Source organism: Ralstonia sp. Ralssp135, assembly GCF_047304345.1.
Taxonomy (GTDB): domain Bacteria; phylum Pseudomonadota; class Gammaproteobacteria; order Burkholderiales; family Burkholderiaceae; genus Ralstonia; species Ralstonia chuxiongensis.
The window spans coordinates 57672-164125 of sequence record NZ_JBGLYZ010000007.1 but is presented as its reverse complement, the minus strand read 5'-3'; the positions used below and the strand labels follow the sequence as shown (position 1 = coordinate 164125).

Annotated in this window: 98 protein-coding genes, 1 tRNA gene, 1 other RNA gene, 1 pseudogene and 1 riboswitch (1 of these 102 only partly in view); of the genes and pseudogenes, 62 read left to right on the top strand and 39 right to left on the bottom strand. The window is 64.5% G+C overall.

Annotated elements, in window-relative coordinates; all coding sequences use genetic code 11:
• Positions 1 to 438, top strand: a pseudogene (locus ACCD03_RS08250) (SDR family NAD(P)-dependent oxidoreductase); the annotation flags it as partial.
• A gap of 1 nt (position 439) precedes the next feature.
• Positions 440 to 2107 carry a diguanylate cyclase gene (locus ACCD03_RS08245; RefSeq protein WP_325649571.1) on the top strand — a complete coding sequence of 556 codons (1668 nt, stop codon included), beginning with the start codon at positions 440 to 442 and terminating at the stop codon, positions 2105 to 2107.
• Between the two features lie 9 nt (positions 2108 to 2116).
• Here ACCD03_RS08245 and ACCD03_RS08240 read toward each other — a convergent pair whose 3' ends face one another.
• Together ACCD03_RS08240 and ACCD03_RS08235 are read right to left on the bottom strand one after the other, a co-directional pair.
• A complete protein-coding gene (locus tag ACCD03_RS08240; protein WP_325649569.1) occupies positions 2117 to 3934 on the bottom strand; it encodes a chloride channel protein in 1818 nt (605 codons plus the stop codon).
• Between the two features lie 4 nt (positions 3935 to 3938).
• A complete protein-coding gene (locus ACCD03_RS08235; protein ID WP_045202813.1) occupies positions 3939 to 4376 on the bottom strand; it encodes a MarR family winged helix-turn-helix transcriptional regulator in 438 nt (145 codons plus the stop codon).
• Positions 4377 to 4621: 245 nt separating this feature from the next.
• Here ACCD03_RS08235 and ACCD03_RS08230 point away from each other — a divergent pair, with 245 nt between their 5' ends.
• Genes ACCD03_RS08230 through dkgB form a run of 3 tightly spaced genes read left to right on the top strand, consistent with a single transcriptional unit; the run spans position 4622 to position 7596 of the window.
• Positions 4622 to 5566: a TIGR03571 family LLM class oxidoreductase gene (locus tag ACCD03_RS08230; RefSeq protein ID WP_325649566.1), complete on the top strand. Its 945-nt coding sequence runs from the start codon at positions 4622 to 4624 to the stop codon at positions 5564 to 5566.
• Positions 5563 to 6765: an MFS transporter gene (locus ACCD03_RS08225; RefSeq protein WP_325649564.1), complete on the top strand. Its 1203-nt coding sequence runs from the start codon at positions 5563 to 5565 to the stop codon at positions 6763 to 6765. Before ACCD03_RS08230 ends, ACCD03_RS08225 begins: the two co-directional genes overlap by 4 nt.
• Before the next feature lie 24 nt (positions 6766 to 6789).
• Positions 6790 to 7596 carry a 2,5-didehydrogluconate reductase DkgB gene (gene dkgB / locus ACCD03_RS08220; RefSeq protein WP_325649562.1) on the top strand — a complete coding sequence of 269 codons (807 nt, stop codon included), beginning with the start codon at positions 6790 to 6792 and terminating at the stop codon, positions 7594 to 7596.
• A gap of 84 nt (positions 7597 to 7680) precedes the next feature.
• On the opposite strand, the gene ilvD (ACCD03_RS08215) is transcribed toward dkgB, so the two are convergent.
• The 5 genes from ilvD (ACCD03_RS08215) to ACCD03_RS08195 form a co-directional block, all read right to left on the bottom strand.
• Positions 7681 to 9540 (bottom strand): dihydroxy-acid dehydratase, encoded by a 1860-nt coding sequence (gene ilvD / locus ACCD03_RS08215; RefSeq protein WP_325649560.1) that lies wholly within the window; start codon positions 9538 to 9540, stop codon positions 7681 to 7683.
• A gap of 202 nt (positions 9541 to 9742) precedes the next feature.
• A tRNA-Leu gene (locus ACCD03_RS08210) sits at positions 9743 to 9827 on the bottom strand.
• A 66-nt stretch (positions 9828 to 9893) separates the two neighbouring features.
• Positions 9894 to 10778 (bottom strand): NAD(P)-dependent oxidoreductase, encoded by an 885-nt coding sequence (locus ACCD03_RS08205; protein ID WP_325649558.1) that lies wholly within the window; start codon positions 10776 to 10778, stop codon positions 9894 to 9896.
• 21 nt (positions 10779 to 10799) lie between these two features.
• Complete coding sequence (locus ACCD03_RS08200) at positions 10800 to 11969, bottom strand: ABC transporter substrate-binding protein (RefSeq protein WP_325649556.1); 1170 nt, start codon at positions 11967 to 11969, stop codon at positions 10800 to 10802.
• Positions 11970 to 12009: 40 nt separating this feature from the next.
• A complete protein-coding gene (locus ACCD03_RS08195) occupies positions 12010 to 12951 on the bottom strand; it encodes a CysB family HTH-type transcriptional regulator (protein WP_024975001.1) in 942 nt (313 codons plus the stop codon).
• A 155-nt stretch (positions 12952 to 13106) separates the two neighbouring features.
• Between ACCD03_RS08195 and ACCD03_RS08190 the strand changes: the two genes are divergently transcribed.
• From ACCD03_RS08190 to cobA, 7 genes are all read left to right on the top strand, one after another.
• Positions 13107 to 13880 carry a sulfite exporter TauE/SafE family protein gene (locus ACCD03_RS08190; protein ID WP_413411266.1) on the top strand — a complete coding sequence of 258 codons (774 nt, stop codon included), beginning with the start codon at positions 13107 to 13109 and terminating at the stop codon, positions 13878 to 13880.
• A gap of 125 nt (positions 13881 to 14005) precedes the next feature.
• Entirely contained in the window at positions 14006 to 15667 is a 1662-nt protein-coding gene (locus ACCD03_RS08185) for a nitrite/sulfite reductase (protein WP_413411265.1), read from the top strand.
• 18 nt (positions 15668 to 15685) lie between these two features.
• Positions 15686 to 16234, top strand: a complete 549-nt coding sequence (locus tag ACCD03_RS08180) for a DUF934 domain-containing protein (protein ID WP_045202872.1) — start codon at positions 15686 to 15688, stop codon at positions 16232 to 16234.
• Positions 16231 to 17058 carry a phosphoadenylyl-sulfate reductase gene (locus ACCD03_RS08175; protein ID WP_325649552.1) on the top strand — a complete coding sequence of 276 codons (828 nt, stop codon included), beginning with the start codon at positions 16231 to 16233 and terminating at the stop codon, positions 17056 to 17058. The genes ACCD03_RS08180 and ACCD03_RS08175 overlap by 4 nt, the downstream gene beginning before the upstream one ends.
• A gap of 20 nt (positions 17059 to 17078) precedes the next feature.
• Positions 17079 to 18029, top strand: coding sequence for a sulfate adenylyltransferase subunit CysD (cysD, locus tag ACCD03_RS08170; protein WP_253538369.1), 951 nt, complete (start codon positions 17079 to 17081; stop codon positions 18027 to 18029).
• A gap of 2 nt (positions 18030 to 18031) precedes the next feature.
• Entirely contained in the window at positions 18032 to 19363 is a 1332-nt protein-coding gene (locus ACCD03_RS08165) for a sulfate adenylyltransferase subunit 1 (protein WP_325649548.1), read from the top strand.
• Between the two features lie 56 nt (positions 19364 to 19419).
• Positions 19420 to 20226: a uroporphyrinogen-III C-methyltransferase gene (gene cobA, locus ACCD03_RS08160; protein WP_413411264.1), complete on the top strand. Its 807-nt coding sequence runs from the start codon at positions 19420 to 19422 to the stop codon at positions 20224 to 20226.
• A 30-nt stretch (positions 20227 to 20256) separates the two neighbouring features.
• Here cobA and ACCD03_RS08155 read toward each other — a convergent pair whose 3' ends face one another.
• The gene (locus tag ACCD03_RS08155) at positions 20257 to 21273 is read right to left on the bottom strand and encodes a zinc-dependent alcohol dehydrogenase family protein (RefSeq protein WP_413411263.1); all 1017 of its coding nucleotides are present in this window, start codon (positions 21271 to 21273) and stop codon (positions 20257 to 20259) included.
• Between the two features lie 123 nt (positions 21274 to 21396).
• Between ACCD03_RS08155 and ACCD03_RS08150 the strand changes: the two genes are divergently transcribed.
• From ACCD03_RS08150 to ACCD03_RS08140, 3 genes are all read left to right on the top strand, one after another.
• On the top strand, positions 21397 to 22293 hold the full coding sequence (locus ACCD03_RS08150; protein WP_413411262.1) for a LysR family transcriptional regulator: 897 nt from the start codon (positions 21397 to 21399) through the stop codon (positions 22291 to 22293).
• 96 nt (positions 22294 to 22389) lie between these two features.
• Complete coding sequence (locus ACCD03_RS08145) at positions 22390 to 22794, top strand: 5-carboxymethyl-2-hydroxymuconate Delta-isomerase (RefSeq protein WP_045202828.1); 405 nt, start codon at positions 22390 to 22392, stop codon at positions 22792 to 22794.
• A gap of 291 nt (positions 22795 to 23085) precedes the next feature.
• Entirely contained in the window at positions 23086 to 23865 is a 780-nt protein-coding gene (locus ACCD03_RS08140; protein ID WP_413411261.1) for a hypothetical protein, read from the top strand.
• Positions 23866 to 23914: 49 nt separating this feature from the next.
• On the opposite strand, the gene ACCD03_RS08135 is transcribed toward ACCD03_RS08140, so the two are convergent.
• From ACCD03_RS08135 to lptF, 3 genes are read right to left on the bottom strand one after another with little or no spacing between them, the layout of a single operon-like run.
• Positions 23915 to 24295 carry a sirohydrochlorin chelatase gene (locus ACCD03_RS08135; protein ID WP_413411260.1) on the bottom strand — a complete coding sequence of 127 codons (381 nt, stop codon included), beginning with the start codon at positions 24293 to 24295 and terminating at the stop codon, positions 23915 to 23917.
• On the bottom strand, positions 24295 to 25488 hold the full coding sequence (gene lptG / locus ACCD03_RS08130; protein ID WP_045202831.1) for an LPS export ABC transporter permease LptG: 1194 nt from the start codon (positions 25486 to 25488) through the stop codon (positions 24295 to 24297). The genes ACCD03_RS08135 and lptG overlap by 1 nt, the downstream gene beginning before the upstream one ends.
• Positions 25488 to 26606, bottom strand: a complete 1119-nt coding sequence (gene lptF / locus ACCD03_RS08125) for an LPS export ABC transporter permease LptF (RefSeq protein ID WP_045202832.1) — start codon at positions 26604 to 26606, stop codon at positions 25488 to 25490. Before lptF ends, lptG begins: the two co-directional genes overlap by 1 nt.
• Positions 26607 to 26720: 114 nt before the next feature.
• On the opposite strand from lptF, the gene ACCD03_RS08120 reads away from it, so the two are divergent.
• Genes ACCD03_RS08120 through ACCD03_RS08110 form a run of 3 tightly spaced genes read left to right on the top strand, consistent with a single transcriptional unit; the run spans position 26721 to position 29102 of the window.
• Complete coding sequence (locus ACCD03_RS08120) at positions 26721 to 28229, top strand: leucyl aminopeptidase (protein WP_045202833.1); 1509 nt, start codon at positions 26721 to 26723, stop codon at positions 28227 to 28229.
• Positions 28230 to 28251: 22 nt separating this feature from the next.
• A complete protein-coding gene (locus ACCD03_RS08115) occupies positions 28252 to 28680 on the top strand; it encodes a DNA polymerase III subunit chi (protein WP_413411259.1) in 429 nt (142 codons plus the stop codon).
• Positions 28677 to 29102 (top strand): DUF2486 domain-containing protein, encoded by a 426-nt coding sequence (locus ACCD03_RS08110; RefSeq protein WP_325649533.1) that lies wholly within the window; start codon positions 28677 to 28679, stop codon positions 29100 to 29102. Before ACCD03_RS08115 ends, ACCD03_RS08110 begins: the two co-directional genes overlap by 4 nt.
• A 55-nt stretch (positions 29103 to 29157) precedes the next feature.
• On the opposite strand, the gene ilvD (ACCD03_RS08105) is transcribed toward ACCD03_RS08110, so the two are convergent.
• The gene (gene ilvD / locus ACCD03_RS08105) at positions 29158 to 30831 is read right to left on the bottom strand and encodes a dihydroxy-acid dehydratase (RefSeq protein WP_413411258.1); all 1674 of its coding nucleotides are present in this window, start codon (positions 30829 to 30831) and stop codon (positions 29158 to 29160) included.
• 128 nt (positions 30832 to 30959) lie between these two features.
• Here ilvD (ACCD03_RS08105) and ACCD03_RS08100 point away from each other — a divergent pair, with 128 nt between their 5' ends.
• Positions 30960 to 31904 (top strand): LysR substrate-binding domain-containing protein, encoded by a 945-nt coding sequence (locus ACCD03_RS08100; protein ID WP_253538342.1) that lies wholly within the window; start codon positions 30960 to 30962, stop codon positions 31902 to 31904.
• A gap of 14 nt (positions 31905 to 31918) precedes the next feature.
• Positions 31919 to 32821, top strand: a complete 903-nt coding sequence (lgt, locus tag ACCD03_RS08095) for a prolipoprotein diacylglyceryl transferase (protein WP_413411257.1) — start codon at positions 31919 to 31921, stop codon at positions 32819 to 32821.
• Positions 32822 to 32887: 66 nt separating this feature from the next.
• Here the strand turns inward: lgt and ACCD03_RS08090 are convergent, their stop codons facing one another.
• The 5 genes from ACCD03_RS08090 to ACCD03_RS08070 all read right to left on the bottom strand — a co-directional run bounded on the left by ACCD03_RS08090 (position 32888) and on the right by ACCD03_RS08070 (position 35385).
• Complete coding sequence (locus tag ACCD03_RS08090; RefSeq protein ID WP_045202839.1) at positions 32888 to 33589, bottom strand: SIMPL domain-containing protein; 702 nt, start codon at positions 33587 to 33589, stop codon at positions 32888 to 32890.
• A gap of 94 nt (positions 33590 to 33683) precedes the next feature.
• Complete coding sequence (locus tag ACCD03_RS08085; RefSeq protein ID WP_024975020.1) at positions 33684 to 34154, bottom strand: EVE domain-containing protein; 471 nt, start codon at positions 34152 to 34154, stop codon at positions 33684 to 33686.
• 155 nt (positions 34155 to 34309) lie between these two features.
• A non-coding RNA gene (ssrS, locus tag ACCD03_RS08080) (6S RNA) lies at positions 34310 to 34529 on the bottom strand.
• 215 nt (positions 34530 to 34744) lie between these two features.
• Positions 34745 to 35062, bottom strand: a complete 318-nt coding sequence (locus ACCD03_RS08075; RefSeq protein ID WP_045202841.1) for a cell division protein ZapA — start codon at positions 35060 to 35062, stop codon at positions 34745 to 34747.
• A gap of 2 nt (positions 35063 to 35064) precedes the next feature.
• Complete coding sequence (locus ACCD03_RS08070; protein WP_045202842.1) at positions 35065 to 35385, bottom strand: hypothetical protein; 321 nt, start codon at positions 35383 to 35385, stop codon at positions 35065 to 35067.
• Positions 35386 to 35552: 167 nt separating this feature from the next.
• A riboswitch (cobalamin riboswitch) is annotated at positions 35553 to 35801 on the top strand.
• A 124-nt stretch (positions 35802 to 35925) separates the two neighbouring features.
• Here ACCD03_RS08070 and ACCD03_RS08065 point away from each other — a divergent pair.
• The 7 genes from ACCD03_RS08065 to cobC are packed head-to-tail and all read left to right on the top strand — an operon-like array spanning position 35926 to position 42662.
• Positions 35926 to 37806, top strand: a complete 1881-nt coding sequence (locus ACCD03_RS08065; RefSeq protein ID WP_413411256.1) for a TonB-dependent receptor plug domain-containing protein — start codon at positions 35926 to 35928, stop codon at positions 37804 to 37806.
• Positions 37803 to 38822, top strand: a complete 1020-nt coding sequence (locus ACCD03_RS08060) for a FecCD family ABC transporter permease (protein ID WP_413411255.1) — start codon at positions 37803 to 37805, stop codon at positions 38820 to 38822. Before ACCD03_RS08065 ends, ACCD03_RS08060 begins: the two co-directional genes overlap by 4 nt.
• Positions 38819 to 39658 carry an ABC transporter ATP-binding protein gene (locus ACCD03_RS08055; protein WP_413411254.1) on the top strand — a complete coding sequence of 280 codons (840 nt, stop codon included), beginning with the start codon at positions 38819 to 38821 and terminating at the stop codon, positions 39656 to 39658. The genes ACCD03_RS08060 and ACCD03_RS08055 overlap by 4 nt, the downstream gene beginning before the upstream one ends.
• Positions 39648 to 40268 (top strand): cob(I)yrinic acid a,c-diamide adenosyltransferase, encoded by a 621-nt coding sequence (gene cobO, locus ACCD03_RS08050; protein WP_413411253.1) that lies wholly within the window; start codon positions 39648 to 39650, stop codon positions 40266 to 40268. Before ACCD03_RS08055 ends, cobO begins: the two co-directional genes overlap by 11 nt.
• The gene (gene cobT, locus ACCD03_RS08045) at positions 40268 to 41326 is read left to right on the top strand and encodes a nicotinate-nucleotide--dimethylbenzimidazole phosphoribosyltransferase (protein WP_413411252.1); all 1059 of its coding nucleotides are present in this window, start codon (positions 40268 to 40270) and stop codon (positions 41324 to 41326) included. The genes cobO and cobT overlap by 1 nt, the downstream gene beginning before the upstream one ends.
• A gap of 2 nt (positions 41327 to 41328) precedes the next feature.
• A complete protein-coding gene (locus tag ACCD03_RS08040; protein WP_413411251.1) occupies positions 41329 to 42099 on the top strand; it encodes an adenosylcobinamide-GDP ribazoletransferase in 771 nt (256 codons plus the stop codon).
• On the top strand, positions 42084 to 42662 hold the full coding sequence (cobC, locus tag ACCD03_RS08035) for an alpha-ribazole phosphatase (protein WP_325649509.1): 579 nt from the start codon (positions 42084 to 42086) through the stop codon (positions 42660 to 42662). The genes ACCD03_RS08040 and cobC overlap by 16 nt, the downstream gene beginning before the upstream one ends.
• Positions 42663 to 42675: 13 nt before the next feature.
• Here cobC and ACCD03_RS08030 read toward each other — a convergent pair whose 3' ends face one another.
• The 4 genes from ACCD03_RS08030 to cobU are packed head-to-tail and all read right to left on the bottom strand — an operon-like array spanning position 42676 to position 46201.
• Positions 42676 to 43632 (bottom strand): cobalamin-binding protein, encoded by a 957-nt coding sequence (locus ACCD03_RS08030; protein WP_413411250.1) that lies wholly within the window; start codon positions 43630 to 43632, stop codon positions 42676 to 42678.
• Between the two features lie 12 nt (positions 43633 to 43644).
• Positions 43645 to 44652: a threonine-phosphate decarboxylase CobD gene (gene cobD, locus ACCD03_RS08025; protein WP_413411249.1), complete on the bottom strand. Its 1008-nt coding sequence runs from the start codon at positions 44650 to 44652 to the stop codon at positions 43645 to 43647.
• Entirely contained in the window at positions 44649 to 45629 is a 981-nt protein-coding gene (gene cbiB / locus ACCD03_RS08020; protein WP_325649503.1) for an adenosylcobinamide-phosphate synthase CbiB, read from the bottom strand. Before cbiB ends, cobD begins: the two co-directional genes overlap by 4 nt.
• Positions 45626 to 46201, bottom strand: coding sequence for a bifunctional adenosylcobinamide kinase/adenosylcobinamide-phosphate guanylyltransferase (gene cobU / locus ACCD03_RS08015; RefSeq protein WP_325649501.1), 576 nt, complete (start codon positions 46199 to 46201; stop codon positions 45626 to 45628). Before cobU ends, cbiB begins: the two co-directional genes overlap by 4 nt.
• Positions 46202 to 46262: 61 nt before the next feature.
• Between cobU and ACCD03_RS08010 the strand changes: the two genes are divergently transcribed.
• Together ACCD03_RS08010 and ACCD03_RS08005 are read left to right on the top strand one after the other, a co-directional pair.
• Positions 46263 to 47759, top strand: coding sequence for a cobyric acid synthase (locus ACCD03_RS08010; protein WP_413411248.1), 1497 nt, complete (start codon positions 46263 to 46265; stop codon positions 47757 to 47759).
• A 75-nt stretch (positions 47760 to 47834) separates the two neighbouring features.
• Positions 47835 to 48500 (top strand): ParA family protein, encoded by a 666-nt coding sequence (locus ACCD03_RS08005; RefSeq protein WP_045202853.1) that lies wholly within the window; start codon positions 47835 to 47837, stop codon positions 48498 to 48500.
• A 50-nt stretch (positions 48501 to 48550) separates the two neighbouring features.
• Here the strand turns inward: ACCD03_RS08005 and panC are convergent, their stop codons facing one another.
• Genes panC through ACCD03_RS07990 form a run of 3 tightly spaced genes read right to left on the bottom strand, consistent with a single transcriptional unit; the run spans position 48551 to position 50550 of the window.
• Positions 48551 to 49402, bottom strand: coding sequence for a pantoate--beta-alanine ligase (panC, locus tag ACCD03_RS08000; protein WP_045202854.1), 852 nt, complete (start codon positions 49400 to 49402; stop codon positions 48551 to 48553).
• A gap of 38 nt (positions 49403 to 49440) precedes the next feature.
• Positions 49441 to 50322, bottom strand: a complete 882-nt coding sequence (locus ACCD03_RS07995) for a segregation and condensation protein A (protein WP_045202855.1) — start codon at positions 50320 to 50322, stop codon at positions 49441 to 49443.
• 39 nt (positions 50323 to 50361) lie between these two features.
• On the bottom strand, positions 50362 to 50550 hold the full coding sequence (locus tag ACCD03_RS07990; protein ID WP_325649491.1) for a DUF3460 family protein: 189 nt from the start codon (positions 50548 to 50550) through the stop codon (positions 50362 to 50364).
• A gap of 237 nt (positions 50551 to 50787) precedes the next feature.
• Here ACCD03_RS07990 and ACCD03_RS07985 point away from each other — a divergent pair, with 237 nt between their 5' ends.
• The 3 genes from ACCD03_RS07985 (at position 50788) to ACCD03_RS07975 (ending at position 57130) form a co-directional block, all read left to right on the top strand.
• Positions 50788 to 52575, top strand: a complete 1788-nt coding sequence (locus ACCD03_RS07985) for an autotransporter assembly complex family protein (protein ID WP_325649489.1) — start codon at positions 50788 to 50790, stop codon at positions 52573 to 52575.
• Between the two features lie 2 nt (positions 52576 to 52577).
• Positions 52578 to 56492, top strand: a complete 3915-nt coding sequence (locus tag ACCD03_RS07980) for a translocation/assembly module TamB domain-containing protein (protein WP_413411247.1) — start codon at positions 52578 to 52580, stop codon at positions 56490 to 56492.
• 95 nt (positions 56493 to 56587) lie between these two features.
• The gene (locus ACCD03_RS07975; RefSeq protein WP_045202875.1) at positions 56588 to 57130 is read left to right on the top strand and encodes a lipoprotein; all 543 of its coding nucleotides are present in this window, start codon (positions 56588 to 56590) and stop codon (positions 57128 to 57130) included.
• A gap of 123 nt (positions 57131 to 57253) precedes the next feature.
• Here the strand turns inward: ACCD03_RS07975 and metG are convergent, their stop codons facing one another.
• Positions 57254 to 59323: a methionine--tRNA ligase gene (gene metG / locus ACCD03_RS07970; protein WP_325649485.1), complete on the bottom strand. Its 2070-nt coding sequence runs from the start codon at positions 59321 to 59323 to the stop codon at positions 57254 to 57256.
• A 305-nt stretch (positions 59324 to 59628) separates the two neighbouring features.
• Entirely contained in the window at positions 59629 to 60258 is a 630-nt protein-coding gene (locus ACCD03_RS07965; RefSeq protein ID WP_012762565.1) for an OmpA family protein, read from the bottom strand.
• A gap of 206 nt (positions 60259 to 60464) precedes the next feature.
• On the opposite strand from ACCD03_RS07965, the gene apbC reads away from it, so the two are divergent.
• From apbC to ACCD03_RS07890, 15 genes are all read left to right on the top strand, one after another.
• Positions 60465 to 61553 carry an iron-sulfur cluster carrier protein ApbC gene (gene apbC, locus ACCD03_RS07960; protein ID WP_316671723.1) on the top strand — a complete coding sequence of 363 codons (1089 nt, stop codon included), beginning with the start codon at positions 60465 to 60467 and terminating at the stop codon, positions 61551 to 61553.
• Between the two features lie 10 nt (positions 61554 to 61563).
• Complete coding sequence (locus tag ACCD03_RS07955; protein WP_045205959.1) at positions 61564 to 62103, top strand: DUF3305 domain-containing protein; 540 nt, start codon at positions 61564 to 61566, stop codon at positions 62101 to 62103.
• A gap of 11 nt (positions 62104 to 62114) precedes the next feature.
• Complete coding sequence (locus tag ACCD03_RS07950) at positions 62115 to 62675, top strand: DUF3306 domain-containing protein (protein ID WP_413411246.1); 561 nt, start codon at positions 62115 to 62117, stop codon at positions 62673 to 62675.
• 79 nt (positions 62676 to 62754) lie between these two features.
• Positions 62755 to 64914 carry a 4Fe-4S binding protein gene (locus ACCD03_RS07945; protein ID WP_413411245.1) on the top strand — a complete coding sequence of 720 codons (2160 nt, stop codon included), beginning with the start codon at positions 62755 to 62757 and terminating at the stop codon, positions 64912 to 64914.
• A 31-nt stretch (positions 64915 to 64945) separates the two neighbouring features.
• Complete coding sequence (locus tag ACCD03_RS07940; protein WP_325649478.1) at positions 64946 to 65617, top strand: molecular chaperone; 672 nt, start codon at positions 64946 to 64948, stop codon at positions 65615 to 65617.
• Positions 65618 to 65852: 235 nt separating this feature from the next.
• Positions 65853 to 66104: a ubiquinol-cytochrome c reductase iron-sulfur subunit N-terminal domain-containing protein gene (locus ACCD03_RS07935; RefSeq protein ID WP_413411244.1), complete on the top strand. Its 252-nt coding sequence runs from the start codon at positions 65853 to 65855 to the stop codon at positions 66102 to 66104.
• 67 nt (positions 66105 to 66171) lie between these two features.
• A complete protein-coding gene (locus tag ACCD03_RS07930) occupies positions 66172 to 69177 on the top strand; it encodes a molybdopterin-dependent oxidoreductase (protein ID WP_325653621.1) in 3006 nt (1001 codons plus the stop codon).
• Positions 69178 to 69193: 16 nt separating this feature from the next.
• A complete protein-coding gene (gene fdh3B, locus ACCD03_RS07925; protein ID WP_253538268.1) occupies positions 69194 to 69862 on the top strand; it encodes a formate dehydrogenase FDH3 subunit beta in 669 nt (222 codons plus the stop codon).
• Complete coding sequence (locus ACCD03_RS07920; RefSeq protein ID WP_316671050.1) at positions 69859 to 70104, top strand: hypothetical protein; 246 nt, start codon at positions 69859 to 69861, stop codon at positions 70102 to 70104. Before fdh3B ends, ACCD03_RS07920 begins: the two co-directional genes overlap by 4 nt.
• Positions 70105 to 70127: 23 nt before the next feature.
• A complete protein-coding gene (locus tag ACCD03_RS07915; RefSeq protein ID WP_325653625.1) occupies positions 70128 to 71291 on the top strand; it encodes a formate dehydrogenase subunit gamma in 1164 nt (387 codons plus the stop codon).
• Positions 71292 to 71326: 35 nt separating this feature from the next.
• Entirely contained in the window at positions 71327 to 71644 is a 318-nt protein-coding gene (locus ACCD03_RS07910) for a hypothetical protein (RefSeq protein WP_045205968.1), read from the top strand.
• Positions 71645 to 71726: 82 nt separating this feature from the next.
• Positions 71727 to 72269 carry a superoxide dismutase family protein gene (locus ACCD03_RS07905; protein ID WP_253538260.1) on the top strand — a complete coding sequence of 181 codons (543 nt, stop codon included), beginning with the start codon at positions 71727 to 71729 and terminating at the stop codon, positions 72267 to 72269.
• A gap of 90 nt (positions 72270 to 72359) precedes the next feature.
• Positions 72360 to 73235: a formate dehydrogenase accessory sulfurtransferase FdhD gene (locus tag ACCD03_RS07900; RefSeq protein ID WP_413411243.1), complete on the top strand. Its 876-nt coding sequence runs from the start codon at positions 72360 to 72362 to the stop codon at positions 73233 to 73235.
• 196 nt (positions 73236 to 73431) lie between these two features.
• Entirely contained in the window at positions 73432 to 73998 is a 567-nt protein-coding gene (gene dcd / locus ACCD03_RS07895; RefSeq protein WP_004632155.1) for a dCTP deaminase, read from the top strand.
• Positions 73999 to 74071: 73 nt separating this feature from the next.
• Positions 74072 to 76351, top strand: coding sequence for an arginine/lysine/ornithine decarboxylase (locus ACCD03_RS07890; protein ID WP_325653632.1), 2280 nt, complete (start codon positions 74072 to 74074; stop codon positions 76349 to 76351).
• Positions 76352 to 76576: 225 nt separating this feature from the next.
• Here ACCD03_RS07890 and ACCD03_RS07885 read toward each other — a convergent pair whose 3' ends face one another.
• Complete coding sequence (locus tag ACCD03_RS07885; protein ID WP_325653634.1) at positions 76577 to 77383, bottom strand: toll/interleukin-1 receptor domain-containing protein; 807 nt, start codon at positions 77381 to 77383, stop codon at positions 76577 to 76579.
• A 762-nt stretch (positions 77384 to 78145) separates the two neighbouring features.
• Here ACCD03_RS07885 and ACCD03_RS07880 point away from each other — a divergent pair.
• The 4 genes from ACCD03_RS07880 to ACCD03_RS07865 all read left to right on the top strand — a co-directional run bounded on the left by ACCD03_RS07880 (position 78146) and on the right by ACCD03_RS07865 (position 79829).
• Positions 78146 to 78421 carry a hypothetical protein gene (locus ACCD03_RS07880; protein ID WP_325653636.1) on the top strand — a complete coding sequence of 92 codons (276 nt, stop codon included), beginning with the start codon at positions 78146 to 78148 and terminating at the stop codon, positions 78419 to 78421.
• A 3-nt stretch (positions 78422 to 78424) separates the two neighbouring features.
• Positions 78425 to 78733, top strand: coding sequence for a hypothetical protein (locus ACCD03_RS07875; RefSeq protein WP_325653638.1), 309 nt, complete (start codon positions 78425 to 78427; stop codon positions 78731 to 78733).
• Positions 78734 to 78975: 242 nt separating this feature from the next.
• Complete coding sequence (locus ACCD03_RS07870; protein WP_325653640.1) at positions 78976 to 79341, top strand: tlde1 domain-containing protein; 366 nt, start codon at positions 78976 to 78978, stop codon at positions 79339 to 79341.
• Positions 79338 to 79829 (top strand): hypothetical protein, encoded by a 492-nt coding sequence (locus tag ACCD03_RS07865; protein WP_325653642.1) that lies wholly within the window; start codon positions 79338 to 79340, stop codon positions 79827 to 79829. Before ACCD03_RS07870 ends, ACCD03_RS07865 begins: the two co-directional genes overlap by 4 nt.
• Positions 79830 to 79893: 64 nt before the next feature.
• Here the strand turns inward: ACCD03_RS07865 and argH are convergent, their stop codons facing one another.
• The 3 genes from argH to ACCD03_RS07850 all read right to left on the bottom strand — a co-directional run bounded on the left by argH (position 79894) and on the right by ACCD03_RS07850 (position 82782).
• The gene (gene argH, locus ACCD03_RS07860; RefSeq protein ID WP_413411242.1) at positions 79894 to 81309 is read right to left on the bottom strand and encodes an argininosuccinate lyase; all 1416 of its coding nucleotides are present in this window, start codon (positions 81307 to 81309) and stop codon (positions 79894 to 79896) included.
• Positions 81310 to 81415: 106 nt separating this feature from the next.
• Positions 81416 to 82135 carry an anti-sigma factor domain-containing protein gene (locus ACCD03_RS07855; RefSeq protein ID WP_413411241.1) on the bottom strand — a complete coding sequence of 240 codons (720 nt, stop codon included), beginning with the start codon at positions 82133 to 82135 and terminating at the stop codon, positions 81416 to 81418.
• Positions 82135 to 82782 carry an RNA polymerase sigma factor gene (locus ACCD03_RS07850; protein WP_253538248.1) on the bottom strand — a complete coding sequence of 216 codons (648 nt, stop codon included), beginning with the start codon at positions 82780 to 82782 and terminating at the stop codon, positions 82135 to 82137. The genes ACCD03_RS07855 and ACCD03_RS07850 overlap by 1 nt, the downstream gene beginning before the upstream one ends.
• Positions 82783 to 82987: 205 nt before the next feature.
• Here ACCD03_RS07850 and ACCD03_RS07845 point away from each other — a divergent pair, with 205 nt between their 5' ends.
• Positions 82988 to 83593 carry a ferritin-like domain-containing protein gene (locus tag ACCD03_RS07845; protein WP_413411240.1) on the top strand — a complete coding sequence of 202 codons (606 nt, stop codon included), beginning with the start codon at positions 82988 to 82990 and terminating at the stop codon, positions 83591 to 83593.
• Positions 83594 to 83625: 32 nt separating this feature from the next.
• On the opposite strand, the gene ACCD03_RS07840 is transcribed toward ACCD03_RS07845, so the two are convergent.
• Positions 83626 to 84510 carry a LysR family transcriptional regulator gene (locus ACCD03_RS07840; RefSeq protein WP_325653650.1) on the bottom strand — a complete coding sequence of 295 codons (885 nt, stop codon included), beginning with the start codon at positions 84508 to 84510 and terminating at the stop codon, positions 83626 to 83628.
• 125 nt (positions 84511 to 84635) lie between these two features.
• Between ACCD03_RS07840 and ACCD03_RS07835 the strand changes: the two genes are divergently transcribed.
• Positions 84636 to 86063, top strand: a complete 1428-nt coding sequence (locus ACCD03_RS07835; protein WP_045205976.1) for an MFS transporter — start codon at positions 84636 to 84638, stop codon at positions 86061 to 86063.
• Here ACCD03_RS07835 and ppc read toward each other — a convergent pair whose 3' ends face one another.
• Positions 86064 to 89075, bottom strand: a complete 3012-nt coding sequence (gene ppc, locus ACCD03_RS07830; protein ID WP_413411239.1) for a phosphoenolpyruvate carboxylase — start codon at positions 89073 to 89075, stop codon at positions 86064 to 86066.
• 108 nt (positions 89076 to 89183) lie between these two features.
• On the opposite strand from ppc, the gene hemC reads away from it, so the two are divergent.
• Genes hemC through ACCD03_RS07815 form a run of 3 tightly spaced genes read left to right on the top strand, consistent with a single transcriptional unit; the run spans position 89184 to position 93550 of the window.
• Positions 89184 to 90200: a hydroxymethylbilane synthase gene (gene hemC / locus ACCD03_RS07825; protein WP_413411238.1), complete on the top strand. Its 1017-nt coding sequence runs from the start codon at positions 89184 to 89186 to the stop codon at positions 90198 to 90200.
• Between the two features lie 15 nt (positions 90201 to 90215).
• Positions 90216 to 92354 (top strand): fused uroporphyrinogen-III synthase HemD/membrane protein HemX, encoded by a 2139-nt coding sequence (hemDX, locus tag ACCD03_RS07820; RefSeq protein WP_413411237.1) that lies wholly within the window; start codon positions 90216 to 90218, stop codon positions 92352 to 92354.
• A gap of 2 nt (positions 92355 to 92356) precedes the next feature.
• Entirely contained in the window at positions 92357 to 93550 is a 1194-nt protein-coding gene (locus ACCD03_RS07815) for a heme biosynthesis protein HemY (protein ID WP_413411236.1), read from the top strand.
• Positions 93551 to 93596: 46 nt separating this feature from the next.
• Here ACCD03_RS07815 and ACCD03_RS07810 read toward each other — a convergent pair whose 3' ends face one another.
• The 3 genes from ACCD03_RS07810 to ACCD03_RS07800 form a co-directional block, all read right to left on the bottom strand.
• Positions 93597 to 94931 (bottom strand): MFS transporter, encoded by a 1335-nt coding sequence (locus ACCD03_RS07810; RefSeq protein ID WP_413411235.1) that lies wholly within the window; start codon positions 94929 to 94931, stop codon positions 93597 to 93599.
• A 122-nt stretch (positions 94932 to 95053) separates the two neighbouring features.
• Positions 95054 to 95812 (bottom strand): SDR family oxidoreductase, encoded by a 759-nt coding sequence (locus ACCD03_RS07805; RefSeq protein WP_252690930.1) that lies wholly within the window; start codon positions 95810 to 95812, stop codon positions 95054 to 95056.
• Positions 95813 to 95851: 39 nt separating this feature from the next.
• On the bottom strand, positions 95852 to 97288 hold the full coding sequence (locus ACCD03_RS07800) for an aldehyde dehydrogenase family protein (RefSeq protein ID WP_253538213.1): 1437 nt from the start codon (positions 97286 to 97288) through the stop codon (positions 95852 to 95854).
• A 169-nt stretch (positions 97289 to 97457) separates the two neighbouring features.
• Between ACCD03_RS07800 and ppa the strand changes: the two genes are divergently transcribed.
• Positions 97458 to 97985 carry an inorganic diphosphatase gene (gene ppa / locus ACCD03_RS07795; RefSeq protein WP_024975070.1) on the top strand — a complete coding sequence of 176 codons (528 nt, stop codon included), beginning with the start codon at positions 97458 to 97460 and terminating at the stop codon, positions 97983 to 97985.
• Between the two features lie 347 nt (positions 97986 to 98332).
• Positions 98333 to 98479, top strand: coding sequence for a hypothetical protein (locus tag ACCD03_RS07790; RefSeq protein WP_413411234.1), 147 nt, complete (start codon positions 98333 to 98335; stop codon positions 98477 to 98479).
• A gap of 64 nt (positions 98480 to 98543) precedes the next feature.
• On the opposite strand, the gene ACCD03_RS07785 is transcribed toward ACCD03_RS07790, so the two are convergent.
• The gene (locus ACCD03_RS07785) at positions 98544 to 99776 is read right to left on the bottom strand and encodes a GNAT family N-acetyltransferase (RefSeq protein ID WP_413411233.1); all 1233 of its coding nucleotides are present in this window, start codon (positions 99774 to 99776) and stop codon (positions 98544 to 98546) included.
• Positions 99777 to 99831: 55 nt separating this feature from the next.
• On the opposite strand from ACCD03_RS07785, the gene ACCD03_RS07780 reads away from it, so the two are divergent.
• Genes ACCD03_RS07780 through ACCD03_RS07770 form a run of 3 tightly spaced genes read left to right on the top strand, consistent with a single transcriptional unit; the run spans position 99832 to position 102457 of the window.
• Positions 99832 to 101469, top strand: a complete 1638-nt coding sequence (locus tag ACCD03_RS07780; RefSeq protein WP_413411232.1) for an NAD+ synthase — start codon at positions 99832 to 99834, stop codon at positions 101467 to 101469.
• A 9-nt stretch (positions 101470 to 101478) separates the two neighbouring features.
• A complete protein-coding gene (locus ACCD03_RS07775; protein WP_325653668.1) occupies positions 101479 to 102105 on the top strand; it encodes a class I SAM-dependent methyltransferase in 627 nt (208 codons plus the stop codon).
• Between the two features lie 13 nt (positions 102106 to 102118).
• Positions 102119 to 102457: a P-II family nitrogen regulator gene (locus ACCD03_RS07770; RefSeq protein WP_004631293.1), complete on the top strand. Its 339-nt coding sequence runs from the start codon at positions 102119 to 102121 to the stop codon at positions 102455 to 102457.
• A gap of 43 nt (positions 102458 to 102500) precedes the next feature.
• On the opposite strand, the gene ACCD03_RS07765 is transcribed toward ACCD03_RS07770, so the two are convergent.
• The 3 genes from ACCD03_RS07765 to trxB all read right to left on the bottom strand — a co-directional run bounded on the left by ACCD03_RS07765 (position 102501) and on the right by trxB (position 104923).
• Positions 102501 to 103124, bottom strand: a complete 624-nt coding sequence (locus ACCD03_RS07765) for a trimeric intracellular cation channel family protein (RefSeq protein WP_253538203.1) — start codon at positions 103122 to 103124, stop codon at positions 102501 to 102503.
• Between the two features lie 46 nt (positions 103125 to 103170).
• Positions 103171 to 103836 (bottom strand): Smr/MutS family protein, encoded by a 666-nt coding sequence (locus tag ACCD03_RS07760; protein ID WP_253538201.1) that lies wholly within the window; start codon positions 103834 to 103836, stop codon positions 103171 to 103173.
• Between the two features lie 130 nt (positions 103837 to 103966).
• Positions 103967 to 104923 (bottom strand): thioredoxin-disulfide reductase, encoded by a 957-nt coding sequence (gene trxB / locus ACCD03_RS07755; RefSeq protein WP_413411231.1) that lies wholly within the window; start codon positions 104921 to 104923, stop codon positions 103967 to 103969.
• Between the two features lie 223 nt (positions 104924 to 105146).
• Here trxB and ACCD03_RS07750 point away from each other — a divergent pair, with 223 nt between their 5' ends.
• Positions 105147 to 106454, top strand: partial view of a DNA translocase FtsK gene (locus tag ACCD03_RS07750; protein WP_413411230.1) — the 5' portion only. 1038 nt of this gene lie beyond the right edge of the window; 1308 of the gene's 2346 nt are visible here — the first part of the coding sequence; it begins with the start codon at positions 105147 to 105149; its stop codon lies beyond the right edge, outside the window.

Genomic DNA, 106454 nt, shown 5'->3' with positions numbered 1-106454 from the left:
GGCGCGGGCGGCGGCCGGCGCACGTCGATTTTGCGCATTCCCGGCATCTATGCGGCGGACCGGCTGCCCGTCGCGCGGCTCGAACGCGGCACGCCCGCCTTGCGTGCGGAAGACGATGTCTACACCAACCACATCCACGCCGACGACCTTGCGCGCGCCGTCATTGCCGCGCTGTTCCGGGGGAAGCCGCAGCGCGTTGTTCATGCCAGCGATGCATCGGAGCTGCGCATGGGCGATTACTTTGACGCCGTGGCCGACGCGCGAGGCTTGCAGCGGCCGCCGCGCATTTCGCGGGCCGAGGCCGTCCAGCAGATCGAGCCGGCGCTGCTGTCGTTCATGAGCGAATCGCGCCGGCTGCGCAACACGCGGCTCGCGCGGGAGTTGCGTGTGGCGTTGCGCTACCCGACGGTGGCGGATTTCCTGAGCAGCGAAGCCTGATATGAAGGCGCCCGCGCCCGCATCTGCAACGTCGTCGCACGGCGCCCGGCTGCGCCTTGCGCGGTTGGCGCTTGGGCTGTCGGCGGCGGTGGTGGGCGTAGGCGTCTCCTGGTTTGCCGCCTGCTTCGTGGCGGATTCGATGAGCGCGCGCGACATGCAGCAGATGGTCGATGCGCGGCGCCAGCTGGCTGCGCAGGTGGCGGAGGGCATGTCGAACCAGATCACGGCCGACGTGGCCTTACTGCGCGCGCTGCCGCAGACGCTCGCGCAGATCGATGCCATCCCGCGTGCCGTGGCGCGCGTCGACACCCGGCGCTGGAACCTGATGGATCAGGGCTCGCGTGCCCAAGAGGCGATGTCGCACCCGGAAGTGGCCGACATCGATGCATTCCTGAACACGACCGCCGGCAATCTCGGGCTCGACTACGTCTGGGTCGTCAACCAACACAATTACGTGGTGCTGGCCAATAACGCCGGTCATGCCGATTCGTTCGTTGGCGTGCAGTCGAGCATGCAGCCGTACATGAAGGAGGCGATGCTGGGCGGCTTGGGCGAGCAGTTCACGGTGGGCCGGGTGACGGGCGTGCCGGGCCTGTTCTTCGCTGCGCCGGTGTATGACGCCGGCGGATACCTGGTCGCGGCGATGGGCACCAAGGTGAGCCTCGCGAGGCTGCAGCACTGGGTGTCGCACCCGACATCGTTGGTGACCGATCCAAACGGATTGATCATTCTGTCGACCGACGCGTCGCTGGTGGGCAAGATCCTGCCGGATGCGCGCTTGCAGCGCATGGGGGCCAGCGACCGGTACAACGCCTACCAGCGCGTCGACTTCGAGCCCTGGCCCTATCAGCCCACCGCCAAGGCGCATCACGATGTGCCCGGCTGGGTGCCGGCCGAGGTGCGCGACACGCTGGCTTGGCGCGAGGGCAGTGCGATGCCATCGCTCACCGTGTCGCGCAATGCCAGTGCGGACCTCACCATCGTCGTGGCCGAGCCACTGCCTGCATGGGGCCAGCAGATCGCCAACCATGCGCGCAACCGCGCGATCGGCTTCGTGTTGTTCGTGAGCGTGCTGGTGACGTTTGTGCTGGTGGCGTGGTCTTTGGTGCGCGAGCGGCAGCATCACCGCCTGACGCGCCATCTGAACCAGCGGCTGCAGCGCACCAACAGCGCGCTCGCCAACGAGGCGCATTTCGACCATCTCACGGGTGTGCTGACGCGGCGTCGCTTCCTGGCGCTGTTCGACACGGCGCTCGCGCGAGCCCATAACCGCGCCGAACCGCTCGTGCTTGTGCTGGCCGATCTGGATCACTTCAAGCGCATCAACGACACATGGGGCCACGCTGTGGGCGACATGGCGCTGCAGCGCTTTGCGTCGCTTGCCACGGGCGTACTGCGCAGCAGTGATCTGGTCGGGCGTCTGGGCGGCGAGGAATTCGCCATGGTGATGAGCCGCACCACACTGGAAACGGCCACTGAGGTGGCGGAGCGCCTGCGTACTGCGGTGGCAGAGACGGACGAGAGTTTCCCGACCGGGCTGTCGATGACTGTGAGCATGGGCATGACGGTCTGCCGCCCGGGCGATACAGCGTCGGAGATGCTCAAGCGCGCCGACCTGGCGCTGTATCGCGCTAAGGAAAGCGGGCGCAACCGGCACGTGGCCGGCTGAAACTGGCGACTAGCGCGCGACGCGGCCAGCGCGGCGGCGGCGTAGTTCGAGCTGCGTGCGCGTGCCCGACAGCGGTACACGGCGGAAGCGCTCGCGGCGCTGCTCCTCATCAAAGAACGCAAGCGACGGTTTGACCAGATCGCTGCGCGAAACAATGCCCACCAGCGCGCGCGATTGCGAATCGGCCACCACCGGCAGCCGCTCCAACCCATGCACTGCCAGGCGCGTGGCGACGATGCGGCAGGTCTCGCCGGGCAATGCCATTACGGGAGCATTCGCACCAAACAATTCGGCAACGGTGATGGCGCCGCGCTTCTGGCCTGCCAGCAGCGCATCGCGGTCGAGCATGCCGATCAACGCGCCATTCGGGCCACCTCGCACCACTGGAAACGCGCGGTGTGCCTGCTTGGCCCCAAAGCGGTTGGCGAGTGTATCGGCCAGCGTGGCCTGTGAGTCGATGGTCTGCACCGAACGCGTCATCACCTCATCCACGGCGTGGCGCTCGAGCGGGTCGACGGCGTATTCGCGATAGATGTGGAAGCCGCGGCGTGCGATCTTCTCGGTCATGATCGAACGCGGCATGGTTAACACGACAAAGCCGTAGGACACCGCCACCGCCAGCAGAATCGGCAGCAACGCGTTCACATCGTGGGTAAGCCCGAAGGCGAAGACGATGGCCGTGAGCGGGGCGCCCAGCACACCGGCCAGCATGGCGGCCATGCACACGAGTGGCCACAGACCCGGGTCACCACCCGGCAGCACGGGACCGATCAGCACCCCCAAGCCGGCGCCCATCATCAGCAGCGGAGCGAGCACGCCGCCCGACGTGCCCGAGCCCAGCGCGATCACCCAGATGATGGCCTTGACCACCAGCAGCGCCAGCGCCACCCCGATGGCGAGATGGTTGTGCAGCAAATCGCCGATGACGTCGTAGCCGACACCCAGCGCACGCGGCTCGAAATAGCCGCCGATGCCAACCACCAGGCCACCGATGGCTGGCCACCACATCCAGTGGATCGGCAGGCGGCCGAACAGGTCTTCGGTTTTGTACAGTGCCATCGAGAGCGAGCGTGCCAGCGCGCCGCACAGCAACCCGGCGACCACGCACGAGCCCAGCGCTGGCAGCGTCGCCGGTGCGGTTTCGAGAGGGAAGAGGGGGCCGGGTTCCAGCACCAGCACACGCAGAAAGCCCGCCACCGCGCAGGCCACCGCCACGGGCAGCATGCTGCGCGGGCGCCATTCGAACAGCAGCAGTTCCACCGCCAGCAGCAGCGCTGCCACCGGCGTGCCGAACACAGCCGTCATGCCTGCCGTGGCACCGGCCACCAGCAGCGTCTTGCGCTCGGCGGCCGTCAGCTTGAAGAACTGCGCGAACAGCGAGCCGAGCGCGCCGCCCGTCATGATGATCGGGCCTTCCGCGCCAAACGGGCCGCCGCTGCCGATCACGATGCCTGACGACAGCGGCTTGAGCACCGCCACCTTCGGCGACATCTTGCTCTTGCCGAAGAGGATGGCCTCAATGGCTTCGGGAATGCCGTGGCCGCGGATCTTTTCCGAGCCGAAGCGCGCCATCAGCCCGACAATCAGCCCGCCGATGAGCGGTACCGCAATCACCCAGACGCCCAGCGTGTTGGTGGCCGGCGAGCGATCCGCCAGCGACAGCGTCTGGAAAAAGAACAGGTTGGTGAAGAAGCGGATCAGGTTGAGCAGCACCACGGCGGCCAGCGTGGCAAACGCAGCGATGACGACCGCCAGCGCAGTGGTGCGGAACAGCGTGGTGTCGGCCGCAAAGTCGCGCCGATGCTGGTGGTGTTCAAGGGTTTGCATGACGTTACTGCTCGGCGGAGGGTTCGGCGGGGTGATCGAGGTGGGGGATCTTGAAAGCGCGGCTGAAGGTTGACAGCTCGCTCTGGTGCAGCCCGGCCAGAAGCGCAACGAGTTGGTCACCCTTCTTGGAGAGATGCACTTCCACCTGGCGAGCGTCGGTGTCGCTTTGGCGGCGTTCGACCAGGCCCGCTTCTTCGCAACGCGTGATGAGTGCCGCCGTGCCATGCGGCGCGGCCTGCAGGCGCTCGGCCAGTTCGCCGACGGTGGCCCATTCGCGCCCGGCATAGCCTTTCACGTGCAGCAGCAACTGATACTGCAGCGGCGTGATGCCCTTGGCGTGGATCAGATCTTCAGAGGCGCGCAGGAAGCGGCGCAAGTGGTAGCGGAAATCGGAGAGGCTCTCGAAATCCTGCTTGGACAGAGGTCGGGCAGGGGTGGCCATGGCGGAATCAAAGGGTTCGGGCCGGAATATATCACGACGTGACATATTTTGGAAAGCCTGCCCTGTTGCTGTATTGCCAACCCGGAGTGCGTTCTGAATTGCGTGGATTGTTGATTGCCAATCAAGACTGTTTCGTCGACGGGCGGGTTTTTCTGCAAAGGTGGAGCACGCACACTGCGGTCCATGCCCATTGCGCTGATAGCAAATGCATCGCCTGCAGCGCGCCTTATGACCCGATCACAACCATGCCCCCCGCACTCGACAAACTCACATACGGCGGCTTCAGCATTGGCATTGAACTGCCGCTCGACAACGATTGGTCCCCCGCTGGCGATGCCAAGCGCCTGCGCGATGGGCGCCGCCACGGTGTGCCCGATATCGAACACCACGCAACCCTCGCCAAACTCGCGGACTCGCTCGGCTTTCGCGCGCTATGGGTGCGCGATGTGCCGGTGTACGACCCAGCATTCGGCGATGCTGCACAGGTGTTTGAGGTGTTCTCGTACCTTGGCTACTTGGCCGGCATTACGCGCCACATTCTGCTCGGCACGGCCGCCGTTGTTCTGCCGTTGCGCGAGCCGCTGCTGACGCTCAAATCAGCCGCAAGCATCCAGGAGTTGAGCGGCGGTCGTCTGTTGCTCGGCGTGGCCAGCGGTGACCGGCCCGTCGAATATCCGCTGTTCGGCCGCGACTTCGAATCGCGCGGGGCAAGCTTCCGCGACCAGATCTCGCTATTGCGGGACGGCGCGCGTGGCAGCTTGCCCGCCGGCATAGAGATTCTGCCGGCCATGCGCACGTCGCTTCCGCTGCTGGTGGCCGGCCTCGCGCAACAGACGCCGGCCTGGATCGGCACACACATGGACGGTTGCCTTGCCTATCCGGGCACGCCAGCCGATCACGCGCAACGCGCCGCCGCATGGCGTGCCGTTGCGGGCGACAAGCCCTACGTGAGCTTCATTCACCTCGATCTGGCGGAAGACCCGCACGAGCCGTTGCAACGCCATCGCTTTGGCGCACGCGCCGGGCGCATCGCACTGTCCGAAGAGTTGGCAGCGATGCGCGAGGCGGGCGTGCAGCATATCGGCCTGCATTTCCGCCGGAATCGTCGCCCGCTTGCTGAAACGTTTGCGGAAATCGCGGCAGAGGTTCTGCCGGCTTTCCATTCCTCTGCTTTGGAGTACACCGCATGAACCCCACCCCCACTTCCGCCGAGCCCACACGCAGCAGCGCGACGCTGCCGCTGCTCGCGCTTGCCGCTGGTGCCTTCGGTATTGGCACTACTGAGTTCTCGCCGATGGGCTTGCTGCCCGTGATTGCCGACGGCGTGCATGTATCGATCCCGCAGGCTGGCATGTTGATCAGCGCCTACGCCATCGGCGTGATGGTCGGCGCGCCGATCATGACGCTGCTGCTCGCACGCTGGCCGCGGCGCAAGGCGCTGATCGCGCTGATGAGTATTTTCACCATCGGCAACCTGTTGTCAGCCGTTGCGCCGGATTACACGACGCTGCTGCTCGCGCGGCTCGTCACCAGCCTCAACCATGGCGCGTTTTTCGGGCTGGGTTCGGTGGTTGCCGCCAGCCTTGTGCCGCGCGAGAAGCAGGCCAGCGCCGTGGCCACGATGTTCATGGGATTGACGATCGCCAACGTCGGCGGCGTGCCGGCCGCGACGTGGCTTGGTCAGATGATCGGCTGGCGCATGTCGTTTGCCGCCACGGCAAGCCTGGGCCTGATCGCCATCGCGGGTCTGTTCGCCGCGTTGCCGAAGGGGGATGCCGGCAAGATGCCCAACCTGCGTGCGGAACTGGCCGTGCTGACGCGTCCCGTCGTGCTGGGCGCGCTTGCCACCACGGTGCTCGGTGCGGGCGCGATGTTCACGCTCTACACGTACGTCGCGCCGACGCTCGCCCAACTGACCGGCGCCTCGCCAGCGTTCGTGACGGCGATGCTGGTGCTGATCGGCATCGGTTTTTCGATTGGCAACATCGCCGGCGGCCGCCTGGCCGATCGCTCGCTCGATGGCAGCCTGATCGGCTTTCTGCTGCTGCTGATCGTGACGATGCTCGCCTTCCCCGTGCTCGCCAAGACGCACGCGGGTGCGGCCGCCGCGCTGCTGGTGTGGGGCATTGCCACCTTCGCGGTCGTGCCTCCGCTGCAGATGCGTGTGATGCGGGCCGCGGCTGAGGCGCCGGGGCTCGCATCGTCAATCAACGTGGGCGCTTTTAACCTCGGCAATGCACTGGGCGCGGCAGCGGGCGGTGCGGCCATCTCCGCAGGCCTGGGTTTTGCGGCCGTGCCAATTGTCGGCGCAGTGATTGCGGCGGCAGGTCTCGCGCTGGTGGGTCTACACGTTGTGCAGCGCCGGACGCGTCTGGCCATGAACCCCTGATTCGATTTCCCCTTGGAGCACAAGATGAACAGGATCCCCGCTTTCGGCCTCGGTACGTTTCGCCTGAAGGGCCAGGTTGTCACCGACTCGGTCCGCAATGGCCTCGAACTCGGCTACCGCGCCATCGACACTGCGCAAATCTACGGCAATGAAGCCGAGGTGGGCGAGGCAATCGCCGGTTCTGGCGTGCGCCGCGAAGAGCTGTTTTTGACTACCAAGATCTGGGTCGAAAACTACGCCAAAGGCAAGCTCGCGGCGAGTCTCGAAGACAGCCTCGCCAAGCTGCGCACCGACTACGTCGACCTCACGCTGATCCACTGGCCTGCGCCCAACAACGGCGTGTCGCTCGAGGAATTCATGACCGCGCTGGCCGATGCCAAGGCCCGGGGTTTGACGCGCGAGATCGGCGTCTCGAACTTCAACATCGCCCTGACGCAACAGGCAATTGCGGTGGTTGGCAAAGACGCCATCGCCACCAACCAGATCGAGCTGAGTCCGTATCTGCAGAACCGCAAGCTCGTCGATTTCCTGCAGCGCGAGGGCATTCACGTCACGTCGTACATGACGCTTGCATACGGCAAGGTGCTGGGTGATCCGGTGATTGGTGCGATTGCGCAGCGGCACGAGGCGACGCCGGCGCAGGTCGCGCTGGCCTGGGCGATGCAACTCGGCTACTCGGTCATCCCGTCGTCAACCAAGCGTGAGAATCTTGCGAGCAACCTGCGTGCGCAAACACTGCACCTGACGGCCGACGACATGGCGCAGATTGCCGCGCTCGAGCGCAACGGCCGCGAGGTGTCACCCGACGGGCTTGCGCCTCAGTGGGATTGAACGTCGCGGCATCGGCGCAATAGAAAAAGCCGCTCCGAAGAGCGGCTTTTCTTTGCATCACTCGGGCGCATGGCCCGCGGCGCATCAGTCGTCCAGTTGCGACAGGTCGCGCACCGCGCCCTTGTCTGCCGACATGACCAACTTGGCGTACGCCTTAAGTGCGGCCGACACCTTGCGCGGACGCGGCAGTGCAGGCTTCCAGCCCTTGGCGTTCTGCTCTTCGCGGCGGCGTGCGAGTTCTTCGTCCGACACCAGCACGTTGATCGTGCGGTTGGGGATGTCGATACGGATCTTGTCGCCGTTACGTACCAGGCCAATCGCGCCGCCTGCTGCCGCTTCCGGCGAGCAGTGACCGATCGACAGGCCCGACGTGCCGCCCGAGAAGCGGCCGTCCGTCAGTAGGGCACAGGCTTTGCCCAGGCCTTTGGACTTGATGTAGCTCGTCGGATACAGCATTTCCTGCATGCCGGGGCCGCCCTTCGGGCCCTCGTAGCGCACGACCACCACGTCGCCAGCCTTGACCTTGTCAGCGAGGATGTTCTCGACGGCTTCGTCCTGCGATTCCGTCACGTGTGCCGTGCCTTCGAACACGAGGATGCTGTCGTCCACGCCAGCGGTCTTCACCACGCAGCCGTCCAGCGCGATGTTGCCCCTCAGCACGGCCAGGCCACCTTCCTTCGAGAACGCATGCTCGTTCGAGCGGATGCAGCCCTCGGCGCGATCCAGATCGAGGCTCGGCCAGCGCGTGTTCTGGCTGAACGCGACCTGCGTCGGGATACCAGCCGGGCCGGCACGGTAGAACGTCTGCACGGCATCGTCCGACGTGCGGACGATGTCCCACTGGTCCAGCGCATCCTTCATCGTGGGCGCGTGCACGGTTGGTGTATCGGTGTGCAGCTTGCCGGCACGGTCCAGTTCACCCAGGATGGCCATGATGCCGCCTGCGCGGTGCACGTCTTCGATGTGGTACTTGTTCGTGTTCGGCGCGACCTTGCAGAGCTGCGGCACGACGCGCGAAAGGCGGTCGATATCTGCCATCGTGAAGTCGATTTCGGCTTCCTGTGCGATGGCCAGCAGGTGCAGGATCGTGTTGGTCGAGCCGCCCATCGCGATGTCCAGCGTCATCGCGTTCTCAAATGCCTTGAAGCCGACCGAACGCGGCAGCACGCGCTCGTCTTCCTGTTCGTAGTATTGGCGGGCCAGTTCAACGATGCGGTGGCCGGCGCGCTTGAAGAGCTGTTCGCGGTCGGCGTGTGTGGCGACCACGGTGCCATTGCCCGGCAGCGACAGGCCCAGGGCTTCGGTCAGGCAGTTCATCGAGTTGGCCGTGAACATGCCCGAGCACGAACCGCAGGTCGGGCAAGCCGAGCGTTCGACTTCCGCCACTTCCTCATCGGAATACTTGCTGTCGGCCGCAATCACCATCGCGTCGATCAGGTCGAGCTTCTTGATCTCGATAGCCTTGGTGACGGGGTTGGCCAGGCGCGTCTTGCCCGCTTCCATCGGGCCGCCCGAGACGAAGATCACCGGAATGTTCAGGCGCATGGCGGCCATCAGCATGCCCGGGGTGATCTTGTCGCAGTTCGAGATGCACACCATGGCGTCGGCGCAGTGCGCGTTGACCATGTATTCGACCGAGTCGGCAATGATGTCGCGGCTGGGCAGCGAATACAGCATGCCGTCGTGGCCCATGGCGATGCCGTCATCCACGGCAATCGTGTTGAATTCCTTGGCAACGCCGCCCGCGGCTTCGATCTCGCGCGCGACGAGCTGGCCCAGGTCTTTCAGGTGCACGTGGCCGGGCACGAACTGGGTGAACGAGTTGACCACCGCGATGATCGGCTTCTGGAAGTCTTCATCTTTCATGCCGGTGGCGCGCCAGAGCGAGCGTGCCCCCGCCATGTTGCGGCCGGCGGTGGAGGTTTTGGAACGGTATGCGGGCATTGTGCGTACTGAAGAAGGTTCGAAATGGGGAGCGGGCCACGCGGATACAGGCCCTCATGCCCGTGCGATCAACCTCTTGAGCCGCGCCCGGGGCAAAACCCGCATTATCCCACGCCAGGCGAGGCGTGTTGCCGGCCGTCGTCGGGTTGGCGAGTGCCCAATGAAAAAGCCGCTTCTGCGTGAACAGAAGCGGCTTGAATTCTGGTGCCCGAGGCCGGAATCGAACCGGCACGCCTTGCGGCGGGGGATTTTGAGTCCCCTGCGTCTACCAATTTCACCACTCGGGCAGGTGCTGATGAGCCGGCAATTATGCCAGAAGTCTGGGCATCCGAACAAGGCGTGTGGGGCGATGCTCAATCCGCCTGCTGATTGTTCTGCTGCTCCAGCACGCGCAGCAGCGACGCCGTATCGTCATACCCCCAGCCATTGGCGACCAGCGTATTGAGCTGCGAAGCCACCAGCTCCATCGCCGGCATCTGCAGGCCGAGTTCCTGGGCGATCTCGCGCACGAGGCCGAAATCCTTGTCATGCAGGCGGGCTTCGATGCCGGCGGCAAAGTTACGCTCGGCCATCTTCGGGCCCATCATGTCGAGCATGCGGCTGCCCGCAAAGCCCGGACCGATGGCAGCCAGCACGCGCGACGGGTCGGTGCCCTGGGCACGTGCAAACAGCATGGCTTCGGCAATGCCCTGGATGTTGATGACCTGCACGATCTGGTTGCACGCCTTGGCGACCTGTCCGGCGCCGTGGTCGCCGATATGCGTGATGGTGGTGCCCAGCAGTTGCAGTAGCGGGCGCACACGCTCCAGCACCTCGGCCTTGCCGCCCACCATGATCGACAGCGTGGCCTTTTGCGCGCCCATAGTGCCGCCCGAAACCGGCGCATCCAGGAATTCCAGGCCTGCCGCTTCCAGCTCGGCGGCCATACGGCGCGTGGCTACGGCCGAGATCGTGCTGTGGTCGACGCACACCGCGCCACGCGGTGCGCCATGGACGACGCCGTCCGGCCCCAATAGCACGCCTTCCACATCGGCCGTGGAGGTGACGTTGGTGAAAATGACTTCGGCGTCGCGTGCGGCATCCGCAGGGGTGCTGCAAGGCTCGGCGCCGATGGCGCGCGCGTTGTCGGCGGCCTCCGGACGGCGCACATAGGCGCGCACGGTGTGTCCGGCGGCAATCAGGTGCTGGACCATCGGCGTGCCCATGTTGCCGAGGCCGATGAAGGCGATACGTGTCATGGCAGATTTGTGCGTGTTTGATTAGCGCGGGCCGGCGTAAGCAAAGCGGCCGTTCTTGATGATGCCCATCACACGCGAGCGTTGGTCGAAGCCTTGGTGATCCTGGGCATTCAGATTCAGCACACCGTTGGGCACAGTCAGGTCGCGCGTGGTTTCCAGCGCGTCGCGCAGGGAGGCGCGGAAAGCTGGCGTGCCAGGCTTGGCGCCGGTCTTGAGTGCGCGGGCCGTGGCGTTGTCGAGCAACTGCCACGCGCCCCAGGCGTCGCCCGCAAATTGCGTGACGGTGTTGGGGCCGTACTTGGCTTCATAGCGATCGGCAAATTCCACGGCTACTTTGCGTACCGGATGGCTGGCCGGCAGCTCGCGCGCCACCACCACGGGGCCGGTCGGGAAGAGGGTGCCTTCCACGTCCTTGCCGCCCACCTTCAGGAATTCCGTGCTGGCGATGCCGTGCGTCTGGTAGATGCGGCCCTTGTAGCCGCGCTCGACCAGCGTGCGTTGAGGCAACGCGGCCGGGGTGCCGGCCCCGGCAATCAGGATGGCGTCGGGCTTGGCAGCCATCAACTTGAGAATCTGGCCGGTCACGCTGGTATCTGTGCGCGCAAAGCGCTCGTTGGCCACCACGCGCAGCTTGCGCACCTCGGCCAGCTTCGAGAATTCGCGCCACCAGCTTTCGCCATACGCATCGGTAAAGCCGATAAAGCCGACGGTATGCACACCGCTGTCCGCCATGTGCTGCGTGACGAGCGTGGCCATCTGCGAATCGTTCTGCGGCATCTTGAAGGCCCAGCGGCGCTTTGCGTCCTGCGGCTCGACGATGGAAGCGGAGGCGGCCAGCGTGATCATCGGCGTTTGACCTTCGGCCACCGCATCGAGCGAGGCCAGCGCCGTCGGCACGATCGTCGGACCGACGATGACGTCCACCTTGTCTTCGGCGATCAGCTTGCGCACGTCGCGCACCGCCATCGACGGGTCAGACGCGTCGTCCAGGATGATGACCTGCGCACGCTGGCCGCCGATTGTCGCGGGCCACATCTGCACGGTGTTCTTGCTGGGAATGCCGATGGCCGCTGCGGGGCCGGTGGTGGACAACACCACACCCACGCGGATGTCGGCTTGGGCGGGCAGGGCAATGGCGGCAGCGCTGGCAAGGAGCGCCATGCCGCACAGCAGGCGACGTCGGGTCGTCATGAAATCTCCGGGAAGTTCGGCAATTGCAGTTGCAGGCGAATCAGAGCTCGTATGCTTCGTGATCGCCAGACATGAGTTGCTCGACCAGCTTGCGCGTCAGCGTTGGCGCAAACAGTTCGATGAAGGTGTAGACGAAGCCGCGCAAATACGCGCCTTGTTTGACGCCGAGGTGCGTGACGTTGGTGCCGAACAGGTGTCCGGCCGGAATCGCGCGCAGGTTGCGGTCGCGCTCGGCGTCAAAGGCGACGCCCGCCACGATGCCCACGCCCAGCCCGACTTCTACGTAGGTCTTGATGACGTCTGCGTCGATGGCCTCCAGCACGATATCGGGCTTGATCTGACGCAGCTCGAAGGCGTGGTCGATCTTGGGGCGGCCGGCAAAGTGCTGGTCGTACGTGACGATTGGGTAACCCTTGAGGTCTTCCAGCGTCAGGTGCTGGCGCGACAGAAGCGGGTGATCAGGCGGCGTCACCACCACATGCTGCCACTGGTAGCCCGGGATCGAGATCAGATCCTTCACATGCGACATGCCTTCGGTGGCGATGGCAAGGTCGGCTTGGTCGTGCAGCACCATCTCAGCAATCTGCGCGGGCGTGCCCTGCTGAATGGAGAGGCGCACCTTGGGGTATTTGCGCGTGAACTCGGCAATCGCCTTGGGCAGAGCGTAGCGCGCCTGCGTGTGCGTGGTGGCGATGGTGAAGTTGCCTTGGTCCTGGGCGGCGTAGTCCTTGCCGACGCGCTTGAGGGTTTCGACCTCTTCCAGCACGCGCTCGACCGAGGCCAGGATGCGTCGGCCCGGTTCCGTGAGACCCCGGATGCGCTTGCCGTGCCGGGTGAAGATATCGACGCCCAACTCCTCTTCCAGCTCAATGATGGCTTTGGAGACGCCTGGTTGTGACGTATAGAGCGCTTTCGCGGCCTCTGTCAGGTTGAATTTCTGCCGCACGGCTTCGCGCACGAAGCGAAATTGGTGAAGGTTCATGGCTGCGCGGTCGATAAAGAAGAACGGGTGCGAACTGACCGCTACTTATAACCGACGCCATATAAACAAACAATTTTTTATTGGTTTGGGATATGAGGCCCGTTCATTACGATGCTCGAACTTCGTGATAACACGCCCTCACTGTCCCCCGCGCTATGACGCTCGCCTATACGGTTTCCGGTTTGCTGGTCGGCCTGTTGGTCGGCCTGACGGGCGTTGGCGGTGGCTCGCTGATGACTCCGCTGCTGACGCTGATGTTCGGCTTTTCGCCGGCAACCGCTGTCGGCACGGACTTGGCATTCGCCTCGTTGACCAAGGGCGTCGGCACGATCGCACATCGTAGCCACGGTCATATTCGCTGGGACATCGTCAAGCGCCTCTGCCTGGGCAGTCTGCCCGCAGCGCTGGTGACGGTGATCGTGCTGAAGACCGCCGGCAACCTGGATGCGGAGTGGATGCACGTGATTCGCGTGACGATCGGCGCGTCGGTCATCCTGACGGTGATTTCGCTGCTGTTCCGTCAGCGCGTATTGGGCTGGCTGGCGGCCAACCCGCGTTATCGTCTGCAGGGCACGGCACTGGCCGTGGCCACGGTCATCGTCGGCGTGGTGCTGGGTGTGCTGGTGACGGTGTCGTCCATTGGCGCAGGTGCCGTGGGCGCGACGCTGATCCTGATCCTGTATCCCGAATTGAAGAGCGCCGAAGTGGCTGGCACCGATATCGCCTATGCCGTGCCGCTGACCGCCGTGGCGGGCCTGGGTCACATGTACCTGGGCACGATCGACTGGAACCTGCTGATGTCGCTGCTGGTGGGCTCCATCCCGGGTATCTGGCTGGGCGCGCGCCTGTCCAAGAATCTGCCGGAACGTCTGGTGCGCGGCGCGCTTGCCGCCACGCTGACGATCACGGCCATCAAGCTGGTGTCGTGATGCGTGATCTCATGCCGGCCCCGCTCGATTGCGGCTGCTGTCGCTGAGCTGGCAGCAGCACCATAACGAAACGCTTTCCCCCAATTGAATCGCATGCCGGCCCAGCCGGATTGGACTGAACAGTCATGTACCAATACGACGCTTACGATCACCGCCTCGTCGCCGACCGCGTAGAGCAGTTCCGCGATCAGGTGCGCCGCCGTATCTCGGGCGAACTGACGGAAGAAGAATTCCTGCCGCTGCGCCTGCAGAATGGTCTGTACTACCAGCGCCACGCCTACATGCTGCGCGTGGCGATTCCGTATGGCCATCTGCGCGCCAAGCAACTGCGCATGCTCAGCCACATCGCCGCCGAGCACGATCGCGGCTACGGCCACTTCAGCACGCGCCAGAATATCCAGTACAACTGGATCGAACTGGAGCAGGTGCCTGACATCCTGGCCAAGCTGGCCTCGGTGGAAATGCACGCCATCCAGACCTCGGGCAACTGCATCCGCAACATCACGACCGACCAGTTTGCCGGCGTGGCACCGGACGAAGTGATCGATGCGCGCCCGCTGGCGGAAATCCTGCGCCAATGGTCGACGTTCATCCCTGAATTCGCGTTCCTGCCGCGCAAGTTCAAGATCGCCGTGTCGGCCTCGCGCGAAGACCGCGCCGTGACGCAACTGCACGACATCGGCGTCTACGCCTATGAGAAGGACGGCCAGACGCTGCTGCGCATCCTGGCCGGCGGCGGCATGGGTCGCACCCCGATCCTGGGCGCGATCATCAAGGAAGATCTGCCGTGGCAGCACATGCTGTCGTACATCGAGGCCGCCGTGCGCGTGTACAACCGCTACGGCCGTCGCGACAACAAGTACAAGGCGCGCATCAAGATTCTCGTGAAGGCCATCGGCGCGGAAGAATTCGCCCGCCAGGTGGAAGAAGAGTGGCAGCACATCAAGGACGGTCCGTCGACCATCACGCAGGCCGAATTAGACCGCGTGGCGCAGTTCTTCGCGCCGCCTGCGTATGAAAAGCTGGCCGACACCGATGCCACCTATGAAAAGGCGCTGCTGGAGAACAAGGCGTTCGCCCGCTGGGTGAGCCGCAATGTGCATCCGCACCGCGTGCCGGGCTACGCCGCAGTCACGCTGTCGCTCAAGCCCGGCGCGGCGCTGCCTCCGGGCGACGCGACGGCTGAGCAGATGGCGCTGGTGGCGGATTGGTCCGAGCGCTTTGGCTTTGGCGAGCTGCGTGTCGCGCACGAGCAGAACCTGATCCTGCCGGATGTGAAGAAACACGATCTGTTCGAGCTGTGGCAACTGGCCAAAGAACACGGCATGGCCACCGCCAACATCGGTCTGCTGACCGACATCATTGCGTGCCCGGGCGGCGACTTCTGCTCGCTGGCGAACGCCAAGTCGATCCCCATCGCGCAAGCGATTCAAGCGCGTTTTGACAACCTCGACTACGTGTACGACCTGGGCGAGCTGTCGCTCAACATCTCAGGTTGCATCAACTCGTGCGGGCACCACCACGTCGGCAACATCGGCATCCTGGGTGTCGATAAGCACGAAGAAGAGTGGTACCAAGTGTCGCTGGGCGGCGCGCAGGGCAATGATTCGGCGATCGGCAAGATCATCGGGCCGTCGTTCAAGGCCGAAGAAATGCCCGACGTGATCGAACGCATCATCGACACCTTCGTTGCCAACCGCACGGAAGACGAGCTGTTCATCGACACCTATCACCGTATCGGCATGGCCCCGTTCAAGGAACGTGTCTACGCCCGTGAAGAAGCCTGAACGCCGAGGGAAACGAATATGAGCAAGATCATCAAGCTGCAAAACGGTGCCCCGCAAATCGTGGCTGACGAATGGACCGTGCTGCGCGCGCCGGAAGGCGGCGAACTGACGCAAGCCGATGTGGATGCCGCTGCGCACGCCATCGTGCCGCTGGCCTATTGGCAAGCCAACCGCGACGCGCTGCTCGGCCGCGCCCGCGCTGGCACGCTGGCCGTCTGGCTCGCTCCCGACGACGAGCCGTTTGCACTGGAGGCTGACCTGCCGAACCTGCCGCTGGTGGCCGTGGATTTCCCGGTCTTCCGCGATGGCCGTGGCTACAGCACCGCGTTCCTGCTGCGCCAGCGCCTGGGCTTTACGCGTGAGTTGCGCGCCATTGGCGACGTGCTGCGCGATCAGCTCGACTTCATGCGCCGCTGCGGCTTTGATGCCTACGCCGTGCGTGCAGACAAGAACATCGACGATGCCCTGAACGGCTTTGGCGAGATCAGCGTGCGCTACCAAGGCGCCATCGACGAGCCGCGTCCGCTGTTCCGCCGCGAGCGCGCAACCGAGGCGAATGCAGCATGAGCGACACCCAAGACATCGCCGTGTCCGAAGTGCCGGTGTCCGCAATCGGGCGCCCGGTGCTGTGGACGCGCCCCGTCTACACCGGCACGGCTGAAGCCCTGGCTGCGAAGGAAGCCGCGCTGTTCGAGCGCCTGGTCGAGATTGCCGCCAAGCACGGCGTGGCAAAGTTCGCCACCAGCCTGGCTGCCGAAGACATGGTCGTAACCGACGCGATCCTGCGCAGCCCCGAGGCCGTGCGGGCGCACCTGCCGATCTTCACGCTGCAGACCGGCCGCTTGCACGCCGAAACGCTGGCCATGCTTGATCGCATTCGCGCGCACTACGGTTATGCGATCGAACAGTACGCACCGGACGCCCGCGCAGTGGAAGCCTACGTGCGCGACCACGGCCTCAACGCGTTTTACGACAGCATCGAACTGCGCAAGGCCTGCTGCAACATCCGCAAGGTGGTGCCGCTGAACCGTGCGCTGAGAGACGCCGACGCGTGGCTTACGGGCCAGCGCCGCGAGCAGGCCGTCACCCGAGCCGACCTGCCGTTTGCCGAAGACGACGATGCGCGCGGCATCGCCAAGTACAACCCGCTGTTCGACTGGTCCGAGGCAGAAGTCTGGGCTTACCTCGAACAACACAACGTGCCGACCAACGCGCTGCACGACAAGGGCTATCCCAGCATCGGCTGCGAGCCTTGCACGCGCGCGGTGCGTGCCGGTGAAGACGTACGCGCCGGCCGCTGGTGGTGGGAATCGCGCGACAGCAAGGAATGCGGTCTGCATGCGGCAAATGCGGTGACAAATTCGGCGACGGATCTGTCGCAAAAGAATTGAGCGAGAGCTAAGGAAGAATCATGGGAGTGATGAGCGAGATCCCCGGCACGGCCCTGACGCCTGTGCAGAACGAACACCTCGACTGGCTGGAAGCCGAGTCGATCTACATCATCCGCGAGGTGGTGGCCGAATGCCGCAACCCGGCGCTGCTGTTTTCCGGCGGCAAGGATTCGATCGTCATGCTGCATCTGGCGCTCAAGGCATTCCGCCTGGGCGATCGCAAGATCGATCTGCCGTTCCCGCTGGTGCACATCGACACGGGTCACAACTACCCGGAAGTGATCGCCTTCCGCGACGAGCAGGTTGCCAAGCTGGGCGCGCGTCTGGTGGTCGGGCATGTGGAAGATTCCATCAAGCGCGGCACGGTGCGCCTGCGCAAGGAAACCGACTCGCGCAACGCCGCCCAGGCCGTCACGCTGCTGGAAACGATCGAATCGTACGGCTTCGACGCCCTGATGGGCGGCGCCCGCCGCGATGAAGAGAAGGCCCGCGCGAAGGAACGCATCTTCTCGTTCCGCGACGAGTTCGGCCAGTGGGATCCGAAGGCCCAGCGCCCGGAACTCTGGAGCCTGTACAACGCCCGCATGGCGCGGGGCGAGCAGATGCGCGTGTTCCCGATCTCCAACTGGACGGAACTCGACGTGTGGCAGTACATCGCCCGCGAGAACTTGGCCTTGCCGCCTATCTACTACGCGCATCAACGTGAAGTCGTGCGCAAGAACGGCCTGCTGGTGCCCGTCACGTCGATCACGCCCAAGGCCGACGGCGACGTGAGCGAAGTCCTGTCGGTGCGCTTCCGTACCGTGGGCGACATCAGCTGCACATGCCCGGTGGCGAGCACCGCTGCCACGCCGGCCGAGATCATCGCCGAGACGGCCGTTACCGAAATCACCGAACGCGGCGCCACGCGCATGGACGACCAGACGAGCGAAGCCTCGATGGAAAAGCGCAAGAAGGAAGGGTATTTCTGATCATGACGACGAATTCGACGCACCCAGCGACGCATCCTGCATCGCACCAAGGTCTGCTGCGCTTCATCACCGCCGGTTCCGTTGACGACGGCAAGAGCACGCTGATCGGCCGCTTGCTGTATGACAGCAAGGCCGTGCTGACCGACCAGTTGCAAGCGCTGGCCAACGCCAAGAACAAACGCACTGCCGGCGAACAGATCGACTTCTCGCTGCTGACAGACGGCCTGGAAGCCGAGCGCGAGCAGGGCATCACGATTGACGTGGCGTACCGCTATTTCTCGACCGCGCGCCGCAAGTTCATCATTGCGGATACGCCGGGCCACGAGCAGTACACGCGCAACATGGTGACCGGCGCCTCGACCGCGCACGCCGCCATCATCCTGATCGATGCCACGCGTGTGACGACCGTTGACGGCAAGACGGAGTTGCTGGCTCAGACCAAGCGCCATTCGGCCATCGTGAAGCTGCTGGAACTGCAGCACGTGATCGTGGCCATCAACAAGATGGATCTGGTCGACTACAGCGAAACGCGCTTCAACGAAATTCGTACCGCCTACGATGCACTGGCCGCACAACTCGGCTTGCGCGACGTGCGCTACGTGCCGGTGTCTGCGCTGCGCGGCGACAACATCGTTCACGCGTCCGAAGCCATGCAGTGGTATCAGGGCGAGCCGCTGCTGGCGTTGCTGGAAGATCTGAAGGTGGAAGAGACCGCCCCGGCGGGCGACGACGCGCTGCGCTTCCCGGTGCAGCTGGTGGCGCGCCAGGACGGCTCGCAGGCGGATGATTTCCGCGGCTACATGGGCCGTGTGGAAGCCGGCACCGTGCGCGTTGGCCAAGCCGTGCGCGTGCTGCCTGCCAACCGCGAAACCACGGTGGCCGAAGTGCTCACGCCCAATGGCGCAGCCGATTCTGCCGGCCCCGGCGAGACCATTACCGTGCGCCTGACCGATGACGTGGACATCTCGCGCGGCGACACCATCGTTGCTGCCCCGACCACGGCCGCCAATGCCGCCAAGAAGCTGCATGCCGACCTGTGCTGGTTCGACGAGCATGAGCTGAATCCGGCCCGCAAGTATGTGCTCAAGCACACGACCGCCACCGTGTTCGCACGTGTGTCGGAAGTCGAGCGCGTGCTGGACGTGCACACGCTGTCGCACGAAACCGGCCGCAAGCAGATCGCGCTCAACGATATCGGCACGGTCAATATCAGCCTGCAGAAGGCGATTGTCTGCGATGCGTATGGCGACAACCCGGCCACCGGCGCGTTCATCCTTGTAGACGAAGCCACGCACCATACGGTAGCGGCTGGCATGATCCGTGCGTTTTCCTAACGTGGATGGGGCGCGGTAAGCTGCGCCCCGCAGGAAAAAGCAAAGGAATCCAGGCAATGGAAGCGAAGACCCCCAAAACACTCGGCCGCGTGAGCCTGATTGGTGCCGGTCCCGGCGCGGCGGACCTCATCACGGTGCGCGGTGCACGATTGTTGGGCGAAGCCGAGGTCGTGCTGCATGACGCACTGGTCTCGCCGGAGGTCTTCCAATACTGCCCGCAGGCTGTGCTGATTGCGGTCGGCAAACGCTGCGGCAAGCGTTCGACCGCGCAGCGCTTCATCAATCGCCAACTCGTCGATCTGGCCACCAAGTATCAGCGCGTGGTGCGTCTGAAGGGCGGCGATCCGATGCTGTTCGGCCGTGCTGACGAGGAACTGCAGGCGCTCGAGCAAGCCGGCATCGAATACGAAATCGTTCCGGGCATTACGGCAGCGCTGGCGGCCGCTTCGGCGATCCGCCAGCCACTAACCAAGCGCGGTGTCGCTCGCAGCGTCGCGTTTGTTACGCAAGCCAAGGCCGCCGATCCGGACACGCCGCAACCCGAAGGCGTCGTGCCGGAACCCGTTGCGCAGGCCGATTCGCTCGTCTACTACATGGGCCGCGATCAAGCTGCCTCCATCGCTGCGGACCTGATCGCCCGCGGCCGCGCACCGTCGACGCCTGCTTGGGTGGTCGAGGCTGCCACCACGCCTGAGCAGCGCTCGGCCTGCTTCACCCTGCAGCAGATGGCCGATGGTGCCGCCGCAGCGTGGATCAATCCAGAGCATCCGAGCCTGCTGATGATCGGTGACGCGTTTGCCGCGCGGGCGACGGTGGCCGTGCCGGAAGCCTTCTCCAGCGAGCCCCGCGCGCTGGCTGCCTGAGCCGTACCGCAGAGTACGGTCCAGCACGGTTCAGAACGCCAGCGCCACCTTTCCAAACACCTGTCCGGTCTGCATGGCCCGGAATGCCTCCGGCGCGTCCTGCCACGGCAGCACCTGATCGATGATCGGATGCAGGCCGTGCAGCGTCAGCGCCCGATTCATCGCTTCGAACGACGCACGCGAGCCGACCGAGGCCGGTCGGAGGATCGCCTTGCGCGCGAAGATCTCCAGCGGATTCACGCCGCCATCACGCCCTGCCAGGTAGCCGACAAGGTGAATCTGGCCACCCACACGCAGCGCTTTCAGCGAGCGCTGCAGCGTGCCGCCGCCCCCCACTTCAATGACGTGATCGACGCCGCGACCGTCGGTGCACGCGAGCACCGCCTCGTGCCATTCGGGTCTGGCGCGGTAGTTGATCGTGTCGGACTCGGGCACGCCCAGCGCCTGCACGCGCGCCAGCTTTGTGTCGCTGCTTGACAGCACGATAGGCCGTGCGCCCGCCATCAACGCGAACTGCACCGCAAACATCGACACGCCGCCGGTGCCCTGCACGAGCACCGTCTCTCCGGGCTGCAGGCCGCCAGCCTCGATCAGGCAATGCCATGCGGTGAGGCCAGCGCAGGGCAGGGTGGCCGCCTCGATGGCCGATAGGTGCGGCGGTACGACCACCGCGCCGCCCGCGTCCAAGCGGACGGTGTCGGCCAGCCAGCCGTCGATTGGGCCGCCCAGCATGCGGCGCGTGTCGGCGTTGCGGAAGTCTCCGCCGTCCCAGCGTTGCCAGAAGGTGCCGGCGACACGATCGCCAACGCGCAGGCGCGTCACGTTCTCGCCGGTGGCCACGACTTCGCCCACGCCGTCCGATAGCGGAATCAGCGGAAGTGGAAAGCGCGTGAAGAACGTGCCGGAGACAATTTCCAGATCACGGTAATTGAGCGAAGCAGCGTGCGTGCGCACGATGATTTCGTCGGGGGCGGGCGTGGGCGTGTCGCGCTCGATGGGGCGCAGGGCGTCGATGGCGTAACCGTCGGTCAGTGCCAGGGCTTTCATGGTGTCCGTGTTCTCCGTGGGGATAAGCAACGCAACAGCGCGTCTGGCGATACTGTGGCGCGTCGCCTAAGATGAATCCAATTCAATTTACTCAAACAAAACATAACGATTGGGAATGTCTCCATGCTTGAGGAAATGCGCACCTTCGTGCTGCTGGCGCAGACCGGCTCGATTGCCCGTGTGGCTGAGCGCCTGCCGCTCACGCAGCCGGCCGTCACCAAGCAGATCCAGCGGCTGGAGCGCGCGCTCGACACGGTGCTCTTCGACAGGCGCGTCAAGCCGTTCCGCCTGACAGCCGAAGGCGAAGCAGTGCTGGCACGCTGTCGCGCCATCGTCGGGGAGTTCGAGGCGCTGCGCAGCAGCGTGCGCGCGAGTGGCGAACCGGAAGGCGCGCTGCGCGTGGGCGTGAGCCATGCGGTGGGCGATGCGCGGTTTGCGCGCGTGTTGTCGGGATTGCGGGAGCGCTATCCGGCCGTGTCATTCCGCCTGAGCTGCGAGTGGGGCGGCGTGCTGCGCGAACGCTTGAAACGCGCTGAGTTGGATGCCGCGCTGTGGCTGACGCCTTCCAACGCCCGCGGTAACCATGCCGATGCGGAAATTCGCGTGATCGGCACCGAGCCCGTCAGCCTGATCGCCGCGCCCGCGCGCAAGCTGCCGGCCACGCTGTCGATGGCGCAGGTCACGGAAGAGGCCTGGGTGCTGAACCCCACGGGCTGCGAGATGCGCGCCTGGCTTCTCGGCCGCTTCGAAGCGGATCGCTTGACGCCCAACGTGGCGGCGGAAGTGCAATCCGTGCCGCTGCAGCACGCGCTGGTGGCCGAAGGCTTCGGGCTGGGGTTTGCGCCCGTGCGGCTGATCGGGCAGCAAATCGCTGAGGGTTCGCTGTCGGTGCACAAGCTCACGTCGGCGCCTGCCGAGTGGGACGTCTGCGTGCAGCGCGCACCGTCGCTCGGCCGCTTGGCGCGGGTGGTGGATGCGCTCGAATCGGCGCTGTCCACCGACGCGGCAGTGGCGCGTTAATCACCTCTAGACCGCTTTCTGCGTCGGCGTTGAACCGTCAGAGCCGCTTCGCTTCATTTTGCAACGGCCTCTTAACTCCCTTTCCGGACGCCTGCGATGCCGCACGTCATCATCGAGTACACCGCCAATGTCGAAGCCGATGCGCGCATCCCAGAGTTGATGCGCGTGCTCAATGCCGTGCTGATCGGCCATGCGGATGTCTTTCCCCCCGGCGGTATCCGTACGCGCGCACTGCGCCTTGACCAATACCGCATGGCCGACGGGGCCGAAGACGACGCCTTTATCCACGCGACGTTCCGCATCAGGGCGGGCCGGCCAAATACCGTCACCGGGCCCATCTGCGCGGAGATGTTCACCGCCATGCGCGCGCATCTGGCCGATGTGTTCAAGCGCCGCTACCTCGGCCTGACTTTGGAGTTGGTGGAGTTCAATACGCATGGATTTCACGTTGAGAACAACGTGCACGCGCGCTTTGCGCAGGTGGAAACCGAGGGTGGCTGAGCCGACGTGTGAGACGTCGTGAGCAATCCAGCAAGCCGACAGCATCGGTGCAGTGGATTGGCGCGGCAGCGTGCGCCTGAGTGGCAGGCCGCGCGGTGTCGGTGCAAGAAAAGGCAAAGTGGACGCCGGCATCTGGTTACCGCAGGGCCAGAGGCTCGCTCAGTACGCGCCGAGACGCGGCGAACAGTTCCTGCGACGGCACGACCGATTGCGCGCGCAATCGTCCGGGTTCGTTGAGCTGATATCAGAGGCATGGCAGCATCCGGCGCTTGTTATTTGCAACAAACCGCCATGCAAGACGCAACGAATCTGCGCAATCGAACGGGGCGCACACGGGCCAGCGCAGCGATGAGCGCAATCGCGTTGTACGCACTTGCCGGATGCGGCGGCGGAGACGACGGCAGCACGACCGTCGCGACCCCGGCCACGCTCACGCCGTCGACTTTGACAGGAACGGTCGCCTGGGCCGACGTACTGCCCGGCGCCATCGTTACGGTGACCGATTCAAACGGCCGCACCATCACAACGTCGACCGACGAGAACGGTATCTACCAAGTGCCGGTGGCGGGGCTTTCCCTGCCTTTGCTGATCACGGCAAACGATACGCAGGGTGAGGATCCGACCTTGTATTCGGTGACGGCCGGGGCGCACGAAGGCAGCAGCGCGTCAATGATTGCCAATGTGACGGTCCTCACGACGGCCGTTGCCGCAGAGCTGACGCCCGATGGTGACCCGTCAGAACTCAAGTCGATGCGCGCGCTCAAGAGCGTGACGATCAACCTCGTCAATCGGGCCGAGACGGCGTTGCCGTTCCTTTTCTTTCAAAAGCCGCCTCCTGGCATGAATAACAGCCTTGCGTGGCTGACGCAGCTGCCGAGCCGGCCAATCGACGAGCCAATCACCTGGGATAGCCAGTACTATCTTCAGCCGCTGGTCCAGTCGATTGATTCGTGCAACGGAACCGCCAAGCGGACGGAGTGGGCCTGCCGCACGGGCGCACCAGGATTGCCCGGCAACTTGGTCTTCGGGCCCGGATGGCAGTTGACAACGCCGGCCTCGTCGTCGTCCTGATGCGCGCAACTGAATTCAACTGCGTCAGGCTGCAACGACGGGGCGCAGATCAGCCGCCGATGGCGAGTTGACGTAGGCAATAGCCGGCAATCGCGTCGAGCACGGCGCCGTCTTCGCCAACGGCGTCGGCGCAGCGGATGGAGAGCGTGGGATGGGCCTGCGCGCATTGCGCAACCAGCGCAGGCAGATCGCGCCGCAAGTGGCCGCCCTGGCCAAAGAACACCGGCACGATGGTGACACTCTGCGTGCCGTTTGCGGCCAGGTCAGCGATGGTGCCCGGCAGATCGGGCGTCATCAGTTCGAGAAAGGCGAGGCGCGTGTCAACGTCGGGTTGCTGCGTAGCCAAACGCGCGTGCAGGCGGTCGAACGGTTCACGCCAGCGGGCATCACGTGCGCCGTGTGCAAAGAGGACAAGGGCGCGGTCGGCCATCAGTGGCGCTCCACCCAGCGCAGGCTGACCAGCGCCAGTGCCAGATACAGCGCGCCCGGCACGATGGCCGTGAAGATGGCCGGCCACGTGTTCAGCAGGCCGACGTGCGAGAAGAGGTTGTTCACCAGCTGGAACGACAACCCCAGCATGATGCCGCCGAACACCTTCAGGCCAACCGCCCCCGCCCGTGCGTGCAGATACGCAAAAGGCAACGCCAGCGCCATCATCACCAGCACAGTGAACGGATAGACCACCTTCTTCCACAGCGCGATCTCGTAGCGCTGCGTGTCCTGCTTGTTGTCGCGCAGGTGACGGATGTACTGGAAGAGGTCCAGCGTAGCCATGCGGTCGGGGGTGACCATCAGCACCGACAGAATCTGCGGCGTGAGTTCTGAGCGCATCTCCTGCTGCGGCAGCTTGATCTGTTCGCCGCGGAAGTCAGGCGCCAGCGCATCGGGTGCGCCGGGCACGGCCTGCACGGTGTCCTGTGGGGCCACTGTGCCGGGTTTGCGCGGGAATTCAATGAAACGCGTTTCCGTCACGCCGTTCAGTTGCCAGTTCTGGTGGCCCTGGTAGCGCGCCTGCTCCGCCACGCGGATCGAACTCAGGCGGTAGTCCGAATCGAATTCATAGATGCGCAGGCCCTTGATGGACTGGTCCGGCTGCAGCGCGCCCACGTTGACGAAGCGGGTGACTTCGCCGCCCGTGCCGTCCGGCTTGGCGGGGCCGCGATCCTTGACCCACACGCCGGAGCGGAAGCCGGCCGAGACCGTCGCGCCCAGTGCTTCCAGTCGCACTTTCTGTGCGTACTCTTCCGCCTTTGGCCCGATGAATTCACCGAAGATGTACGTGACCAGCGCCAGCGGCAACGCAATCTTGAACAACGACATCAGCGCACGCCGCGTATCGAGCCCGGCCACGCGAAAGATCGTGAACTCCGACTGGCTCGCCATCTGCGAGAACACGTAGATGGCGCTGATGAGCGCCGCCACCGGAATCACTTCGTACACACGCGTCGGCGCCTGCAGCATCACGTGGAAGAACGCGATAAGCGTGGTGTAGCGTCCGACCACTGAGCCCAGCTCGCCCAGCATGTCGAAGAAGATGAACAGCGCCAGCACCGCAAACAGGATGAAGATGAATACGCCGTAGATCTGACGCGCAAAGTACTTCTCATAGACCGGCATCTTCATCACGCACCCGCCTTCTTGGGTGCGAAGCCGAGCAGGGCGGAAATCCCTTTCAGGCCGGCCGCGCTGTAATGGCGGAAGCGGAACAGCAGCACCGCGCAGATGAAGGCGGCAAGGTGGATCGGCCACCACGCCATGAATACGTTCATCTTGCCCTGCGAGACCCACGCCTGCGACAGGTTCAGCAGGTTCGAATACGTCAGGTAGATCAGCACCGCGAAGATCATCGGTGTGTAGCGGCCCAGGCGCGGGTTGACGTAGGCCAGCGGAATGGCGATCAACACGAAGTTCAGCGCCAGCAGCGGCAGGCCGATTCGCCAGACCAGCTCGCCGAGGTTCTCGGGCGTCGGGTTGGCGAGCAGATCCTTCGTGGAGCGGCTCTTGGTTGGCAGGCTGGCATCTGCCTGCGGCGGCTTGTTGGCGACCTTCACGCCGTATTTGTCGAATTCGACGATGCGGTAGTCGAGCTTGCCGGGCGTGCCCTCATAGCGGCGACCCTTGTCGAGCACGACAAAGCGGTCGCCGTTTGGCATGGTCTTGAATTCGCCGGTCTTGGCCATCGCCACGCCAATCTTGTCCTGTTCGGCATTGGCGACGAACAGGTTCCGGGCGTGCTTCATGCCGTTATCGACGCCCTCGATAAAGAGGACGTAGTTGCCGTGCGCAGGCTCGATGAAGCGGCCGGCAGAGATCATCGACAGCACGTCGCGCTGCTCGAAGCGGTCTCGGAACAGCGCGCTCTGCTGGTTGGCCCACGGCCAGCCGAACAGCGCCAGCAGCGCCACCAGCACGATGAACGGCAGCGAGAAACGCAGCACGGGGCGGATGAAATCCGTCAGGCTGATGCCCGAGGTGAACCACACCACCATCTCGGAATCCTTGTACCAGCGCGTCAGCACCAGCAATACCGAGATGAAGAGCGTGGCGCACAGGAGAATCGCCAGGTAGCCCAGCGTTGCCAGGCCGATGAGGAGCAGGACGTCGTTCGGGTTCGCTTCGCCGTTGGCGGCCATGCCGAGAATGCGGATCACCAGGGTGGTCAGCATGAACGTCAGCAGCACGAGAAAGACGGCGCCGGCGGTGAAGGACAGCTCGCGTCGCAGGGCTTGTTCAAAAATCATGCGGATGCGGGATGGGAGGGCGAGGTCATGGCCGGCGTGCGTTCCACCGGAGCCCCTGCGCAAAATGGCGGATAATGTGGGCTTTCGTTGACTCGCCTCATAGAGAGAAGCGCGATGGAATTTAGCACAAAAGCCCTGGATTGGGCCAAAGCGGGCGCCCTGGCCGCCAAGAGCGATTGCCTCGTGATCGGTCTCTTCGAGTCGCAGACCCTGGCCGGCGCCGCAAAGGCGTTGGACGTGGCCACCAAGGGCCTGGTCGCTCGCCTCGTCAAGCTGGGCGACTTTGAAGGCAAGCGCGGCACGTCGCTGCTGCTGCACGAAGTGGCAGGCGTGGGCGCTGCCCGCGTGCTGCTGGTCGGTCTGGGCAAGGAAGCCGACTTCACCGATCGCGCTTACGCTGAAGCCGTGCGCACCGCACTGCGCGCGCTGGCCAGCACCAAGGCCACCAGCGTGACGTGGACGCTCACCGAGCACGCCGCGCGCGACAAAGATACCGCCTGGGCTGTCCTGACCGCCGTCACGCTCATCCGCGAAGCCAGCTACCGCTTCATCGAGCGTCACCCGGAACTCAAGAGCAAGCGCGACAAAAACGGTACGAGCCTGCGCAAGGTCGTCCTGACCGTGCCGGCAGCCGATGCCAAGGCGGCCGCCGTGGCCGCAGCGCGCGGCACCGCCATCGCCAACGGCATGGACCTCACGCGTGATCTGGGCAACCTGCCGTCCAACATCTGCACGCCGACGTACCTGGCCAACACCGCACGCCAGATCGCCAAGGATTTCAAGCTCAAGGTTGAGGTGCTCGGCCGCAAGCAGATCGAAGCCTTGAAGATGGGCGCCTTCCTGGCCGTGACGAAGGGCAGCGTGGAGCCGCCGGCATTCATCGTGCTGCGCTACGAGGGTGGTCCGGCCAAGCAGGCCCCGGTGGTGCTGGTCGGCAAGGGCATCACGTTTGATACGGGCGGCATCTCGCTCAAGCCGGGTGAGGGCATGGACGAGATGAAGTACGACATGTGCGGCGCTGCTTCGGTGCTGGGCACGCTGCGTGCTGTGGCTGAAATGGGCCTCAAGCAGAACGTCATCGCCGTGGTGCCGACCTGCGAAAACATGCCCAGCGGCGTTGCCACCAAGCCGGGCGACGTTGTGACCAGCATGTCGGGCCAGACCATCGAGATCCTGAATACCGACGCCGAAGGCCGCCTGATCCTGTGCGATGCGCTGACCTATGTGGAGCGCTTCAAGCCGGCGGTGGTGATCGACGTGGCAACGCTCACGGGCGCCTGCATCATCGCGCTTGGTCACATCAACACCGGCATGTACGCCCGCAGCGATGCGCTGGCGGGCGCGCTGGTGGCGGCCGGCAAGCAATCGCTCGATACCGCGTGGCGCATGCCGCTGGATGAGGAATACCAGGAGCAGCTCAAGTCCAACTTTGCCGACATGGGCAACATCGGCGGCCGGCCGGCCGGCAGCGTGACGGCGGCTTGTTTCCTGGCGCGCTTTACCGAAAAGTACGACTGGGCCCACCTGGACATCGCCGGCACCGCCTGGAAGAGCGGCGCGGCCAAGGGCGCCACGGGCCGCCCGGTGCCGCTGCTGACGCGCTTCCTGATGGATCGCGGTTGATCACACAGAGGCAAAGCACCGTATGACCCGCGTCGATTTCCACAGCAACGTGCCCGGCAAGCTGGCCTATGCCTGCCGGCTCGTGCGCAAGGCCTACGGCGCGGGCCAGAAAGTGATCGTGGTCGGAGATCAGGCTGCGCTGGAAGCGTTCGACACGCAGTTGTGGACGTTCAGCAAGTTGGATTTCCTGCCGCATTGCGGCCTGCGGCATCCGCTGGCTGCCCAGACGCCCATCCTGCTGGCCGCTGCATCCGAGCCGCTGGACGACGCGCCGCATCACGACATCCTGGTCAACCTGTCGCCTGAACCGCCGGCGCTGTTCGCGCGCTTTAGCCGGTTGATCGAGATCGTTGGCGATGACGATGCCGATCGCGCAGCAGCGCGCGATCGCTTCCGCTTCTACCGCGATCGCGGCTATCCGATCCAACATCACGACGTGGGGCGCGCATGACCGACGGACGCTATCCCGGGTCCCACGCGGACAACAACATCCCCGTTCTGACGGAGATTGTCGAACTGGAGGATGTGGCGCCTACGGCCGCGCCTGCCACGCCGCCGCACGCCCCAGCTGAAGCCCCCAATGTGGGCGTCCCGCCCGCACTGCGCGAGCAGGGGCTTGCACCCACCTCGGCCATGCCTCCCGCAGGCACCGATGCTGCCCGCGTGATGGGCGACGTGATGTGGCGCTTCCAATCCGAATGGCCGGCGTTGATCGAAGCGCAGTGCCGCGCAGCCATGGAATCGCGCCTCTCGCTGCTAAGCGAACAGCTCGCAGCGGAGCTGACCCGCACGCTCGAGGCCCGCCTGATGGATTGGCTGGGCGCGGCGCTGGACGATGCGCTCGCCGCGCAGCAGAAGCCGCCGCAGCGCTGATCGGACAAAGAAAAACCCGCCGTCTGGCGGGTTTTTTGTTGGTGTCGCCAACCACTCAATCCGTCACAGCGCCCTTGCTGGCCGTTGCTGCCAGTTTCGCAAACTTCGCCAGCACGCCACGCGTATAGCGCGGCGCCGGTTGCTTCCACGCCGCGCGGCGGCGGGCGAGTTCATCATCGGGCACGTTCAACTGCAACAGGCGCTGGTGCGCGTCAATGGTGATTGAATCGCCTTCGTGCACCAAGCCGATCGTGCCACCCACGTATGCTTCCGGCGCGACGTGGCCGACCACCATGCCCCACGTGCCGCCCGAGAAGCGTCCGTCGGTAATAAAGCCGACCGACTCGCCCAGGCCCTTGCCGATGATGGCTGAGGTCGGGGCCAGCATCTCAGGCATGCCGGGACCGCCCTTCGGCCCCAGATAGCGCAGCACGAGGATGTCGCCGGCCTTGATCTGGTCGCTCAGGATCGCGCTCATCGCGCTTTGTTCGTCGTCGAACACGCGCGCCGGGCCTGTGATGACGGGGTTCTTCAGGCCGGTGATCTTCGCCACGGCGCCTTCCTCGGCCAGGTTGCCTTTCAGGATGGCGAGGTGGCCCTCCTTGTAGAGGGCCTTATCGATCGGCAGGATTACGTTCTGACCAGCGCGCGGTTGGTCGGGAACCTGCGCGAGTTCTTCAGCCAGCGTTTTGCCGGTGATGGTGATGCATTCGCCGTGCAGCAGGCCTGCGTTGAGCAGCAGCTTCATCACCTGAGGAATGCCGCCGGCCTTGTGCAGATCGGTGGCCACGTACTGGCCAGAGGGCTTGAGGTTGCAGATGACGGGCACGCGCTGGCGCACCCGCTCGAAGTCGTCGATCGTCCATTCCACTTCCGCCGCGTGGGCGATGGCCAGGTAGTGCAACACGGCGTTGGTGGAGCCGCCGGTGGCCATGATCACGGCTACGGCGTTCTCGATGGATTTGCGCGTGATGATGTCGCGCGGCTTCAGGTCGCGGCGCACGGCTTCTACCAGGACGCGCGCGGATTCGGCTGCGCTGTCGACCTTCTCCTGATCGGGATTGGCCATCGTCGACGAATACAGCAGCGACATGCCCAGCGCTTCAAACGATGAACTCATCGTGTTGGCCGTGTACATGCCGCCGCACGAACCGCTCGACGGGCAGGCGTTTTTCTCGATGCCCTCGAAGTCTTCTTCGCTCATGCGGCCGGCCGTGAATTCGCCCACGGCCTCGAACGACGAGACGATCGTCAAATCCTTGCCCTTCCAGTGGCCCGGCTTGATGGTGCCGCCGTACACATAGATGCCTGGCACATTCGTGCGCGCCAGGGCGATCATGCCGCCCGGCATGTTCTTGTCGCAGCCGCCGATGACGACGACACCATCCATCCATTGGCCGTTGACGCAGGTCTCGATGCAGTCGGCAATCACCTCGCGCGAGATCAGCGAGAACTTCATGCCTTCCGTGCCCATCGACATGCCATCGGAAATGGTGGGCGTGCCGAAAGTCTGCGGATTCGCGCGAGCGTCTTCTATCGCAGCCACGGCGGCATCTGCCAGCTTCTGCAGGCCCGAGTTGCACGGCGTGATGGTCGAATGGCCGTTGGCCACGCCAATCATCGGATTGTTGAAGTCGTCTTTCGTGTAGCCCAGCGCGTAGTACATCGAGCGATTGGGCGAGCGTGCCACACCTTGGATGATGTGCTGCGAACGCTTGTTGTCTGGCATGGGAATCTCCGTGGGGGCGGCACTATCGTTGTAGTCAACAGCTTGGCGCCCAGCATGCACTTGGAGAAATGGCGCGTCAAATATATTATTGATTGACTATTGATTCGAAAAAAATATCAATCGCCGATATGGATCTGCGCCAGCTTCGCTACTTTGTGACCGTTGCCGAGGAATTGCATTTCGGACGCGCCGCCGAGCGTCTTTCGATGACGCAGCCGCCGCTGTCGCAGCAGATTCGCGCGCTGGAAGACGAACTCGGGGTCACGCTGTTCCATCGCACGCAGCGCTCCGTGGCGCTGACGGCCGTCGGTGCGCGCTGGCTGGTCGAGGTGCGGCGTGTGCTTGCCGAGGCGAATGCATTGCCCGGGCTCGCGCAGCGGCTGGCGCGCGGGGAGGTTGGCTCGCTATCGCTGTCCTTCGTCAGCACCGCTGATTACGGCATCCTGCCCGCCTTGCTGCGGCATTTTCGCGACGCGCGGCCCGATGTGCAGCTTCTGCTGCGCGAGGCCACCAGCGATGTGCAGATCGAAGCGCTCCTGGCCGGCGATGTGGACGCGGGTGTCGTGATCGCGCATCACGCGGGCTCGGTGCCCGGCGAGCTGGAATACCGCCCGCTGGTGCGCGAGCGCCTTGTGCTGGCGGTGCCCGCATCGCGCGCGGCGCAATGGGGCGTGGCGCCGGGCCAGCCCATTGCCCTGGCGGATGCGGCGGCCGAATCGCTCATCATTTTTCCGCGCCGGTCCGCGCCTGCGCTGTATGACATCATTACCGGCTATCATGCCGCGCACGGCGGCCGGCCCGGAGAATCTGGGGCCGCTGTGCGCATCGGCCAGGAAGCCATCCAGATGCAGACCATCGTCAGCCTGGTCTCCGCTGAGATGGGGATTGCGCTGGTCCCGGCATCGCTATGCAACCTGCAGCGGACCGGCGTGGTCTATCTCGAACTCGCCGCGCCAAGCCCGTTCATCGAGACCGGGCTGGTGTGGCGGCGAGATGCGGCTTCGCCGGTGCTGCCGTGGTTTGTGGCCAGTGCCGAAGCCGTCGCCAAGCTGCAAGAAGACAACCAAACCTGAAACCCACAGGATTCATGCTCATCCATCCGCAATTCGACCCCGTCGCCCTGCATCTGGGGCCGCTCGCCATCCGCTGGTACGGCCTGATGTATCTGGCGGCGTTCATCATGTTCCTGTGGTTCGGCCGCCTGCGCACGCGCCAGCCGCACATCGCCGCCGAAGGCTGGAGCGGTCGCGACCTTGACGACATGCTCTTCTACGGCGTGCTGGGTGTGATTCTGGGCGGGCGCCTGGGCTACGTGCTGTTCTACAAGCCCGATTGGTATTTCGCCCACCCGCTCGACATCTTCAAGGTCTGGGAAGGCGGCATGGCGTTCCACGGCGGCTTCCTCGGTGTGGTCGTGGCGATGATGGTGTATGCGCGCATGCGCGGCCGCTCGTGGATGCAGGTGACCGATTTCATCGCGCCGATGGTGCCGTGCGGTCTCGCAGCGGGGCGCCTTGGCAATTTCATCAACGGCGAGCTGTGGGGCCGTGTGTCGTCGCCCAATCTGCCTTGGGCGATGATGTTCCCGCAGGCGCAGGGCGAAGATCGGGAGTGGCTGCTCTCGCACGCGCAAGAGGCCGTCACCAGCGGCGTACAGGCTGTGTTCGACCAGTATCACATGCTGCCGCGCCACCCCTCGCAGATCTACCAGTTCCTCGGCGAGGGCGTGTTGTTCTTCATCCTGCTGTGGCTGTACGCGCGCAAGCCGCGACCAATGGGCGCGGTGTCTGGAGCATTCCTGCTCGGCTACGGCGTGTTTCGCTTCACTGCGGAATTTGCCCGCGAGCCGGACAACTTCCTCGGCCTGCTGGCGGCGAACCTGTCGATGGGGCAGTGGCTGTCGCTGCCGATGATCCTGATCGGCATCGCCATGTTGGTCTGGTCCTATCGTCGCGCAGGCAACGGTGCAAAAAACCAGGCGCACGCCTGACGTTGCAACTGCGCAAAGAAAAAGCCACCGAACTTCGGTGGCTTTTTTCATGGAGCGGCTCGCTGCTTATTTCAGCATCTGCACGGCGCCGGAAACGGTCACCGTTACCTGGGCCTTGCCGCCCTCGATGGGCACCGGCGCCGAATCGTACGACGCGGGAGCCGCTGCCATGCGCATCATCGGACGCGGGCCCGGGTTGTTGCTGCCCTCGCTCACATGCACATCGCGAATCGTGTAGCTCGTGTAGCCGAACAGCTTGGTGGTCGTCAGGGCCTTGTCGCGGAACGAACTCACTGCCTGATCGATCAGCTTGGCTTCCGCCGCCGTGCGCGCCTCGCGCGAGAGCGTGAAGTTCACGTTCTGCACCTGCATCTGGTTGGCCAGTTGGCCCGCCAGCTTGGACGCCGCTGCAAAGTCCTTCGATGTGATGCGCACCTCCGCACGGCCGCGCCAGACGCTGATCTTGCCGTTGCGATCGGTGTTCGGATAAATGTTGAAGCCCCCCGTTTCTGCCTGCACGCCGGATGTGCGCTTTGCCTGGTTGATCACCTCATCGGCCTTGCGCGAGAGGGCCGTGGAGATTGCGCCCGGGTCCGCGCCTTCCTGCTCGGCCCCCAGGGTGAGCGTGACGGTGTCGGTCGGCACTTCGGCCACGGCCTGCGCATCCAGCGACAGTACGCCCGAATGATTCGTTTCAGGAGCGGCTTGTGCGAAAGCAGTCGTCATCATTGCAGTCCCCAAAATAGTTGCGGCCAGGACAGATTTCATTGTGTTCTCCCAAAAAAGCAATGTGATGCGTCTGACTGGTCGTTACGCGCATCGTTCATCACGTTTGTAACAATTCCCTGCCGATGCCAACCGTTCACTCAGGATCGCGCATCAATTTGGTGGTGATGTAACGCCATTGCGCGGGCGTGACGGGCGTGATCGAAAGGCGGTTGCCGCGTTGCAGCACCGTCATGTCGGCGAGCTGTTCCTGCGCACGCAACGTCGGCAGATCGATCAGTGCGCATTTGCGCACGAACTTTACGTCGACGAGCATCCAGCGCGGCGCTTCCGGCTTCGATGCGGGGTCGTGGTAATGGCTCTTGGCGTCGAACTGCGTTGGATCGGGATAGCTGGTCGAGCAGACTTCCGCCAGCCCCGCGATGCCGGGCTGCGGACAGGAAGAGTGGTAGAACAGCACGCCGTCGCCGATGCGCATGCGGTCACGCATGAAGTTGCGTGCCTGATAGTTCCTGACGCCGGTCCAAGGCAAGGTGCCTTCGGCGTGCAGCGTGTCGATGCTGGCCTCGTCGGGCTCGGACTTCATCAACCAGTATTGGGTGGCCATCGTGTGGGGTGCGCGGGCGACGTGCAGGGAGGTGACGGTGTGCGCAGCATAGCAACACGGCTGCGGCCTCGCCATTGGCGCTGTGGCAATGGCGGGCGTATCAAGGATAGGCAAAGAAAAAGGCGGTAGCGCACATGTGCACTACCGCCTTTTGTTGGGTCCCCACCTTGGCCGCTAGACCCGCATCCTGAACCCAAGTGAGGTTCAGAGTGGCAGCGGAAGCCGCATTTTGGGTACATCACCGGCGCAGGGAGCCCACGACTTGCGTCGCACGCTATGCACTGGAAGACGCGCTCGCCCACACGGCATATCCCGCACCAAGCAATGCTTATCGGTTCAAGGAATTAATGGCCATGGCGAACCAGGCAGGGAAACTGTCAGACGCATCATCACGCTGTGTTTTGAGCGCATGGCGATGCGTCTGAAAGATTCATCGCAGGCAACCGTTTATCTCTACCCTGTAGCCGCTAAAGCCTTATGCTGCAAGGGTTTGCGGGAGATTCCGGAAGCCATTGGGTCACACTATACACCCGTTCGCATCCGAACCCAAGCCCGGATGCGATCCGGTTACAAACACGTTTTGACCTTCGCTAAATGACTTCGCCGTACTGGCGCAGCGCCTCGTCAGTGCGGGCATTCAGGTCGGCCAGTTTGGCGCGAATCGAGTCGATCGGCAGGGCGGAATCGGACGCGGCCTGGCGTTGCATCGACAGCAAATCCGACGCGATGCTGATGGCGGCCATCACGGCAACGCGCTCGATGCCCTTGGTGTTCGAGCCGTTCTTGATGCGCGTCATCTGGTTGTCGACCATGGCTGCGGCTTCACGCAGCGCGGCTTCGTTATCGACCGAGACGGCAAACTTGTAGGGCTGCCCGGCGATGTTCACTTCAATTTGCTTGCTGCTCATGCTTAGGTCTCCGAATGCGGGGCGGGGGCGGCCGTTGTTTCATCGGCGCCTGCGGCCTGGCCGAGGAGGTCAAGCTGGCGCGCGTCGGTAGCCGTGGGCAGCTTGTCGAGAATCGATTGGATGCGCAGTTGCGCTTCTTCGATCTTGGCATTGAGCACGCTGCGATCGGCGACCATCGCGTCGCGCTCGGTCTTGGAGGCCTCGGCTTCCGCCTGAAGCCGCTCGACTTCGGCGCGCAGGCGCTGGTTCTCGGCGGCTAGCGCATCGGCGTGACGCAGCACGCGCGCGATCTTGCCGGCAAGTTGTTCGAGTTCGTTCAGCATTGGGTGTCAATCAGAATCGAGTGGGGGGATTTTAGCCGATCATGCGCGCCGCGCCTGTCCTCCATACGGATGCGCAATATGCGGCGGCATGAGGCGACGCAGCGGGCACAACGGGCGGAGGGTGTGTTTTTACCGCGACTGGGGCGGGTTTTGCGGGCCTTTTCCGTTAAACTTCGCGGCGTCCTGGTGCCCGCAGCACCATCTGCAGTTAAACGGGAAGCAGGGAGCGCGCGCCCCAAGCGATGCGCCAACCTGCGCTGCCCCCGCAACGGTAAGCGAACGTCGCGTGTGCCTGCCATCTCGCAAAGAAGATGGGTGCCGCGCGGTCTGTCCATATGCCACTGTTCCTTTGGGAATGGGAAGGCGGACAGGCCGCTTCGCCAGCCCGGATACCGGCCAGGACGGTGGATCTCAGAGCCGATGTGAAACCCTGGAGGGAACCGCATCGAGATCCTGCTGCCAGCGACCCGCGGGGGAACGGGTCCGGCTGACGCTTCTTGTCTTTTCAACATGAGCTTGACTACAAAGCGGCCACTCCGGATGCCCCGGACGGCCATGCGCGCGCTTGCCAGCGCACTAACGGGGGTCATGGCAGGTGCAGTTGCGCCAGCCTGGGCACAAAGTAATACACAGGCAGCCAGCACGCCAGTGGGTGAACTGAATCCGACCGTGGTGACGGCCTCGCGCAGCGAGCAGCCCCTGTCGGATGCACTGCCGCACACGACGGTCATCAGCCGCGCCGATATCGAGCGCTCGCAAGCGCCGGATGCGGTGACGCTGCTGCGCCGCGAGGCCGGCATCGAAATCACACAGAACGGTGGCGCCGGCACCAGCGCCAGTCTCTTCATGCGTGGCGCCAGTTCCAGCCAGACGCTGGTTCTGATTGATGGCGTGCGGGTGAGTTCCGCTACGCTGGGCGCCACGCAGATCGATCAACTGATGGCCGACCAGATCGACCATATCGAGGTCGTGCGCGGCAATGTGTCGGCGCTCTACGGTTCCGACGCGATTGGTGGCGTGGTGCAGATATTCACGCGCAGCGGCAAGGAGCATGCCCCGTTGGCCAACGCAGAGATTGAGTACGGCGCACGCAACACCAAGCGCGCGCAGGCGGGTATCAACGGCTCGCTGGGCGAGCGCGGCGATACGTCGTTCGCGGTGTCGGTGTCGGAGTTCAAGACCGACGGATTCTCTGCAATCAATCCGCTGCAGGCCAAGAATGCCAACCCGAACGACAACCCCTACACGAACAAGAGCGTGTCGGCGCAGTTGTCGCATCGCTTTTCCGCGGATTGGCAGGCAGGGCTGACGTACTTCCAGACCTGGGGCGATGTCAGTTACGACAGCGGCTTCGGCAGCCCGACCGACATCAATATCGCGCATAACCAGGTGCGGTCGATGTCGGCGTATGTGGACGGCAAGGTGACGCAGGACTGGAAGACGCGCGTGACGCTCTCGCAAGGTGACGATAAAAACCTGAACTTCCTGAACGGTGCGCAGAACGGTCGTTTCAACACGCGCAACCAGCAGGCGAGCTGGCAGAACGATTGGGTGTTCATGCCTGACCAATTGCTGAAGGTCGGACTGGAACATTCGCAAACCACCATCGACAGTGATGCCTACGACGCGCCCACGCGCAGGGTCGATTCCGGCTACATCGGTTACGAAGGCAAGTTCGGCCCGCATCAGTTGCAGTTGAACGTGCGTCGCGACCGCTACTCGGACTTTGGTGGCGCCAACAGCTATTACGCCGGCTACGGCTTCGCGTTCAACCCGCAATGGAAGGCAGTGGCGAGCGTGAGCAATGCCTTCCGCGCGCCGAGCTTCAACGAGCTTTACTACCCGTTCTTCGGCAGCCCGAACCTGCAGCCCGAGAAGGCGCGCTCGGTGGAAGGCGGCGTGGAATACAGCAGCACGATCGGCCTGGTGCGCGTAACGGCGTTCGAGACGGACTACAGCAACCTGATCACGGCTGTATGCGACGCAGATTTCAATTGCTCCGCAGCCAACGTCAACCGTGCGCGTGTGAACGGGCTCGAGACGTCGTATCGGGGTTCGATCTATGGCGTGGATCTGCGTGCCAGCTTTACCATGCAGAACCCGCAGGACTTGTCGGCCAACCAGTTGCTGTCGCGCCGTGCACGGCACTTCGGTAGCGTCTCGGCGTACAAGACCTTCGGGCCGTTCTCGGCGGGCGTGGAGTGGAATGCGGCGGGAGACCGCCAGGATTCGACCAAGACGCTCGGCGGCTATGGCCTGCTGAACCTGGTCGGCCGCTACCAGATCACGCCTGACTGGGCAGTGTCGGCACGGGTTGAAAACGTGACGAACAAGAACTACCAGTTGGTCTATCCGTACAACACACCTTCGCGTGGAGTGTTCTTCACGCTGTCGTGGCAACAGCACGAACCGAAGCGATGACAACACCTGCACTGCGCGCACGCGGTTTTGCCTGGCGACTGTGGTCGCTGCTGGCGCTCGCGTGCGTGGTGGTGCTGGTGGCGTCATTGATGCTCGGCAGTGTGAAGCTGTCGCCCGCTGAAGTCTGGCGGGCCCTCTTTTTTGGCAATAGCGGTGGCGATGGCCTGGCGGCAGGCATCGTCACCGAATTGCGCCTGCCGCGTGCCGGCGCTGCATTTGCTGCGGGCGGGCTGTTGGCCTTTGCCGGAGCGCTCATGCAGATGCTGCTGCGCAATCCGCTGGCTGATCCGTATGTGTTGGGCGTGTCTGGCGGCGGGGCAGTGGCGGCGCTCACGGCGATGTTGTTCTCGCTGCCGTGGTGGGCGGTGCAGACGAGCGCCGGAGCCGGAGCCTTGCTCTCGATGGCGCTGGTGGCGGCGCTGGCGCGTCAGCACCTGTGGCGCGGCGAGCCCGGCGAGGCCAATGCGCGCTTGTTGCTCGGTGGCGTGGTAATGGCCTCCGGCTGGGTCGGCCTGATCACGCTTATCTTGACCGTCGCGCCCGAGAATAAGCTGCGCGGCATGATTTTCTGGATGGTCGGCGACCTGGGTGGCGCCGATCGTTATGCGGGCGCGTTGACGGCGCTCGTGGTGGCGGTGGCCGTGGTGCTGCCGCACGCGCGCGACCTGAACGTGCTGCTGACCGGTGAAACCCGCGCCCGCGCGCTAGGCGTGCCGGTGGCGCGTGTGCGTGCGTTGATCTACGTGGTGGCATCGCTGTGTACAGCAGTGGCGGTCACGATTGCAGGCTCGGTCGCGTTTGTTGGCCTGCTGGTGCCGCACATGGTGCGCCTGGCGTGGACCCGCGACGTGCGCATCCATTTGCCCGCTACGGCGATGGCCGGCGGGGGCCTGCTGATGCTGGCCGACCTGATCGCCCGAACGCTGATCGCCCCAACGCAGTTGCCCGTGGGCGTGATCACCACCCTGCTCGGGGTGCCGACGTTTCTTTACCTGCTGATGCGGAGCACGCGATGAGCTGGTGGCGCCGCCCAAGTCCAGCACCGGACGCATTTGCCCACTTGGACGCAGCGCCCGAACTCGCGCTGCACGATCTGCGGGTGACCATCGATGGGCGCGTGCTGATCGAGCGGTTGTCGATGACGGCCACCGCGGGTCAACTCTGGTGCGTGGTCGGGCCGAACGGCGCGGGCAAGTCGACATGGCTTGCCGTGCTGGCAGGTTTGCGCTTGCCGGACGGCGGCAGCGTCATGCTCGACGGTTTGCCGCTTGCCGATTGGCCGGCGCTGGCGATGGCACGCCGTCGCGCGTTTCTGCCGCAGACCTTGCATGACACCTTCCCCATCACCGTGTACGACGCCGTGATGACCGGCCGCCACCCGCATCTTGCGCGCTGGGAGTGGGAGGGCGACGCAGATGCCCGCGCCGTCGATGCGGCGGTGTCTGCGCTGCAGTTGCAGCCCCTGGCACAACGCGATGTGCGCACGCTTTCTGGCGGTGAACGTCAGCGCGTGGCGATGGCTGCCGTGGTGGCGCAGGAGGCGCGCGTGCTGCTGCTCGATGAGCCCGTCGCGCACCTGGATTTGCATCAGCAGGTCGCGGTCCTTCGCCTGCTACGCGAAGGCTGCCGCAAACACGGCTGGCTGGTCGTGCTGACCGTGCATGACTTGAACCTTGCACGCCGCTTCGCCACGCACGCGCTGCTGATGGACGGCGCCGGGCACACCACCGCAGGCATCGCGGCCGAGGTGCTCACCCCCGAGCACTGCGCGCGCGTGCTGCGCACGCCTATTGCCGAGGTGGCCGACGGCCGCCTTACGGCCTTGATTCCTGATGATTCCGATGACGACTGAAGACAACAATGACGCGCTGAACGAGCGCCACCGCTCGCGCATGCAGCGCAAGAAGGCCGTGGTGGATGCCAAGATCGCCGCCGCCACCGACGTGCGCGGCGTGCTGCTCGTCAACACCGGTAACGGCAAGGGCAAATCCAGCTCCGGCTTTGGCATGGTGATCCGCGCCATGGGCCACGACATGCAGGTCGGCGTGGTGCAGTTCATCAAGGGCGCGATCCCGACCGGCGAGGAGCGCTTTCTCCGTCGTTTTCCCGAACAATGCAGCTTCCACGTGATGGGCGAGGGCTACACGTGGGAGACGCAGGACCGCACGCGCGACGTTGAAAAGGCGCAAGCCGCATGGACCTGCGCACGCGAGCTGCTGAGCGATCCGACCGTCGGCCTGGTGCTGCTGGATGAATTGAACATTGCGCTCAAGTACAACTACCTTGACGTGCAAACCGTGCTGACCGACTTGCGCGCGCGCCCGCCGGCGCAGCATGTGGTGATTACCGGGCGCGGTGCACCGCCCGAATTGATCGACGCCGCAGATACCGTGACCGACATGACGCTCGTCAAGCATGCATTTTCCCAAGGCATCCAGGCCCAGCCGGGAGTCGAACTGTGATGAACCAAGCCATGCACATTCCACCATTTGATGATGCGCTGCGCGCGCGCCTGCAGGCCGCCGTCGACAGCAAGACCAAGCCGGTCGGCGCACTGGGCCGGCTTGAATCGCTGGCCGTGCAGATCGGCCTGATCCAGAACACCGACACACCGCAGCTGACGCGCCCTGCAATGGTGGTCTTTGCCGCAGACCACGGCATCGCCCACGCTGGCGTGAGCGCGTACCCGCAAGCGGTGACCGCCCAGATGGTGCTCAACTTCATCGCGGGTGGCGCGGCTGTCAATGTGTTCTGCCGCCAGCATGGGTTTGCACTGGAGGTGGTGAACGCCGGTGTTGCCGCACCGTTGTGGACGGCGGATACGCCGGGCCTCGTCGATGCACCTGTCGGCCCCGGCACGCGCAACTTCGCTGACGAGGGTGCTGCGCAAGCCGCCATGACCGCCGACGAGCGTGACCGCGCCATGGCTCTCGGCGCGCAGCGTGTGGCGCACCATGCGGCGCTCGGCACCAACGTAATCGCGCTGGGCGAAATGGGTATCGCCAACACGGCGTCTGCCGCGTGCCTGATGGCGCGGTTGTGCGATCTTCCGGTCGCGCAATGTGTTGGCCGCGGCACGGGGCTTGACGATGACGGCCTCGCCCACAAGCGTGCCGTGCTGGAGGCGGCAATGGTCAAGCATGCTGACATCCGTGAGCCGCTGGACGTGCTTGCGTGCTTCGGCGGCTTCGAGGTCGCGGCGATGGTGGGTGCGGTGCTTGAAGCTGCGCAGCGGCGCATGGTCATCCTCGTCGACGGGTTTATTGCGACGGCCGCCGTGCTGGTGGCGGCGCAGGTAGCACCCGACGTATTGCGCTATTGCGTGTTCGGGCATGTGTCGGACGAGCGCGGGCATCGCGCGCTGCTGGAGGTGCTCGATGCGCGGCCGCTGCTGTCGCTGTCGTTGCGGCTGGGGGAGGGCAGCGGTGCGGTGCTGGCGTATCCGGTGGTCGTGTCAGCGGTGGCGTTCCTGCGCGAGATGGCGACCTTCGCCAGCGCAGGCGTGAGCGAGCGCGCATAGCCATGAACGCCCTGCGTGAACATTGGCAGGCGCTGTGGACAGCGGTCGGGTACTTCACCCGCATCCCTGTGCCGGCGTCGATCGGGTTCTCGCAAGCTGGGTTGAATCGCGCGGCGCGCTACTTTCCGCTGATTGGCTGGTTGGTGGGCGCCGTGGCAGCCGCGGTTTATTGGCTCGTGTCGCGCACGGTGCCCACGCCCGGTGTGGCGGTGGCCGTGTCGATGGTGGCTACGTTGTTGCTGACCGGCGCGTTTCATGAGGACGGCTTGGCCGATTGCGCAGATGGCTTTGGCGGCGGCTACACGGCGGAAGATCGGCTGCGCATCATGCACGATTCGCGCATCGGTGCGTTCGGGGCGATTGCCGTGTGCATGGCGTTGCTGCTGAAGTGGCAATTGCTGAGCGCGATGGCGCCGCATGGCCTCGCCATCCTCGTTGCAATGGTGAGCGCGCATGCCGCAAGCCGTGCGGCGGCCGTCAGCTACCTGCTCACCCACGACTACGTGCGCGCTGAAGGCAAGGCCAAACCGGTTGCGCAACGCATGCGATGGAGCGATGCCTTGTGGTCCTGCATGTTCGGCATCGCGCCTTTACTGTGGTTTGGGCCGATGTGCATGGCGCTCATTGCTGGCGGATTGGTCGTTGCGCGCTGGCTGCTGGGTCGATATTTCGTGCGCCGCATCGGCGGTATCACGGGCGATTGCCTGGGCATGGCGCAGCAGATTTTCGAACTGCTGATTCTGTGGGGGGTGCTGGCATGGATGTCATCCTGATCCGCCACGCGCGGCCCGCCATGACGGCGGGTCTTTGCTATGGCCGCACCGATCTGGAGTTGGCTTCGCCGATGGACCCTGAACCTTCGGCCATCGTCGAGAAACTCAGCGCCCACCCCCCGCATCGTCTGCTGGCGAGTCCATTGCAACGCAGCCGCCTGACTGCCGAAGCCTTAGCGGAAGCGGCGCAACTTTCCACGATCGAAATCGATGCGCAATTGATGGAACTCGATTTTGGCGCCTGGGAAGGCAGCCAGTGGGATGACATCCCGCGCGCGGAAATTGACCAGTGGGCGCGTGATCTTGTGCACGGCAATCCGCATGGCGGGGAGTCGGCGGCGGATTTGCTGGCTCGCATGACGACCTGGGCAGAGGCAACAAGCGCGACGCCGGCGTCTTGCGTGTGGGCGGTGACGCATGCCGGCTGTATGCGTGCACTGGCGTCGCATTGGTTGCAACGGCCGTTGGCCGAGACGCTGCAATGGCCGCTGCAATGGGGGGCGGCCTGCGGCTTTCGCGTGCAGCCCGACGCGTTACCGGTGCTGCTGTTCTGGAGCCGCTGACCAGCGGCGCCGTTCAGCGACTCAACCCGTTGGTGGTTGGTGAACCGAGGCGCCGCATGCGGGCTTGTTCCAAGTCTTCGCACAACAGCGTTGCCGCTTCCACCAGGCGTGGTCCGAACCGGTTGATCAGGTCGCCATTGATGGTGAAGAGGTTGCCGCGCTGCACGGCCAGCAATTGCGGCCAGCGCTTCCACGCGTCGAGCGTATCGATCGGGCGGCTGCCTTGCGTGGCACCCATGCTCGCGGTCAGCAACACTTCAGGGTTTGCTGCGATGACGGCCTCGGGCGAAACGGTCGGCACCAGCAAGGGCTCGCTGGCAAACACATTGCGGCCGCCGCAAAGCGCCAGCATGTCAGAGAAGATGTGCTGGCCGTTGAGCGTCATCAGCGGCTGTTCCCATACCTGGTAGAACACCGAAACCGGCGGCCGGCTCGCGTAGCGCTGGCGCAGTGCATCGGCGCGTTGGCGGAATTGCTGGGCCGCGTCGTGCGCGCTGGCACGAGTGTCGAGCAGCGTACCGAGTGCCTCGATCGAGCGCGGGATATCGCTCATGCGATGCGGCTCGGAGAAGAACAGCGGAATGCCCAGCGCGCGCAGCCGGTCGATCTGTTTCTGCGCGTTGCCGTGGCGCCAGACCACCACCAGATCGGGTTTGAGGGCGGCGATGCGCTCCAGATCGAGCGAGCGGTTATCGCCCACGTGAGGAATGTCGCGCGCGGGAGGCGGGTAGTCGCTGTAAGCCACGGTGCCGACGATGCGTGCACCGCCGCCAGCCGCGAACAGCAGCTCGGTCGCATGCGGGGCGAGGCTGACGATGCGTTGCGCGGGGCGCTGCAGCGTAACGGTGGCGCCGCTATCGTCCGTGACGGAAATGGTGGCAAATGCCGGTGCGGCTGCGATCGTGAGCGCAAGTGCGAAGAGGCTGCGTGCGCACAGGCGACGGGCAAGACAAGAGAGACGAACGGGCATCGGGGGGGCAGGTCAAGCGGAGTGCGACAGCGATGCTAGCGCATCGGCAAGGCGTTGCCATCCGGTTTCATCCGGGGGCAGGCCGAAGCGCAAGCCGCTGATGGGCGCATCGAACAGGCGGGTCCAGATGCCGAGGCGCGCTAGGCCTGCATGCAGCGCCCGCGCATGTGGGGCGTGTGCCCAGGCAAACAGCGGTGTGGCGGCATTCGGCAGGCCGTGGCGATCCAGCAACGCCGAAAGCCGCGCCCCCGCATGCCGCAGTTGGGCGCGCGTTGAAACTTGCCAGGCGGTATCGGCAAGCGCCGCACGCACCACGGCACGGGCCGGGCCGTTGACCGTCCAGTGCCCCAGCGCCTCGCGCAGCGCGGACAGCAGCTCAGGCGCCGCCAGCGCGAAGCCGATGCGGGCGCCCGCCAGCCCGTAGAACTTTCCGATCGAGCGCAGCACGACGAGCCCCGGCACGCCAGCCAGGGGCGCCAATGTGGGGCCATCGTCGAACGCTTCGATGAATGCCTCGTCCACGATCAACGACCCGCCGCGCGCATGCAGGCGCGTGTGCCAATCGCGCAGGGTCTCTGCGGGCAGAACGCGCGCCGTCGGGTTGTTCGGGTTGACGACAACCAAGTGCTGCACGTCGTTTGGCAGGTCGCCGAGGAAGGCGGCTTCAGGTAGCGGCACGACGTCGTGGCCGGCACGCGCAAAGGCGGGCGCGTATTCGCTGTAGCCGATCTGCGCGATGCCGGCACGCCCGCGCGGCAGCAGGGTCGGCAGCGTGCGGATCGCCGCTTGTGAACCAGCAACCGCCAGCACGGCGCTCGCGTCGATCACGCCGTAGTGCGCGGCGGCCTGCGCTTCGAGGCCATCGTCTTCGGGCAGGCGCAGCCACGCATCGGGCGGGATCGGCGGGATGGGGTAGCCGTGCGGGTTGATGCCCGTGGACAGGTCAAGCCAGCCGCCGGCAGGCTCTCCGTACAGCGCGCGTGCGGCCGCGAGATTGCCGCCGTGGACGATGGCGTTCACGCGAGGCCCCACGCCAACGCCGCAATTAAGCCGAGTGCGCTGAGCCACAACCACAACGTGCGCGACACGAGCGTCAATGCCCGCGTGATATCGGCTGCGGCCGCCGTTTCTCCGGTGCCGAGCGAAGGGCGGGCTTCGTCCACGCCTTCGTAGCGTGCTGCTCCGCCGAGCTGAACGCGCAGGCTGCCCGCGCCCGCGGCCATCACCGGACCGGCGTTGGGGCTCGACCATTGCGGGGCTTGCGTGCGCCAGCAGCGCAGCGCATCGGCGGTGTGGCCGAGTAGCGCGTAACTTATTGCCGTGAGTCGCGCGGGAATCCAGTTGGCCACATCGTCGATGCGGGCCGCCGCCCAGCCAAAGCCGGTAAAGCGCGCATTGCGGTAGCCCCACATTGCATCGAGCGTGTTGGCCAACCGATACAGCACGACGCCCGGCGCACCCGCCACCACAAGCCAGAACAGCGGCGCGAAGACGGCATCGCTGCCATTCTCCAACGCAGATTCCACGGCGGCGCGCGCGATGGGCTCATCCGCGGCTTGTGTGAGGTCACGCGAGACGATGCGCGAGGCGAGGGCACGTGCGCGGGGCAGATCCGCATCGCGCAACGCAAGCGCGATCGGCGCGATGTGGTCATGCAGGCTGCGCGCCCCGATGGCGAAATAGAGCGCGATGGCATCAAGCGCTGCCACCAGCCAGGGCGACACATCACGCGTCATGACGGCGAGCCATCCCGCCAGCAGCACAAACGGCAACACTGTGCCCGCCCATGCAAGGAGACCGGCGATGCGCGACCATGCGAACGCAGCCGGTGCGCGGTTCATGCAGCGCTCAATCGCGGTGGCGATGCGTCCGAAGCCGACCAGCGGATGCCAGCGCGGCACCTCGCCGAAGAGCCGGTCGAGTAGCACGCCCGCCAGCGTGGCCAACGTCACGAGGGGCCAGCCAAGATCGAATACGCCGCCAGGAGACACGCTCACGTTGAAGCGCCGAGTGCCGGCCCTTTCACCACCATCGGAATGCCGGCCACCAGCAGATGCACGTTGTCGGCCAGCGTGGCGAGGCGTTGGTTCAGCCGGCCCAGCTCGTCCACGTAGAAACGTGTGACAGCGCCCATCGGCACCACGCCCAAGCCGATCTCGTTGCTCACGAGGATGACCTCGCCGGGCAGCAACGGCAGCGCGGTGAGTAGCGCATCGATCTCGGCTGTCCAGGCTTTGGGTGGCGTGACGAGGCCTGTTTCGGGGTATTCGTGGTGCTCTGAGAAGAGCAGATTGTTGAGCCACAGCGTCAAGCAATCGACCAGCACGCAGCCACCGTGCTGCGCGTGTGTGTAGAGCGCTTCGGCCAAGTGCAACGGTTCTTCGACCAGCGCCCACTCAGCTGGGCGGCGCGCGCGGTGCATGGCCACGCGCAATTGCATTTCTTCATCGCCCTCGCCGGCGGTGGCGACGTACGTGACGGGCCCCGCGCATTGCAGCGCGAGTTGTTCGGCGTGATGGCTTTTGCCCGAACGGGCACCACCGAGGACGAGGGTGAGGCGGCGTGACATTCCAGCATTTTAGCGAGGGCGCGGCGGCAAGGCACAACAAGGTGGGTGCGATAATCCGCGCATGTCGAAAGCTCCATTTCCTGTGCCGCCGGCCTCGCTTCGGGGCACGCTGATGATCCAGGGCACCACGTCCGACGCTGGCAAGAGCACGCTGGTCGCCGGCCTGTGCCGCGTTGCGCATCGCGCCGGTGTGCGCGTGGCGCCCTTCAAGCCGCAGAACATGGCGCTCAATAGCGCTGTCACCGCAGACGGTGGCGAGATCGGCCGCGCCCAGGCGTTGCAGGCGCAGGCGGCGGGCGTCGCACCCACGGTCGACATGAACCCCGTGCTGCTCAAGCCCAACAGCGACACGGGCGCGCAGATCATCATCCACGGCCAGCCGCGCTGTGATCTCGATGCCCGCGCGTATCACGACTACAAGCCCACCGCCATGGCCGCCGTGCTCGAATCGCACACGCGGCTGCGCGCGCAGTACGACCTCGTGCTCGTGGAGGGCGCTGGCAGCCCGGCGGAGGTCAACCTGCGCGACCGCGATATCGCCAACATGGGTTTTGCCGAGGCCGTCGATTGCCCTGTCGTGCTCGTCGCCGACATCGATCGCGGTGGCGTGTTCGCGCACCTTGTTGGCACGCTGGCCTGCTTGTCTGACAGCGAACGTGCGCGCGTGGGCGGGTTCATCATCAACCGGTTTCGCGGCGATATTTCTCTGCTCACGCCCGGGCTCGACTGGCTGGCCGCGCAGACGGGCAAGCCGGTATTGGGTGTGCTGCCGTATCTGCACGGCCTGCACCTCGACGCAGAAGACGCGGTGCAGACCGTGCAGCGCGCAGCCTCAGCCGATGCGCTACGCGTCGTCATTCCGGTGTTGCCGCGTGTGTCCAACCACACCGATTTCGACGCGCTGCGCGCGCACCCGCAAGTGGACGTTCGACTGGTCGGCCCCGGCCAGCCGATTCCGCCCGCCGACCTCATCATCCTGCCCGGCAGCAAGAGCGTGCAGGCCGATCTTGCCTGGTTGCGCGCCAACGGTTGGGAAGCGGCCGTCGCGCGGCATCTGCGCTATGGCGGCAAGCTGATCGGTATCTGCGGCGGCATGCAGATGCTGGGGCGGCGCTTGCATGATCCGCACGGGCTGGAAGGCGCAGCTGGCAGCGTCGAGGGTTTCGGCTATCTCGATTTCGAGACCACGCTGGAGGCCGCCAAGCAGTTGCGTCAGGTGCGCGGCACTCTGGCGGAAAGCGGTGCGGCCATCGCCGGCTACGAAATCCACATGGGCGTGACCGAGGGCGCGGCGCTCGCGTGCCCCGCCGTGCAACTCGACGATGGCCGCGCAGATGGCGCGATCTCCGCCGACGGGCAAATCCTCGCGACTTACCTGCACGGCTTGTTCGACGCGCCCGAGGCGTGCGGAGCGTTGCTTGCCTGGGCCGGCGTGCGCGCTGCGCAGGCGCAGGACTACGCCGCATTGCGTGAGGCATCGCTCGAACGTCTTGCCGACACGTGCGAAGCGCATCTGGACCTCGCTACGCTGTTCCGAACGCTGCCACGTGCAGGCTGAGCCATAATTACCGGATGGATAGATCTGCTGAGTGACTAACTCGGCACATGATTCGACGAGCGCAAGGAGGCAGGCATGCCGGTGGCCGTTGTAGCGAATCCGAAGGGCGGAGTGGGCAAAAGCACGCTGGCCACCAATCTGGCCGGCTACTTTGCGGCGCGGGATCACGCCGTGATGCTGGGCGACACCGATCGCCAGCAGTCCTCACGCGAGTGGCTCGCCTTGCGCCCCGAAACCGCCAAGCCCATCCGCACGTGGGAAATCAACGCAGATCACATCGCCAAGCCGCCCAAGGGTACAACGCACGTGGTGCTCGATACGCCGGCGGGCCTCCATGGCTGGCGGCTGGGGGATCTTGTGAAGATGTCCGGCTACGTGATCGTGCCGCTGCAGCCTTCCATGTTCGACATCCTTGCCACGCAAGCTTTCCTGCGCAAACTGGCCGATGAAAAGCCGGTGCGCCATGGCGAGGTCAAGCTGGGCGTGGTCGGCATGCGTGTGGATATGCGCACACGCGCCGCTGAACAGCTCCAGCGTTTCGTGCAAGGGCTGGAGGTGCCAATCCTCGGCTACCTGCGCGATACCCAGAATTACGTGCAATTGGCCGCGCACGGCCTGACGCTGTGGGACGTGGCGCCCTCGCGCGTGGCCAAGGATGTGGAGCAGTGGAGCGGCATTCTCGATTGGCTGGGTGAATCGCCTCCACAGGCCCACGTGGCCGACTCTTCTGCGGCGGCATGAAAAAAAGCCCGGTAATTGCCGGGCTTTTTTGTGGGGCGAGGCTGCGTCGCTCAGATTTCGAGGTTGTCGATCAGGCGCGTCTTGCCGAGCTTCGCGGCGGTCAGCACGACCAGCGGCTCGCCGGCAGCGATGTTCTCGGGCGTCGGTTTCTGCAGGTCGGAACGGCGGCGCACGGCCACGTAGTCGGGCTGCCAGCCGCGGCCACGCAGATACTCCATCGCCTTGGTGGTCACCTCTTCGTGCGAAGCCTGGCCTTGCAGCACGGTTTCCAGCACGTCCTGACGTACTTGGTGCAGCGTGCGGTACAACTCGGGCGCTTCGGCGCGCTCTTCGTTAGTCAGGTAGACGTTGCGCGACGACAGCGCCAGACCGTCATCTGCGCGCACCGTTTCGGCGGGGATGATGTCCACCGGCAGCGCAAACTGATGTGCCATCCGGCGCACGATCATCAGCTGCTGGTAGTCCTTCTTGCCGAACACGGCCACGCGCGGTTGCACGCAGCAGAACAGTTTCATCACCACCGTGCAGACACCCTTGAAGAAGCCGGGGCGGAATTCGCCCTCGAGCGTGTCGCCCAGGTCGTGTGGTGGGTCGACGCGGTATTCCTGCGGCTCTGGGTACATGTCGCGCTCGGTGGGTGCAAACAGCACGTACACGCCTTCCTTTTGCAGTTTCTCGATGTCGTCCTGCAGCGTGCGCGGGTATTTGTCGAAATCTTCGTTCGGACCGAATTGCAGGCGGTTCACGAAAATGGACGCCACCACCGGGTCGCCGTGCTGGCGCGCCAGTCGCATCAGGCTCAGGTGGCCTTCATGCAGGTTGCCCATGGTCGGCACGAAGGCGACGCGGTTCTGGCCGCGCAACTGGTCGCGCAATTCCTGGATCGACGAGATGACTTTCATAGTTGTTGTGTGATGCGGCCCGGGTCGGGTCGGACGAATTACGTCGGAGAATAGGCGAGGCGCACGTAAATGGGCGCGTACGGTTCGGCCTGCGTGATTTCGAGCAGCGATTCGCGCGAAAGCTCGAGCATGGCGACAAAGTTGACGACCACGACGGGTGCGCCCTTGCCGGACTGGATCGCTTCTTCGAACAGCTCGGTGAACTCCATGAACCGCGCGTGCTGCAGGCGGCGCAGGATCTGGCTCATGTGCTCGCGCACGGACAGCTCTTCGCGCGAGATCTTGTGATGCTGCGTGAGCTTGGCTCGGCGCAGCACATCGGCCCAGGCGACACGCAGGTCGTCGGAATTGACGTCGGGATAGCGCGGCGCGAGGCTTTGCTCGATATAGACCTGCGCGCGCAGGAAATCGCGGCCAAGTTGCGGCACGGTGTCGAGCTTCTGCGCGGCGAGCTTCATTTGCTCGTACTCGAGCAGGCGGCGCACCAGTTCGGCGCGCGGGTCTTCGGGCTCAGCGCCTTCGTCGGTCTTCCTGACCGGCAGCAGCATGCGCGACTTGATCTCGATGAGCATGGCCGCCATCAGCAGGTATTCAGCAGCCAGCTCAAGGTTGGTCGTGCGGATCTGCTCGATGTACGCCAGATATTGCCGCGTGACCTGCGCCAGCGGAATGTCCAGCACATTGAAGTTCTGGCGGCGGATCAGGTACAGCAGCAAGTCCAGCGGTCCTTCAAACGCTTCGAGAAAAACCTCGAGCGCATCGGGCGGGATGTAGAGATCCTGCGGGAGCTTGAACAGCGGCTCGCCGTAGAGCCGCGCAAAGGCGAGGCCGTCGACCTGCGCGGGCGTGGAGTCCTGATCGGGCGCCACGCTGGGCAGCTCGACGGGCAGTGGCAGCTTGTCCTGCGCGGAAGTGGTCATGCGGCGGTGAGCCAGGCGGGCCGAGGGCCGGTCGGCCGATCAGTCCAGCGAGTAGACGTACGGCTTTTGCGGCACGCGGGCGGCTTTGGCACGCGCACGCTCTTCCAGGTCGATCGGGTCCTTATCCCACAGCAGGGACCGGCCTTGGCGCTGCTGCGCTTCCAGGTCGGGCTTCTGGGTCTTGAGTTCTTCCAGGAACTGGGTGATCTCGGACTTGTACAGGGCCATGGCGGTATGTGATGTTGGGTGATCTTGCCCGCACGGAAAGATCCCGGGCGGAAAACCGGCGCATTTTACCGTATTGGCCGTGCTAACGGCCTTGGGCACGGCACGTGCGAAGCCCTTCCGGCCGATCCGGAAGGCCGCATTCGTTGCATTTGCCTGGGCACCCGCCGGGCCCGGTATGGTCAAATACGCCTTTCCTTCGATTCAGCCGGCCCGTGGGGCGGCGCCACGCTTGCCACGATGACCGGCTCCAATCGACCATCGCGACCGTCACGACCACCACGCTTTCGTTTCCTGGGTTTGCCCGCCGCCGCGCTGGCGGCCGGCTTTGTGCTGTCCCTCGCCTGCGCCCCGGCGCACGCTGAATACGACGTCAAGATCGATGCGCCGAAGTCCATTCGCGACTTGCTGGAGCGCCATCTGGACCTGTCGCGCTACAAAGACCGCAAGGACATCACTGACGACCAGCTCCAGTACATGGTCGAGACCATTGGCGACCAGGTCACCAAGCTGACAGCCACCGAGGGCTATTTCGTGCCGAAGGCGACCGCGAAGCTGGACGGCCCGCCGGACCAACGCGTGGTCAACGTGAAGGTCGAGCCCGGCCCGCGTACAACCATCGACACCGTGGCGCTCGACTTTACCGGGGCCATCACGCAAGACGCCAGGCGCATCGACGAATTGAGAAAGTCGTGGAGCCTGCAGCACGGCATGGCCTTCCGCCAGTCGGGCTGGGACAAGGCCAAGGACGACGGTCTGGCCGCGCTGCAGAGCAAACGTTATTACGCGGCCAAGCAGACGTCATCGCAGGCGCGTGTCGATCCGGACGAAAACAAGGCAGACCTGTCGGTGGGCTATGACAGCGGTCCGGCTTACACGTTGGGGCCGCTGGAGGTGCAGGGCTTGTCGCGTTATCCGCTCAGCATCATCAACCACGTCAACTCGCTGCGCGTGGGTGAGGATTACTCTGCTGATCGACTGCAATCGTTGCAGGCCGCCATCCAAGGGCAGCCGTATTTTTCCAATGCCATCGTTGACCTGGGCGATGACCCGAAGAACCCGGTCAACGCGCCGGTGCGTGTGCGCGTGCGGGAGTACCCGCCCAACCGCATCACCAGTGGCGTGGGTTACGGCACGGACACGGGCGCGTCGGTGGAAGGGCGCTATCAATATCTGAACCTGTTCAGCAAGGCATGGGTGCTCGACACGCAAGCCCGCATCGAACAGCGCCGTCAGTACCTGTTTGCCGGCGTGACCGTGCCGCCCGACGACAAGCAATACGTCAATAGCTTCTACACCAGCATGGACCGCACCGATACCTCGGGCACCGACACGCGCAGCTATCGTTCCGGCTTCAAGCAGACGCGTGTGCGCGGCATCTATGAGACGTCGTTCACCGTTGATTTCTACTACGACGACCTGCGGCCCGATGGCGCCGAGCGGCAGTTGAGCAAGGCGCTCGTCCCGGGTTTCGCGTGGACGCGCCGCGACGTGGACGACCCGCTGTTCCCGCGCCGCGGCAACATCATCACCACGCAGATCGGCGCGGCAGTGAAAGGCGTGTTGACGGACCAATCGTTCGTGCGGTCGTACAGCCGCATTCGCCAATTTGTGCCGGTGGGGCAGCGCGATATCTTCGTCGCGCGCGGTGAGTTGGGCGCGGTCATCACCTCCGGTTCCGGCGATGGCGTGCCGGCTACGCTGCGCTTCCGCACGGGCGGCACGCAGTCGGTGCGCGGCTACGACTTCCAGAGCATCGGTAACGACGTCAACGGCAGCACGTTGCCGGCCAAGTTCCTCGTTACCGGCGGGCTGGAGTATCAACGCTGGTTCCTGCCGCAATGGGGCGCCGCCGTGTTCTGGGACACCGGCACGGCCACCGACAACTGGTCGGAGCGTCGCTGGTTCAACGGTGTGGGTGTCGGCGTACGTTGGAAGAGCCCCGTGGGGCCGATCCAGCTCGACATGGCCTACGGCATCCAGCAGAAGCAGTTCCGGCCGAGCGTGTCGCTGGGCATCGCGTTCTGAATATGACGATGACCGATCCGCAAACGCCTGGACCCGAGCAACCCGAAGCACCGCGCCCCGAGCGTCCAAAGCGCGGTTGGGGCCGCCGCATGCTGCGCTGGTTCGGCGTGTTCATCGCCCTTCTGTTAGCGATCGTGCTGGCACTCGCCGGTTGGCTGGTTTGGGCCATCCATTCGCAATCGGGCACGGCACAGTTGTGGTCACTCGCTACGCGCTTTGGCAACGCTTATGTGTCGGGCAAGCTGGAGGGCGGCACGGTGCGCGAGGGCGTGTCGCTGCGCGATCTGCACGTGCGCGCGGGCAGCACGGAAGTGCGCATCGATCATGTGGAAGGCCGCTGGGCCATCACGCGTGGCCCATGGCATGCGCATTTCGCGTACCTCCGTGCCGGCAATGTCGAGGTGATCCTGCACCCGACACCGCCCACACCGCCGAGTGGTCCGCCCAATTCGCTGGTGTTGCCGCTGGCGCTGGATGTGGACCGCCTCGCAGTCGATCGCCTTGCCATCCGGCAGGGCACGTCGACCACCGAACTGAAATCGATTGCCGGCAGCCTGCACACCGACGGGACGCATCACAACGTGCTGCTCGACGGCATGGAAACGTCCGCCGGCAAGCTCGCGGCCACGCTGCGCATGACCGGCACGAGGCCGTATCCGCTCACCGGCGCCGCAACACTTGCGACGCAATTCGAAGTCAACGGGCAGAAACAGGACGCGTCGGTATCGGCACAACTGTCGGGTTCGCTGGAAGCGTTGCATATCGAGGCGACCGGCACCGGCGCCAAGCTGACCGCGCAGGCGCTGATTGACGCCACGCCGTTCGGCGCGTTGCCTCTGTCGCGCGCAGTTGTGTCGGCGGAGCATGTGAACCCGCGTGCGTTTGCGCCGGGCGCCCCAGAAGCATCGTTGTCGATCCACGCCGACCTGCGCCCAGATGAGAAGGCCAAGACGCTGACCGTGGCCGGCCCCATCCAGATTGACAACGCGCAGGCCGGCACGCTCGACAAACAGAAACTGCCGCTGCAATCGCTGCGCGCGCAGGTGCGGCTGAACGAAAACGATCAGCAACTCACCGGACTGGATGTGCGCCTGCTGGGCGGCGCGGTGCTCACGGGTGGCGCCGATGTGCGGAAGGGGCATGGCGCCTTGCGCGTGGATGTGCGCCAGCTCGATCTGCAGGCGCTGCACGCATCGCTGGAGAAGACGAAGCTTGCTGGCCCCATCACCGTGGATTTTGCAGGCGGCACCCAACGTGTGGCGCTTGATCTGGCGGGTGGCGACATGCGCGCGCAAGCGAAAGCCGTGCTCGACGCGGCGCAGGTTGCGGTGGAGAGCGCCCAGGTGTCGCTGGGGCGCTCGCGGCTCACGCTGGCGGGCACGCTCAAGCACGACGATGCGCAGTCTTTTGCCTTCAAGGGCAATCTGGCGGAGTTCGATCCGTCGCGGCTGGCCAAGGTGGCCAAGGGCCGTATCAATGCCGAGTTCGACGCGCGTGGGACGCTCGGTGAGCCAATTGACGCCGCCGTCAAGTTTGCCGTGCGCGATAGCGATTACGCCGGCTTGCCGATGACCGGCGAGGGCAATGTCCACGTGCGCGGCGAACGCCTGCTGCCCAGCGACGCCAAGCTCGACATGGCCGGCAACAAAGCCAGTCTGCGGGGCAGCTTTGGCGGGGCGGGCGACCGCATGCATGTCGAAGTCGATGCGCCGCAGCTCGCACGCCTGCAGCTTGGGGTGAGCGGCGCGCTGACCTTATCCGGCGATGTCTCCGGCACGATCAAGCGCCCGCAGGTGGATGCCACGTTCCGCGCCAATCAGCTTGCCTATCAAGGGAACAAGATCGACACCGCCAACGGCCGTGCGCAGATCCGCGACGGGATCGACGGGCCATTGCTGTTCGAGCTGACCGCGCAGCGCGTGACGGGTCCGAGCCTGTCGTTGCGAGAAGTGCATGCCACGCTGGACGGTACGCGCCGCGCCCACCGCTTCCGCGCTGACGCCGACGGCAACGTACGCAACCAGCCGTTCAAGTTCGCGCTGGCAGGCGCCGGTGCGCTCACCCCCGGCAAGGACGGTGATGGTTGGGACGGCACGATCTCCACGCTGTCGGCACAGGGCGCGCCCAACCTGCAGCTTACGGCTCCTGTGAAGCTATCGGTGGCACCAGGCCGCCTGATGATGGGTCGAGCAGACCTGACACTGGACCAGACGCCCATCCACATCGAGCGAGTCGAATCGACCCAGGGTCACGTGCGCAGCGCCGGCCGCTTCGATGGCTTGCAGATTGCGCAGGTGCTGGAGCTTGTGCGCACCTGGACGGGCCAGGCTCCGCCGGTACGCACGGATCTCGTCGTCGACGGCCAGTGGGATCTGGATCTCGGCAGCACGGCCACCGGCACGGCGCGTATCGCCCGGCGCAGCGGCGATCTGTCGATCAACGCCGGCCGTGGTTTCACGCCGCTGGGCCTGACCGAAGCGACCGTGGAAGCGCGCGGCGAAGGCATGCGCCTCGGGCTGCGCGGGAATGTGCAATCAACGCGCGTCGGCAACCTTTACCTCGATGCGGGTGTCGGGCTTGTGCGTGATCCCGGACTGGGCACCTTGGCGCTCATGGCGCCCTCGTCGCCGCTTTCCGGCGGTTTGACGATCAGCCTGCCGCATCTCAAGAGCATTGGAGATCTGCTTGGGCCCGACGTCGCAACGGACGGGCAGCTTGCAGCCAGCCTGACATTTGCCGGTACGGTGGGTGCGCCCAAGGTGAGCGGCTTCCTGACGGGCCAGGACGTTGACGTGGCGCTGTACGACCAAGGCATCCGCCTGACCAAGGGCGTGGTGCGCGTGGCGCTCGACCAGAACGTGGTCGACCTGCAAGAGGTGGTGTTCCATGGCGGCGACGGCACCGTGCGGGCGCAGGGCCGCGTGCAGCTTGGCGAGGCGAATCCCAACCTGGCAGGCTCCATCGTTGCCGACAAGCTGCAACTCTTTGCCGATCCGGATCGCACGCTGGTGCTGTCGGGCCAGGCGCGTATCGCCAACGACAACGACCGAGTGGCCATCACCGGCAAGTTCAAGGTCGACCGCGGTCTGTTCGATTTGCCAAAGGACGGCGCGCCGTCGCTTGGCGACGACGTGGTCATCGTCCGTCGTGCCGATGCCGCGCGCAACCAGGCCGAACGCGGCGTCAAGCGGGAAGAGAAGCCGGCTGGCCGCTTCAGCCCGGTGGTGGATGTCGATGTCGATTTTGGCGACAACTTCCGCTTCAAGGGTGCGGGTGCAGACCTGTCACTTGGCGGCCAGATGCACGTGCACAGCGAACCGCTTGTGCCCCTGCGCGGCACCGGCACGATCTACGTGCGCGAGGGCAGCACGTACGAAGCGTTCGGCCGCAAGCTGGCCATCGAACAGGGCGTGCTGAACTTCGTGGGGCCGATCAACAACCCGTCGTTCAACATCACCGCAATGCGGCGTAACCAGGAAGTCGAAGCCGGCGTGCAGGTGACCGGCACGGTGCGTCAGCCGCGCGTCAAGCTCGTCTCCGAGCCCAACGTGCCCGATGAAGACAAACTCTCCTGGCTGATGTTCGGCTACAGCGCATCAAACGCTGGCCTGGGCCAGCAGCAGGCGATGTCCGGCGCGGCACTCGGCCTGCTGGGCAACGTGGCCGGCAAGAACGTGGCGCGGCGCTTCGGGCTCGACGAGTTCTCGATCGGGCCGTCCACCGCTGGCTTGACCGATCCGCAGGTGGTGAGCCTGGGCAAGGCAATCTCGGAGCGCATCACGGTTGGCTACGAGCAGAGCCTGTCGACGGCCGATTCCATCGTCAAACTGACGTGGCAGTTTTCGCGGCGGTGGTCGGTGGTGGCACGCGGCGGCACGATCAACGGCGCGTCGGTGCTGTTCAACAAGCGTTGGTAATCGGTTGGCCCCGCTGCCAGAATGGCGGCGGGTACATGTTTCGCACGAGGAGTTCCATGCCGCATCTTCGTCAATTCGCACAAGTGGGAGTCACCATGGGCGTTCTGGCTTCATTGCTGGGGCTGTTCGGCTGTGATCAGCAGAAGGTCGACCAGGCCGTGGATCGCGTGGGCGATGCCGCCAAACGAGCATGGCAATCGGCCAAGCCGGACAACCTGCTGTTCAAGGGCATCGTGGCGGGGCAATCCACCGAAGACGATGTCAGGGCCACCGCCGGCCAGCCCGAGATGATCTGGGAGAACGAAGGCGGCACGCGGCAGCTTGAGTATCCGCGCGGGCCGGAAGGGACTTCAACGTGGATGGTGACGATCGGGCCCGACGGGCACGTGCAGAAGATCGAGCAAGTGTTGACTGCCGAGAATTTTGGGCGCGTGCGGGTGGGGCAGACCAAAGACGACATCCGCCGGATGCTGGGCAAGCCGGGGAAGGTTGAGGTGTTTAAGCTGAAGCAGGAAGAGGTTTGGGGGTATCGGTGGATGGAAAGTGCTACCGAACGGGCGTTCTTTAATGTGCACTTTGGGCCGGATGGGAAGGTGACGACGACTTCGCGGAGTGATGATCGGTTGAATGGGGGCTAGGGGTTTTCGTTGTTTGGGTTTTTGGCTGTGGTCTTTTTTTTGTGGTGCATCCTTTGTTTCATCCCCGGCAGGGAACGAAAGGGGAGTGGACCACCAAGGCCCATCCTCCCCCCTCAAACCAAATCAACGCACCCGCATCCCCGGCACCGCCCCAGAATGCGGCTCAAGAATATAAAGCCCCGGCTGAGCCTTCTCATCAGCCGCCGAAGCCGCCAACACCATCCCTTCCGACATCCCGAACTTCATCTTGCGCGGTGCGAGGTTGGCAACCATCACGGTCAGCTTGCCCACGAGATCTTCCGGGGCATACGCCGACTGGATGCCAGAAAACACATTCCGCGTCTGCCCTTCACCCACATCCAGCGTGAGCTGCAGCAGTTTGTTCGATCCTTCCACGCGCTGGCAGGCGACGATCTTGGCCACACGCAAGTCGATCTTGGCGAAGTCGTCGATGGTGATGGTCTCGGCTATCGGCTCAATGACGGCAGCTCCGTTGGAGGCAGCAGTCGGTGCATCGGCGGTGGCCTGCAGCGACTGACGATTTGCTTCCACCAGCGCGTCCACCTGCTTCTTGTCCACGCGCGTCATCAGATGCGAGTACGGCTGGATCGGCTTGGCCGACGACAGTTGCGAATCGATCGAGCGCCACGTCAGCGGCTCAACGTTGAGGAACGCTTCGATGCGCTCAACCGTGGTCGGCAGAATCGGCTTGAGGTAAACGGCCAGCAGGCGGAACGCTTCCAGCGCGACCGAGCACGCGGCATGCAGCTTTTCGCGGTTGGCTTCGTCCTTGGCGAGGTCCCACGGCTTTTCCGTGTCGACGAACGCATTGACGGCATCGGCCAGCTCCATCACGGCACGCAGTGCCTTGCTGTACTCGCGCTTTTCATACAGATCGGCGATTTGGGGGGCGGCTTCGCGCAGCTGCACCATCAGCGGGTGGCCCAGCGCGGCGTCGCTCACGCGACCTTCGAAGCGCTTGACCAGGAAGCCCGCCGAGCGGCTGGCGATGTTGACGAACTTGCCTACCAGATCGCTGTTCACACGGGCGATGAAATCGTCCAGGTTCAGGTCCAGGTCTTCCATCGTCGCGTTCAGCTTGGCGGCGAAGTAGTAGCGCAGCCATTCCGGATTCAGGCCGGTGTCGATGTAGCTCTGAGCGGTGATGAACGTGCCGCGCGACTTGCTCATCTTGGCGCCGTCCACGGTCAGGAAGCCGTGGGCGAACACGTTGGTCGGCGTGCGGTGGCCCGAGAACTTGAGCATTGCTGGCCAGAACAGCGTGTGGAAATACAGGATGTCCTTGCCGATAAAGTGGTACTGCTCGGTGGTCGAGTGCTCTGCGATCCAGGATTCGAAATCGAGCCCGCGCTTGGCGCACAGGTTCTTGAAGCTGGCGTAGTAGCCGACTGGCGCATCCAGCCACACATAGAAGTACTTGCCCGGCGCGCCCGGAATCTCGAAACCGAAGTACGGCGCATCACGCGAGATGTCCCAGTCCGACAGCTTGGCCTCGCCTTCGTCGCCGAGCCATTCGCGCATCTTGTTGGTCGCTTCGGGCTGGGCCAGGTCGGCCACCCATTCGCGCAGGAAATTCTCGCAGCGCGGGTCGGAGAGCTTGAAGAAATAGTGCTCGGACGACTTGCGCACCGGCGTCGCGCCTGACACCACGGAATACGGATTCTTCAGGTCGGTTGGCTGGTACGTCGCGCCGCAGACTTCGCAGGAGTCGCCGTACTGGTCTTTCGCGCCGCACTTCGGGCATTCGCCCTTGATGAAGCGGTCCGGCAGGAACATCTCCTTGACCGGGTCATAGAACTGCTCGACCTCGCGCACATCGATCAGGCCGGCTTCCTTGAGCTTGAGGTAGACGCTCTGGCACAGCTCCTTGTTTTCGTCGGAGTCGGTGCTGTAGTAGTTGTCGAACGAGACGAGGAAGTTGTCGAAGTCGCGTTTATGTTCCGTCCAGACGCGTTCGATGAGCTGGCGCGGGGTCAGGCCTTCCTTCTCGGCGCGCAGCATGACGGGCGTGCCGTGCGTGTCGTCGGCACCCACGTAGTAGGTCTCATGCCCGCGCATGCGTTGGAAACGCACCCAGATATCGGTCTGGATGTACTCGACCAGGTGGCCGATGTGAATCGGTCCGTTTGCGTAGGGCAGGGCGGAAGTGACGAGGATGCGACGTTCGGACATGAGCGAGCCAGAAAAGTGCGGGCGGGCCGCAAACAGAGCGCGGCGCGCGGAGAAACGCATATTTTAGCGCGCCCGACGGCGGCGAGCCCGTCAGAGAGGAATCTGCGGAATCGCGGGGTGTGATCGCGGGCTTGGCCCATGCGTCACGATGTCGCGCAGGGGGTGACCCAAAAAAAAGCGCCGGTCAGAGCCGGCGCAGCTTTCCACAACGGAAAAGGAGGAGAAATCAGGTACCGCCCGGGAGGTCAGCCACGCATCGCGAGCCAGCAACGTGTGGCAAGCGGCACCTGTTTTCTATGACAGGGTTAGCCCTGAATAGGTTTCAAATAAATTTCGACGCGGCGATTTTGAGCGCGGCCGGCCTCAGTGGCGTTGTCGGCAACGGGCTGGTTCTGGCCGCGGCCTTCAGCCGAGAGTCGGTTGCGGGCCACGCCGCGGTCAGTCAGGTAGCTCGCCACGCTCTGCGCACGCTTTTGCGACAGCGTCATGTTGTAGTTCGGGTTGCCGGTGCTGTCCGTGTGGCCGACCACGTTGGCGGCCAGTTCCGGATGTTGCGTGAGCGTTTGTGCCACGCTATCCAACGGACCGCGGAACGACGGCTTGATCACCGCGCTGTCGGTGTCGAACGAAACCTGACTCGGGATGTTCAACTTGAGCGAGCCGTCGGGCTGCTCCGAAATTTGCGTGCCGGTGCCGGCGGTATCGCCAGCCAGCTTGGACTTGATGGCGCCCCAGTTGTAGCCGACGGCTGCGCCGGTTGCCGCGCCCAGCGCACCGCCAATGGCGGCGCCCTTGCCGTTGCCGACCAGCGCGCCGATGCCAGCGCCCACGGCCGCGCCAACGCCGGTGCCCATGGCGGTCTGGTTCTGCTGTTCGGTCGCGCAGCCGGCGGCCAGCAGGGCGATCAGCGAGACGGAAATAAGCTTGGCTTTCATGGTTTCTCCTACGGGTAACGGGATCGGTTCTTGTGAGTTTGCCGATATCCGGCGCATCAGAGGGATATTGGGGGAGGAATCGGACGAACGACGCGCCGGCAAAATACAATAGCAAAACAGTAGATAGAGTGGCCAGGGCGCCGCAAAGTTCATGCCGCGTCACCGTTGGCCCGTCCCCCATTCGCATTAGATTTGTGGAGCAAATGTTGAGCGTAACCATCGAACAGATCACCGAAGCCCTGCGCGGCGTGGTGGATCCCAATACCGAGCGCGACCTCGTGTCGTCCAAATCGGCGCGCAACATCCGGGTCGATGGCGGCGAGGTGTCGCTCGACGTGGAACTCGGCTACCCCGCCAAAAGCCAGTTCGAGCCGATCCGCAAGCTGGTGATCGGCGCGCTGCGCAAGGTGCAAGGTGTCGAAAATGTGAGCGTGCAGGTGTCGATGAAGATCGTCGCGCACGCGGTGCAACGCGGCGTGCACCTCATGCCGAATGTGAAGAACATCATCGCGGTGGCGTCGGGCAAGGGCGGGGTGGGCAAGTCGACCACCGCCGTGAACCTGGCGCTGGCGCTGTCTGCGGAAGGCGCTAACGTCGGCATTCTCGACGCCGATATCTACGGCCCGAGCCAGCCGATGATGCTGGGCATCCAGGGCCAGCCGGAGTCGGCAGACGGCAAGACGATGGAGCCGATGGAGGGCCACGGCCTGCAGGCCAACTCGATCGGTTTCCTGATCGAGCAGGACAATCCGATGGTCTGGCGCGGCCCGATGGTGACCTCGGCGCTGGAACAACTGCTCAAGCAGACCAACTGGCGCGACCTGGATTACCTCATCGTCGACATGCCGCCGGGCACGGGCGACATCCAGCTCACGCTGTCGCAGAAGGTGCCTGTGACGGGCGCGGTGATCGTCACCACGCCGCAGGACATCGCGCTGCTCGATGCCAAGAAAGGCTTGAAAATGTTCGAGAAGGTGGGGATTCCCATCATCGGCGTGGTCGAGAACATGGCGGTCTACTGCTGCCCGAACTGCGGCCATACCGAGCACATTTTCGGCGCCGGCGGCGGCGAGAAGATGTGCGAACAATACGGCGTGCCCTTCCTCGGAAGCCTGCCGCTGAACCTGTCCATTCGCGAGCAGGCCGATTCGGGCCGTCCGACCGTGGTGGCTGATCCCGACGGCGCAATTGCCGGTGTCTACAAGCAGATCGCGCGCCGCGTCGCGATTGCCGTGGCCGAGAAGGCGAAGGACATGACGAGCAAGTTCCCCTCGATCGTCGTGCAGAACACCTGAGCGAAAAACCATGGATGCCAGCGAGCCGTTGTCCAACGATCGCCAGACGGAGCGCCCGTCTGTACGGGTGGCGGTGGTGCTGTGCCGCCGCCCGACGGCCAACCGCTGGCAGCCGTTCCAGTGGCGGCTGGAGGCCGTCGTGCCCGATCTAGGCGAATACGGCACCGCACCGCGCTGCCTGGATCGTGCCGACGATGAGAAGGGCGACGAGCGCTGGCTTACGCCCGGCTTCTCCGTCACGCTGTTTCGCGATGAGGCCGAAGGCTACTACCTGAACGTGACCTCCGCCGCGCCCTGCTGGTTTGTGCTGTGGCGCCTGGGCGAATCGGGCACGGCTGACGAGGGCCGGGCGATTCCGCATACGGTTTCGCTGAGCTACAACGAGGCTGGGCGCTGGCTCGACGGTGGCGAGACGGTCGAAAACGTGCCGTTGGACGCCGCGGCGCTGCAATGGCTGCAGGCGTACGTGGCCGAAAACTACCGGCCCGAGCCGAAGAAGCGGCGCCGGCCGGAGTCGTTCCTGCCGCCGGAAGACCGCGCAAAGTTCTGAGCGAAGCTGCCGTGAGCAACGAAACTTTCCTCTCGCGCTGGTCACGCCGCAAGGCCGCCGAGCGGCGCGGCGAGCCCGAACCGGAAGTGGCCCCGCCCGCCGAGCCGGAGCCCGTTGTCGTGCCCGAAGTGTCGGCGGCCGAACCCGCGCCCGAGGCACCGCCCCCGCTCACGCTGGAAGACGCCGCCAAGCTGACGCCATCCGATGATTTCGCGCCCTTCGTCGCACACGGGGTGGACGAGGCCGTCAAGCGTGCCGCGCTCAAGAAGCTCTTCGCCGATCCGCACTTCAATGTGATGGACGGGCTCGATACCTACATCGACGATTATTCGCAGCCGGACCCGATCCCGCCTGAGATGTTGCGCGAGCTGCGCCATACGGCGGGATTGCGGTTGTTCGAGCCGCTGGAAGAGGAGGCGGCTGCGCCGACAGGAATCGAACCGGTATCGGACGCTTCGCCCGCTGTGACCGGCGAGACGCCGTGTGAACCTGCCGATGCCGAATCGCCCCTCCCGGACGACCCCGCCCAGGCAACCCCGCATGGCGGCGCTAAGCCGCCGTCCGTAGAATAAAAAAGTACCGCGCGGCAACGACCGTGCGGCCATGTCTCCACAGCCCGCGCCATGCACGTGGGCGCTCACGCACAAATCCATGCCGACGCTGCTTTGCAGTTGCAATCACACCATGCCGATCGATGCCGATGCGGTGGGCGACGCCCTGCGCGGGTCCGACGCCGCCATCGACACGCCAGGCAAGACGCACCACCTGCTGTGCCGCCGTGAGATCGGCGCGTTCACACAGGCGCTGGAGGGCACGGAAGACGTCATCGTCGCCTGCACGCAGGAAAAGGCGCTGTTTGCAGAAGTGGCCGCGCAGCACGAGGGCGTGACGGCGCCAATTCATTTCGTCAACGTGCGCGAAACGGGCGGGTGGTCGGCGGGGGCCAGACGCGATGCGCGTGGTTTCCGTGCCAAGACAGCGGCGCTGCTGGCCGTGGCAGGTTTGCCGGCGCCGGACCCGGTGCCTGTGGTCGACTACCGGTCCGACGGCAACGTGCTGATCGTCGGTCCTGCCGAGCGAGCGATGCCGTGGGCCGAACGCCTGGCCGACCAACTGAGCGTGACGGTGCTCGTCACCGGGCGTGATCGCGCAAGCGGTCCGCTTGTCCCGCCGATGGAGCGCCGCTGGCCCGTCCAGGCAGGCGAACTGCAGGAGGTGAAGGGCTGGCTTGGCACGTTCGAAGTGCAGTGGCGCAACCGCAATCCGATCGACCTGGACCGCTGCACCCGCTGCAACGCCTGCATCGACGTCTGCCCCGAAGGCGCCATCGACGCGCTTTACCAGATCGATCTGGATGCCTGCCGCGACAATCGCGCGTGCGTCAAAGCGTGCGGCGATGCGATGGCCATCGATTTCAGCCGCGTGGAGGCACCGCAGGCGTTATCGGGCCAATTCGACCTGATCTTCGATTTGAACGATGCGCCGGCGTTTGCCCAGCACCAGCCGCCGCAGGGGTACTTCCACGCTGGCGCAGACGCCGGCCGCCAACTGACGGCATCGCTGGCACTGCTGCAAATGGTGGGCGAGTTCGAGAAGCCCAAGTTTTTCCAATACAAGGAATCCATCTGCGCCCACGGACGTAACGGCCAGGTGGGCTGCGACGCTTGCGTGAAGGTGTGTTCAGCGTCGGCCATTGCGCCGCAGTGGAAGGACGGCCGCGGTAGCGTGCACGTCACGCCCAATCTGTGCGTGGGCTGCGGCGCGTGTACGACCGCATGCCCGACCGGCGCCATCACCTACGCCTATCCCAGCGCGCCTTACCAGGGGCGCAAGCTGAAGACGCTGCTGAGCACGTATGCATCGGCGGGTGGGCGTGATGCCGTGGTTCTGCTGCATAACGGTGGGCGCGGCCGCACGCTGATCGAGCAACTTGGCCGGGCCGCGCGTATCGGCAAGGCGCAGGGCGTGCCGGTGAATGTGCTGCCGGTCGAGGTCTTCCATGCGGCATCGACGGGATTGGACCTGTGGCTCGCAGCGTTGGCTTACGGCGCCGCGCGCGTCGCCATCCTGCTGACGGAAGACGACGCACCGCAGTACCGCGCGATGCTCGCCGAGCAGGTTGCCGTGGCGCAGGCCATGCTGCAGGGGCTTGGCGAACCGGCGGATGAGGCGGGCGTGGTGCTGATCGACGTGGCGGATGCAGCGGCGCTCGACGCGCGCCTGAGCAGTGCTGACGTATCGGCCCCGCTGCGCGGTTTCCGCCGTGACATGCCTGCGGCCACCTTTGCAGTGGCCGCTGCAAAGCGCGAGACGCTGGATTTTGCGCTCGACCATCTTGCGCGCCACGCCCAGGCAACCGAGGCCGTTATCCCGCTGCCGGCCGGGGCACCGTTTGGCGCCATCACCGTGAACCGCGAAAGCTGCACGCTGTGCATGGCTTGCGTGGGCGCGTGCCCGTCGCAGGCGCTGCGCGATCAGGCCGAGCGCCCCATGCTGGCCATGATCGAGCGCAACTGCGTCCAATGCGGTCTGTGCGAAACCACGTGCCCTGAAAGCGCCATCGCCCTCGTCCCGCGTCTGAACCTGTCGGCCGAAGCCCGCCAATCGGTCACGCTTAATGAGGCCCAGCCGTTCCACTGCATCCGCTGCAACAAGCCGTTCGGCACCGCGCAGATGGTCACGACGATGCTTGCCAAGCTGGGCGCCCATCCGGCGTTCTCGGGCGCTGCCGCCGAGCGCCTCAAGATGTGCAGCGACTGCCGCGTGATCGACATGATGCAGCACGGCGAACGCCCCGGCGCCCCGCACTGAAAACCGCGCATTCAAGCTGATCTCTGAGCCCATGACCGACGCCCAGCCCCTGCAATTCCAGCCCGCCGCCACGCCTGCCGACAGCGCCGAGGATCTCGCCCGTGCGGACCTGTACGGCCTGCTGGCCACGCTGTTCTTCCACGCGGCAGACGCCGATTTGCTGCAGCGCATTGCTGCCGCGCCGCTGGACCCGGTAGGCGACTACGCTATCGCCCCGGCCGATGCGGAAGCCGCCGCCAGCAGCGCACTTACCCAGGCGTGGCGAAAGCTTGTTGCCCGCGCCGGCAAGACCAGCGCAGGGCAGGCCGACGACGAATACACCGAGCTGTTTATCGGCGTCGGCAAGCCCGAAGTGTTCTTGTACGGCTCGTACTACCAGGCCGGTTTTATGAACGAAAAGCCGCTCGTGGTGTTGCGCGACGACCTGCGCCGCTACGGCCTGGAGCGCGCCGAGGGCGTCACGGAAACCGAAGATCACCTCGCTACGCTGTGCGAGGTCATGCGTTACCTCATCGCGGGGGACGATGTTGCTGTTGCCCGCGTTGAGGAGCAGCGCGCTTTTTTCCAGCGCCATCTGGCCTCGTGGGTCGATACGGCTTGTGATGCTGTACTGCAGCATCCGCGTGCCGCGTTTTATGCCGACGTGGCGGGATTGGCAAAGGCGTTTTTCGACGTCGAGCGGCTCGCGCTGGAATTGGCGTGACGGCAATGAGACCGGCCGCCTAAAAATTGAGCGGCCTGTCAAGAGTCGCGTCCCGTCCGCGTCACGGCGGACCGGTTCAAATCGCACTCATTGAAAAAATTCATCGGTAAATCGTCAGGAAAATCCCTGTGTGAGGGGTTTTAGGCATGGTTTTCCCATGCCGTTACTCCTAAAATGTGTTCAAAAATTCCTATTACATTCGGTCATCGGTTTGAATGAGCCGGGGAGCATCGAAATGCCAGGTCCGAACACCGTCCCACACGCCCGCCCAGAGGCGGATTCCGCTGAATCCGCCCCCACGCGCCGCCGCTTTCTGATGGGCGCCGCCGTGGCCGCTGCCGCCGCAGGCACGGCCGCCACGGCCAGCCATCTGGTGCAAGCGCCCGCCGCCACGGCCTCGCCCGCTGCTGACACCGCGGATGACGGTGCCACCGGCTACCGGCTGAGCGAACACATTCGCAAGTACTACAAGACGACGTGGATCTGACGCGGCCGCATGCGCGCCGCTACTACTCCATCGTCATTGCACGCACCCCACATCCTCAGGTGACCTCATGCTTCTGACCCGCAAACCGGCGGTACAGGACACCAAAGCCGCACCGGCCCGACGTTCAAACGGCCAGGGCGCCGCATCGCTTGCCGGCAGTCTGGCTCGCAGCCTGGCCGGCGCACTGCCGACCATGGACCGCCGCACCTTCCTCAAACGCTCCGGCATCGGCGTTGGCGCAGGGCTGGCCGCGACGCAGCTTTCGCTGGTGAAGAAATCGGTGGTGGGTGAGGCCCACGCCGCCGAAGGCAAGGGCGACATCGTTGTGCGCCGCACGGTGTGCTCGCACTGCTCGGTCGGCTGCTCGGTGGATGCCGTCGTGCAAAACGGCGTGTGGGTGCGCCAGGAACCGGTATTCGACTCGCCGATCAACCTGGGCGCGCACTGCGCCAAAGGCGCCGCTCTGCGCGAGCATGGTCATGGCGAATACCGCCTGAAGACGCCAATGAAGCTCGTGGACGGCCGCTACCAGCGCATCAGCTGGGAGCAGGCGCTCAACGAGATCGTCGCCAAGATGAACACGATCCGCCAGGAAACCGGGCCGGATTCGTTCTTCTTCGTGGGTTCGTCCAAGCACAGCAACGAGCAGTCGTACCTGCTGCGCAAGTGGGTGTCGTTCTTCGGTACCAACAATTGCGACCACCAGGCGCGCATCTGCCATAGCACCACCGTGGCCGGCGTGGCCAACACCTGGGGCTACGGCGCGATGACGAACTCGTACAACGACATGCAGAACGCCAAGTGCGCGTTGTACATCGGCTCGAACGCTGCCGAGGCGCATCCGGTGTCGATGCTGCATTTGCTGCACGCCAAGGAAACAGGCTGCAAGGTCATCGTGGTCGACCCGCGCTACACGCGCACGGCGGCCAAGTCCGATGAATACGTGCGGATTCGTTCGGGCACCGATATCGCCTTCCTGTTTGGCGTGCTGTATCACATCTTCAAGAACGGTTGGGAAGACAAGCAGTACATCCACGACCGCGTCTACGGCATGGACAAGGTGCGCGAAGAAGTGCTCGCCAAGTGGACGCCGGACAAGGTCGAGGAAGTGTGCGGCGTGCCTGAGGCACAGGTGCACAAGGTCGCCGAGATGATGGCGATGAACCGCCCGAGCACGCTGGTGTGGTGCATGGGCCAGACGCAGCACACCATCGGCAATGCGATCGTGCGTGCATCGTGCATCGTGCAACTGGCGCTGGGCAACATCGGCAAGTCGGGCGGCGGCGCAAACATCTTCCGCGGCCACGACAACGTGCAGGGCGCGACCGACGTCGGGCCCAATCCCGATTCTCTGCCGGGCTATTACGGCCTCGCTGCGGGCGCGTGGAAGCATTTCGCCTCCGTGTGGGGGCTCGATTACGACTGGATCAAAGGCCGCTTCGCCTCGCAGGCGATGATGGAAAAATCGGGCACCACGGTTTCGCGGTGGGCCGATGCGGTGCTCGAGAAGAATGACCTGATCGATCAGGACAACAACGTTCGCGCGGTCTTTTACTGGGGCCACGCACCGAACTCGCAAACGCGCGGGATGGACATCAAGCGTGCGCTCGACAAGATCGACCTGCTCGTGGTGATTGACCCATACCCGTCGGCCACGGCGGCCATGGCCAACATGCCCGCCGCCGACGGCACGCCGCCCAATCCGAACCGTGCCGTCTACCTGCTGCCGGCCGCAACACAGTTCGAAACGTCGGGCTCATGCACGGCATCGAACCGCTCGCTGCAGTGGCGCGAGAAGGTGATCGAGCCGCTGTTCGAATCGCAGCCCGACCACGTGATCATGCAGGCGTTTGCTGATCGCCTCGGTTTCGGCAAGGAGCTGTCAAAGAACTACAAGATCACCGAATACAAACGCGCCGGCATGACGTGGCGCGAGCCGGAGATCGAATCGATCCTGCGTGAAATCAATCGCGGCAACTGGACGATCGGCTACACCGGGCAATCGCCGGAACGCCTGAAGGCTCACATGCGCAATATGCATCTGTTTGATGTGCGCACGCTGCGCTGCAAGGGCGGCAAGGACGCCGAAACCGGCTACGACCTGACCGGCGATTACTTCGGCCTGCCTTGGCCATGCTACGGCACGCCGGAACTCAAACACCCCGGCTCGCCCAACCTGTACGACACCAGCAAGCACGTGATGGAGGGCGGCGGTAACTTCCGCGCGAATTTTGGCGTGGAGCGCGACGGCGTCAACCTGCTGGCCGAAGATGGCTCGTTCTCGCTGGGCTCGGAGTTGACGACCGGCTACCCCGAGTTCGATCACGTCTTCCTCAAGAAACTCGGCTGGTGGGACGACCTGACCGACGCCGAGAAGAAAGCCGCTGAAGGCAAGAACTGGAAGACCGATCTGTCCGGCGGCATCCAGCGCGTGACGATGAAGCATGGCTGCCACCCGTTCGGCAACGCCAAGGCCCGCGCGATCGTGTGGAACTTCCCGGACGGCATTCCGCAGCACCGCGAGCCGCTGTATTCGACGCGGCCCGACATGGTCGCCAAGTACCCCACGCACGACGACAAGAAGACCTTCTGGCGCCTGCCCACGCTGTACAAGACGGTGCAGCAACGCAATATCGAGAACAAGGTCTACGAGAAATTCCCGATCATCCTCACCTCCGGCCGCCTGGTGGAGTACGAGGGCGGCGGCGAAGAGACGCGCTCCAACCCGTGGCTTGCCGAGTTGCAGCAGGAGAACTTTGTCGAGATCAACCCGAAGGCCGCAGCCGACCGCGGTATTCGTCACAACGATTTTGTCTGGGTCAAGACGCCGACCGGCGCCCAGATCAAGGTGCGCGCGCTGGTGACGGAGCGCGTGGGCGTCGACCACGCCTTCATCCCGTTCCACTTTTCGGGCTGGTGGCAGGGCAAGGACTTGCTCGATTACTACCCGGAAGGCGCCCACCCGATCGTGCGTGGCGAGGCTGTGAACACGGCCACGACCTACGGCTACGACTCGGTGACGATGATGCAGGAAACGAAAACGACGGTCTGCCAGATCGAGCGGTTCGCATAAGGACGGGGAGATCAACATGGCACGCATGAAATTCATCTGTGACAGCGAGCGCTGCATCGAATGCAACGCCTGCGCCACGGCCTGCAAGAACGAACACGAGGTGCCCTGGGGCGTGAACCGTCGCCGCGTGGTCACGATCAACGACGGCATGGTCGGCGCGGAGAAGTCCATCTCCGTGGCCTGCATGCATTGTTCCGATGCGCCGTGCATGGCGGTCTGCCCGGTCGACTGCTTCTACCGCACCGAAGACGGCGTGGTGTTGCATGACAAGGACGTCTGCATCGGCTGCGGCTACTGCTCGTATGCGTGCCCGTTCGGCGCGCCGCAGTTCCCCAGCCAAGGTACGTTTGGCGTACGCGGCAAGATGGACAAGTGCACGTTCTGCGCGGGCGGCCCCGAGAAGAACGGCAGCGAGGAAGAATTCGAGAAGTACGGCCGCAACCGCCTGGCCGAAGGCAAGCTGCCGCTGTGCGCGGAAATGTGCTCGACGAAGGCGCTGCTGGGCGGCGATGGCGATGTGATTTCCGACATCCTGCGTAACCGGGTCATGAAACGCGGCAAGGGCGCCGAGTTGTTCGGATGGGGCACGGCTTACGGCGGTGGCCACGGCAAAGGCAGCCAGGCAGCGCCGGCTACCCCGGCCGCGCCCGCCACGCCTGCTTCAACGCCGGGAGCGCAATCATGACCCCCCGAGCACGATCGACCAGCCTGCTGATCGCCCTGGGCGCTGCGCTGTTGCTCGGTGCCTGCGGCGAACGCCCGCAAGTCGCCTTTGCCTCGCACCGCAAGGACGACGCGCCAGCCTACAAGGGCGCGGAAGGCGATCCGTTCATGGCCAAGAACTGGACGCCCGGTGACCGCACGAGCTGGGAGAACCAGATCCGCGCGCGCGGCCAATACCAGAACGAGTACAACAAGACGCCATGACGCGCGCAAGCGGAGGTTCGTCCATGGGCACTTCCTGGAAACACCTTGTGATGGCCGTGTTGCTCGGCGCAGCGGCGGCGTTGGCGAGCGCGCAGCAGCCAGCCAGCGCGCCGGCCGCCAACAATGCCCCCGTCAACCCGGCCGTGCAACCGGCGCAACCGTTCTCCAACATCGTCTCGGAGAACGTGTTTGATCTAAAGAAGCGCGATCTCGCCAAAGAGGCAGGAGACCAGGCCGCACGCCGTGTCACGCGGCCCGGCAACAACGCGCCTGTCTGGCGCGAAGTGAACTCCGATCAGGCGCATTACGCCAGCATTCCCGGGCTGGAAGCCGGCGTGCTGATCCAGCGCACGGGGCAGAAATGGCGGCTCTTCCGCAATGGCGTGATCACCGTGTGGGGCGGTTGGCTCGTGGTGCTGGTGCCGTTGCTCATCCTGGGTTTTTTCCTGTGGCGCGGCACGATTCCCCTGAAGGAAGCGCCCACCGGCCGCAAGATCGAGCGCTTCACGCCTACCGAGCGCTATGTGCATTGGACGATGGCCATCTCGTTCGTCACGCTGGGCGTGTCAGGCATCGTCATGCTGTGGGGCAAGCATTTCCTGCTGCCGATCGTCGGCCATCAGTTGTTTGGCTGGCTGACGTACATATTGAAAAATCTCCACAACCTGGTGGGGCCGCTCTTCACGGTCAGCATCATCGTGGCCTTCGTGATGTGGGTGCGGGACAACCTCCCGCGCCGCGGTGATATGAAATGGCTGCTGGCCCTGGGCGGCATGTTTGCCGGAGAGCACGGCGCCGAAGTACCGTCGCACCGCTTCAATGCCGGCGAGAAACTCTGGTTCTGGGGCGGCCTCGTCGTGTTCGGACTGGTCCTGTCGGCCTCGGGCTGGACGCTCGATCGCATCGTCCCCGGCGTGGATTACTACCGCAGCACAATGCAACTGGCCGAGGTCATTCACGCCATTGCGGCGGTGGGCATGATCTGCATGTCGCTGGGCCACATCTACATGGGCACGATCGGCATGGAAGGCGCTTACCGCGCCATGCGTGATGGCTATGTCGACGAGGCCTGGGCGAAGGAGCACCACGAGCTTTGGTACGACGACGTCAAGGCCGGCAAGATTCCCGCGCAGCGGACCCAACCGCCTGCGCCGCCGGCGCCGAGCGAGCAGCCCGCCAAGTCATGACGCCATCGACCGCCACCGATTCAAGGAACCTCACCATGCATGCATCCGCTCTGAGCCGCGCCGCAGGTATGGCACTTGCTGCCGCCATGCTGAGCCTGACAAGCGGACTGGCCGGCGCCAAGCTGCCGGCACCGACGGAAGAACAGAAGGCACAGGCGGACGTGGCGAAAGCCAAGGCAGCCTGGGGCGACAAGGTGGCCGCGTTCCAGACGTGCAAGGCCCAGGACAAGGTAGCGGCGTCCTACCAGGCCGGCGGCAAGGCTGCGCATACGCAACCGGGCGCGCCGTGCGTCGACCCCGGGCCGTTTGTCGCACCCGTGCCTCCAGCATCTGCACCGGCGGCCAAAGGGTGAACCGTTGTTGCCAATGTTGCGTGTTCATCATCCGGCAGTACAATCGTCCGCTCCCCGAGTGAACCCTGACTGGAGGTGACACATGAAGCAACTCGTGATTGCACTCGCCGCGATCGGCCTGATGGCCGGCTGCGCATCGAATACCGCGTCGACGGCCAAGGCGGCCGATTCGGGCATGGCGGCATCGGCCGTGCTGGCACCCAAGAGCGGCAGTACCGTGCAAGGCAGCGTGAAGCTCGCGCAGCAAGGCGACAATCGGGTTGCCATCGCCGTGGATATTTCCGGTTTGCCGGCTAACGGCATGTTTGGCTTCCACGTGCATGAGAAGGGCGATTGCTCGTCGGCGGATGGCAATAGCGCTGGCGGCCACTTCAACCCGACTGGCCAGCAGCACGGTGATCCGCGCCACGGCGCACACCATGCCGGCGACATTCCGATGCTGCAATCCGATGCCAACGGCAAGGCCGTCGGCTCGATCGTTCTTTCCGGTGTGACGCTGTCGCCTGGGCCCACGAGCCTGGTCGGCCATGCGCTGATCGTCCACGCAGGCAAGGACGACTATATGACCCAGCCCACCGGCAATTCCGGCGGGCGCATCGCCTGCGGCGTGATCGTGGCGAACTGATCGCCCGCACGCGGTACCTGCTCCCACGCAGGTACCAGCCGCACCATGCGCACGCTTGCCGTGCGCATTTTTATTTGAACGAAGACATTGATGCCGCTGCGCCCTGAACTGACCAACGCTTCCGTTCCACTGCTTGACGAGGTTGAAGTGCTCGACGAGTTGGGCCGCGCACGCAGTGTCTACATTCCCGGTGAGCGCCCGCTCACCGTCTACCTCGACAAGCGCGAACTGGTCACGCTGATGACGCTGGGCGGCGCGCCCGAAGCGCTCGTACTTGGCTATCTGCGTAACCAGCGCCTGGTCAACGGCATCGACGACATCGCCTCCATCCAGGTCGACTGGGAAACCGAATCCGCTGCCGTCACCACGCGCGGCGGCATCGCAGACCTGGATGAAAAGACCGCCCGCCGCACCGTAACCACTGGCTGCGGGCAGGGCACCGTGTTCGGCTCGCTGATGGACGAGATCGACGCCATCCATCTGCCGCCCGACGCGCGCATGACACAAACCACGCTGTATCGCGTGGTCGACACCATTCGCCTGCAGCAGTCGATCTACAAGCAAGCGGGGTCGGTGCATGGCTGCGCGCTGTTCGATGCGCACGGCGGGCTGCTGCACTTCATCGAAGACGTGGGCCGCCACAATGCCGTGGATGCCATCGCTGGCCTCATGTGGCTTGAGGGCATGGAGGGCGGCGACAAGATCTTCTATACCACCGGCCGCCTGACCTCCGAGATGGTGATCAAGGGCGCGCAGATGGGCATTCCGTTCCTGCTGTCGCGCTCGGGCGTCACGCAGATGGGTCACCAGATGGCGCAGCGGGTCAACCTGACGCTGTTTGCGCGGTGCACTGGGCGGCACTTTCTGCTCTACACGGGGCGCGACCGTTTTGTGGCCGAGCCGGACGTGGCCGGCTCGGTCGGGCCGCGCGGGGAGCTGCCCCAGCCGGCTGAATCCGGCCGCTGATTTGCCAGCGTTTGTTCGGATAAGGCCAGCGCAAGCCATCGGCCGCCACGGGGTTTTCCGTCACAGGTTTGGGAGTACAATCCGCGTTCCAAACCGGCCCCAGCCGCGGGCCGGCCTGCCGGCGTGACCAAATGGGGACAGTTTTCGCACCGCGAAGCCTGCCCCCATTTGTTCATCCAAGGTATCTGGACGCTCCATGAGCATCAAATCCGACAAGTGGATCCGCCGCATGGCCGAGCAGCACGGCATGATCGAGCCGTTTGAGCCCGGTCAAGTGCGCGAATCCGACGGCCGCCGCATCGTTTCCTACGGCACCTCGAGCTACGGCTACGACATCCGCTGCGCCGACGAATTCAAGATCTTCACCAACATCAACAGCACCATCGTCGATCCGAAGAACTTCGACGAGAAGTCGTTTGTCGATTTCAAGGGCGATGTGTGCATCATCCCGCCGAACTCGTTCGCGCTGGCCCGCACGATGGAGTATTTCCGCATCCCGCGCACGGTGCTGACCGTGTGTCTGGGCAAGAGCACGTACGCGCGCTGCGGGATCATCGTGAACGTCACGCCGTTCGAGCCGGAGTGGGAAGGCTACGTGACGCTGGAGTTTTCCAACACGACACCACTGCCCGCCAAGATCTACGCCGGCGAAGGCTGCGCGCAGGTGCTGTTCTTCGAGAGCGACGAGGAATGCGAAACCTCGTACAAGGATCGTGGTGGCAAGTATCAGGGCCAGCACGGTGTGACGCTGCCCAAGACCTAGTTTTTGTAGTCCGTTTCCGCGCGTTCAGGCGTATCCGGAGCGGTGCCTTTAGCTTCATCCATAAGGAACCACGATGAAATTCCGCTTTCCCGTCATCATCATTGACGAGGACTTCCGCTCCGAGAACATCTCCGGGTCGGGCATTCGCGCGCTGGCCCAAGCCATCGAGCAGGAGGGGATGGAGGTGACTGGTCTCACCAGCTATGGTGACCTGACGTCGTTCGCTCAACAGTCGAGCCGCGCGTCCACCTTCATCGTCTCGATCGACGACGATGAATTCATCAACCCGGACAGCGACAAGCCTGAGCCGGAAGCGGTTGAAAATCTGCGCGCCTTCGTGGCCGAAGTGCGTCGCCGCAACGCTGACATTCCGATCTTTCTGTACGGCGAAACGCGCACCTCGCGCCATCTGCCGAACGACGTGCTGCGCGAGTTGCACGGCTTCATTCACATGTTCGAGGACACGCCCGAGTTCGTGGCCCGGCACATTATCCGTGAAGCACGCAACTACCTGGATTCACTGCCGCCGCCGTTCTTCAAGGCGCTGATCGACTACGCGCAGGACAGCTCGTATTCGTGGCATTGCCCGGGGCACTCGGGCGGCGTGGCGTTCCTGAAGAGCCCGGTGGGGCAGGTGTTCCACCAGTTCTTCGGCGAAAACATGCTGCGCGCCGACGTCTGCAACGCTGTGGAAGAGCTCGGCCAACTGCTCGACCACACGGGCCCGGTGGCCGCGTCTGAGCGTAACGCCGCGCGCATCTTCGGCTCCGACCACATGTTCTTCGTGACCAACGGCACGTCGACGTCGAACAAGATGGTGTGGCACGCCAACGTGGCGCCCGGCGACATCGTGGTGGTGGACCGCAATTGCCACAAGTCGATCCTGCACGCGATCATGATGACGGGCGCGATCCCCGTGTTCCTGATGCCGACGCGCAACCATTTCGGCATCATCGGCCCGATCCCGAAGAGCGAGTTCGAGCCCGAAACGATTGCCAAGAAGATCGCTGATCACCCGTTCGCCAGCCAGGCCAAGAACAAGAAGCCGCGCATTCTGACCATCACGCAGGGCACGTACGACGGCGTGCTGTACAACGCCGAGATGATCAAGAACATGCTGTCGACCGAAATCGACACGCTGCACTTTGATGAAGCGTGGCTGCCGCATGCATCGTTCCACCCGTTCTATGAGGACATGCACGCGATTGGTCACAGCCGCCCGCGCAGCAAGGACGCGCTGGTGTTTGCCACGCAGAGTACGCACAAGCTGCTGGCCGGCCTGTCGCAGGCCTCGCAGATCCTCGTGCAGGATTCCGAAACGCGCAGGCTCGATACGTATCGCTTCAATGAGGCGTATCTGATGCACACGTCGACGAGCCCGCAGTACTCGATCATCGCTTCGTGTGACGTGGCCGCGGCGATGATGGAGGCGCCGGGCGGTACTGCGCTGGTGGAGGAAAGCATTGCCGAAGCGCTGGACTTCCGCCGCGCCATGCGCAAGGTGGAACAGGAATACGTCGGTACGAATGGCGGTAGTGGACGTGGCGACGACTGGTGGTTCAAGGTCTGGGGCCCGAACGACCTGTCCGACGAAGGCATCGAAGACCGCGAAGCGTGGATGCTGAAGGCCAACGAGCGCTGGCACGGCTTTGGCAATCTGGCTGAAGACTTCAACCTGCTCGACCCGATCAAGGCCACCATCATCACCCCGGGCCTGGACGTCGACGGCAAGTTCAGCGACTCGGGCATCCCGGCCGCCATCGTTACGCGTTACCTGGCTGAGCACGGCATCATCGTCGAGAAGACGGGTTTGTACTCGTTCTTCATCATGTTCACCATCGGCATCACCAAGGGCCGCTGGAACTCGATGGTGACCGAGCTGCAGCAGTTCAAGGACGATTACGACAACAACCAGCCGCTGTGGCGCGTGTTGCCGGAGTTCGTGCGCCAGTTCCCGCAGTACGAGCGCATCGGACTGCGTGAGCTGTGCGACAGCATCCACAGCGTCTACCAGGCCAACGACGTGGCTCGCGTGACGACGGAGATGTACCTGTCGAACATGGAACCAGCGATGAAGCCGTCGGACGCCTGGGCCAAGATGGCCCACCGTGAAACCGAGCGTGTGGCAATCGACGACCTGGAAGGCCGCATCACCGCCATCCTGCTGACCCCGTATCCCCCGGGCATTCCGCTGCTGATTCCTGGCGAACGCTTCAACAAGACGATCGTGCAGTATCTGCAATTCGCACGCCAGTTCAACAAGCTGTTCCCGGGCTTCGAGACCGACATTCATGGTCTGGTCGAGGAGGAAGTCGACGGCAAGATGGGGTATTTCGTCGACTGCGTGCGCTGAGTTTCAGTCGTACCAAAACAAAACGCCGCGCTGGATCAGTGCGGCGTTTTTGTTTGGGGTTTCCTCGATGGGTGGGGCTGCAAGGGGCTTCTACCGACCCGTAGCGGAAGATGTCAAGCTACCTATAGCAGACGTTCAGGGACGTTTGACTCCAGCGGCGCCTTCGCGCGAAGCGCGGAGGGCACCCAAAGGCGCAGCTCTTGGGCGGTCCGGTTGAGCGTTGTGTTATGCAATCAGCGACTCCTTGAACTGCAAGACCAGCGAAACGGGAATGCCAATTTTCACTTGGGCACCGTTGACAGCGCCAAGGGGGCCGAATGATGTGCCTGGCTTATCGACCGTAACTTGTATGTGGCCGTTCAGTTCGTTGGCTTCAAACGCTTTGATCGTTTGAATGGCGTTGGTATTAACGAAGCCGCAGTCGATAGTTGTTCGGGTACCTGGCGTTTGCTGCTCGCAATGCTGGACAAGCAAATGCTTATCGCCGCCCAGAAGCGACAGCATCTTCGTTAGGTTCGCTCCGAGCGTGTACTGTTGCTCGAACGCGATAATTTGAGTTGCGAGAGAGTCGAAGTCTGTCTTCAACGCTCCTCTTCCGCCCACGGCGGCTTGAAGAGACCGGAAAGCAAACTCTAGTTGAGAGGCTTGGTTAGCAGCTATCCCGTTGAGGTTGTTTAGGGGCGCAGGCAAACCGCCCGGAGTTATGCCGGAGTGGCAAACAGGGAGCGCCGGGATTTCTGATTTGCCGTCGCGAAGGTTCAGGGCGTTGCGAACCCAAACCGCGCCCAATTCAAAACTGATCCAATTTCTCTTCACCGAGGCTGGGCTGATGAGATAAATGGCCCCAATACAACTGATCAAACCATCTTCAATCCTCTTCAGGAAATTCGAGCCAGCCGGGATGCTGGTTCCGTCAGAAGATACGAAGACATCAACAAAGCCGCTGAACTCGTCTTCCAGCGCCTGCTGTACCAAACGCGCAAGCGTGCTTTCCTCGTGAATGTGGGAAAGGAAGATCAGCTTTTCAGCCATCGGTGGCTCCCAATACGTATCTGTTAGTAGACGGACCTGCCGGTCCGTCTACGGTTAATAGTGCTGACGGGCCTGCCGGATCGTAGGTCTATGATTTGGCAAAAGCATACAAGAAACGCGGTCGTCTGCGGATGGTGATAGCACAGACAGTCGGGCTCGGTCGGCGGTGCCCATTGCGTTTGAGTAATCCAACGGCCGCCGGACGCGTGCAGGTGACTGCTTTGGGGCGCTGGATCTATGCGACCGCTTGTGGTCCAACTCGGCCATCCGTTCTTCTCACCCTCAAGCGATCGCACCGAGCGGCAAAAAACACTGGGGACGCTTCGCCGGTCCACCCCATCAGCTCCGCACGCAAACCACAGCCCCGATCCTCACAACGCAACAACGCGTAACTTGCCCCAGGGCATCAGCAAACGTAAACTCGCCGGGCCGCGCAAAAAAAGCGTGGCCGGGCTTGGAAACCCCGTGTTCAGATTCAACCCGTGACGCCGATCAGGCAGTCGCGCGCTGGCGTTCACCCCTACGGGCGGGCTTCGGTGGGTACGGCTTCGGCCGTGCCGGTCTTTGGTTGAATCTTCCGGTGTTTCCAGCCCGTCGTGTGCCCGCCCACCCCTCGCGGTGGGCGGTTCTCCCAAATTCACGACGAGGGGAAGACATGGTTCCACCGGATCAGTCCGTTCTCACCTTCAACGGCCACCGCGCCGTGCACCTCCCGCCATCTTCATGCTGCCCCATTGTTTGCCCCCACAGCGGAGGCACGCAATGATCGAATCCGATAACGATTACCGGAAAGGTGCCAAAGCCGCACGTCGGTTTCTGCTATGCAAGCAACGCGCATTGGAGGCGGGCCGCAAGTTTTGGCCGAAAGTCGTGCGCAAGCAGTTGGAAGCGTCCGTCCAGGCGCAGTCCGACGAATACAAGGCCGGTTTTACCGATGGGCTGGGCGCCTACGTGTTGAGCACGCTCGAAGGCGTGCCGGTCGATCAGGAACTTTGGGACATCCTGTGCGAACTGGCGTTTCCAGACGAGGCGGAGTGAGGCATGGTGCGGAACCCGGAAAGCGGGCCGTTGCCCGCATCTGAATCGTCAGCGGGCAACGAGTACCAGCGCGGCATGCTGGCCGGGCGGGAATTTCTGGTTGCGCTACGCGATAGCACGCTGCGTTACCGGCTGTTCGGGCCATCGGTGCTGCGCGCGGTGCTGGAGATGGACACGGTCGATCAGCCCAGGGGCTATCAAGACGGATTCCTGGATGCCATGGGCGCCTACATTCTGCAAACGCTAGCGGGGCGGGAACTGGATTTGGCGACTTGGAATCCGCGCAGCGTGGGGCGGGTTGGTAAACGGTGAGTTGGGTGGTGAAGGCTGGCCATCGCCCCGAGCGTGCACAGCGGCAGTAGCCACCACAAAACAAAACGCCGCGCAAATCAGCGCGGCGTTCTTGTTTGGAGCGTGCGCCGATTCGCAAAAATATGTACACAACGTCGTGACGCATCGAGAATGTGTTGCTCAATCGCTCGCTCGGATGGCAGGTGAACTAGCTTCGGTGATGTTCATAACACGCGACACCTTTCATACCGAGGAGATCACGCATGACTTGGGAGTACAGCCAGTCAATGGGAACCCTGTACCACAATGGCCACATTGTCGGCCAGGGTTATTCCGGCGCTAGCGAGGGCAAGAACAATCCATCAATGCAGGCCATCCGCATGGTTGGCCCAATTCCTGAAGGCGAATACACGATCGAGTCACCGCGTAATTCGGCACGTGTCGGCCCCTATGCCATGCCGCTGACTCCGCAATATGGAACGAACACATTTGGCCGGGATGCGTTCTATATCCATGGCGACAGTGTAAGCAGCCCAGGCTCGGCTTCCTCAGGATGTGTCATCTTGATCCGTACCGTGCGTGAACAAATCTGGTCGAGTGGCGACCGTACGTTGAGAGTTGTTCGATGAAGAGCAAATTCGCCCGCGGTCTGATTGCGCTGCTGTGCGCACCATTTCTTGCAACTGCCGCGTCGCCGATGACAACGCCGGAAGAGGTGGCGGCCGCTATTGACGCGGAGGGTGCGCAGACGTACCTCGCGTCGCTGGATGAGGCGAGCGCCGAACGCTTGTTCGCCAATATTCAAACCGGGCGGGCGAGCTGGGTTGCTCTAGCGCCCAAACTCGCTGTTGGAGCCGATGCCGCCAATGCTGAGGGATTGGGTATTGCACTGGCCTACGCGCTGCCGAAAAACTCTGCGGCAGTTCTGAACGCAGTTGCGGCTGCTGATGCTGGCACCCCCGCGCTGGCCGTCTCACGTGTTTGCGGCATGCCGTTCATTGAAGGGACGCCCAAGCAGTATCGTCAAAAAGCACTGCGCGCGGTTGCTGCTGCGAGGGGCGTCATGCCAAGCGTCAGGCAGCGATGCCTCCAGGCGTTGCGCACCGCGAAGCAGTAGCCACCACAAAACAAAAACGCCGCGCTGACTCAGCGCGGCGTTTTTGTTTGGAGCGTGCGACCGATTATTCAGCCAGCGCAGCGCGTGCAAACGCGATGGCTTGCTTCACCTGTTCCGGCGCTGTTCCGCCGATGTGGTTGCGCGAGGCGACCGAGCCTTCCAGCGTCAGCACGGCGTGCACATCGTCACTAATGAGGTCGGACTTGTCGCCCAGGCCGCAGATGTCACGCAGTTGTGCTACGGACAGGTCTGCCAGATCACAGCGCAGGTCGTCGCAGGCGCGCACGGCGTGGGCCACGGCTTCGTGTGCATCGCGGAAGGGCAGGCCTCGCTTGACCAGGTAGTCGGCCAGATCCGTGGCGGTGGCGTAGCCTTGCAGCGCAGCTGCACGCATGGCGTCGGCCTTGACGGTGATGCCCGGCACCATGTCGGCAAAGATGCGCAGCGTGTCGACCACGGTATCCACGGTGTCGAACAGCGGTTCCTTGTCTTCCTGGTTGTCCTTGTTGTACGCCAGCGGTTGACCCTTCATCAGCGTGAGCAGGCCGATCAGGTGGCCATTGACGCGGCCGGTTTTGCCGCGCGCCAGTTCGGGCACGTCGGGGTTTTTCTTCTGCGGCATGATCGAGCTGCCGGTGCAGAAGCGGTCCGCAATGTCGATAAAGCCCACACGCGGGCTCATCCACAGCACCAGCTCTTCAGAGAGGCGCGAGACGTGCGTCATGATGAGCGCGGCAGCGGCGCAGAATTCGATGGCGAAGTCGCGGTCGGACACGGCATCCAGCGAGTTGCGGCACACGCCGTCAAAGCCCAGTTGCTGCGCGACGAATTCGCGGTCGATCGGGTAGCTCGTGCCGGCAAGCGCCGCGGCGCCCAGTGGCAGGCGATTGACGCGCTTGCGGGCGTCCAGCATGCGCTCGGTGTCGCGGGTGAACATCTCGACGTAGGCCAGCAGGTGATGGCCGAACACCACCGGTTGCGCGACCTGCAAGTGCGTGAAGCCCGGGACGATGGTGTTGGTGTGCTGCTCGGCCAAGTCCAGCAGCGCGCCGCGCAGGGCCTTGAGCAGACCGACGATGTTGTCGATCTCGCTGCGCAGCCACAGGCGGATGTCGGTGGCGACCTGATCGTTGCGCGAGCGGCCCGTGTGGAGGCGTTTGCCGGCGTCGCCCGCCATGGCGGTCAGGCGCGCTTCGATGTTCAGGTGAACGTCTTCCAGGTCAAGCTTCCACTCGAACGTGCCGGCTTCGATCTCCTGGCGGATCTGCGCCATGCCCTTTTCGATGGCGGCGCGGTCTGCCTCGGCGATGATGCCCTGCTTGGCAAGCATGGCGGCGTGCGCGAGCGAGCCCTGGATATCGAACAGTGCGAGGCGCTTGTCGAAGAACACCGACGCGGTATAGCGCTTGACGAGATCGGACACCGGCTCGTTAAAGCGGGCGGACCACGCTTCGGCCTTCTTGGCGAGTTGGGAGGTCATGGGCGGACAGCTGGAGGAGTGCGGCCGGCGAGAGCGCCAGCCGCAAATTCAGGAAACCGCGATTATATCGCCCGCAGGGCCTTTCAGCCCCCGCGCCAGGGCCTGGCTACAGCGTGTTGTCGATCAGCGCGCCCTTGAAGACGACCGGCCCGGTCGGGCCCTCCGGGTTGGGCGAGCCGCCACGCGGCTCCACGCTGATGGCCAGGGCTGGCACTTGCCGCAACGGCTGCGCTACCGTCAGCCGCACGGCGCGCTGGTGCCCGATCACCCCAAGTGACTGAGGATGCCCGCCGGGCGGCAGCGCCCAGAGCTGCAAAGCCTGTTCAGTGTTGAGCGGCGTTGCATCCAGCCGCTTGAGCGATAGCGTGCCGGTGCGCGCATCCCAGGTGACGAGGACGGCCGCCTGTGCCTTCGCATCCTGCAGCACGGCCACAGCGTTGGCGACAGGCGCCTCGCGCAATTGCTGCGCCAGTCGCAGGTTCAGCCCGATCGCCACCGCCGCGATCACCGCCGCGGCTGCGGTGGCGCCGCGCCAGAAACCCGTGCCTTGCCAGAGCCGTTGCCAGAGGGTTTGCCGCGGCGGCGCCGGCTCGCGCCAGCCGAGTTGCACCTCAACGCGGCAGAGAATTTCCGGCAGCGGCGCCGTGGCCGGCTGGAGCGCCGGCAGGTCGGCCAGGTAGCGTTGCCAGCGTTCGACCGTGGCGCGCACGGCGTCGTCGTGGCGAATGATCTGCTCGAACCGGCGGCGTGCACCGGCGCGCAATGTGCCGACCGCATATTCAGCGGCCAGCTTGTCGACGAGATCGGGGTGGCGGCGCGGGTCCATCAGGGTGCTCCGAGGCATTCGCGCAGGCGGTCCAATCCGCGCCGCATCCAGGATTTGACAGTGCCCAGCGGCAGTGACAACGCTTGCGCCAGCTCGCTGTGCGACAGGTCTCGCAGATAGGCGAGCGATATGACTTCGCGCTGCTTCGGGTCCAGGCGCTTGAGGCATTCGGCCAGCGCGCGGGCTTGCTGGCCGGCCAGCGCGAGGTCGGCGGGGCCAGGGGCGTGGTCGGCCAGGACATCGGCGTAGGTGTCATCCAGCGGCACGGATTCCTGCACACGTTCGGCATGTTGCCGGCGCAGACAATCGAGTGCGCGGTTGCGCACGATGGTGCTCATCCACGTCATGGGGGCGGCCATGTGGGGGCGGTAATCACCGGCATGGCGCCAGATGTTGACGAAACTTTCTTGCAAGACGTCCTCGGCCCAGTCCTTCCTGACCAAGATACGCAGCGCGAGCCCAAACAGTTTCGGTGCGCAGCGCGTATATAGCGTGCGCAGGGCGTCGCGGTCACCCAAGCCGATGCGCTGTAGCAACGCCGCCAGCTCTTCCGCGTCGGCGCTTTGGGGGCGAGCTGCCGCGGCCGCCGTCGGCGGATCGGCGTCTTGCGCGGCGTGGTCGTCGGCGGTGCGCTGGAAGGTGAGCACGTGGGCAGCTTTTTGTGGACGGTTCTGCCCAAAGTGTAGGTAGAAACCGTGGTTGTGGGGGGAATTCACGTGAAAGGTGCTGAGGTATTTGCATCCAATTGGATGCGCCCTTCGTATAAGCGATCAGGCGCTGAACAAACGCCCGCGATTCGCATCACGCACCGCACGGGTCGCACTTTTCCCCACATCTGCAAGGAGACCGACGATGGACACAACTAAAGAGATGGATCAGTTGGAAAGTGACAGCCCGCGCATCGACGCGCGCCGCCGCGTGCTGCTGCGCGCGCCGGGGCTGATGGCGCTGGGCTCGCTGGCGGCGGTGTCGCTGGGGCAGTCGATGCCTGCCTGGGCCCAGTCCCAATCAGGCAGCGTGAAAGACGACGTCAATATTTTGAACGTGGCGCTGGGGCTGGAGTACCAAGCCATCGCCGCATATCAGGTGGGCGCGGAAAGCGGCCTGTTGCAAAAACCCGTGCTGGCGACGGCCGTGAAGTTCCAGGGCCACCACAAGGCACACGCGGCGGTGCTGGCGGGAACGGTGTCCAAGGTGGGTGGTACGCCGGTCATGGAAAAGAAGGTGGCGGAATACAACTTCCCGGTCAGCCAGCTCAAGACGCAGGCCGACGTGCTGCGTTTTGCCGCCGGGCTGGAAAAGGGCGCCACTTCGGCCTACCTGGGCGTGCTGCCGAATTTCTACACGCGCGACCTGACCAAGGCCGCCGCCAGCATCCTGGGCGACGAGGCAATGCATTGGGCGGTGCTGCTCTCGGTGCTGGGTGAAGACCCGGTGCCGGTGGCGTTCATCAGCTAAAAGGTTTGTTGGGCCGCCACACCGGCTGCTCGTTACGGTGTGGCGGTTTTTTTGTGCGCGTCGAATGCTTCGACGATGCAATCGAGCAAGGCCCGCACGCGCGCGGTCTTGTGCAGATCGGCGTGCGTGACGAGCCAGACGTCCTGCATGCTCCGGCGGTTTGGCAGCAAGCGCACCAGTTGCGGATACGCTTGCGCGCGGCGGCACACCAGCTCAGTGATCCCAATGCCTGCGGCCACCGCCTCTAATAGCGCCAGCGCCGAGTTGCTCTGCAAGACGACGCGCCCGCGCGTGATGGGCTCGCCGCAGAGGTCTTCCCACATCCACGGCACTTCATTGCGCGGATAGACCACCAGGTCGTGCCCCGCAAAGGCCGTCCCTTCTTCCGGCTCACCGCGCGCTGCGACGTAGCTCTGGCTCGCATAGATACCGGTTTCCATTTGGCCGATGCGCCGCGCGATGAGGTCTGGTGAATCCGGCCGCACCGTGCGCACGGCCACGTCGGCTTCGCGCTTGGTCAGGTTGGCAATGCTCTTGGACGCCATGCAGACGACGTCGATGCCCGGATGCCGCTGCCGCAGCTGCGCGATGGCCGGCAACACAAAGGTGGCTGCCATCGTGTCGGTCGTGGCCACTCGGATCGTGCCGGCGAGTTGGTCGTCGATGCCGGCCACGCGGCGCTCGATGGTGTGGGCAGCCTGCTCCATTGCTTCGGCCGGCCCGATCAGCGCTTCGCCGGCAGGTGTGAGCACCAGTGCGGCCGACGTTCGCAAGAAGAGCTTGGCCGATAGCTCGTCTTCCAGTGCGGCGATGCGGCGGCCCACCGTGGCCTGATCCACGCCCAGGCGCTGGGCCGCGCCGCGCAGCGTGCAAGTGCGCGCCACGGCCAGGAAGAAGCGTCCGTTGTCCCAGTTCACATCGGGCTCCTAATATTCGTAGATGAGTGATGCAAATTTGCAGCAATGCAATGCAAAAACGCTGCTTTTTTGCATGCGTTCTCCAGCCTACACTGGGCTGCATGAAATTGCCAAACGGTTCTGCCATGTCTTCATGCAACGCCCACACCATTGCTGCCGCTCCCCGGGGTAACTTGCAACCCGATCTCAGCCGATGGCGCCGTAACGCCACGCTGGGCATTCTCACGTCGGGCGTGTTCATGGCGGTGCTCGATACGACCGTGGTCAACGTGGCGCTCATCGCCATGCGCGACAGCCTGCACAGCAGCGTCGCAGAACTTGCCTGGATTGTTGATGCCTACACGCTGGCCTTTGCCGCCTTCATCCTCACAGGCGGTTTGCTGAGCGACCGCATTGGCGCGCGCACCGTGTTCATGGCGGGGATGGCGGTGTTCATCGTGGCCTCGGCCGGCTGTGGGCTGGCGCCTTCAGTGACCACGCTGATTGCCGTGCGCATCCTGCAGGGCGTGGGCGCGGCGATGTTTCTGCCGAGTTCGCTATCGCTCATTCGCAGCACGTTTGAAGACCCGCGCGAGCGCGCCTGGGCCATTGGCCTGTGGGGCGCCATCGTCGCAACTGCCGCGGCCGTGGGCCCGGCGCTGGGTGGCGTGCTGGTCGACACCTATGGCTGGCGCAGTGCCTTCCTGATCAACGTGCCGCTGGGCGTAGTCGGCATGCTGGGCACGTGGGTGATCGTGCGCCACGTGCAGCCTGCACGCGCCAAGCCGTTCGACTGGGCGGGGCAGGTGACGAGCGCCGTGATGCTCGCGGCGCTGTGTTTTGCCGCGATTGAATGGCCGGTGCGCGGCGCGCTATCGCCGTGGGTGTGGGGTACCGCGCTGTTGACGGTGGTGGCCGGGGCGCTGTTCGTCTTGGCCGAACGCCGGGCGCGTGCGCCGCTGGTGCCGCTGGCCTGGCTGGGGCATCGCACGCTGGGCGCGGTCAACGGCGTGGGGTTTCTGCTGAATTTCGGCTATTACGGTGCGTTGTTCGTGCTGAGCCTGCATTTGCAGAATGTCGAACACCTGAGCGCACGCCAGACCGGCCTGGTCATGCTGCCAATGGCGGTGAGCCTGTCGGCGGGCAACATCTTCGCGGGCAAGCTGATGGCGCGTTTTTCTACGCCGACGATGATGCTGAGTGGCCTCGTGATCGGCGCGGCAGGTTTGCTCGCCACGTCGGCTGCGCTGACTGGCCATGTGCACATCTGGGTGGTGAGCGCAACGATGATGGCTTACGGCGGCGGCACCGCGCTGGCGATCGCGCCCATGACGTCGACCATTCTGTCTGCGGCGCCGGGCGAGCTGGCCGGCACGGCGTCGGGCTTGCTCAACGCTGCGCGGCAGACCGGCAGTTTGCTGGGCGTGGCAGCGGCGGGCGCGGTCGTTACGGTGGTGCCTGGTCTGGCGCATGCCTCGCCGCTGGTGTTTGGCCTGATGACACTGTCGTACGCCGGCGCGATGGCGATGGCGTGGATCAGCCGTCGCCCGGCCGCCACCGCGCTGGCTGCCTGATCAGCCGCTATTGCGAAGGCCAGCCGCAATCCCGTTGATCGACAGATGGATGCCGCGCCGCACGCGTGCATCGTCACTGCCGGCCTTGCCTGAGCGGAAGCGCTTGAGCAGCTCGACCTGCAAGTGATTCAGCGGGTCGAGATACGGGAAGCGGTTTTTGATGGAGCGCGCCAGCAGCGGATTGTCGGCAAGGCGTTCCGACCGCCCCGTGATGGCTGCCAGCGTCTGCTCGGTCAACGTGAACTCCGCCGAGATGCGCGAGAACACCGCGTTACGCAGCTTGCGGTCATCGCACAACTGCGCGTAGCGCGACGCCACGTTCAGATCGGCCTTGGACAGCACCATGTCCATGTTCGAGAGCAGGTTCGCAAAGAACGGCCACTGCTTGTGCATACGCTTGAGCGTGGCCAGGCGCGCGGCGCGGGCCTTGGCATTTCCAGCGTCGTCGAGCCAGCGCTGCACCGCGCTGCCAAAGCCGAACCAGCCCGGCAGCAGCAGACGGCATTGGCCCCACGAGAAGCCCCACGGAATCGCACGCAGGTCTTCAATGCGGCGGTGTTTCTTGTCCATCAGCTTGCGCGAGGCCGGGCGTGAACCGAGGTTCAGGTCGGCAATCTCGGTGATCGGCGTGGTGGCGAAGAAGTAATCCTTGAAGCCTGGGGTTTCGTAGACGAGATTGCGGTACGCGGCGAAGGCGTTGTCCGAAAGCGCCTGCATGGCGGCTTCGAAATCTTCCAGGCCCTTCGGACGGTTGCGCGTGGGCAGCAGCGTCGCTTCCAGAGTGGCCGCGACGATGGTTTCCAGGTTGCGCCGGCCGATCTCAGGATTGGCGAACTTGCTCGAGATGATCTCGCCCTGCTCGGTCAGGCGGATCTGCCCGTTCACCGTGCCCGGGGGCTGCGACAGGATGGCCTGGTAGGTCGGGCCACCGCCTCGGCCGACCGTGCCGCCGCGGCCGTGGAACAGGCGCAGGCGCACGCCTTTGCGCTCGAACAGATCCACCAGCGCCAGCTCGGCCTTGTACAGCTCCCAGTTGGAGGTGAGGAAACCGCCGTCCTTGTTGGAATCCGAATAGCCGAGCATCACTTCCTGCTCGTTGCCCTGCGCCGCCAGCACGGCATCGAAGCCGGGCAGGGCAAGCAGGTCGCCCATGATCTCGGGGGCGTTGCGCAAGTCTTCGATGGTTTCGAACAGCGGGATCACCATCACGTCCAGCGCGGCGCCGCCGCCGCTGCCATTGGCGCCCGTGCGGAACATGCCGGCCTCCTTCTGCAGCAGCATCACTTCCAGCAAGTCCGACAGCGTCTCGGTGTGCGAAATGATGTAGTTGCGCACGATGCGATTGCCGTAGCGGGCACGCACTTCGCGGGCGGCGCGGAAGATGTCGATCTCCGACGTGGTCTGCTCGCTGTATGCGTGGAACGGCAGCGTCAGCACGCGCGGCTGTTGCAGCTCGCGCAGCAGCAGCGTGCGTTTGTCGGCCTCGGATAGCGCCGCATAGGCGCCTTCCACACCCGCAACCTTCAGCAACTCGGCGACGGTCGCTTCGTGTACGTCCGATACCTGACGCAGGTCGATCGATGACAGGTGGAAGCCGAACACATCAATCGCGCGCGCCAGCGATGCCAGTCGCGCATCGGCCAGCACTTCGCCGTGGTGCGCCGCCAAGGAGTCGATCACGATCTGGATGTCGGCACGCAGTTCTTCTGCGTTGTTGTAAGCCGGGGCGGGGCCGACGGCGTGGCGGCCTGCGTCTTCGCCGGTCAGCTCATGGCACGTGGCGGCCAGGCGCGCATAGACGCCAATCAGCGCACGGCGGTACGGCTCGTCCACGCGGTGTTCGGAATGGTCGGGCGAGCGCTCGGCCAGCGCTTGCAGCTCTGCGCTCACATCCACCAGCGACGTCGACATCGACAGCTCCGCACCCAGCGCGTGGATCTCTTCCAGGTACCACGCGAGGATCACGCTCGCCTGCTTGCGTGCGGCGTCGCGCAACGTCGTTGCCGTGACGAAGGGGTTACCGTCGCGGTCGCCGCCGATCCACGAGCCCATCTGGAAGAAGGGCGGCAGCGGTGCCGGTTCGCCGCGTGCGCCGCGACGCGGGAACGCGGTCGCGATGTCTTCTTCCAGTTCGCGGTACAGCGCGGGAATTTCGCGCAGGAAGGTGGTTTTGTAATACGACAGCGCGTTCTCGATCTCGTCAGCCACCATCAGACGCGTCGTGCGCAGCATGCGCGTTTGCCACAGCTTGGTGACATGGGCGCGCAGCAGCGCGGTGTTGCGCTCGCGCTCGCGCGTGGTGAGCGGTGCATCGCGTTCAGCCAGCAAGCGGGCGATTTCGCGTTGTGCGTCGAGCGTGCTCTTGCGCTGCACCTCCGTCGGGTGGGCGGTCAGCACCGGCACGATCAGCGCGGTTTCGAAGAATCGGCGCAGCACGTCGCCCGACAGCCCTTCATCCGCGGCCGACAGCAGCGCGCGCATCAGGCTGCCCGGCTGCGGCGGCGATCCGGCCAGCGCATGCACGCGGCGGCGGCGATTGTGGTGCTGGTCTTCAGCGATGTTCGCCAGGTGCGAGAAATAGCTGAAGGCGCGCACCACCGACGTGGTTTGGTCGCGCGAGAGCGTTTTCAGCAGCCGGTCGAGATCCTGCTCGGCTTGACGGTCACCGTCGCGGCGAAAGCGCACGGCAGTCTGCCGGATGGTTTCAACCGTTTCGAAGACGGTGCCGCCTTCCTGGTCACGCAGCACGTCGCCCAGCAGGCGCCCGAGGAAGCGGATGTCTTCCTTCAGCGGCTGATCCTTGGCCGCGGCGCTGCCCGACGAGCGTCGGGAAGTGGGGCCGAGTGATGCGCCGTTGGCTTCGTCCGCGCCATTGGCCTTTGCCACTGGTTTGGCGACGGGTTTGGCAGCCTTGATGGACCTGGGGGTCTTGCTGGTCTTGGCGGGGGCGGCCGAAGCCTTGCGGGCGGTGGTCGCGCGCGAGGAAGCGCGGCGCGCGGCGGGCTGCGTCATGGTGTCTCCTAGGTTGGGTAGGTAAGGTGCCTGAACGGCCCTCTTTTCTGCATCACTTCAACGTGATAGCCGGACTGTCGCGAAAAAGCTGCGTGCTACCATTGCCGCATGTCTTCCAACGTCCACCCGACTTCCCGTCAATCCCAGCTTGTAACGACTCCTGCAGCCCAGGCGCCGACCAAGCTGGTCATTGCCTCGCGCGAAAGCCGGCTTGCCCTCTGGCAAGCCGAACACGTGCGTGCTGCATTGCAAAAATACTATCCCGCGTGCGACGTGTCCATCCTTGGAATGACCACGCGCGGCGACCAGATTCTCGACCGCTCCCTCGCGAAGGTGGGGGGCAAAGGTTTGTTTGTTAAGGAACTGGAAGTCGCCTTGGCCGAGGGGCGTGCCGATCTCGCCGTGCATTCGCTCAAGGATGTGCCGATGGAATTGCCCGAAGGCTTTGCGCTGTCGGCCATCCTTGAACGCGAAGATCCGCGCGATGCCTTTGTTTCCAACGACTACGCCGATCTGGCCTCGCTGCCGGCAGGCGCCGTCGTGGGCACGTCCAGTCTGCGCCGCGAGGCTTCGCTGCGGGCGCGCTTCCCACATCTGGTCATCCAGCCGCTGCGGGGCAACCTCGATACGCGCCTCGGCAAGCTTGATCGTGGCGACTACGCTGCCATCATCCTGGCCGCTGCCGGGCTTAAGCGCCTGGGGCTGGCTGATCGCATCCGCTCGACCATCGCGCCGGAAGAATCGCTGCCAGCAGCAGGGCAGGGCGCGCTCGGCATCGAGATTCGCGCCGATCGCGCAGACGTGCGAGCGTGTCTTGCGCCGCTGCACGATGAGCCCACAGCGCTGGCCGTGACTGCTGAGCGTGCTGTTTCGCGCATTCTCGGCGGTTCCTGCCAAGTGCCGTTGGCCTCGTTTGCGCAGTGGTCGGATGCCGGCGCGCTGCGCCTGCGCGCCTTTGTCGCTTCGCAGGACGGTACCCGCAAACTTGCCGCGGATGGCGAAACCACGCCATCCACGCTGGCTGACGCCGACGCATTGGGCGTGCGCGTCGCCCAGCAAATGCTGGCCGGCGGTGCACGCGACATCCTTGCCATGCTGGGCGCCGACGCCCCTCCCGCTACCTAACTTCCACGGCTCGCCATGGACGACCACTTGCCACTGCGCTTGTCACCATCGTCGCCCGCATCCAGCACGCCGCCTGTTCAACCGGCAACACCGCCCGTGGTGGTGGTCACGCGTCCGCGTGCGCAGGCGCCCATGCTGGTGGCGGCGCTTGAGCGCCACGGCCTGCGTACGCATCAGTTTCCGCTGCTCGACATTGCGCCGACACCCAATCTCGACGACTTGCGTGCCGCGCTGGGCGACCCTTCGCGCTATGCGCTGGTCGTGTTCGTCAGCCCTAACGCCGTGCAGCAGGCATTTGCCGCCATGCCGGAAGGGTTCCGCTGGCCGCAGGAAGTGCCTGTGGCGGTGGTGGGCCCCGCGAGCGCACTGGCGCTTGCCCAGCACGGCGTTGCGCCGCCCGCGCACCGTGTGATCCAGCCTGACACGCATGCCGACGACGCTCGCCAGGATTCCGAAGCGCTGTACGCGCGGCTGGATGTGCCCGCGTTGAGCGGCCGTGAAGTTCTGATCGTGCGCGGCAATGGCGGCCGCGAATGGCTGGCAGATCAACTTCGCGAAGCCGGCGCATCGGTCCGTACGGTGGAAGCCTATCGCCGCAGCGTGCCGGTGCCCGATGCCGCGGCGTGGCTCGCCTTGCGTGCCGTGCTTTCGGCCCGCCACGCCTGGACGCTCACCAGCTCCGAGGCCGTCCGCAATCTCGATGAGCTGGCCCGTGCCAATCTGTTGCCCGCCGATCTGGATACGCTGCACGGCGCGCCATGCTTTGCTTCGCACGCCCGCATCGTCGAACAGGCCAAATCGCTGGGCTTTCGCGACGTGACGCTCACCGGCGCCGGCGACGACCGGCTCCTCGCCAGCGTGCTCGCGTGGGCCGGGCCGGTATCGGCACCCGAGCAAGCCCCGGCAAAGGCGTCAGCTGAATCAAACCCGTCTACTTCTTCTTCCACTGTGACGCAGACTCCCGTTCCCTCGGCGGCTCCCGCTTCTGCCCCTGCTTCGACGCCAGCGCCCGCATCTGCGGAAGCCAAGCCGAGCCCAGTGCCTGCGCCTGCTGCTCCGCCGGCTGCGTTTGCGCCCACCATGACGGTCAACCATGCGCCGCGCCGTGGCGGTTGGCTGATCTGGGTGGCGCTGGTTGCGGTCGTGGCGGCCGTGGCCGCACTGCAGGTGCGCAATGAGCGCCTGGCACGCGAGATCCGTCAGCATGCCCAGACAAACGAAGCGCTGGCGCAGGAGATGCGCGTGCTGTCGCGCGCGGATCAGGATTCGGTTTCCCAGCTGCAACAGAAATTCGGCGCGCTGGATGCCCGCACCGCTGAAACGCGCGATCGCCAAGCCGCGCTGGAGCAGGCCAACCAAGACCTTCTGCGCAACCGCGATGACTGGCAGCGCGCCGAGATCCAGCGTTCGCTGGAGGTCACGGCTGAGCAACTGCAACTGACCGGCAATGTCGCCGGTGCCCTGGCTGCGCTGCAAACGGTCGACGCGCGCCTGGCCACGCTCGACAAACCGCAGTTCAACGCCGTGCGCCGGGCGGTATCGCGCGATATGGCCAAGCTCAAGGCGATGCCGTCGTTCGATCTGGCGGGTGCGGCGCTGCGGTTGGATGACGCCATCAACGCTGTAGACACGCTGCCGCTCATCTCGTCGGCCCAGCCGCTCGAGGCGGAACAGGCTGCGCAGGCGCCGCATGCTGCCGTGAAACCCACGAAGAATGCCAAGGCGCACGCTGCGGCTGCGTCAGCCCCGGTTGCATCGACGCCGCCAAACGCCGGATGGTCGGCGGGCGTGCGCGCCTGGTGGGGCCGCCTGTGGAACGACGTGCGCGGCGAATTGGGCCAAATCGTACAGGTGCGCCGCGTCGATCAGACCGAGGCGCTGCTGCTCTCTTCCGACCAAGCGTGGTTCCTGCGCGAAAACCTCAAGCTGCGCCTGATGAATGCGCGCCTGGCGTTGCTCTCGCGTAATGACGCTGTGTTCCGTGCCGACCTAGGGCGTGCCGATACGCTGCTCGCGCGCTACTTCGATACGCAGTCTTCGCGCGTGACCACGGTGCAGAATCAACTGTCGCAGGTGCGCGCGACGGCCGGCACGCTGCAGGTGCCGACGCTGGCTGACAGCCTTGCCGCCGTGCGCGGTTCGGGCAAGGAGTGAGCATGCGCTGGGTATTCTGGGTCGCGCTCCTGTTTGCCGCCGCCGTTGGGCTGGCGTTGTTCACTGAACTCAACTTGAGCAACGTCGTGCTGTTCTACCCGCCGTACCGGGTCGAGATGTCGCTCAATTTCGTGCTGGCTGCGTTGCTGGCGACGTTCGTGGTGCTGCATCTTGTGATGCGCCTTTTCCACCATGTGGCCGGCATGCCGGCGCGTGCTGCCGCGTATCGCGAGCGCAACCGCATCCTGAAGGCATCGGCCGCGTTGCGCGAAGCAATGGAGAGCTTGTTTGCCGGCCGCTTCGGCCATGCGGAACGCCAGGCACGCGAAGCCCAGGCCTGGGAGCCGCAGCGCGAGACGGCCGCGCTGATCGGCGCCCGTGCCGCACACCGCATGCAGGAGACCGAGCGCCGCGACGCCTGGATGGCCGAAGTGTCGTCGCCCGATCGTGAGCAGGCGAAGCTTGTGTCGATGGCCGAATTGCTGGTCGACGCACGCGATGCGGAAGGTGCGCTGGAGAAGATCGCGCAACTGCAATCGCAGGGCTCGAGGCAGATTCAGGCGCAACGTATTGCCCTGCGTGCGCATCAGCATCTGAAGAATTGGAGCGAGGTGCTGCGCCTCACGCGCGCCCTGGAAAAGCGCAACGCCATCCATTCCGTGCTGGCCGCGCGTCTCAAGCAGATGGCGTGCGAAACGCTGCTGGCCGAGCGCCGCCACGATGCCGATGCGCTGAATAGCTTCTGGCGCGAACTGACCACGGAAGAACGCCGCTCGCCGCGCATTGCCTCACAGGCGGCGCTGTATTTCGCGCAGCTTGGCCGCACCGATGACGCCAAGCGCGTTGTTGAAGATGGCCTGAAGACGCATTGGGATAGCCGCCTGATCCGCCGCTACGCCGATTGCGCAGTGCCGGGCAAGGCCCTGCCGCTGATCCAGCAAGCCGAGAAATGGCTCGCCCAGCATCCGGTGGATGCCGACCTGTTCTACACGCTCGGCATGCTGTGCTTCAAGGAGCAGCTCTGGGGCAAGGCGCAGTCGAACCTGGAGTCGGCATTGAAGTATGCCGATGCGGATCACTCTGGCAACCTGCGCGCCCATGCGCATCTGGCGCTTGCACAGATGTTCGAGCAGACCGAGCGCATGGAAGACGCGCAACGCCACTACCGGCAAAGCGCATTGCTTGCCGTGAAATGAAAAAGGCCGGGGTGACCCCGGCCTTTTTTCTTGGCGGTGACAGCGCCTATTTGTTCACCATCCGTGCTGGTACGGAAAGCGTTAGGATCGCGCCCAGCACCATCGACGCGGCCAGCATGTACATGCCCGAATCGGTGCTCTGCGTGGCGTCTTTCAGCCAGCCGACGGCGTAGGGGCTCAGGAAGCCCGCAAGGTTGCCCAGCGAATTGATGAGCGCAATGCCAGCGGCGGCGCCCGTGCCGGCCAGGAACGCAGTCGGCAGGCTCCAGAACAGTGGCAACGTGGTCAGGATGCCCATGGTGCCGAGTGTGAGGGCGGCCATGGCCAGCGTGGTGTCGGTGTGCCACACGGCCGACAGCACGAGCCCGATTGCCCCCACCACCGCGGGAATCGCGATGTGCCAGCGGCGCTCACGCAGGCGGTCGGCGCTGCGGGCTACCAAGACCATGGCGACGACCGCCGCGCCGTACGGAATCGCCGTCAGCAAGCCCACCGAGAACGGATCGGCCACACCGGTCTGTTTGATCAGTGTCGGCAGCCAGAAGCTGACGCCATACAGGCCCATCACGAAGGTGAAGTAGATCAGGCTCATCAGCCACACGCGCGGGCTGGCCATGACGGTGCGGATGGGCGGGTCTTCCTTCTCGGCGTCTTCGGCGGCGATGTTGCGGGCGAGCAGCGCTTTCTCTTCGTCCGTCAGCCACTTCGCGTGGCTGATGCGGTCGTCCAGATAGGCCAGCACAAAGATACCGACGATGATCGAGGGGATGCCTTCGATCAGGAACATCCACTGCCAGCCGGCCAGGCCGTAGACGCCGCTAAACGCCTTCATCGCCCAACCCGAGATGGGGCCCCCGATCACGCCCGACAGCGCAATCGCCGTCATGAAGAAGGTGGTGGTGCGCCCGCGCCGCTGCGCCGGATACCAGTACGTGAGGTACAGGATGATGCCCGGGAAGAAGCCGGCCTCTGCCAGGCCCAGCAGAAAGCGCATCACGTAGAACATGGCCGGCGTGGTCACGAACATCATGGCCGCCGAGATGATGCCCCACGAGATCATGATCCGCGCGATCCAGATGCGCGCGCCCACGCGGTGCAGGATCACATTGCTCGGCACTTCAAAAAGGAAGTAGCCGATGAAGAAGATGCCCGCGCCCAGACCGTAGATGGTCTCGCTGAACTTGAGATCGTTGAGCATCTGCAGCTTGGCAAAGCCCACGTTGACGCGATCGAGATACGCGACCACGTAACACAGCAGCAGGAACGGAACGAGACGCCACGTCACCTTGCGGTAAGTAGCTTCTTCAAATGCGCTTGTGGACTGTGGCGGCAGCGTGCCTGCGCCGCCAACCGGTGAGGTGGGAGGGGTGGTGATGGCCATCGGGTCTCCAGAGTTATTGTGAGTTCAGGCCGAGTGCTCCTCGTTACCTACCTCGGCCTGGAAAACCGCCACAGCATTCTGCGCTTCTCAGGCGGGCGCGCCAAGACGCCCGCCGGCAGGGTTTATACGCAGCGCCCGCCGTCCACTTCCAAACACGTGCCGGTAATGAACTCCGCTTCGTCCGACGCCAGATACAGGCATGCGTTAGCCACATCCTGCGGCGTGGAAAGCCGCCCCATCGGGATCGTCGCCAGGAAGCGCGCGCGGTTCTCGGGGGTATCGGGTACGCCCATGAACTGCTCGATGAGGCCCGTGGCGCCCATCACCGGGTTCACGCAGTTCACGCGGATCTTGTCGGGGCCAAGCTCCGCCGCCATCGCCTTGCTGGCCGTGATGACGGCGCCCTTGCTGGCGTTGTACCAGACGAGCCCCGGCCGCGGCCGGATGCCCGCGGTGGACGCCACGTTGACGAACACGCCGCCGCCGCGCTCACGGAAGTGCGGGACGATGTGATGCGCGGTCCAGTAAATGCTCTTCACGTTGACGGCCATCACGCGGTCGAACTCATCTTCGGTGATCTGCAACAGCGGCTTGTTCTTGTGCGTGGTGCCGGCATTGTTCACTACGATGTGCAGATCGCCATAGCGCGCCAGCGTGGCGCCCAGCAGCTTGGCGACGGAGTCACCATTCGACACGTCGGCGTGCACGAAATGCGCATCGCCGCCGGCCACGCGAATGGCGCTGGCCACGCGTTCGCCGGCCTCCGCATTCAAGTCATTGACGACGACGCGCGCACCTTCGCGGGCAAAGGTGTTGGCGATGCCCTCTCCAAAACCCGAACCTGCGCCTGTGACGATGGCGATTTTGCCGGCAAGCCGCATGGTGTCTCCTCGTGTTGTGGGTGGATGTTGCGTTGCGCCTTAACCGTGACGGATGGCGATGGTCTTGAGCGTGGTGAAACCGTAGAGCGCTTCAAAGCCCTTTTCGCGCCCGTGGCCCGATTGGCCCGTTCCGCCGAAGGGCAGTTCAACGCCGCCGCCTGCGCCGTAATTGTTGATGAAGACCTGGCCGGCTCTGAGTTTGCGTGCGAGGCGCATCTGGCGGCCACCGTCGTTCGTCCACACGCCAGCTACCAGGCCGTACGGTGTGCCGTTGGCCAGGGCCAGCGCTTCAGCTTCGGTATCGAATGGCATGGCGGCCAGCAGCGGGCCGAACACTTCCTGCTGTGCGAGGCGGTGCGTGTGCGGTACATCACGCAGCAGCATCGGTGCCTGGTAGTAGCCGGTCTCGGGTGCCTCGGGCACCACCTGGCCCTGCGCCATCACCGGAATGTTGGCGTGCTGCGCATCCGAGACGAAATCCCATACGCGTTGCTGCTGCTTGGGGTTGATGAGCGGGCCGCAATCCAGATCCAGCGACGAGGGGCCGACCCGGATGGATTCAAACACCATGGCCAACCGGTCCAGCATCGCCTCGTAAACGCTGCGCTCGATCAGTACACGGCTGCCGGCAGAGCACGTCTGCCCGGCGTTCTGGATGATGCCGTTCACCACGGCCGGAATGGCGGCTTCCAGATCGGCGTCGGCAAACACGATCTGCGGAGATTTGCCGCCAAGTTCCAGCGTCACGGGCACGTGGTTTTCCGCGGCCGCTCGCACAACGGCTTTGCCCGTTTCCGGTGACCCTGTGAACGACACATGATTGATCCCGGGATGCGCCGCTAGTGCCGCACCTGCTTCGTGGCCATAGCCGGTCACGATATTGAGTGCGCCATCGGGCAAGCCTGCCTCGGCGGCCAGCTCGGCCACGCGCAGGATCGACAGGCACGCGTCTTCCGCCGGCTTGACCACGCACGCGTTGCCTGCCGCCAATGCAGCGCCCACGCTGCGCCCGAAGATCTGCATCGGGTAGTTCCACGGGATGATGTGCGCCGTTACGCCATGGGGCTCGCGCACGGTCAGCACGGTGGTATCGGCCGGGTAGGGGATGGTTTGCCCGTGCAGCTTGTCGGCCGCACCGGCGTAGAACTCGAAGTAGCGGGCCACGGCGCGGGCGTCGGCGCGCGCCTGGCGCATGGGCTTGCCGGTGTCGCGGGCTTCCAGGCGGGCCAGCTCTTCTTCGTGATCGGCCAGGCGCAGGGCCACGCGCATGAGCAAGCGGCCGCGCTCGGCGGGTGCCAACTGGCCCCAGACGCCCTCGAACGCACGCCGCGCCGCATGCACAGCCACGCTGATGTCGGTGGCGTTGCCGCGCGCAATCTCGGCAAAGGATTGGCCGTCGGACGGATCGAACACCTTGATGCGCATCCCCGAGTCGGGCGACATCAGACGGTTGGCGATGAAGTGCTGGGCATGCATGGGGGGTTCCTGCAAAAGATCGGCAACGCACGATTTTCGCACGGGCGCGGCGTTGTCAGGGGAAGCGGCCGGGTGTCAGGAGCTATAATGCCCGCCGACAGTTTTTCACGCTTCTTTCTAACCATTTGCGTCGCGTTTTTACGCACTTCGCGCATTCCGGAGCATTTCCATGAGCTTCAACAACGTCTCGCCGGGCAAGGACATCCCCAACGACTTCAACGTCATCATCGAGATCCCGGCGCAAAGCGACCCGGTCAAGTACGAAGCCGACAAGGAAACCGGTCTGCTGTTCGTGGACCGCTTCGTTGGTACCGGCATGCGCTACCCGGCTAACTACGGCTTCATCCCGCAGACGCTTTCGGGCGACGGTGACCCGGTCGACGTTCTGGTCGTCACGCCGTTCCCGCTCATCCACGGTTGCGTGGTGCGCTGCCGTGCCCTGGGCATGCTCAAGATGACGGACGAGTCCGGCGTGGATGCCAAGCTGGTTGCCGTGCCTGTCAACAAGCTGAGCCCAGCCACGGCCCACATGACCGACCTGTCGGACATCGGCCAAAACCTGCTGGACCAGATCAAGCACTTCTTTGAGCACTACAAGGCGCTGGAAGCCGGCAAGTGGGTCAAGGTCGAAGGCTGGGGCGGCATTGAAGAAGCCCACAAGGAAATCGCCGACGGCGTTGCCAACTATAAGAAGTAAGCGATTTCAGGATTTTGCCGTACGGCATGTCTGACAAATCCCGGCCTCTGGATGGAGCGCCGGGATTTTTTCTTTGCGAAGCGGTCATCAGCGCAGCACGCGGAGATTTGTCGACTCGCGTCCGGTCGCCATTTGCGCCCGGGACAGGGCTGCAGTATGCATTCTGTGATATTTTTCACGAATTTCGCATACTTACCGCCCGGTAGTTCTGCTACACAGAGATTTAAGAAACGCTCATTTGCCCACCGGAAACGGCCCCTCTAGACTCCCCGTCAAGTTTGACTCCAACCCTTGGTACTGCGATGTTGAACAAGACTGTTGTCGTTCCCGTGCTTTCCGCTGTGGCCATGGCCGCATTCACTGTGTGGGCGCTGCTGGTTGGGCCGCCGGACGCTGCCCACGCTGGCGAGCGTGCCGTCGCATCGGCTCCTGTGGCGGTGGATTCAAGCACTGCACACTGCGTGATCGCTCACCAGAAGCCTGCCGCGCCCTAAGTTTCACCTCCGCGTCCGCCATTCGTGCGGACGCTGTCTTTCCCGCCTCCGCTGTTTTCTCCTGTTAATCCGATTCTGGTCGCTGCCTGAAGGGCGAGCGGCCTGTCAGTTCGTCGAGATACGCTTCCATACCGGCCGTTTCGCGGTCGAGGAACCTGCTCACTGCATCGGCAAATGCCGGGTGTGCGAGCCAGTGTGCCGACAGCGTCGCAACGGGCTCGAAGCCGCGCGCCATCTTGTGCTCGCCTTGCGCGCCACCTTCGAACGTGCGGATGCCGTGCGTGATGCAGTACGTCAGCGGCTGGTAATACGCCGTCTCGAAGTGCAGGCAAGGGTGGTGCTCGATCGCGCCCCAGTAGCGGCCGTACATGACCGACGCTTCGGGCCGTGTGTCGACTACCAGCAGCGCGCTGGCGATGTCATTGCCGTTGCGCGAGGCGACCACTAGCAGCAGGTTTTCCGGCATCGTCTGGCCGATCTGGCGGAAGAACTCCAGGTTCAGATACGGCGACGAGTGATGCTCGCGGTAGGTGGTGCGATAGCAGCGGTGGAAGAAGCGCCAGTCAACGTCTGTCGCCGCTGCGCCAGGCACGTGGCGGAACGTAATGCCCGCGTCGTGCACGCGGCGGCGCTCGGCGCGGATATTCTTGCGCTTCTTCTGTTCCAGCGCGGCCAGAAAGTCGTCGAAGCTGGCAAAGCCCGGATTGCACCAGTGGAATTGCACCCCTTGCCGCAGCAGCATGCCTGCCGCACGCATTTGCTCGGCCTCGCTGGCGGTGGGAAAGAGCACATGCAGCGATGACAACTCGCTCTGCCGCGCAACCGCCAGTAACGTGTCGAGCAGCGCCGCGCGCGCAGCCGCATCCCGCGCCAGCAACCGCGCACCCTGTACCGGCGTAAACGGCACGGCCGACAGCCATTTCGGGTAGTACTCCAGCCCATGCTGCGCGTATGCATTGGCCCACGCCCAGTCGAAGACGTACTCGCCATAGGAGTGGCCCTTCACATACAGCGGTACGGCCGCAGCGAGCACTTCGCCATCGGGGCCGTCTTCCCACAGCGTCAGGTATTGCGGCGACCAGCCGGTGTCAGGCGATGCGCTGCCGCTCTCATGCAGGGCGTGCAGGAAATCGAAACGCAGGAAGGGCGTCGCCTCGGGCTGCAGGGCGAGCAGGGCGTCCCACGCCTCGCGGCCGATGTCGCGCAGATCGGTCACAAGTCGCATGCGATAATTGGTCAATTCGTGCCGCGAACCAGCGCGCGCTTGGGGCTCGGGAACAAGGGGGCGAGAGGTCATGCCGCCGATTCTAATTCCAGCTTCGAATGCCGCGCTTGCAATCCACATTGCCCCCATGACCGTCTCTGTCGCTCTCGCCCAGATCAACTGCACCGTCGGCGATTTCGCCGGCAATGCTGCCCGCATCGTCGCCGCCGCGCGCGAAGCGCACCAGGCTGGTGCGCGCATTCTGCTCACGCCGGAACTGTCGCTCACGGGCTATCCGCCCGAAGACCTGCTGCTGCGCCCGGCCTTTATCGATGCCAGCGCGCGCGCTCTCGATGCGCTTATTGCCGAGCTGGCGGTCTTCCCCGGTTTGCACGTGCTGATCGGGCACCCGCAACTCTCGCTGGAAGCCCCGGCGCCCGGCCTGTTGCCCAAGCCCACGAACAGCGCCACAGTGGCCGCGGACGGCCGCGTGGTCGGCCGGTACAACAAGCTGGAACTGCCCAATAACGAGGTTTTTGACGAGAAGCGCTACTTCCAGCCCGGCACCGAGCCCTTTGTGTTCGAAGTGGACGGCACGCGCTTCGGCATCGTCATCTGTGAAGACGCCTGGTATGCCACAGCCACGGCCTATGCCAAGGCTGCCGGTGCGCAGGTGGTGCTGATCCCCAACGCTTCGCCGTATCACCTCGACAAGGAAGACCTGCGCGAGCGGATCATCGGTGACCGCGTGAAGGAATCGGGCTTGCCGCATGTCTATGCGAACCTGGTCGGCGGGCAGGATGAGCTCGTCTTCGATGGCGGCTCGTTCGTGCTCGATGCCGAAGGCAACGTCGTCGTGAGGATGGGGCAGTTTGTGGAGGGCGTCGGCTACGCGCAGTTCGATGGCGGACGCGCGCTGCCGGGCACGATCGTGCCGGAGCCTTCGCTTGAAGCCCAGGTGTACGAGGCGCTCAAGCTGGGCGTGCGCGATTACCTCGGCAAGAACGGCTTCCCGGGCGCGATCATCGGCTTGTCGGGCGGCGTCGATTCGGCGTTGGTGCTGGCGATTGCCGTCGATGCGCTCGGCGCGGATCGCGTGCGCGCGGTGATGATGCCCTCGCGTTACACCGCAGATATCTCGTGGGTCGATGCGCGCGACATGGCGGCCCGCCTGGGCGTGCAGTACGACGAAATCGCCATCAGCCCGATGTTCGATGCATTCAAGGGCGCGTTGGCGGAGGAGTTCCGCGGGCTGCCCGAAGATGCGACGGAAGAAAACATCCAGGCGCGCATTCGCGGCACGCTGCTGATGGCGCTGTCCAACAAGAGCGGCCGCATCGTGCTGACGACCGGCAACAAGAGCGAAATGGCGGTCGGCTACTGCACGTTGTACGGTGACATGGCCGGTGGTTTTGCCGTCATCAAGGACATCTTCAAGACGCTGGTCTACCGGCTGTGCCGCTATCGCAATACGTTGTCGGAAGTGATTCCCGAGCGCATCCTGACTCGTGCGCCGTCGGCCGAGCTGCGCGAGAACCAGACCGATCAGGACAGCCTGCCCGAATACGATGCGCTCGACGCCGTCGTGCAGCGCTACATGGAGCAGAACCAGCCGGTGGCCGACATCATTGCTGCGGGGTTTGCCGAGGCCGACGTGCAGAAGATCGTGCGCCTCATCAAGATCAACGAGTACAAGCGGCGTCAGGCGCCAGTGGGCATTCGCGTGACGCAGCGGGCGTTCGGGCGCGACTGGCGGTATCCGATTACGTCGCGCTTCAAAGAGTAAGCCGCCGTCATGCTCGACTACTACGCCAAGCGCGCCCCCGAATACGAACGCATCTATGCAAAGCCGGAACGGCAGGGCGATCTGGCGTGGTTGAAGGCGCGTGTGCGCGATCTGACGCGCGGTGCGCGGGTACTGGATCTGGCATGCGGCACCGGTTTCTGGACCGAGGCGATGACGGACGCGCGCAGCATCGTCGGCGCGGATTTCAACGACACCGTGCTGCGCATCGCGAGCGGCAAGGGCATCCCCGGAGCGTCGTTTGTGCGCGCCGACAATGACGCGCTACCGTTTGCGCCGGCAACATTTGACGTGATGACGGCAGGTTGCTGGTGGTCGCATGTGCCGCTTCAGGACTTGCGCCAGCACGTCGAAGGGCTGCACCGCGCGCTCGGGCCCGGCGTGCGTGTCCTGTGGTTCGATAACCAGTATGTGTTCGGCTCAAGCACGCCCATCGCCTACAACGACGAACATGGCAACACGTGGCAGCGCCGCCCCCTGCGCGACGGCAGCGAGCACGATGTGCTGAAGAACTTTCCCGACGATCCGACGCTGCTGCAGACCCTGTCCGGCATCGCCCAGGATGTGCGCATTAACCGGCTCCAGTATTATTGGACGCTTGAATACTTCACCAACTAGTGAGCGAGACACCATGAAACAAATCACCGCCATCATCAAGCCCTTCAAACTGGACGAAGTGCGCGAGTCGCTCGCCGACGTGGGGGTGACCGGCCTGACCGTCACCGAGGTCAAGGGCTTTGGCCGCCAGAAGGGCCACACCGAGCTGTATCGCGGTGCGGAATACGTGGTCGACTTCCTGCCGAAGATCAAGATCGAGGTGGTGGTGGCCGAGAGCCAGGTCGAAAACGTGATCGACACCATCGTCAAGGCCGCCAAGACCGGCAAGATCGGCGACGGCAAGATTTTCGTGATGCCGGTGGAGCAGGTGATTCGCATCCGCACTGGCGAGAAGGACGAAGCAGCGGTCTGACGCCGTTGTCTGTGGCCGGCGCGCTCGCGCCGGTCAGCGCTGATCAACGCGGCAGGGTAATGTTCCAGCGCAGCGTCGCCAGCCGCCCGATCACGATCGCCAGCGTGGCGATCACCACGGACACGCTCGGAAGCAAGTCCGTGTGCGTCAGCCCGACGTAAAGGAAGCACCCGACAAACGCGCACGTTGCGTACGGGTGATTGTCCCGCAGCAGCATGGGCACTTCATTGCAGACTACGTCGCGCAGCAAGCCGCCAAAGGCCGCCGTGATTACGCCCATCATCACCGACACGAAGACCGGGACGCCCGCATCGAGCGCCAGTTGCGTGCCCAGCACGCCAAAGAGCCCCATGCCGATGGCGTCGGCCACGATCAGCACGCGATCAGACACCAGTTGGCTGACCAGCCGGATCACCCAGTTGGCGAACAGGCTCATCACGAACAGCGCAAGCAGGTATTGCTCGTGCTCGATCCAGTAGAAGGGCCGTCGATCCAGCAGCAGATCGCGCAGCGTGCCGCCGCCGAACGCGGTCAAGAACGCGACGATGAACGCGCCCACGGCGTCGAGCCGGCGCCGTTTGGCCTCGGCCAGCCCAGAGATGGCAAACGAGAAGACCGCGAGGATCTCCACCCAGTGCATCACCAGCTGCAGGCGGGTCACGTGCATATGCGTGTTGTTCTTGTTGTGAGCCGTTGAATGGGCGGACTGCGCTTCAGGAGCCGTGCGGCTGGCGCAGCAGCACCAGCACCGCGCCAGCGCCCCCGGCCGTGTTGCGCGGCTCGACAAAAGCGATCACTTCTTCCTTCTGCACCAGCCACGAGCGCACCTTGCCCTTGAGCACGGGCGTTTTGTCGGGCGAGCCGAGGCCCTTGCCATGGACCACGCGCACACAGCGGATGCCACGCTGCACAGCCCGGCGCAGGAAGGCTGCCAGCGCCTCCCGGGCTTCTTCGCGGCGCATGCCGTGCAGGTCGATCTGGTCTTGCGTGGCCCACTCGCCGCGGCGCAGTTTCTTGAGCACGTCGTCGCCGATGCCAGGGCGGCGGTAGGAAAGCGTGTCGTCGGTTTCCAGGAGGTTGTCCACGTCGAATTCATCCGACAGCGAATCGCGCAGCACGGTCTGCTCTTCGGCACGCGAATGCACGGGATCGGGCGCGGGCGGATTGCGCGGATGCTCGACGCGCTTGTTCTGGCGCAGCGCGCTCACCTCGCCGATGCTGGCACGGAACACGTTGGCTTCTTCTGCGGCCTTGCGTGCGGCGGCTTCGGCGCGCTGGCGTTCGGCCTCGCGTGCTTCCGTCTCGTGCTTGAGCTGGTCACGCAGGCTGGCCAAGTCGGTCAGGCTGAGCTTGTTGGCGGGGGAGGGGGCGTGTTTCATGGTGAAGGGCAGGCGAGCACATCGGGGTGGAGCGTGTGTCGATTATACGAAGGTGCCGCACATGGCAAAACGGCCGATGGTCACCCATCGGCCGTTTTGTTTGCGCTCGGAAGCCCCGGCGCGATGACGCTTATTCCAGGCTTTCCAGGTAGCGCTGTGCGTCCAGCGCGGCCATGCAGCCCGTCCCGGCGCTGGTGATGGCCTGGCGGTAGATGTGGTCTTGCACGTCGCCCGCGGCGAATACGCCCGGGATGTTGGTGGCGGTGGCCATGCCGTCCAGGCCGCTCTTCGTGCGGATGTAGCCCGTGTCGTTCATGTCGAGCTGGCCGCGGAAGATGTCCGTGTTCGGCTTGTGGCCGATGGCGATAAACACGCCCGCTACCTTGAGCTCTTCGGTCTTGCCTTCGTTCTCGTTCGTGCCTTTCAGGCGAGCGCCCGTCACGCCGGAGTCATCGCCCAGGATTTCGTCGAGCACCATGTTCGTCTTGATCTCGATCTTGCCTTTCTTCTGCTGCTCATGCAGACGGTCGATCAGGATCGGCTCGGCGCGGAACTTGTCGCGGCGGTGGATGAGCGTCACCTTGCTGGCGATGTTGGCCAGGTACAGCGCTTCTTCCACGGCGGTGTTGCCGCCGCCCACCACGGCCACTTCCTGGCCCTTGTAGAAGAAGCCGTCGCACGTGGCGCAGGCAGACACGCCGCGGCCCGCGAAGGCTTCTTCCGACGGCAAGCCCAGGTACTGGGCCGAAGCGCCGGTGGAGACGATCAGCGCGTCGCAAGTGTATTCATCCGAATCGCCCACCAGGCGGATCGGCTTCTCATTCAGATGCGCGGTGTGGATGTGGTCGAACAGCACTTCAGTCTTGAAGCGCTCGGCGTGTTCCAGGAAGCGCTGCATCAACTCGGGGCCTTGCAGGTGCTCCTTGTCAGCCGGCCAGTTTTCCACGTCGGTGGTGGTCATGAGCTGGCCGCCCTGCGCCAGACCGGTGACCAGCACTGGGTTCAGGTTGGCCCGGGCAGCGTAAATCGCGGCCGTGTAGCCGGCGGGGCCGGAGCCAAGGATCAGCACTTTTGCGTGTTTTGCCATGATGCGTTCTGTGTGTGCGCGGCACGAGGGGTGGAGCGCCGCCGTGCAGGCTAGGTGAGGGTGATGGGCGCCATTATAAAGTGGCACCCCCTCGTCCGCCCGGTTGTAAATTCCAATGGCGGTGATAGGGCCGCGTTACAATCCTCGGCATCGCATTTGTGCAGTCCTTTTGTGCTGTCATCAAGCCGCGCGGCTTTGCCGAAGCGGCGCACCCGTCTCCCGCATGGCTCGAGCTTCCACCACTCCGACAACCCGTACCGATCCCGCCGCACTGCCGTCCCGCATTGGCCGGCTGCTGGGGGAGGTCCGCTGGTTCCTGTTGCTGGCGGTGACCATCGCCTTCCTGATCATCCTTCTGTCATACAACCGGGCCGACCCCGGTTTCACCCACGCCAGCCAGGTCGACGAAATCCGCAACCTGGGCGGCCGCGTGGGCGCGTGGCTGGCCGATCTGCTGCTGTTTGTCTTTGGCGCGTCCGCCTACTGGTGGGCGGTGCTGCTGGTGCGCAAGGTCTGGCGCGGCTGGCGCGAGCTGATGTCGGACGAGCGCCTGCCGCGCACCTCCATGCCGCGTGTTGACGCCAGTGTCACGTGGATCGGCTTTGCGCTCATCCTGGCCTCCAGCATGGGTCTGGAAGCCATCCGCATGTATTCGCTACACATGAAGCTGCCGCGTGCGCCTGGCGGCGTGCTGGGCGACGTGATCGGCGGGGCGATGCAGCATTCGCTGGGCTTTACCGGCGGCACGCTGGCGCTGCTGTTCACGTTCCTGGTCGGGCTGTCGCTGTTCTTCCATTTTTCGTGGCTGAACCTGGCCGAGCAGATCGGCGCGGGCGTCGAGATGCTGTTCGTCGGCTTCAAGACGCGCCGCGAGAGCAAGCAGGACCGGGCCATTGGTGAGGCAGCCAAGGTCGAGCGCGAGGAAGTGGTCGAAATCCGCCGTGTGCGTATTGAAGAATCGCCGCCGGTGCAGATCGTGCGCCCGACCGCCGTGGTCAAGAGTGAACGCGTGGAGCGCGAGAAGCAGCAGCCGCTGTTTGTCGACATTCACGATTCCGACCTGCCGCCGCTCGCGCTGCTCGACCCGATCCCGCCGGTTGTGGAAACCGTAAGCGCCGAGACGCTGGAATTCACCTCGCGCCTGATCGAGAAGAAGCTCAAGGATTTCGGCGTGGAAGTGCAGGTGGTGGCGGCCTATCCGGGGCCGGTCATCACGCGCTACGAGATCGAGCCTGCCACGGGCGTGAAGGGCAGCCAGATCGTCAACCTCGCCAAGGATCTGGCGCGTTCGCTGTCGCTGGTGTCCATCCGCGTGGTGGAGACGATTCCGGGCAAGAACTGCATGGGTCTGGAGCTGCCGAATCCGAAGCGTCAGGCGGTGCGCCTGTCGGAGATTCTCGGCTCGCAGGTCTACAACGAGAGCGCATCGCAGCTCACGCTGGCGCTGGGCAAGGACATCGCCGGCAAGCCGGTGGTGGCCGACTTGGCCAAGATGCCGCACTGCATGGTGGCCGGCACCACGGGCTCCGGT

Coding starts and splice junctions, on each gene's coding strand:
- ACCD03_RS08245 (WP_325649571.1), top strand. CDS start 440: ATGAAGGCGCCCGCGCCCGCATCTGCAACGTCGTCGCACGGCGCCCGG.
- ACCD03_RS08240 (WP_325649569.1), bottom strand. CDS start 3,934: ATGCAAACCCTTGAACACCACCAGCATCGGCGCGACTTTGCGGCCGAC.
- ACCD03_RS08235 (WP_045202813.1), bottom strand. CDS start 4,376: ATGGCCACCCCTGCCCGACCTCTGTCCAAGCAGGATTTCGAGAGCCTC.
- ACCD03_RS08230 (WP_325649566.1), top strand. CDS start 4,622: ATGCCCCCCGCACTCGACAAACTCACATACGGCGGCTTCAGCATTGGC.
- ACCD03_RS08225 (WP_325649564.1), top strand. CDS start 5,563: ATGAACCCCACCCCCACTTCCGCCGAGCCCACACGCAGCAGCGCGACG.
- dkgB (WP_325649562.1), top strand. CDS start 6,790: ATGAACAGGATCCCCGCTTTCGGCCTCGGTACGTTTCGCCTGAAGGGC.
- ilvD (WP_325649560.1), bottom strand. CDS start 9,540: ATGCCCGCATACCGTTCCAAAACCTCCACCGCCGGCCGCAACATGGCG.
- ACCD03_RS08205 (WP_325649558.1), bottom strand. CDS start 10,778: ATGACACGTATCGCCTTCATCGGCCTCGGCAACATGGGCACGCCGATG.
- ACCD03_RS08200 (WP_325649556.1), bottom strand. CDS start 11,969: ATGACGACCCGACGTCGCCTGCTGTGCGGCATGGCGCTCCTTGCCAGC.
- ACCD03_RS08195 (WP_024975001.1), bottom strand. CDS start 12,951: ATGAACCTTCACCAATTTCGCTTCGTGCGCGAAGCCGTGCGGCAGAAA.
- ACCD03_RS08190 (WP_413411266.1), top strand. CDS start 13,107: ATGACGCTCGCCTATACGGTTTCCGGTTTGCTGGTCGGCCTGTTGGTC.
- ACCD03_RS08185 (WP_413411265.1), top strand. CDS start 14,006: ATGTACCAATACGACGCTTACGATCACCGCCTCGTCGCCGACCGCGTA.
- ACCD03_RS08180 (WP_045202872.1), top strand. CDS start 15,686: ATGAGCAAGATCATCAAGCTGCAAAACGGTGCCCCGCAAATCGTGGCT.
- ACCD03_RS08175 (WP_325649552.1), top strand. CDS start 16,231: ATGAGCGACACCCAAGACATCGCCGTGTCCGAAGTGCCGGTGTCCGCA.
- cysD (WP_253538369.1), top strand. CDS start 17,079: ATGGGAGTGATGAGCGAGATCCCCGGCACGGCCCTGACGCCTGTGCAG.
- ACCD03_RS08165 (WP_325649548.1), top strand. CDS start 18,032: ATGACGACGAATTCGACGCACCCAGCGACGCATCCTGCATCGCACCAA.
- cobA (WP_413411264.1), top strand. CDS start 19,420: ATGGAAGCGAAGACCCCCAAAACACTCGGCCGCGTGAGCCTGATTGGT.
- ACCD03_RS08155 (WP_413411263.1), bottom strand. CDS start 21,273: ATGAAAGCCCTGGCACTGACCGACGGTTACGCCATCGACGCCCTGCGC.
- ACCD03_RS08150 (WP_413411262.1), top strand. CDS start 21,397: ATGCTTGAGGAAATGCGCACCTTCGTGCTGCTGGCGCAGACCGGCTCG.
- ACCD03_RS08145 (WP_045202828.1), top strand. CDS start 22,390: ATGCCGCACGTCATCATCGAGTACACCGCCAATGTCGAAGCCGATGCG.
- ACCD03_RS08140 (WP_413411261.1), top strand. CDS start 23,086: ATGCAAGACGCAACGAATCTGCGCAATCGAACGGGGCGCACACGGGCC.
- ACCD03_RS08135 (WP_413411260.1), bottom strand. CDS start 24,295: ATGGCCGACCGCGCCCTTGTCCTCTTTGCACACGGCGCACGTGATGCC.
- lptG (WP_045202831.1), bottom strand. CDS start 25,488: ATGAAGATGCCGGTCTATGAGAAGTACTTTGCGCGTCAGATCTACGGC.
- lptF (WP_045202832.1), bottom strand. CDS start 26,606: ATGATTTTTGAACAAGCCCTGCGACGCGAGCTGTCCTTCACCGCCGGC.
- ACCD03_RS08120 (WP_045202833.1), top strand. CDS start 26,721: ATGGAATTTAGCACAAAAGCCCTGGATTGGGCCAAAGCGGGCGCCCTG.
- ACCD03_RS08115 (WP_413411259.1), top strand. CDS start 28,252: ATGACCCGCGTCGATTTCCACAGCAACGTGCCCGGCAAGCTGGCCTAT.
- ACCD03_RS08110 (WP_325649533.1), top strand. CDS start 28,677: ATGACCGACGGACGCTATCCCGGGTCCCACGCGGACAACAACATCCCC.
- ilvD (WP_413411258.1), bottom strand. CDS start 30,831: ATGCCAGACAACAAGCGTTCGCAGCACATCATCCAAGGTGTGGCACGC.
- ACCD03_RS08100 (WP_253538342.1), top strand. CDS start 30,960: ATGGATCTGCGCCAGCTTCGCTACTTTGTGACCGTTGCCGAGGAATTG.
- lgt (WP_413411257.1), top strand. CDS start 31,919: ATGCTCATCCATCCGCAATTCGACCCCGTCGCCCTGCATCTGGGGCCG.
- ACCD03_RS08090 (WP_045202839.1), bottom strand. CDS start 33,589: ATGAAATCTGTCCTGGCCGCAACTATTTTGGGGACTGCAATGATGACG.
- ACCD03_RS08085 (WP_024975020.1), bottom strand. CDS start 34,154: ATGGCCACCCAATACTGGTTGATGAAGTCCGAGCCCGACGAGGCCAGC.
- ACCD03_RS08075 (WP_045202841.1), bottom strand. CDS start 35,062: ATGAGCAGCAAGCAAATTGAAGTGAACATCGCCGGGCAGCCCTACAAG.
- ACCD03_RS08070 (WP_045202842.1), bottom strand. CDS start 35,385: ATGCTGAACGAACTCGAACAACTTGCCGGCAAGATCGCGCGCGTGCTG.
- ACCD03_RS08065 (WP_413411256.1), top strand. CDS start 35,926: ATGCCCCGGACGGCCATGCGCGCGCTTGCCAGCGCACTAACGGGGGTC.
- ACCD03_RS08060 (WP_413411255.1), top strand. CDS start 37,803: ATGACAACACCTGCACTGCGCGCACGCGGTTTTGCCTGGCGACTGTGG.
- ACCD03_RS08055 (WP_413411254.1), top strand. CDS start 38,819: ATGAGCTGGTGGCGCCGCCCAAGTCCAGCACCGGACGCATTTGCCCAC.
- cobO (WP_413411253.1), top strand. CDS start 39,648: ATGACGACTGAAGACAACAATGACGCGCTGAACGAGCGCCACCGCTCG.
- cobT (WP_413411252.1), top strand. CDS start 40,268: ATGAACCAAGCCATGCACATTCCACCATTTGATGATGCGCTGCGCGCG.
- ACCD03_RS08040 (WP_413411251.1), top strand. CDS start 41,329: ATGAACGCCCTGCGTGAACATTGGCAGGCGCTGTGGACAGCGGTCGGG.
- cobC (WP_325649509.1), top strand. CDS start 42,084: ATGGATGTCATCCTGATCCGCCACGCGCGGCCCGCCATGACGGCGGGT.
- ACCD03_RS08030 (WP_413411250.1), bottom strand. CDS start 43,632: ATGCCCGTTCGTCTCTCTTGTCTTGCCCGTCGCCTGTGCGCACGCAGC.
- cobU (WP_325649501.1), bottom strand. CDS start 46,201: ATGTCACGCCGCCTCACCCTCGTCCTCGGTGGTGCCCGTTCGGGCAAA.
- ACCD03_RS08010 (WP_413411248.1), top strand. CDS start 46,263: ATGTCGAAAGCTCCATTTCCTGTGCCGCCGGCCTCGCTTCGGGGCACG.
- ACCD03_RS08005 (WP_045202853.1), top strand. CDS start 47,835: ATGCCGGTGGCCGTTGTAGCGAATCCGAAGGGCGGAGTGGGCAAAAGC.
- panC (WP_045202854.1), bottom strand. CDS start 49,402: ATGAAAGTCATCTCGTCGATCCAGGAATTGCGCGACCAGTTGCGCGGC.
- ACCD03_RS07995 (WP_045202855.1), bottom strand. CDS start 50,322: ATGACCACTTCCGCGCAGGACAAGCTGCCACTGCCCGTCGAGCTGCCC.
- ACCD03_RS07990 (WP_325649491.1), bottom strand. CDS start 50,550: ATGGCCCTGTACAAGTCCGAGATCACCCAGTTCCTGGAAGAACTCAAG.
- ACCD03_RS07985 (WP_325649489.1), top strand. CDS start 50,788: ATGACCGGCTCCAATCGACCATCGCGACCGTCACGACCACCACGCTTT.
- ACCD03_RS07980 (WP_413411247.1), top strand. CDS start 52,578: ATGACGATGACCGATCCGCAAACGCCTGGACCCGAGCAACCCGAAGCA.
- ACCD03_RS07975 (WP_045202875.1), top strand. CDS start 56,588: ATGGGCGTTCTGGCTTCATTGCTGGGGCTGTTCGGCTGTGATCAGCAG.
- metG (WP_325649485.1), bottom strand. CDS start 59,323: ATGTCCGAACGTCGCATCCTCGTCACTTCCGCCCTGCCCTACGCAAAC.
- ACCD03_RS07965 (WP_012762565.1), bottom strand. CDS start 60,258: ATGAAAGCCAAGCTTATTTCCGTCTCGCTGATCGCCCTGCTGGCCGCC.
- ACCD03_RS07955 (WP_045205959.1), top strand. CDS start 61,564: ATGGATGCCAGCGAGCCGTTGTCCAACGATCGCCAGACGGAGCGCCCG.
- ACCD03_RS07945 (WP_413411245.1), top strand. CDS start 62,755: ATGCCGACGCTGCTTTGCAGTTGCAATCACACCATGCCGATCGATGCC.
- ACCD03_RS07940 (WP_325649478.1), top strand. CDS start 64,946: ATGACCGACGCCCAGCCCCTGCAATTCCAGCCCGCCGCCACGCCTGCC.
- ACCD03_RS07935 (WP_413411244.1), top strand. CDS start 65,853: ATGCCAGGTCCGAACACCGTCCCACACGCCCGCCCAGAGGCGGATTCC.
- ACCD03_RS07930 (WP_325653621.1), top strand. CDS start 66,172: ATGCTTCTGACCCGCAAACCGGCGGTACAGGACACCAAAGCCGCACCG.
- fdh3B (WP_253538268.1), top strand. CDS start 69,194: ATGGCACGCATGAAATTCATCTGTGACAGCGAGCGCTGCATCGAATGC.
- ACCD03_RS07920 (WP_316671050.1), top strand. CDS start 69,859: ATGACCCCCCGAGCACGATCGACCAGCCTGCTGATCGCCCTGGGCGCT.
- ACCD03_RS07915 (WP_325653625.1), top strand. CDS start 70,128: ATGGGCACTTCCTGGAAACACCTTGTGATGGCCGTGTTGCTCGGCGCA.
- ACCD03_RS07910 (WP_045205968.1), top strand. CDS start 71,327: ATGCATGCATCCGCTCTGAGCCGCGCCGCAGGTATGGCACTTGCTGCC.
- ACCD03_RS07905 (WP_253538260.1), top strand. CDS start 71,727: ATGAAGCAACTCGTGATTGCACTCGCCGCGATCGGCCTGATGGCCGGC.
- ACCD03_RS07900 (WP_413411243.1), top strand. CDS start 72,360: ATGCCGCTGCGCCCTGAACTGACCAACGCTTCCGTTCCACTGCTTGAC.
- dcd (WP_004632155.1), top strand. CDS start 73,432: ATGAGCATCAAATCCGACAAGTGGATCCGCCGCATGGCCGAGCAGCAC.
- ACCD03_RS07890 (WP_325653632.1), top strand. CDS start 74,072: ATGAAATTCCGCTTTCCCGTCATCATCATTGACGAGGACTTCCGCTCC.
- ACCD03_RS07885 (WP_325653634.1), bottom strand. CDS start 77,383: ATGGCTGAAAAGCTGATCTTCCTTTCCCACATTCACGAGGAAAGCACG.
- ACCD03_RS07880 (WP_325653636.1), top strand. CDS start 78,146: ATGATCGAATCCGATAACGATTACCGGAAAGGTGCCAAAGCCGCACGT.
- ACCD03_RS07875 (WP_325653638.1), top strand. CDS start 78,425: ATGGTGCGGAACCCGGAAAGCGGGCCGTTGCCCGCATCTGAATCGTCA.
- ACCD03_RS07870 (WP_325653640.1), top strand. CDS start 78,976: ATGACTTGGGAGTACAGCCAGTCAATGGGAACCCTGTACCACAATGGC.
- ACCD03_RS07865 (WP_325653642.1), top strand. CDS start 79,338: ATGAAGAGCAAATTCGCCCGCGGTCTGATTGCGCTGCTGTGCGCACCA.
- argH (WP_413411242.1), bottom strand. CDS start 81,309: ATGACCTCCCAACTCGCCAAGAAGGCCGAAGCGTGGTCCGCCCGCTTT.
- ACCD03_RS07855 (WP_413411241.1), bottom strand. CDS start 82,135: ATGGACCCGCGCCGCCACCCCGATCTCGTCGACAAGCTGGCCGCTGAA.
- ACCD03_RS07845 (WP_413411240.1), top strand. CDS start 82,988: ATGGACACAACTAAAGAGATGGATCAGTTGGAAAGTGACAGCCCGCGC.
- ACCD03_RS07835 (WP_045205976.1), top strand. CDS start 84,636: ATGTCTTCATGCAACGCCCACACCATTGCTGCCGCTCCCCGGGGTAAC.
- ppc (WP_413411239.1), bottom strand. CDS start 89,075: ATGACGCAGCCCGCCGCGCGCCGCGCTTCCTCGCGCGCGACCACCGCC.
- hemC (WP_413411238.1), top strand. CDS start 89,184: ATGTCTTCCAACGTCCACCCGACTTCCCGTCAATCCCAGCTTGTAACG.
- hemDX (WP_413411237.1), top strand. CDS start 90,216: ATGGACGACCACTTGCCACTGCGCTTGTCACCATCGTCGCCCGCATCC.
- ACCD03_RS07815 (WP_413411236.1), top strand. CDS start 92,357: ATGCGCTGGGTATTCTGGGTCGCGCTCCTGTTTGCCGCCGCCGTTGGG.
- ACCD03_RS07810 (WP_413411235.1), bottom strand. CDS start 94,931: ATGGCCATCACCACCCCTCCCACCTCACCGGTTGGCGGCGCAGGCACG.
- ACCD03_RS07805 (WP_252690930.1), bottom strand. CDS start 95,812: ATGCGGCTTGCCGGCAAAATCGCCATCGTCACAGGCGCAGGTTCGGGT.
- ACCD03_RS07800 (WP_253538213.1), bottom strand. CDS start 97,288: ATGCATGCCCAGCACTTCATCGCCAACCGTCTGATGTCGCCCGACTCG.
- ppa (WP_024975070.1), top strand. CDS start 97,458: ATGAGCTTCAACAACGTCTCGCCGGGCAAGGACATCCCCAACGACTTC.
- ACCD03_RS07790 (WP_413411234.1), top strand. CDS start 98,333: ATGGCCGCATTCACTGTGTGGGCGCTGCTGGTTGGGCCGCCGGACGCT.
- ACCD03_RS07785 (WP_413411233.1), bottom strand. CDS start 99,776: ATGACCTCTCGCCCCCTTGTTCCCGAGCCCCAAGCGCGCGCTGGTTCG.
- ACCD03_RS07780 (WP_413411232.1), top strand. CDS start 99,832: ATGACCGTCTCTGTCGCTCTCGCCCAGATCAACTGCACCGTCGGCGAT.
- ACCD03_RS07775 (WP_325653668.1), top strand. CDS start 101,479: ATGCTCGACTACTACGCCAAGCGCGCCCCCGAATACGAACGCATCTAT.
- ACCD03_RS07770 (WP_004631293.1), top strand. CDS start 102,119: ATGAAACAAATCACCGCCATCATCAAGCCCTTCAAACTGGACGAAGTG.
- ACCD03_RS07765 (WP_253538203.1), bottom strand. CDS start 103,124: ATGCACGTGACCCGCCTGCAGCTGGTGATGCACTGGGTGGAGATCCTC.
- ACCD03_RS07760 (WP_253538201.1), bottom strand. CDS start 103,836: ATGAAACACGCCCCCTCCCCCGCCAACAAGCTCAGCCTGACCGACTTG.
- trxB (WP_413411231.1), bottom strand. CDS start 104,923: ATGGCAAAACACGCAAAAGTGCTGATCCTTGGCTCCGGCCCCGCCGGC.